This is a genomic window from Wenyingzhuangia sp. 2_MG-2023 (assembly GCF_030548295.1).
Taxonomy (GTDB): Bacteria; Bacteroidota; Bacteroidia; order Flavobacteriales; family Flavobacteriaceae; genus Wenyingzhuangia.
The window spans coordinates 115344-226571 of sequence record NZ_JAUOSB010000005.1; the positions used below are offsets into that span (position 1 = coordinate 115344).

Annotated in this window: 89 protein-coding genes (1 of these 89 cut by a window edge); 51 read left to right on the forward strand and 38 right to left on the reverse strand. The window is 32.8% G+C overall.

Going from position 1 to position 111228, the window contains the following annotated elements; genetic code table 11:
* From rpsA to Q4548_RS08085, 8 genes are all read right to left on the reverse strand, one after another.
* Positions 1-495, reverse strand: partial view of a 30S ribosomal protein S1 gene (gene rpsA / locus Q4548_RS08050; RefSeq protein ID WP_303453489.1) — the 5' end (the start) only. Its footprint begins 1302 nt before the window's first position; only the first 495 of its 1797 coding nucleotides appear in the window; it begins with the start codon at positions 493-495; its stop codon lies beyond the left edge, outside the window.
* A 294-nt stretch (positions 496-789) separates the two neighbouring features.
* The gene (locus Q4548_RS08055) at positions 790-1683 is read right to left on the reverse strand and encodes a lysylphosphatidylglycerol synthase transmembrane domain-containing protein (protein ID WP_303453491.1); all 894 of its coding nucleotides are present in this window, start codon (positions 1681-1683) and stop codon (positions 790-792) included.
* Positions 1673-2617, reverse strand: coding sequence for a glycosyltransferase family 2 protein (locus Q4548_RS08060; RefSeq protein WP_303453493.1), 945 nt, complete (start codon positions 2615-2617; stop codon positions 1673-1675). The genes Q4548_RS08055 and Q4548_RS08060 overlap by 11 nt, the downstream gene beginning before the upstream one ends.
* Positions 2618-2734: 117 nt before the next feature.
* Positions 2735-4402 carry a glycosyltransferase family 39 protein gene (locus tag Q4548_RS08065; protein WP_303453496.1) on the reverse strand — a complete coding sequence of 556 codons (1668 nt, stop codon included), beginning with the start codon at positions 4400-4402 and terminating at the stop codon, positions 2735-2737.
* A gap of 12 nt (positions 4403-4414) precedes the next feature.
* Complete coding sequence (locus Q4548_RS08070; protein ID WP_303453499.1) at positions 4415-6019, reverse strand: glycosyltransferase family 39 protein; 1605 nt, start codon at positions 6017-6019, stop codon at positions 4415-4417.
* An 18-nt stretch (positions 6020-6037) separates the two neighbouring features.
* A complete protein-coding gene (locus Q4548_RS08075; RefSeq protein WP_303453502.1) occupies positions 6038-6697 on the reverse strand; it encodes a phosphatase PAP2 family protein in 660 nt (219 codons plus the stop codon).
* 56 nt (positions 6698-6753) lie between these two features.
* Positions 6754-8712, reverse strand: a complete 1959-nt coding sequence (locus tag Q4548_RS08080; protein ID WP_303453504.1) for a cytochrome c biogenesis protein CcdA — start codon at positions 8710-8712, stop codon at positions 6754-6756.
* A gap of 41 nt (positions 8713-8753) precedes the next feature.
* The gene (locus tag Q4548_RS08085) at positions 8754-9359 is read right to left on the reverse strand and encodes an NUDIX hydrolase (RefSeq protein ID WP_303453506.1); all 606 of its coding nucleotides are present in this window, start codon (positions 9357-9359) and stop codon (positions 8754-8756) included.
* Between the two features lie 7 nt (positions 9360-9366).
* Between Q4548_RS08085 and pyrE the strand changes: the two genes are divergently transcribed.
* Positions 9367-10017: an orotate phosphoribosyltransferase gene (pyrE, locus tag Q4548_RS08090; protein WP_303453508.1), complete on the forward strand. Its 651-nt coding sequence runs from the start codon at positions 9367-9369 to the stop codon at positions 10015-10017.
* A gap of 72 nt (positions 10018-10089) precedes the next feature.
* Entirely contained in the window at positions 10090-10479 is a 390-nt protein-coding gene (locus tag Q4548_RS08095; RefSeq protein ID WP_303453511.1) for an SRPBCC family protein, read from the forward strand.
* Here Q4548_RS08095 and Q4548_RS08100 read toward each other — a convergent pair.
* A complete protein-coding gene (locus tag Q4548_RS08100; RefSeq protein WP_303453513.1) occupies positions 10476-11219 on the reverse strand; it encodes a biotin--[acetyl-CoA-carboxylase] ligase in 744 nt (247 codons plus the stop codon). The two genes, Q4548_RS08095 and Q4548_RS08100, sit on opposite strands and share 4 nt — an antisense overlap.
* Before the next feature lie 76 nt (positions 11220-11295).
* On the opposite strand from Q4548_RS08100, the gene rsfS reads away from it, so the two are divergent.
* The 7 genes from rsfS to Q4548_RS08135 are packed head-to-tail and all read left to right on the forward strand — an operon-like array spanning position 11296 to position 16668.
* On the forward strand, positions 11296-11661 hold the full coding sequence (rsfS, locus tag Q4548_RS08105; protein WP_303453517.1) for a ribosome silencing factor: 366 nt from the start codon (positions 11296-11298) through the stop codon (positions 11659-11661).
* 22 nt (positions 11662-11683) lie between these two features.
* Positions 11684-13660 carry an ATP-dependent zinc metalloprotease FtsH gene (ftsH, locus tag Q4548_RS08110; protein ID WP_303453520.1) on the forward strand — a complete coding sequence of 659 codons (1977 nt, stop codon included), beginning with the start codon at positions 11684-11686 and terminating at the stop codon, positions 13658-13660.
* A gap of 19 nt (positions 13661-13679) precedes the next feature.
* Complete coding sequence (locus Q4548_RS08115; protein ID WP_303453522.1) at positions 13680-14273, forward strand: LUD domain-containing protein; 594 nt, start codon at positions 13680-13682, stop codon at positions 14271-14273.
* A gap of 12 nt (positions 14274-14285) precedes the next feature.
* Positions 14286-15113, forward strand: a complete 828-nt coding sequence (locus Q4548_RS08120) for a phosphatidate cytidylyltransferase (RefSeq protein WP_303453524.1) — start codon at positions 14286-14288, stop codon at positions 15111-15113.
* 3 nt (positions 15114-15116) lie between these two features.
* Positions 15117-15773, forward strand: a complete 657-nt coding sequence (locus Q4548_RS08125) for a phosphatidylserine decarboxylase family protein (RefSeq protein WP_303453527.1) — start codon at positions 15117-15119, stop codon at positions 15771-15773.
* A 12-nt stretch (positions 15774-15785) separates the two neighbouring features.
* Positions 15786-16061 carry an acyl-CoA-binding protein gene (locus tag Q4548_RS08130; RefSeq protein WP_303453530.1) on the forward strand — a complete coding sequence of 92 codons (276 nt, stop codon included), beginning with the start codon at positions 15786-15788 and terminating at the stop codon, positions 16059-16061.
* Between the two features lie 7 nt (positions 16062-16068).
* Positions 16069-16668 carry a YceI family protein gene (locus Q4548_RS08135; protein WP_303453534.1) on the forward strand — a complete coding sequence of 200 codons (600 nt, stop codon included), beginning with the start codon at positions 16069-16071 and terminating at the stop codon, positions 16666-16668.
* A 90-nt stretch (positions 16669-16758) separates the two neighbouring features.
* Here Q4548_RS08135 and Q4548_RS08140 read toward each other — a convergent pair whose 3' ends face one another.
* Positions 16759-17574 carry a hypothetical protein gene (locus Q4548_RS08140; RefSeq protein ID WP_303453537.1) on the reverse strand — a complete coding sequence of 272 codons (816 nt, stop codon included), beginning with the start codon at positions 17572-17574 and terminating at the stop codon, positions 16759-16761.
* A 119-nt stretch (positions 17575-17693) separates the two neighbouring features.
* Between Q4548_RS08140 and gcvP the strand changes: the two genes are divergently transcribed.
* Complete coding sequence (gene gcvP, locus Q4548_RS08145) at positions 17694-20543, forward strand: aminomethyl-transferring glycine dehydrogenase (protein WP_303453706.1); 2850 nt, start codon at positions 17694-17696, stop codon at positions 20541-20543.
* Positions 20544-20579: 36 nt separating this feature from the next.
* Here the strand turns inward: gcvP and Q4548_RS17210 are convergent, their stop codons facing one another.
* Positions 20580-20804: a DUF2809 domain-containing protein gene (locus tag Q4548_RS17210; protein ID WP_369281296.1), complete on the reverse strand. Its 225-nt coding sequence runs from the start codon at positions 20802-20804 to the stop codon at positions 20580-20582.
* A gap of 495 nt (positions 20805-21299) precedes the next feature.
* On the opposite strand from Q4548_RS17210, the gene pdhA reads away from it, so the two are divergent.
* The 3 genes from pdhA to Q4548_RS08160 all read left to right on the forward strand — a co-directional run bounded on the left by pdhA (position 21300) and on the right by Q4548_RS08160 (position 25109).
* A complete protein-coding gene (gene pdhA / locus Q4548_RS08150) occupies positions 21300-22298 on the forward strand; it encodes a pyruvate dehydrogenase (acetyl-transferring) E1 component subunit alpha (RefSeq protein WP_303453538.1) in 999 nt (332 codons plus the stop codon).
* A 17-nt stretch (positions 22299-22315) separates the two neighbouring features.
* On the forward strand, positions 22316-23956 hold the full coding sequence (locus Q4548_RS08155) for a pyruvate dehydrogenase complex dihydrolipoamide acetyltransferase (RefSeq protein WP_303453541.1): 1641 nt from the start codon (positions 22316-22318) through the stop codon (positions 23954-23956).
* A 142-nt stretch (positions 23957-24098) separates the two neighbouring features.
* The gene (locus Q4548_RS08160; protein ID WP_303453543.1) at positions 24099-25109 is read left to right on the forward strand and encodes a TlpA disulfide reductase family protein; all 1011 of its coding nucleotides are present in this window, start codon (positions 24099-24101) and stop codon (positions 25107-25109) included.
* 45 nt (positions 25110-25154) lie between these two features.
* Here Q4548_RS08160 and Q4548_RS08165 read toward each other — a convergent pair whose 3' ends face one another.
* Positions 25155-26159, reverse strand: coding sequence for a lipid A deacylase LpxR family protein (locus Q4548_RS08165; RefSeq protein ID WP_303453546.1), 1005 nt, complete (start codon positions 26157-26159; stop codon positions 25155-25157).
* Between the two features lie 245 nt (positions 26160-26404).
* On the opposite strand from Q4548_RS08165, the gene fumC reads away from it, so the two are divergent.
* The 13 genes from fumC (at position 26405) to Q4548_RS08230 (ending at position 47254) form a co-directional block, all read left to right on the forward strand.
* Entirely contained in the window at positions 26405-27802 is a 1398-nt protein-coding gene (fumC, locus tag Q4548_RS08170; protein ID WP_303453548.1) for a class II fumarate hydratase, read from the forward strand.
* Between the two features lie 136 nt (positions 27803-27938).
* Positions 27939-28445, forward strand: coding sequence for a hypothetical protein (locus Q4548_RS08175; protein ID WP_303453550.1), 507 nt, complete (start codon positions 27939-27941; stop codon positions 28443-28445).
* Positions 28446-28561: 116 nt separating this feature from the next.
* Positions 28562-29008, forward strand: coding sequence for a YhcH/YjgK/YiaL family protein (locus tag Q4548_RS08180; protein WP_303453552.1), 447 nt, complete (start codon positions 28562-28564; stop codon positions 29006-29008).
* A gap of 242 nt (positions 29009-29250) precedes the next feature.
* On the forward strand, positions 29251-30696 hold the full coding sequence (locus Q4548_RS08185; protein WP_303453554.1) for a RimK family protein: 1446 nt from the start codon (positions 29251-29253) through the stop codon (positions 30694-30696).
* 1 nt (position 30697) lies between these two features.
* Positions 30698-31924, forward strand: coding sequence for a glutamate-cysteine ligase family protein (locus Q4548_RS08190; protein WP_303453556.1), 1227 nt, complete (start codon positions 30698-30700; stop codon positions 31922-31924).
* A gap of 6 nt (positions 31925-31930) precedes the next feature.
* The gene (locus Q4548_RS08195) at positions 31931-32623 is read left to right on the forward strand and encodes an N-formylglutamate amidohydrolase (protein ID WP_303453558.1); all 693 of its coding nucleotides are present in this window, start codon (positions 31931-31933) and stop codon (positions 32621-32623) included.
* Positions 32624-32750: 127 nt separating this feature from the next.
* Complete coding sequence (locus tag Q4548_RS08200; protein ID WP_303453560.1) at positions 32751-34994, forward strand: ATP-binding protein; 2244 nt, start codon at positions 32751-32753, stop codon at positions 34992-34994.
* Positions 34995-35117: 123 nt separating this feature from the next.
* Positions 35118-35987 carry a glycosyl hydrolase gene (locus Q4548_RS08205; protein WP_303453562.1) on the forward strand — a complete coding sequence of 290 codons (870 nt, stop codon included), beginning with the start codon at positions 35118-35120 and terminating at the stop codon, positions 35985-35987.
* A gap of 171 nt (positions 35988-36158) precedes the next feature.
* Positions 36159-38978, forward strand: coding sequence for an excinuclease ABC subunit UvrA (uvrA, locus tag Q4548_RS08210; RefSeq protein ID WP_303453564.1), 2820 nt, complete (start codon positions 36159-36161; stop codon positions 38976-38978).
* A gap of 169 nt (positions 38979-39147) precedes the next feature.
* On the forward strand, positions 39148-41103 hold the full coding sequence (locus Q4548_RS08215; RefSeq protein ID WP_303453567.1) for an amylo-alpha-1,6-glucosidase: 1956 nt from the start codon (positions 39148-39150) through the stop codon (positions 41101-41103).
* Positions 41104-41178: 75 nt separating this feature from the next.
* Positions 41179-41907, forward strand: a complete 729-nt coding sequence (locus Q4548_RS08220) for a TIGR00730 family Rossman fold protein (RefSeq protein ID WP_303453570.1) — start codon at positions 41179-41181, stop codon at positions 41905-41907.
* Positions 41908-41975: 68 nt separating this feature from the next.
* On the forward strand, positions 41976-44714 hold the full coding sequence (locus Q4548_RS08225; RefSeq protein WP_303453572.1) for a M1 family aminopeptidase: 2739 nt from the start codon (positions 41976-41978) through the stop codon (positions 44712-44714).
* A gap of 83 nt (positions 44715-44797) precedes the next feature.
* Complete coding sequence (locus Q4548_RS08230) at positions 44798-47254, forward strand: thiamine pyrophosphate-dependent enzyme (protein ID WP_303453573.1); 2457 nt, start codon at positions 44798-44800, stop codon at positions 47252-47254.
* A 100-nt stretch (positions 47255-47354) separates the two neighbouring features.
* Here the strand turns inward: Q4548_RS08230 and Q4548_RS08235 are convergent, their stop codons facing one another.
* Positions 47355-48626 carry a DUF2851 family protein gene (locus Q4548_RS08235; RefSeq protein ID WP_303453576.1) on the reverse strand — a complete coding sequence of 424 codons (1272 nt, stop codon included), beginning with the start codon at positions 48624-48626 and terminating at the stop codon, positions 47355-47357.
* A gap of 82 nt (positions 48627-48708) precedes the next feature.
* Between Q4548_RS08235 and Q4548_RS08240 the strand changes: the two genes are divergently transcribed.
* The 10 genes from Q4548_RS08240 to Q4548_RS08285 all read left to right on the forward strand — a co-directional run bounded on the left by Q4548_RS08240 (position 48709) and on the right by Q4548_RS08285 (position 57011).
* A complete protein-coding gene (locus tag Q4548_RS08240) occupies positions 48709-49338 on the forward strand; it encodes an NAD(P)H-dependent oxidoreductase (protein ID WP_303453578.1) in 630 nt (209 codons plus the stop codon).
* Positions 49338-50795 (forward strand): aminoacyl-histidine dipeptidase, encoded by a 1458-nt coding sequence (locus tag Q4548_RS08245; protein ID WP_303453581.1) that lies wholly within the window; start codon positions 49338-49340, stop codon positions 50793-50795. The genes Q4548_RS08240 and Q4548_RS08245 overlap by 1 nt, the downstream gene beginning before the upstream one ends.
* Positions 50796-50928: 133 nt before the next feature.
* Positions 50929-51690 carry a ParA family protein gene (locus tag Q4548_RS08250; RefSeq protein ID WP_303453583.1) on the forward strand — a complete coding sequence of 254 codons (762 nt, stop codon included), beginning with the start codon at positions 50929-50931 and terminating at the stop codon, positions 51688-51690.
* Between the two features lie 5 nt (positions 51691-51695).
* Positions 51696-52586 (forward strand): ParB/RepB/Spo0J family partition protein, encoded by an 891-nt coding sequence (locus Q4548_RS08255; protein ID WP_303453584.1) that lies wholly within the window; start codon positions 51696-51698, stop codon positions 52584-52586.
* Between the two features lie 28 nt (positions 52587-52614).
* Positions 52615-53151: a DUF5683 domain-containing protein gene (locus tag Q4548_RS08260; RefSeq protein ID WP_303453586.1), complete on the forward strand. Its 537-nt coding sequence runs from the start codon at positions 52615-52617 to the stop codon at positions 53149-53151.
* A 2-nt stretch (positions 53152-53153) separates the two neighbouring features.
* The gene (gene dapB / locus Q4548_RS08265) at positions 53154-53855 is read left to right on the forward strand and encodes a 4-hydroxy-tetrahydrodipicolinate reductase (protein WP_303453589.1); all 702 of its coding nucleotides are present in this window, start codon (positions 53154-53156) and stop codon (positions 53853-53855) included.
* Positions 53856-53873: 18 nt separating this feature from the next.
* The gene (gene lepB / locus Q4548_RS08270) at positions 53874-55427 is read left to right on the forward strand and encodes a signal peptidase I (protein WP_303453591.1); all 1554 of its coding nucleotides are present in this window, start codon (positions 53874-53876) and stop codon (positions 55425-55427) included.
* A gap of 2 nt (positions 55428-55429) precedes the next feature.
* Positions 55430-56065, forward strand: a complete 636-nt coding sequence (locus Q4548_RS08275; RefSeq protein WP_303453592.1) for a WbqC family protein — start codon at positions 55430-55432, stop codon at positions 56063-56065.
* The gene (locus tag Q4548_RS08280; RefSeq protein WP_303453595.1) at positions 56052-56363 is read left to right on the forward strand and encodes a DUF6122 family protein; all 312 of its coding nucleotides are present in this window, start codon (positions 56052-56054) and stop codon (positions 56361-56363) included. Before Q4548_RS08275 ends, Q4548_RS08280 begins: the two co-directional genes overlap by 14 nt.
* 69 nt (positions 56364-56432) lie before the next feature.
* Positions 56433-57011: a Crp/Fnr family transcriptional regulator gene (locus Q4548_RS08285; RefSeq protein ID WP_303453597.1), complete on the forward strand. Its 579-nt coding sequence runs from the start codon at positions 56433-56435 to the stop codon at positions 57009-57011.
* Positions 57012-57083: 72 nt separating this feature from the next.
* On the opposite strand, the gene Q4548_RS08290 is transcribed toward Q4548_RS08285, so the two are convergent.
* The 8 genes from Q4548_RS08290 to Q4548_RS08325 form a co-directional block, all read right to left on the reverse strand.
* Positions 57084-58790, reverse strand: coding sequence for a DUF349 domain-containing protein (locus tag Q4548_RS08290; protein WP_303453600.1), 1707 nt, complete (start codon positions 58788-58790; stop codon positions 57084-57086).
* A gap of 69 nt (positions 58791-58859) precedes the next feature.
* A complete protein-coding gene (locus Q4548_RS08295; protein WP_303453602.1) occupies positions 58860-60257 on the reverse strand; it encodes a COG3014 family protein in 1398 nt (465 codons plus the stop codon).
* A 69-nt stretch (positions 60258-60326) separates the two neighbouring features.
* Entirely contained in the window at positions 60327-60914 is a 588-nt protein-coding gene (locus tag Q4548_RS08300) for a penicillin-binding protein activator LpoB (protein WP_303453604.1), read from the reverse strand.
* Positions 60915-60934: 20 nt separating this feature from the next.
* On the reverse strand, positions 60935-61366 hold the full coding sequence (locus Q4548_RS08305; protein WP_303453607.1) for a hypothetical protein: 432 nt from the start codon (positions 61364-61366) through the stop codon (positions 60935-60937).
* Between the two features lie 59 nt (positions 61367-61425).
* The gene (locus Q4548_RS08310) at positions 61426-62172 is read right to left on the reverse strand and encodes a shikimate dehydrogenase (protein WP_303453610.1); all 747 of its coding nucleotides are present in this window, start codon (positions 62170-62172) and stop codon (positions 61426-61428) included.
* Positions 62172-63164, reverse strand: coding sequence for a DUF368 domain-containing protein (locus Q4548_RS08315; protein WP_303453612.1), 993 nt, complete (start codon positions 63162-63164; stop codon positions 62172-62174). Before Q4548_RS08315 ends, Q4548_RS08310 begins: the two co-directional genes overlap by 1 nt.
* A gap of 2 nt (positions 63165-63166) precedes the next feature.
* Positions 63167-64090 carry a DUF368 domain-containing protein gene (locus Q4548_RS08320; RefSeq protein ID WP_303453614.1) on the reverse strand — a complete coding sequence of 308 codons (924 nt, stop codon included), beginning with the start codon at positions 64088-64090 and terminating at the stop codon, positions 63167-63169.
* Between the two features lie 29 nt (positions 64091-64119).
* Positions 64120-65493, reverse strand: a complete 1374-nt coding sequence (locus Q4548_RS08325) for a lipopolysaccharide assembly protein LapB (protein ID WP_303453616.1) — start codon at positions 65491-65493, stop codon at positions 64120-64122.
* Positions 65494-65642: 149 nt separating this feature from the next.
* On the opposite strand from Q4548_RS08325, the gene pyrR reads away from it, so the two are divergent.
* Genes pyrR through Q4548_RS08345 form a run of 4 tightly spaced genes read left to right on the forward strand, consistent with a single transcriptional unit; the run spans position 65643 to position 68369 of the window.
* Positions 65643-66191 (forward strand): bifunctional pyr operon transcriptional regulator/uracil phosphoribosyltransferase PyrR, encoded by a 549-nt coding sequence (gene pyrR, locus Q4548_RS08330; RefSeq protein WP_303453618.1) that lies wholly within the window; start codon positions 65643-65645, stop codon positions 66189-66191.
* Between the two features lie 3 nt (positions 66192-66194).
* On the forward strand, positions 66195-67124 hold the full coding sequence (locus Q4548_RS08335; protein WP_303453620.1) for an aspartate carbamoyltransferase catalytic subunit: 930 nt from the start codon (positions 66195-66197) through the stop codon (positions 67122-67124).
* 4 nt (positions 67125-67128) lie between these two features.
* Complete coding sequence (locus Q4548_RS08340; RefSeq protein WP_303453622.1) at positions 67129-67455, forward strand: hypothetical protein; 327 nt, start codon at positions 67129-67131, stop codon at positions 67453-67455.
* Entirely contained in the window at positions 67455-68369 is a 915-nt protein-coding gene (locus Q4548_RS08345) for a ribonuclease Z (protein ID WP_303453624.1), read from the forward strand. Before Q4548_RS08340 ends, Q4548_RS08345 begins: the two co-directional genes overlap by 1 nt.
* 130 nt (positions 68370-68499) lie before the next feature.
* Here the strand turns inward: Q4548_RS08345 and sppA are convergent, their stop codons facing one another.
* Complete coding sequence (gene sppA / locus Q4548_RS08350) at positions 68500-70236, reverse strand: signal peptide peptidase SppA (RefSeq protein ID WP_303453627.1); 1737 nt, start codon at positions 70234-70236, stop codon at positions 68500-68502.
* Positions 70237-70264: 28 nt separating this feature from the next.
* Here sppA and folK point away from each other — a divergent pair, with 28 nt between their 5' ends.
* Positions 70265-70798, forward strand: a complete 534-nt coding sequence (gene folK / locus Q4548_RS08355; protein ID WP_303453629.1) for a 2-amino-4-hydroxy-6-hydroxymethyldihydropteridine diphosphokinase — start codon at positions 70265-70267, stop codon at positions 70796-70798.
* An 18-nt stretch (positions 70799-70816) separates the two neighbouring features.
* Here folK and Q4548_RS08360 read toward each other — a convergent pair whose 3' ends face one another.
* From Q4548_RS08360 to Q4548_RS08375, 4 genes are read right to left on the reverse strand one after another with little or no spacing between them, the layout of a single operon-like run.
* Positions 70817-72535: an alpha-amylase family glycosyl hydrolase gene (locus Q4548_RS08360; RefSeq protein ID WP_303453631.1), complete on the reverse strand. Its 1719-nt coding sequence runs from the start codon at positions 72533-72535 to the stop codon at positions 70817-70819.
* Positions 72536-73747, reverse strand: coding sequence for a glycosyl transferase (locus Q4548_RS08365; RefSeq protein ID WP_303453634.1), 1212 nt, complete (start codon positions 73745-73747; stop codon positions 72536-72538). It lies immediately after the preceding gene.
* A 5-nt stretch (positions 73748-73752) separates the two neighbouring features.
* The gene (locus Q4548_RS08370) at positions 73753-74910 is read right to left on the reverse strand and encodes a glycerate kinase (RefSeq protein ID WP_303453639.1); all 1158 of its coding nucleotides are present in this window, start codon (positions 74908-74910) and stop codon (positions 73753-73755) included.
* Positions 74903-75697, reverse strand: a complete 795-nt coding sequence (locus Q4548_RS08375; RefSeq protein ID WP_303453642.1) for a mannosyl-3-phosphoglycerate phosphatase — start codon at positions 75695-75697, stop codon at positions 74903-74905. Before Q4548_RS08375 ends, Q4548_RS08370 begins: the two co-directional genes overlap by 8 nt.
* 385 nt (positions 75698-76082) lie before the next feature.
* On the opposite strand from Q4548_RS08375, the gene Q4548_RS08380 reads away from it, so the two are divergent.
* Together Q4548_RS08380 and Q4548_RS08385 are read left to right on the forward strand one after the other, a co-directional pair.
* The gene (locus Q4548_RS08380) at positions 76083-77027 is read left to right on the forward strand and encodes a LysR family transcriptional regulator (protein ID WP_303453645.1); all 945 of its coding nucleotides are present in this window, start codon (positions 76083-76085) and stop codon (positions 77025-77027) included.
* Between the two features lie 50 nt (positions 77028-77077).
* Positions 77078-78850, forward strand: coding sequence for a long-chain fatty acid--CoA ligase (locus tag Q4548_RS08385; protein ID WP_303453647.1), 1773 nt, complete (start codon positions 77078-77080; stop codon positions 78848-78850).
* On the opposite strand, the gene Q4548_RS08390 is transcribed toward Q4548_RS08385, so the two are convergent.
* On the reverse strand, positions 78847-79341 hold the full coding sequence (locus Q4548_RS08390) for a metallophosphoesterase (protein WP_303453649.1): 495 nt from the start codon (positions 79339-79341) through the stop codon (positions 78847-78849). The two genes, Q4548_RS08385 and Q4548_RS08390, sit on opposite strands and share 4 nt — an antisense overlap.
* Positions 79342-79448: 107 nt before the next feature.
* On the opposite strand from Q4548_RS08390, the gene truA reads away from it, so the two are divergent.
* From truA to Q4548_RS08410, 4 genes are read left to right on the forward strand one after another with little or no spacing between them, the layout of a single operon-like run.
* Positions 79449-80201 (forward strand): tRNA pseudouridine(38-40) synthase TruA, encoded by a 753-nt coding sequence (gene truA, locus Q4548_RS08395; protein ID WP_303453652.1) that lies wholly within the window; start codon positions 79449-79451, stop codon positions 80199-80201.
* Entirely contained in the window at positions 80188-81957 is a 1770-nt protein-coding gene (locus Q4548_RS08400; RefSeq protein ID WP_303453655.1) for an ABC transporter ATP-binding protein, read from the forward strand. The genes truA and Q4548_RS08400 overlap by 14 nt, the downstream gene beginning before the upstream one ends.
* Positions 81958-81959: 2 nt before the next feature.
* Complete coding sequence (locus Q4548_RS08405) at positions 81960-82340, forward strand: Rid family detoxifying hydrolase (RefSeq protein WP_303453658.1); 381 nt, start codon at positions 81960-81962, stop codon at positions 82338-82340.
* 3 nt (positions 82341-82343) lie between these two features.
* Positions 82344-84605 (forward strand): transglycosylase domain-containing protein, encoded by a 2262-nt coding sequence (locus tag Q4548_RS08410; protein ID WP_303453661.1) that lies wholly within the window; start codon positions 82344-82346, stop codon positions 84603-84605.
* Between the two features lie 52 nt (positions 84606-84657).
* On the opposite strand, the gene Q4548_RS08415 is transcribed toward Q4548_RS08410, so the two are convergent.
* From Q4548_RS08415 to Q4548_RS08435, 5 genes are all read right to left on the reverse strand, one after another.
* The gene (locus Q4548_RS08415) at positions 84658-85020 is read right to left on the reverse strand and encodes a methylglyoxal synthase (RefSeq protein ID WP_303453664.1); all 363 of its coding nucleotides are present in this window, start codon (positions 85018-85020) and stop codon (positions 84658-84660) included.
* A 103-nt stretch (positions 85021-85123) separates the two neighbouring features.
* Positions 85124-86122: a type I glyceraldehyde-3-phosphate dehydrogenase gene (gene gap, locus Q4548_RS08420; RefSeq protein ID WP_303453667.1), complete on the reverse strand. Its 999-nt coding sequence runs from the start codon at positions 86120-86122 to the stop codon at positions 85124-85126.
* 37 nt (positions 86123-86159) lie between these two features.
* Positions 86160-87146, reverse strand: coding sequence for a 6-phosphofructokinase (pfkA, locus tag Q4548_RS08425; protein WP_303453670.1), 987 nt, complete (start codon positions 87144-87146; stop codon positions 86160-86162).
* Positions 87147-87301: 155 nt separating this feature from the next.
* Complete coding sequence (locus Q4548_RS08430) at positions 87302-88210, reverse strand: sugar phosphate nucleotidyltransferase (RefSeq protein ID WP_303453673.1); 909 nt, start codon at positions 88208-88210, stop codon at positions 87302-87304.
* Positions 88211-88246: 36 nt separating this feature from the next.
* On the reverse strand, positions 88247-92608 hold the full coding sequence (locus tag Q4548_RS08435; protein ID WP_303453675.1) for a translocation/assembly module TamB domain-containing protein: 4362 nt from the start codon (positions 92606-92608) through the stop codon (positions 88247-88249).
* Positions 92609-92698: 90 nt separating this feature from the next.
* Between Q4548_RS08435 and tsaD the strand changes: the two genes are divergently transcribed.
* The gene (gene tsaD, locus Q4548_RS08440; protein WP_303453677.1) at positions 92699-93721 is read left to right on the forward strand and encodes a tRNA (adenosine(37)-N6)-threonylcarbamoyltransferase complex transferase subunit TsaD; all 1023 of its coding nucleotides are present in this window, start codon (positions 92699-92701) and stop codon (positions 93719-93721) included.
* Here the strand turns inward: tsaD and Q4548_RS08445 are convergent.
* The 3 genes from Q4548_RS08445 to porU all read right to left on the reverse strand — a co-directional run bounded on the left by Q4548_RS08445 (position 93718) and on the right by porU (position 99906).
* Positions 93718-94788, reverse strand: coding sequence for a 3-oxoacyl-ACP synthase III family protein (locus Q4548_RS08445; RefSeq protein ID WP_303453679.1), 1071 nt, complete (start codon positions 94786-94788; stop codon positions 93718-93720). The two genes, tsaD and Q4548_RS08445, sit on opposite strands and share 4 nt — an antisense overlap.
* A gap of 63 nt (positions 94789-94851) precedes the next feature.
* Entirely contained in the window at positions 94852-95946 is a 1095-nt protein-coding gene (gene porV, locus Q4548_RS08450; protein ID WP_303453681.1) for a type IX secretion system outer membrane channel protein PorV, read from the reverse strand.
* 24 nt (positions 95947-95970) lie between these two features.
* Entirely contained in the window at positions 95971-99906 is a 3936-nt protein-coding gene (gene porU, locus Q4548_RS08455; RefSeq protein ID WP_303453683.1) for a type IX secretion system sortase PorU, read from the reverse strand.
* A 116-nt stretch (positions 99907-100022) separates the two neighbouring features.
* Here porU and gldJ point away from each other — a divergent pair, with 116 nt between their 5' ends.
* Positions 100023-101717, forward strand: coding sequence for a gliding motility lipoprotein GldJ (gene gldJ, locus Q4548_RS08460; RefSeq protein WP_303453685.1), 1695 nt, complete (start codon positions 100023-100025; stop codon positions 101715-101717).
* Between the two features lie 61 nt (positions 101718-101778).
* On the opposite strand, the gene dnaE is transcribed toward gldJ, so the two are convergent.
* Positions 101779-106278, reverse strand: coding sequence for a DNA polymerase III subunit alpha (gene dnaE, locus Q4548_RS08465; RefSeq protein ID WP_303453687.1), 4500 nt, complete (start codon positions 106276-106278; stop codon positions 101779-101781).
* 131 nt (positions 106279-106409) lie between these two features.
* Here dnaE and Q4548_RS08470 point away from each other — a divergent pair, with 131 nt between their 5' ends.
* A complete protein-coding gene (locus tag Q4548_RS08470; RefSeq protein WP_303453690.1) occupies positions 106410-107948 on the forward strand; it encodes a glycerol-3-phosphate dehydrogenase/oxidase in 1539 nt (512 codons plus the stop codon).
* Positions 107949-108007: 59 nt separating this feature from the next.
* Here the strand turns inward: Q4548_RS08470 and bioB are convergent, their stop codons facing one another.
* Both bioB and Q4548_RS08480 read right to left on the reverse strand, forming a co-directional pair.
* Positions 108008-109117: a biotin synthase BioB gene (gene bioB, locus Q4548_RS08475; RefSeq protein ID WP_303453693.1), complete on the reverse strand. Its 1110-nt coding sequence runs from the start codon at positions 109115-109117 to the stop codon at positions 108008-108010.
* A 45-nt stretch (positions 109118-109162) separates the two neighbouring features.
* Positions 109163-110326, reverse strand: coding sequence for a beta-ketoacyl synthase N-terminal-like domain-containing protein (locus Q4548_RS08480; protein WP_303453696.1), 1164 nt, complete (start codon positions 110324-110326; stop codon positions 109163-109165).
* A gap of 87 nt (positions 110327-110413) precedes the next feature.
* Here Q4548_RS08480 and Q4548_RS08485 point away from each other — a divergent pair, with 87 nt between their 5' ends.
* Complete coding sequence (locus tag Q4548_RS08485) at positions 110414-110752, forward strand: cupin domain-containing protein (RefSeq protein ID WP_303453699.1); 339 nt, start codon at positions 110414-110416, stop codon at positions 110750-110752.
* Positions 110753-111228: the final 476 nt, after the last annotated feature.

The following is a 111228-nucleotide window of genomic DNA, read 5'->3' on the forward strand; positions in this document are numbered from 1 at the left end:
AATTCCAAAAACATCAACAATCATACCTCCTCTAGTTCTACACTTAACGTATCCGTTAACTACTTCACCAGATTCTTGAGCAGCAATAACTCTATCCCAAGCTTTGATTACTCTTGCTTTTTTGTGAGACAATACCAATTGTCCTGAGTGATCTTCTCTTCTATCAACTAAAACCTCTACTTTATCTCCAACAGCTAAGTTAGGATTGTAACGGAATTCATTTAAAGAAATAACTCCCTCAGATTTAGAATTGATATCGATGATCGCGTCACGGTCAGTAATACGAACTACAGTTCCTTCAATTACATCACGTTCGTTAACAAAACCTACAGTTCCTTCTAAAGCAGCGTCAAATTCCTTCAACTTTTCTTCGTTAACTTCATCAATACCTTGCTCGTATTTGTGCCAGTTAAAGTTTGCTAAAAATTCTTGTGGGTTTACTTGTACAGTTTCTTGCTCTTGAGCTTCTACTGTGTTTTGAGTTTCTTCAGACATTTGTCTAAAATAATTTGTATTTAGCTGAAAATCAGTTTTTAAAAGCGAGTAACAACAACTAAAGGTGTTAATTGATTTTTTGTTTCATTCCTTTTCTAAACCTAGCTCGCTAAAAAGGACTGCAAATATACAACATTTATTTTATTTAACTAATCGGTAAATCAGTCTTTTATCACATCTTCAAAATATTTTTATAGGCAATTTTACAGCAACAAAAAAAGCTTTGTATGTGGTAGTTATTAGTAATAAAAAATTGACGATGATAATTCAGAATACAAGTATAGCTACAAAAGATCAAACATTGTTTTTAGATGTTTCTAGAGTGTATTTTTTTAATTGGAATCCTACTCCAACCAAAGAAATTACGGCAGTTATAAACGTAAATAACAATCCAATGGCTACAGAAATATCTTTGTCATACCGCAACAAATCTGCGGCTTGGTAAAATACAAATTCTCTAACACCAATTCCCGCAAAAGAAACAATAGATAATACAACGGAGATTAAAAAGACCAATAAGTACGATAATAGATCTGATAAAACATCAAAATTAACAACCAAACAACCGATGGAAATCAACTGAAGAATTTGTACAATGATTGACAATCCTAAGGTTTTAAAAAACACATCTTTAAAAGATGGAAATAGTTTGTGAACAAAAATCAAAGAAATTAACGGAATCAGGGCTAGTAACAAAAACCCTAAGACATATAACAAAACATTAGATTTGATCCAACCTAAAGACTGTACAAAAGGAATACATAAAACTACCAACAACATTCCAATAGCCGTCAATCCCGAAAAACGATCTATAAAAACTGCTGCTGATAGTTTTTTTACTTTCCAGTCAAATTGTTTGTTCAATTTAAAAATTTTATATGCATCTCCTCCTATTCCTCCTGGAATAAAAAAATTATAAAACATTCCTATAAAATAGAGAACATGATTGCTTTTGTGTGATAAGAAATAACCTAAAGCATGAAAAAAAGTATTCAATCTAATGGAAGAAACCCATTGAGATATCAATAAAAAAACAGCACTGCACACCAACAAACCTACATTGCTTTCTCTTATAATGTTAAACACATCTGAAAAAGAGATTTTAGTAGCAACAAAATAAAACAGGAGTGCACTGACTCCTATTTTTAAGCTTGTGGTTACAATTTTCTTAAGTTGTTTAGTTTTCAAAAGTAGTTACTTTTCTTAAGTTGTACGGACGTTTGTCTTGAGATTCGTAATATGTTTTCATCAACAAATCTATAATGATTCCTACAGTAAAAAACTGAATTCCCATTACCACCATCAACACTCCTAAAATCAACAAAGGTCTTCCCCAAATGTCTTCTCCTAACAATTTAATTACCAACAAATAAATATTGATAAGCATTCCAATACCGGCAAAAGTCAATCCGATATTTCCGAATAAATAAATTGGTTTTTGCAAATATTTTCTTTGGAACAGAATCAATAACAAATCATTGATTACTTTAAACGTTCTTCCCAAACCGTATTTAGAAACTCCAAACTGACGAGCATGGTGTTTTACGGGCATTTCAGAAATACGAGCTCCATTCATAAACGTTACCAAAGAAATAAAACGGTGCATTTCACCATACAATTTCAATCCCTTAGCAGTTTCTGCTGTAAAAATTTTAATAGCACAACCGTGATCAGTAATATGTAATCCCGTAGTTTTTCTAATGATGAAATTGGCTATTTTTGAAGGCAAGGTTCTTACAAAATTATCTTTTCTTTTTTGACGAATTCCTGTAATCATGTCCAAATCCTCCTCTATCAACTTGTCCAACATTGCTGGCAAATCCGATGGGTCATTCTGTAAATCACCATCCATGGTTATGATATAATCTCCTTTGGCAGTATCTATACCGGCTGCAATGGCAGAACTTTGTCCGTAATTTTTTCTAAGTTCTACTAAAATTACTTTAGGATGTTTTAGTTCTTTTATTTCTTTACGTGTGTTGTCTGTAGAACAATCGTCTATATATATAATTTCATACTGATAACCTTCTAAACCTCTATCTATATTCTCAGTTAATAAGGTTACATTCCCTTCTTCATTGTAAACGGGAATTACGATGGATAACAAACTAGTCTTACTCATTTTTTATGTTTTCGATTAGGCAAACTTACTGATAAAACACATAATTTAAACTACATTCTTTCAATTTATCATCATTTTCAGCAGTCTCATTCATTTTATTTTGCCTCTTGTTTTAGATTACTTTATCACTAAATATCTCTTGCTTAATTTTTTGTGTCTTGTTTTAGGATTCAAAAAAGCAGGTTTTAGCATTGTAATTCTGTAATGCTCTAACTCATATTCTTTTGTCCAAACAACCCCACTTTTCTTCAATTCTTGATTGGATTTTTCATCAATATACAACCATTGTCCTGGTTTTAAATCTTCCGCAACTTTATCCAAAGGAATGGTTTCTAAAATTTCATGTGTATAAAAATTTAAAGACCAACTCCACAATCCATCCAACAAAAACAAATCTTTTTTAGCCACATGATGTTCTTGTATTATTTTGGTTGCAGGAATCCCAGATTGGTATTGTAATAAATTGGGATAAAACTGAGCATTCAATGTAAAATTGATCAGAATCATAAAACCAACAGAAGCCACAATCAGCTTTCTAAAAGGTTCTGCTTTTACTTTGATCAAAAAATAAATCAGTAAAAATAAAATCACCAAAATCCCAAAAACAACAAACATATTTTTTAAAGGAAATGCATAGAAAGACAAGGTTAAAACAAACAACGATAGAAAAGAGAACAATCCTATTTGAAAATTAGCCCAACGTTTTAGCGTTTTTACTTTGTGTTCTGAATGCAATTGCCACAAATAACTAACGACCAAAATAGCCATTAATGAAAATAGACTATTTAAGTAATGAGGCAATTTAAATTTAGAAGTACTGATTACCAACAATACCAAAAGTACACCTAAAGAGCTCATCAACTCAAAAGATTTAATTTTTCTAAATTTTTGTGTAATTCCTTTTTTAATATTTACAAACAAACCTGTATACATTAACAATGGCCAAGGTAAAAAAGCCCACAAAATAGTGTGAAAAAAGAAAAAATAATCTGGACTATTTTGTTGATGCCCCGTAGCTGTTAATCTATTAAAACTCTGATCCCATAAAATAAAACGAACACCAGAAATGTTATTTTTTCCTAAGAACACCTTTTCTGGATGCAAATCAAATTGTAAATAATACGCATAAAGAATTGGAGAAATAAACAACGCATAAGCAAACACACCCAATAGTAACTTCCACGAAAAAACGTAGTTCCATTTACGTGCATAAATTACATGAACCAGCATGATGACTCCACAAACAAAAACCGCCAACTGTCCTTTAGTTCCAAAACCTATGGCCAAACCTAAAAAACCTAACAATATGTTTTTAAGATTTCCAGAATCTAAATACTTGACAAAATTATAAACTGCCAAAATTGTAGCTCCCGTTAAAACAGCATCAGTTCTTACATCGTGATTTGATAAAATAACAGCTTGGGCAGCTAAAAAAATCAATGCTGCAATATGATTGATTTTTTTTCCATAAAAATGAACGGCTAACTTATTGGTGCAATAAGCTCCCATAAATGTAAACAGTAAAGCTGGAATTCGGTATGCCCAATCGTAAATTCCAAAAATTTTAAACGACAGTGCTGCCAACCAAAAATGCACGTGAGGTTTGTCTAAATAATCTTGAGTTCCTTTGTATATATTCCAAAAATCATTTTTCAAATACATTCTCATTGCCATGGTTGCATGTTGTGCAGAATCATTTTCCATTACAGGAATAAACAACCCACACACATATACTAAAAGCAATAAACTATAGAGAATATAAACATCTCTTTTGGATAAAATCATGTTTTAACTATTTTACTCAGGAATTGAATTTATTCCTTTTTCATAGACTCTTGTTGTATGATTTTCAAACAAGCTCTTTTGTGAGAATACTTCTTTAAAAACACTCAATTCTTTTAGCTCCTCTTTATTTCTTGTATTGGTCATTACAACACCTGATGGATATTTTTCTAAAAAGATTGATACTTCTGTAATACTTTGTACAACTTTATAAGTTCTATTAAAATTGATAGGAAAGGCAGCATCCATTCTTTTGTAAACAACAACAGGCCTATCCATACTTACCATTTCTTTGAATTTTTCTACAGGAGTGGCTTTTGTAAGTACAGGAAATGCGATTCCAAATAGCACCAAACCTAACAACATAAAAGTACCTATCAATAATTTGAAACTTATTTTTAAGTGCAGTTTTATATAGTAATAAAATGAAACACCTACACCAACAGGTACAAAAATTAATAAGAAAGCTACCCAAGTTTTCCCTACCAATTGAGGCTCTAATGACAAGCCTACAAAACCAGCTACTGGAAGTGCTAGAGAAATCATCAACAAAACAATCCATTCTGCATACTTCAATTTCAACTCCCCTTTTTTACTGTTTCTTCTATATTTCTTTTTAAAATACCATGCTAATAAAATAGCTATAAAAGGATAGCAAGGCATGGTATAATTAGGCAACTTGGTAGATGAGATTGCAAAAAATGCAACAAAAATAAGAACGACCAATCCACTATAAAAAATAAATACATTTTCTTTTTTCTGTTTCATAGACTCAAACAAAGCTCTAAAGCTCCAAAAAGAAAAAGGAAACATTCCTAAGAGCACAAAACCTATTGTAATCAAGAAAATTCCACCATGACCTTCCATTTTCCCTTGAAAACGATTCAAGTTATGTTTAAAGAAAAAGCCCTCTGTAAAAACACCATTGGTAGTTTCGTGAGCCATATAAAACCAAGGAAAACTAATCAGTAAGGCCAACAGAATACCTTCTAAAAACTTGTACTTTAAAATCACTTTTAACGTGAAATTTTTATTCAACAACAAGTGTACAAAAGCCACCAAACTTGGCAATACCAAAGCCACTGGACCTTTGGTTAGCATTCCAAACCCTACAGCAATATAAAGCAACCAAAGTATTTTTTTATCTTGAGAAATGTAAAAATCAATATAACAAAAGAACACCAAACTCACCCAAAAAATCAAATAAGGATCTGGTACTGCTAAATGAAATTCTTGAATAAAATAAAAGGATGATAGTAAAATCCAAAATGTAATTTTAGAAATTTCTTTTCCCAAATGTTTTTTGGTAAATACAAAAGTAGATAGAACGGTTAGTGCCCCGAAAACCGCAGAGAAGAACCTGGCTCCAAAAGCGTTTACACCAAAAATTTTATATCCAATTATCATTAAAAAATAATGAAATGGAGGTTTGTCCGTTCTTACAACATCATTAAAAGTAGGTTTAAAATACGTTCCATACACCATCATTTCTCTGGCAGCTTCGCTATTTTTTGCTTCGTCTAGTATGTAAATAATAGAATCTCCTATACCAAACAAACAAAGTACAAAAGCAAATAAAAACACCCATAAATAAGTGTATCGTGTATTGAATATTTTCATTGTAATATTTGAATTACATTAGCGTGTTTTCTTTTGAAAAAGACGTTTATTATACCATTCCTTTTCCGTTTTAAAGACCAACAGATATGCTACACAAGTCATAGAAATACCTACAACAGCACCGGTAAAAACATCCATAAAAAAATGCTGCACCAAATACATTCTAGACATTCCAACAAACGCTGCGAAAACACTTAAAAAGATAGAAAAACGAACTTTATTTACTTTTAACGCAAAAAAAGTAGCCATACAAAAAGAATAAGCCGTATGCCCTGATGGAAATGATTTTCTCTTATTGATTTTAATTCCCTCAACAAAATCCACTTGATCCAAAATACCCTGCGCTTCAAAAAATAAATAAGGTCTGGGAGCTCCTTTAAAAATAAGATTTTTAGAAAGTACAATTATTAACGATTCTAAAAGAAAAGCCAGTACAAAAAAGTACAAATACTTCAATTCAAACTTCCACAAAACAATTGCTAAAAAGAAAAAAATGCTCAACGCATTTCCTATGCTACTCAACTTTGTAAAAACTAAATTCCAAAAAGGGCTGTGAATCCTATTCATCATCAAAACGACTTCTCCTTTAGGATACACAAAGAAATACAAGCTTAAAATCAACACCCCTACAAATGGCAGTAGAGACGGATATCTATCTTGAAAAGTTTTATTTATCATGGGGCTAAATTACTTAACTCTTAAGATTCTCACAAGGCTTTGACTTTAATATAATCTTAATTGGATGCCTTAGATATTCCATTCTGCAACCAACTCAAATAAGCATCCACATTGGGTGTATAGCCTACAGGTTTTGACACGTCTTCACCTTCAGCATTTAAAACAACATAAAAAGGCTGTGCATTGGTCTTGTATTTTTGTTCTTGAAAATGCGACCACTTTTGCCCTTTGTATCGATATGGTTTTCCTGTTAATGGAGAAATCTCTTCCTCATCAAAACTTTGCCTATCGTCTACATGAAGAGAAATTAAAACTATTTTATTCTGAAGTATTGACAAAACTTTTGCATCTGTCCATACATTTTGTTCCATTTTTCTACAATTCACACATGCATAACCTGTAAAATCTAACAAAATAGGTTTGTTAACTTTTTTAGCATAGGCCAATCCTAAATCATAATCCTTAAACGTTAAAATATTATATGGTGATAAAATATGAGCACCTTCTGGTAAATTTTCATGAGTACTTTGTTGTGCCCCAAATCCATTTGGAGATTCACTATATTCTATAGGAGGAACAAATGCTCCTACCATTTTTACAGGTGCCCCAAACAAACCTGGAATTAAATAAGCCACTAAGACAAAAGAAAACATAGACAACAAAAGTCTGGTGACCGAAATTTTTTCTATCGCTTGGTAATCGTGTGGCAATCTTATTTTACCTAATAAATAAAGTCCCATCATTAAAAATACCACAATCCAAATAGCAATAAACACTTCTCTCTCCAACCAATGCGCTTGCAATACCAAATCTGCATTGGATAAAAATTTAAATGCCAAAGCCAATTCTAAAAATCCTAAAACTACTTTTACCGTATTCAACCATCCTCCTGATTTTGGCAATGAATTCATCCAACCTGGAAAAACAGCAAACAACGTAAATGGAATGGCAATTGCCAAAGAAAACCCTAACATAGAAACAATAGGTCCTATTCCTCCTTGTGATGCAGATTGTACCAATGCTGTTCCAACAATAGGCCCTGTACATGAAAAAGAAACTACGGACAGTGCCAATGCCATAAAAAAGATTCCTAAAACTCCACCTTTGTCAGCTTTTTCATCCAATTTGGTTCCCCAAGAACTTGGCAGCACCAATTCATAAGCTCCCAAAAAGGCAAAAGCAAAAAGGATTAGAATTACAAAAAAGGCAATATTAAAAGTAACACTTGTAGACAATTCATTCAATGCACTTGGTCCAAAAACAGCCACGACTAACGTACCTAGCAGTACATAAATCACAACAATACTCAAACCATATATAATAGCATTTTTAATTCCTATGGCTCTATTTTTACTTTGTTTGGTAAAAAAACTAACGGTCATCGGAATCATAGGAAACACACACGGAGTAATCAGTGCAGTCAATCCAGCTAAAAAACTCAATGCAAATAACATCCAATAACTTTCTTTAGCAACTGTTTCTTCAATGTTCGTAGAGACAACATTTTTTGGAATCTCTTGTTTTTTATTTTCACCTTTTGAAATGAATGAAATCTCTTGTTTTTCAATGTTTTTTACATCATAAATTAAATCTACCTCTTTAGGAGGCAAACATTTTTCATCGTTACAAACCATATATTCAACTGATGCTTGAATCTTTGACAAAGAATTTAATAGTGCTATTTTTTGTCTAAAAGTCACTTCTTTCCCAAAATACTTTACACGCATTCCAAAATTAGGATCATCTACTTCAATTCCCTCCCCTTCAACAGTTTCTCCTAGTTTTTGAATCGTTTCAGAATAATAAAAAGTAGTTGGAATGGGGCCACCATCCTCTATATGTTGACTGTATAAATGCCAACCTTCTTCTATGGTAGCTGTTGTTATCAAAAACAAGTCTCCTTCTTGATTTTCCGCGACAGAAGTTTTCCAAGATACAGGATCAAATACCTGTGCTTGGGTAGACAAAACAATAAAAAATGTGATTAATTTAAAAAAATGCAATCCGAGTTTCATAAAAATAATTTGATACTTAAGACGTTTTTAAAACTAGTTCTTTACACTAAGCTAATAATGTCTGATAATAAAATTTTAATATTTCCATAAGTGTTTTCAAGACACTTTTTAGATTCGGCGATGGATTTAAAACCAACGTCGGTTATTCCTTCCTCCAATTGTGGTGCCAAATTAGGTTGTCTCTCCTCTGTTTTCATCAAAAACCAGTATGTAACTTTTAACACATTTTTATTTTTGTGTTTAAAAACATGATATGTAGTTTGCAACTCACGCTCTATTTTCAATCCAAAAACACTGCATTCCTCCTCCACTTCACGTATAGCTGCCACCTCATTAGACTCCTCATTTTCAACATGTCCCTTAGGCAAATCCCATTTGTCAAATCTGTAAATCCACAGCAATTCATCTAGTTGATTTTTAACAACTCCTCCTGCCGCTTTTCTGATTTCAAAATTTAAAAGGAATCTTATCCAATCATTCTCTAAATTGTCACAAATAACATTTATTTTTGCAGAGTGATCTTCTCGAAGTTCACGCAAAAAAAATTGAAAATCGAGATCTTTAAACTTTACCAAACGGAAACCTGTCAACACAGTGTTTGCGTCTGTGAATGCGACAAGATTCTCATTGAAAAAAACTTTATACATTTGCATTATGATATTTGACAAAGATACAGCAAATAATACCGCAGAGCAGCTTTTGAAAATTAAAGCGATCAAATTACAACCACAAGAACCATTTACATGGGCTTCTGGATGGAAATCTCCTATTTATTGTGACAACAGAATCACACTGTCTTACCCAACAATCAGAAATTTCTTAAAAGCCAACATGGCCAAAGCAATTGAAGAGAAATATGGAAAGCCAGACGTTATTGCTGGTGTTGCTACAGGAGCTATTGCTATTGGGGTACTTGTTGCTCAAGAATTGGGAATTCCTTTTGTATATGTGAGACCCGAACCTAAAAAGCACGGCAGGCAAAACCAGATAGAAGGACATTTAGAAAAAGGTTCTAATGTAGTGGTCGTAGAAGATTTGATTAGCACAGGAAAAAGTAGCCTGCAAGCGGTTGAAGCACTAAGAGAAGCTGATGTTATTATAAAAGGAATGATGGCTATTTTTACATATGGTTTTCCTGTTGCTACGCAAAATTTTGAAGAAGCCAACGTTGATTTAACAACACTAAGCGATTATAAAACGCTGCTAGAGCAAGCAGAAAAAGACAATTATATCAATTCTAAAGAATTGGCAATGATTCAAACATGGAGAAAGTCTCCTGAAACTTGGACTGTTGAAGAAGATTAAAAAACACCAACACCTTAATCTTAAAAAAGTTAAGATTAAGGTGTTTTTTCTTATCCCAAAATTCTTATTCCTATGAAACTTGAAACTCCTATTGTTACCATATCAAAAACACCTGCTGAAAGTTTTGCTTTTTTAACAGATTTAAAAAACTTTGATCAATTGATGCCTAGCAACAAACAGAAATTTGAAGTTGACGGAGATTCTTTTTTATTTGCTTTATCAGGAATGCCTGAAATAAGACTTGTTTTAAAAGAAAAGATTCCTAATGAAAAAATTGTTTTAGGAGCAGCTTCTAGCAAACTAGACTTTACGCTTACCGTTCTTTTAACAGAAAGTGATGATCACAAAACAAATTCACAATTGTTTTTTGAGGGAGATTTCAATCCAATGATGGCCATGATGGTCAAAAAACCATTGACCAATTTCATCAATGCATTAAGTGAAAACATGAAAAATGCTTAAAGAAGAAAACTAACTTCTTTAACTTCGTACTCATATTCTAGCTCGTCTTGTTTTTCAACGACTAATTTACCTACATCCGAAACTCCAGTAATTTTCCCCATAAAAACACCTCCAGTTGCATCTTTAAACATGGTAGGTATTTTTAATTTGTAGAGGTATGACAAATACGTTTGTTTTATTTCTAATTGATTTTCTAGAATGTATCTTGTTGTCAATACTAATTTCAATTCTGTTAAAATTTCTTTCAAAAGTAATTCTCTATCAAAATCCATTCCTGTTACCAAAGCCATAGAAGTAGCATTGGGTAAAAAATCAGGAAATATAATTTGATTTACGTTTAAACCAACTCCAATAAGACTAGATGTAATCCCATTATTATTTAACGTATTCTCTACTAGAATTCCCGCCATTTTTGAATTGTATGACATTATGTCGTTAGGCCATTTAATTTGAATTTTTGCTTTAGAGCCTAAATATCTATCCAATACTTCTCTAATTTTCAATGCCGACAAAAAACTCAGAACAGGTGCTAAACACACAGGAAGACTCTGAAATTCAACATATAAGGTAAACAACAAATTTTTACCGTCTTCGGAATGCCATTGGGTATTTCTTTGTCCTTTCCCCTGAGATTGAACATTGGCCACAGCTATTGTAAAATTCTTTAAAGTATCCTTTTTTGACAAATCCTTCAAAAAACGACTCGTTGAGTCAATGGCACTAAGTTTGATTATATTCACTAGTAAATTATAATTATATTCATATAAGTTATCTGTCAAAAAACAATAACTTTGTTGCAAAGCTAAAGATTTTTTAATGTCAAAAAAATATGTAAGTACTGATGTACTAATTAGTACCGTTTTAAAAGGAATTGATGAACTAAAAGGAGAAGATATCCAGTTATTGGATTTGAGAGAAATCGACAATACTGTTTGCGATTATTTCATAATTTGTTCAGGAACATCAAACACCCATGTCAAAGCAATTTCAAGTTCTATTCAGAAAATAGTTGGGAAAGAAGCCAAAGAAAAAGCATATCATGTAGAAGGAGAAGCACAAGCAGATTGGGTTCTTTTGGATTATATACACGTAGTTGTGCATGTATTTCAAAAACCAACAAGAAAACTTTATGATATAGAGGGATTATGGGGAGATGCAAAAATCACTAACATCCCATCTTAATCTATTAAAAGCACAAATTAGAATGAACAAAGAAAACAAAAATCAACCTAAACCAAATGGGATGAAACCTAAATTCAATTCTTATTGGATTTATGCTGCAATAATTGCAGTTATTTTATCATTTAACTTTTTTGGAAATGCTGAGAACACTGGTGAAATTTCAAAAAATAAATTTGAAGAATACCTAAGATCTAATAGCATTCAAAAAATATTTATCATCAATGACGATTATGCAAAAATCTATTTGACAGATGAAGCTGAAAAACAATTAACACCAAAAACGGAAGACAATTCTTTGCCTTGGGTTTCAAGCAAAAGAACACTAACGTATAATTTTGGTAGTTTAGAAAATTTTGAAAACCTGATCAAAGATAGCAAGGCTAAATACAATTTGGCTCTTGACTTACAATTTGACAATCAAACAAATATTTTAGAATCTCTAATAGGATTCTTACCTTTCATCATCCTTTTGGTTGTTTGGATATTCATCATGAGAAGAATGTCTGGTGGTGGTGCTGGCGGTGGTGCTGGCGGTCAAATTTTTAGCATTGGTAAATCTAAAGCTAAATTGTTTGATGAAAATCAAAAGATTAAAATTTCTTTCAAAGATGTTGCTGGTTTGGTTGGTGCTAAAGAAGAAGTTCAAGAAATTGTAGACTTTCTAAAAAACCCATCAAAATACACCAATTTGGGAGGTAAAATTCCTAAAGGAGCATTATTGGTAGGACCTCCTGGTACAGGTAAAACGTTATTAGCAAAAGCAGTTGCTGGTGAAGCTGGAGTTCCTTTCTTTTCTTTATCTGGATCTGATTTTGTTGAAATGTTTGTAGGTGTAGGTGCTTCTAGAGTTAGAGATTTGTTCAAACAAGCTGCTCAAAAATCTCCATCAATCATCTTTATTGATGAAATTGATGCCATTGGTAGAGCTAGAGGAAAAAATAACATGACTGGTGGTAATGACGAACGCGAAAACACCTTGAACCAATTGTTGACAGAAATGGATGGTTTTGGTACGGATACAAACGTAATTGTAATTGCGGCAACCAACCGTGCTGATGTTTTGGACAAAGCATTGATGCGTGCGGGGAGATTTGATAGACAAATTTATGTAGACTTACCTGACTTGAATGAACGTTCTGCTATCTTTAAAGTTCACATAAAATCTTTAAAATTAGGTACAGACGTAAATCTTGAATTTTTAGCACAACAAACTCCTGGTTTTTCTGGAGCTGATATTGCAAACCTTTGTAACGAGGCTGCTTTGATGGCTGCTAGAAAAGACAAAAAAGAAATTGAAAATCAAGATTTCTTAGATTCTGTTGATAGAATTGTAGGAGGATTGGAAAAAAAGAACAAGATTATTTCTTTAAAAGAGAAAAAAACCATCGCTTTTCACGAAGCTGGACACGCTACTGCTAGTTGGATGTTAGAACATGCTGCTCCATTAGTAAAAGTAACTATTGTTCCTAGAGGACAATCCTTAGGTGCTGCTTGGTACTTACCAGAAGAGAGAATGATTGTTCAAACAGAGCAAATGTTAGATGAAATGTGTGCTACCTTAGCAGGACGTGCTGCAGAAAAAATTATATTCAATAAAATTTCTACAGGAGCTTTAAGCGATTTGGAAAAAGTAACCAAACAAGCTAGAGCCATGGTAAGCATTTATGGACTTAGTGAAAAAATTGGAAACTTGACTTATTACGATTCTAGTGGTCAAGAGTATGGCTTTACCAAACCGTATAGTGATACTACTGCTAAATTGATTGATGATGAAATTAGCGTACTGATTGAATCTCAATACCAAAGAGCTATTGAAATCTTAACTGAAAACAAAGATAAATTAACAGAGTTGGCAGAAAGACTACTTGAAAAAGAAGTTATTTTTAAAGATGATTTGATTAAAATTTTTGGAGAAAGAGCCTTTTTAACAGAAGGAGAAAAACTAGAACAAAAGCTAGAAGAACAAATAGAGAAAAGCAATCCAGAAGCAAGCAATTAATTCTGAGATAATTTGAAAAATGAATTTTTTTAAAAAACTTTTTAAAACTTCAACAAATGCACTATCATCTAAAGAAGAAACAGTCAACAATCCGTCTGATGTTTTTTCTTTAGATGATTTGTTTGTACAAAACTTCATCAATAAAGGAGGTAAATTTTTATACTGTATCTCTCAAAAAGAAGCACTTGCAACCTTTCATAATATATTAAAAGAAAACAATTGGATCAAAATTTCATGTGTTGATTCTCAACTGAAAGATATATGTAATTTGACAAAAGCTCCTATTTCTACTTCTAATTATGACAGTCCTTTTTTTACAAATTGCGAACATTTAGTTGCAGATTCTGGAAATATTATGCTTTCCTCTAATCAAATTCGTGAAATGAAATTAGGAGAATTGGATCAAAATTTTATTGTATTTGCCAAAACAAGTCAGATGGTAAAAAACATGGGAGAAGCATTGACAGGTATCAAAACCAATTCTAAAGGAAAATTACCAACAAACATTTGTGATATTAGAAACTATTCTGACCAACAAACAAAAGAAAACTTCTTAAATTACGGAGTTTCCAATACTAAAAATTTGTACTTAATTCTTGTTGAGGACTTATAACCCATCTTAACTATGTTACAAAGAGCTTTTTCAGGAATTATTTTTATCTCCATACTTATTGGTGCAACACTCTTTAACAGTCTTACATTTTATCTTTTGTTTTTCTTTTTTATGTTGGTGGCTATTTTTGAATTTCAAAAACTTAGCAAATACAAAACTCCTTTTTTTTATGTGTTAGGAGTCATTAGTTTTATCTTATCTGCTGGAGGTATCCAAATTTTAAAAAGCAACTTTGAGGTAACTAACATCATTTCTAACAATATCATCAACACAAGTTTTATTTATGTAATCTTATTCGCTTCTTTTTTAATTGTCTTGTTTAAAAGAGTCAACAACTCTCCTTTTTTAGATTTAGGAATTGTATTTTTAACCTACTTATATGCCATTGTTCCTTTTACCATCATACTTGCTATTCCCTTTTGTAACGAAGCACATATATATGAAGGAACAACCTTTTTAGGATGTATTATACTTATTTGGTCTACGGATACTTTTGCTTATTTGACCGGAAAAGCAATAGGAAAACACAAACTTTATCCAAAAATATCTCCCAACAAAACAATTGAGGGGTCTGTTGGAGGTCTGTTTTTCACACTTATAACAGCTAGTATATTGTCATATTATTTCACACAATATTCTTTGCCAGAATGGATTGGTTTAAGCATTGTTATTAGTATTTTTGGGGGACTTGGAGATTTGGTAGAATCAATGTTTAAAAGAGCCGCAAACATTAAAGATAGTGGTAACTTAATTCCAGGTCACGGAGGAGTTTTGGATCGTTTTGACAGTTTATTATTTGCCTCACCATTTATATATTTTTATTTACAATTAATTTCATAAACTATGTTTCATAAAGAAGGTAGATTGATTATTAGAGCAACGCTTATTTTAGCAATTATAGGTGTAGACCTAAGCTATTTTTTATTAAAAGAATATGTTTGGTTGCAATATTTAATTTATACAATCGCATTATTTTTTGTCATTATCATTCTTCAATTTTTTAGAAACCCTAAAAGAAAAACCAAAATATCAGACAACCATATAGTTGCTCCTGTAGATGGTAAGGTTGTTGTGATAGAAGAAGTATATGAATCTGAATATTTTAAAGACAAAAGAATTCAAGTTTCTATTTTTATGAGTCCATTAAATGTTCATGTAACCAGATATGGATTGGGAGGAATTGTAAAATTCAGCAAATATCACCCTGGTAAGTTTTTAGTAGCCTGGCATCCAAAAGCTTCTGAAGAAAATGAAAGAACAACTGTAGTGGTAGAAAACAAAACATTTGGAAAGGTACTGTACAGACAAATAGCTGGAGCACTAGCAAAACGTATTGTGAATTATGCCGAAGTTGGACAAGAAGTAGCGCAAGGAACCGATGCTGGATTCATTAAATTTGGATCTAGAGTTGACGTATTCCTTCCTTTAGATGCCAAAATTAACGTATCTTTAAATCAAAAAGTAAAAGGTGCAGAAGACATAATTGCCTCTTTGAAATAAAATGTTTTACTCATGGATAAAGATTCACTATTAAAGATTCGTTTTGACAAAGCTGTAGAAATTGCATCTGAAATGGAAGCATTGCCACCAGATGTAATGCTTGAGTTTTATGCTTATTACAAACAAGCGACCAAAGGAGATCATTTTAGCTTTAATGCAAATCATCAGCAAGACCTAAGAAATTCTTTTAAGTTCAATGCATGGATGCAATTAAGAGGAATTACTCCCAAACAAGCAAAAAAAGAATATATCAAATTAGTAGAAAAACATACAAATCAACAAATTTAATATCACCATGAAAAAATTAGCAGTAATTTTATTAGCCGTTATTTCCCTAACAGCGTGTAAACAAAAAGAAACAGAAACAGCTAAATCATCAGTTCCAACTTATCAATTGGATGCAGAGACGGTTGTTGTTAACTGGGTTGGATATAAGTTCACCAATAAAACAGGAGTAAAAGGTCAATTTCAAACAGTAGAAGTTTCTAGCAATTCCGAAGCTACAAACATGAATGAAGCCTTAAAAGGTGTAGTGTTTTCTATTCCGGTAAGCAGTATTTTTAGCAATAATGGAGTTAGAGATGCTAAATTGAAATCTTTGTTTTTTGGAATTATGGAAAACACAGAATTGTTATCTGGAAAGGTAACTCAAATAAACGAAAATGCTGGAGTCATTTCTTTAACAATGAACAATGAAACTCACGATTTGCCTTTTACGTTAGATGTGCAAGGAAAATCTGCCTACTTAAAAGCTACTATAGACATCAACAAATGGCATGCTGAAGATGCTTTGGCTTCTCTTCACAAAGCCTGTGAATTGTTACACACAGGAGAAGATGGTATTTCTAAAACATGGAATACTGTAGACATAGATGCTGTATTGAATTTCAAATAATTCTTACAACTTTACAATTTCAAAAGCACCTTTTAATAAGGTGCTTTTTGTTTTCATATGCACTTTCTAAAATATGAATCAAATTCACTTTCAACTAAAAAAACTAATCAATAAGTAATAAAGTATTGGTATACCCTCTACCCAAAAAGAAGCAAAATACCTAGATTGGTGTTCTGAAGATAACAACAACAAAACCATCAAACAAGAACTTGTAACCACATATTGCCACAAACCAACTGTATTAAAAATCTGATAATGAATTGCTATAGAAATCAATAAAAAAAAGCCTCCTAAAACTCTCACTTTTGGCAATCCCATCATCAAAGGAAATGTCTTTATTTTTTGAATATCAAAAACCATATCTCTAATATCAAAAGGAAGTGTTAGAACAATAACAAACAACATCATTTCTAAAAAATAAAGCAGTGTATCCGTTCTAAACTCCAACGGAAAAAATACTATTACCCCAGCCCATACTAAGGCTATAACCACTATTTTTAATCCAGGAATATAGCGGATGGAGTAACGAATACCGTTTAATTTTAAAAAACTGAAAGCATACATTAAGGTTAAAATTCCGAACGGAAGCAACCTTAAGACTTGTGCTATTTTAAAACTAAAGACTTCTACCACACAAACAATCGTAGCCATCACCACCATTCCAAAAATAACTCCTTTGTATTGATTGCTAAATGTATCTAACAAGTGTTTTTTTCCATACTTTTCTTTATTCAGATACCTTATAAAATGATAGGCAAAAAAAGTAGCACAAGACAAAAACAGAGCTTCATTATATAGTAAATAATCAAACAAATGTCCTGTTACAAGCACAAAACAAGCGACCGATAGCGAAACATGTACGTTGCTATAGATATAAAACTGAAACAGATTTTTTAAAAATTTCATCACACAGGGATACTTATCAACAAAGTAAGTTAAAATTGGGTATAACATTTACCCAACACACAAAAATATGACTTTTATAATCCTTACTTTTGTGCTTCCCAAATTTTTATTTTTTGAACATGAAAACAGATGTTTTTGCACATAGACACATTGGTTCTGATTCCGTAGAACAACAACAAATGTTGACTGAACTGAACTTGAAGAACCTAGACGAGTTGATTGACCTAACCGTTCCTAAAGACATTCGTTTCCAGAACAATTTACAATTAGATCCTGCACTGAGTGAGTATGAATATCTAGACCATATTCAAAAATTATCTGTAAAGAATAAATTGTTTAAAAACTATATTGGTTTGGGCTACCACCCTACCATTACCCCTGGTGTTATTCAACGTAATATTTTAGAAAATCCGGGATGGTATACAGCCTACACACCTTACCAAGCAGAAATTGCACAAGGTAGATTGGAAGCTTTGCTAAACTACCAAACCATGGTTACCGATTTGACAGGAATGGAAATTGCCAATGCTTCTTTGTTAGACGAAGGAACAGCTGCAGCCGAAGCCATGATTTTATTATACAATACACGAACTAGAAATCAAAAGAAAAACAATGCTATGTCTTTCTTTGTTTCTGAAAATGTATTGCCACAGACTCTTGATGTATTAAACGCTAGAGCCACCCCCTTACAAATTGAATTGATCATCGCCAATCATGAAACTTTTGAGTTTTCAGAAAAAACATTTGGCGGATTGGTACAATATCCTGGCAAAAACGGAAAAGTTGTCAATTATACGGATTTTGTAAAAAAAGCAAATGCAGCGGAAGCTAGAATTGCAGTTGCTGCAGATTTATTAAGCTTGACTTTGTTAACACCTCCTGGAGAATGGGGAGCTGATATTGTTGTAGGAACTACGCAACGTTTTGGAATTCCGATGGGATATGGTGGACCACACGCAGCTTATTTTGCAACCAAAGAAACTTATAAAAGATCTATTCCAGGAAGAATTATAGGTGTGACCAAAGATTTGGATGGCAATCGTGCATTGCGCATGGCATTGCAAACCAGAGAACAACACATTAAAAGAGAAAAAGCAACGTCTAACATTTGTACGGCTCAAGTTTTATTGGCTGTTATGGCGGGAATGTACGGTGTTTTTCATGGTCCAAAAGGATTGACATACATTGCTCATAAAATTTTAGCACTAACACATACACTAAATCTAAAACTTCAGGAATTAGGAATAGAACAAGTAAACGAAGTCTTTTTTGATACGTTGAATGTAACCGTTCCTTCTGCTAGCAAAGTAAAAGAAGTTGCAGAATTACTACATGTTAATTTTTTATACAATTCTGAAACTTCAGTAAGCATCTCCATTAACGAGACAACCAACTTAGAAGACATCAATGAAATTGTAAAAATCCTAACCAAAGTAACCGATAAAAACTTTAGTGCTATTCAAAAAATTGAAGAAATCAGTATTGCTTCAGAATTTGAAAGAACCTCTGATTTTTTGAGCAATTCTGTATTCAACACCTATCATTCTGAAACAGCAATGATGCGTTATATCAAAAAATTAGAACGAAAAGATTTGTCTCTAAATCACTCCATGATTTCTTTAGGATCTTGTACCATGAAATTGAATGCTGCTTCTGAAATGTTGCCTTTAAGTTGGCCAAACTGGGGAAGCATTCATCCATTTGTTCCTGTAGAACAAGCACAAGGTTATCAAGAAGTTTTGAAAGGTTTGGAAAACGATTTGAACGAAATTACAGGTTTTTATGCCACTTCTTTACAACCAAATTCTGGGGCACAAGGAGAATATGCTGGTTTGTTAGTCATCAAAGCATATCATGAATCTAGAGGAGATAGTCATAGAAATATTTGTTTGATTCCATCATCTGCTCACGGAACCAACCCTGCTTCTGCTGTAATGGCAGGAATGAAAGTTGTAGTAACCAAAGCTACAGAAGATGGAAATATTGATATTGACGATTTAAGAGAAAAAGCATTATTACACAAAGACAACTTGTCTTGTTTGATGGTAACTTACCCTTCTACTCACGGGGTTTTTGAAAGTGGAATTAAAGAAATTACACAATTGATTCACGACAACGGAGGACAAGTATATATGGATGGTGCCAACATGAATGCCCAAGTAGGACTGACCAACCCTGCTACTATTGGAGCCGATGTTTGTCATTTAAATCTACACAAAACGTTTGCCATTCCTCACGGAGGTGGTGGACCTGGGGTAGGACCTATTTGCGTGGTAAAACACCTAGCTCCTTTTTTACCCTCTAACCCAGTAATAAAAACCGGAGGAGACAATGCTATTAGTGCAGTATCATCTGCACCTTGGGGATCTGCCTTGGTCTGCTTAATTTCTTATGGATACATTAAGATGTTGGGAGCAAAAGGATTAAAATCAGCTACAGAAAATGCTATTTTAAATGCCAACTATATCAAAACCAGACTAGAAACAGCTTACAATATTTTATACTCTGGAGAAAATGGGTTTTGTGCACATGAAATGATTGTCGACTTTAGAAGCTTTAAATCTAAGGGAATTGAAGTAGTAGATGTAGCCAAAAGATTGATTGATTACGGTTTCCATGCTCCTACAGTATCTTTCCCTGTTGCAGGTACCTTGATGATAGAACCTACGGAAAGTGAAAACAAAGAAGAATTAGACACTTTTATCAATGCAATGTTAAGCATTAAAAAAGAAATTGACGAATTGGAATTTCACGACGAAAATTCTGTCTTGAAAAATGCACCACACACACAACAACAATTAACTGCAGACAACTGGACTTTTAATTACAGTAGACAAAAAGCAGCCTATCCAATGAAAGGACTTTCTGACAATAAGTTCTGGCCTTCTGTTCGTAGAGTTGATGATGCCTATGGTGATAGAAACCTTGTTTGCTCTTGCGAACCTATTGAAAGTTATATGGAAGTTTAAAACTTTTTATTTTTAAAAACAAAAGCAATACGAATTTCATATTGCTTTTGTTTTTTTAGTACCCTTTTTATCTCGCCCAAATTCTACAATTACAACCGTTACACCTCCCAAAGTATAACACAACATATCCAACCAAGAAAATGTAGTTCCTGTCACAACATCTATCAATCTTGACCTGGAAAGATTAAAGAGACTCAATACATTTATCCATTGTAAAAACTCTACTGCATAACAGAACCCATATTGTACAAGTAACGTAATTCAACTTAGAAAAAGACATCAACAAAGAATATAGTAAAATTGTCATAAGATAATCTCCCACATAAAACCTGACAAATCCAGAGTTTAGATTTGTTTCAATCCCATATCAAATGTTGCTTAAAATCTAATTTTTGAAAATTCATTGCTTTTACCTATTAGATAATATTCTTATTCCACAAGGATTATTTCATTAAAAAAATTTAAATATTAAACAATTATAAAAGCCGATATTCAAAACATAAAAAAAAGCAAAAAAAAGACAACAAACACCTGATTACAAACACTATACAATAACAACACATTACGCTTCTCATGAAATTCAACCGATTCAATTTTAAAAACCTATAAATTCTTCATTGACAGGTCTTAAAAAAGTTATCTAAGTTTTTTTTTCCTTACTTCTAAAGTCTTATTTTTGCTCGTATTCTACAAATATAAAGTGTGACCCACGTGTAAAATGCGTAGTTCATTTATTATAAATTATTAAAATAAATCATGAAAGAAATCACTAAAGAAACCTATATCAACTGGTATAAGGACATGCTTTTCTGGAGAAAGTTTGAGGACAAACTGGCGGCAGTTTACATCCAACAAAAAGTGAGAGGGTTCTTACACCTTTACAATGGTCAAGAAGCTATTTTAGCAGGATGTTTGCATGTTATGGAATTAGGAGGTAAAGACAAAATGATTACCGCTTACCGTAACCACGTGCAACCTATTGGTATGGGAGTAGATCCTAAAAGAGTAATGGCTGAATTGTACGGAAAAGTGACCGGTACTTCTAAGGGTATGGGAGGTTCTATGCATATTTTCTCTAAGGAACACGGTTTTTATGGTGGTCACGGTATTGTAGGAGGTCAAATTCCTTTAGGTGCTGGTATGGCTTTTGGTGATAAATACCACAATACAGGTGGTGTTACTATTTGTTGTTTTGGTGATGGTGCTGCTCGTCAAGGGTCACTTCACGAAACTTTTAACATGGCAATGCTTTGGAAATTACCTGTGGTATTTATTGTTGAAAATAATGGATACGCAATGGGTACTTCTGTCGAACGTACTGCAAATCACGAAAATATTTGGAAATTAGGTTTAGGATATGAAATGCCTTGTGGACCTGTAGATGGAATGGATCCTGTAAAAGTTGCAGAAGCAATGGAGGAAGCTATTGATAGAGCTCGTAGAGGTGATGGTCCAACTTTCTTAGAAATGAAAACCTACCGTTATAGAGGTCACTCTATGTCTGATGCACAACATTATCGTACAAAAGATGAAGTTGCTGAATACAAAAAAATTGACCCTATTACAACTACTTTAGATGTAATTAGAAAAGAGGGGTACATGACTGAAGATGAAATAAAGCAAGTTGAAAAAGACGTGAAAGCTAAAGTTGCTGAATGTGAAAAATTTGCTGAAGAGTCTGCATATCCAGACAAACAACAATTGTACGATATGGTATACCAACAAGAAAATTACCCATTTGTAAAACATAAATAATCCAAGAACAAAAAAATATGGCTACAATAGTTACAATGCCTCGTTTGAGTGATACTATGACTGAAGGAACAGTTGCTCAATGGCTTAAAAAAGTAGGTGATAAAATAGAAGAAGGAGACATTTTGGCAGAAATCGAAACAGACAAAGCTACTATGGAATTTGAGTCTTTTAACGAAGGTACTTTATTACACATTGGATTACAAGAAGGTGATACCGCTCCTGTTGATAGTTTGTTAGCTATTATTGGTGAAGAAGGTGAAGATATTTCAGGATTGTTAGATGGTGAAGCTCCTGCTTCTGAAGAAGAAGCTCCTGCCACTGAAGCTCCTGCACAAGAAGAAACCGCAGCACCTGCTGCTAAAGAAGAGGCTGCTATTCCTGAGGGCGTAACTATCGTTACAATGCCTCGTTTGAGTGATACGATGACAGACGGTACCGTTGCATCTTGGTTGAAAAAAGTAGGTGACACTGTTGCTGAAGGTGATATTTTAGCTGAAATAGAAACTGACAAAGCAACCATGGAGTTTGAATCTTTTAACGAAGGAACTCTATTATATATTGGATTGCAAGAAGGAGAAACTGCTCCTGTAGATAGTTTGTTAGCTATTATTGGTGAAGCTGGAACTGATGTTTCTGGTGTTGCAGAAAACTTTGATAAGTCTGGTGCTTCTGCATCTGCTCCAAAAGAAGAAGCTCCTAAGACTAAAGCTGAGAAAGCTGCTCCTGCTAAAAAAGAAGCACCTAAGGCTGCTGCCCCAACTGCTACTAAAAAAGTAAGTGCTATCAATTCAGAAAACGGACGTATTGTTGCTTCTCCTTTGGCTAAAGCATTGGCTGAAGAAAAAGGAATCAACTTGGCAAAAGTTGTAGGAACTGGTGAAGGTGGAAGAATTGTAAAGGTAGATATTGAAAATTATGTACCTGCTGTTGAAGTTGCTACTCCTGCTCCAACTGTAGCGGCTGCTCCTGCTGGAGAAATTTCTCAAAAAGAAGAAAAAAACTCTAACATGCGTAAAGCAATTGCTAGAGCTTTGGACAAATCTCAAACTGAAAACGTAAACTTTACCATCAGTTTAGATGTTGATATGGATAACGCAATGGCTTCTAGAGCAATCATAAATCAATTGCCAGACACCAAAGTTTCTTTCAACGATTTAGTAGTTAAAGCTTGTGCTATGGCCTTGAAACAACATCCACAAATCAATACAGAATGGACTGTTGAAAAAACCATTTACAACGAGCATATTTCTGTTGGTGTAGCTGTTGCTATAGAAGATGGATTGGTAGTTCCTGTAATTCCTTTTACAGACACATTGAGTTTGACTCAAATTGGTGCTAAAGTAAAAGAAATGGCAATCAAAGCAAAAACTAAAAAATTGACTCCTGCAGAAATGTCTGGAAGTACTTTTACCGTTTCTAACTTAGGAATGTTTGGAGTAGACAACTTTACTTCTATCATTAACCAACCAAACTCTGCTATTTTATCTGTAGGGGGAATCAAACAAAAGCCTGTTGTTAAAAACGGAGAAATTGTTGTAGGTAACGTGATGAACTTAACATTGTCTTGTGACCACAGAACTATTGACGGTGCTGTTGGTGCTGCTTTCATCAATACATTAAAACAATATATTGAGAATCCTGTTACTATGATTGCTTAAGCAATTTTACTTATATTATATACAACACCTCTGTACTCACAGAGGTGTTTTTTTATATCTTAGATTTATCATATAAAACATTTATTTTGGCTCGATATATGATATAAAAACGAAAAATATATTTTTTAATAGAACACAAAATATGAATCACTTAAAAAGAATTTTTATAGCAAGTTTAACCTTGTTGACCATAGCATGTAACAATACTCCTAAACAAGCTAGTATTGAAGGAAGCATACAAAACTTGCCAGAAAACGTTACTGAAATCATCATCAGAACTCAAGAGGGAATCCAAAATATTCCTGTAAAAAACGGTCAATTTAAGGACTCTATCAACTACAAAGGAGAGTATGCTTTTCTTCAAATAGGTAGAGAAGGTAAAATGTTGTTCTTAGATGAAGATACTCAGTTAAAAATAGTTGCCGATGCAAACGACCTAAACAAGTCTATTGAATATTCTGGAAATGGTGAAAAAGAAAGCAATTATCTAAAAGCAAAAGAGAATATCACCGAAGAGTTATTCACTAAAATAGAGAGTCTAAATACTCTAGAAGAGAGTGCTTTTAATAATTATGTAAATGATATAACTTCTCGTATTGAGACCTTGATAAATGAATACGATGGTATGAATCCAACCTTGGTAGAAAAAGAAAAAGAAATGGCTACGCTACTGGGAGACAAACTACAAGAGCAATACAAATTAGCTAACAGAACTAAAGTTTCTCTAGAAACAGGTACTCCTTCTCCTGAATTCAACAATTTAGAAAATTACAACGGAGGAACTACTTCTTTAAAAGACTTAAAAGGAAGTTATGTATATATTGATATTTGGGCTACTTGGTGTCCTCCATGTATTGCTGAAATTCCTTACTTAAAACAGATAGAAGAAAAATTCCATAGCAAAAACATCAAATTTGTAAGTCTTTCTATTGACAATGATGGAGCAAAAGAGAAATGGAAAACCATGATCAAAGAAAAAGAAATGGGAGGAATTCAATTATTTAATAACAAAAATGATTTGTTTGTAAATGATTATCAGGTTACAGGAATTCCAAGATTTATTTTAATAGACAAAGAGGGGAATATTATGGATGCCAATGCTCCAAGGCCTTCTAACCCTGAATTGAGTAAAACACTCGAAAAACTTTTTTAACACCGCCTAAAATGATCTTGAATAAAATTCAAGATCATTTTTTTTTTAGAATCTAAATCCCAATCCAAAACCACCCCACCAATGAGAACTTTTACCGTAGCTGTATTCTTGTGTTCTTCTGGTCAACGTATACTTAAGCACCAATACGTCTTTAATGTTTAAATTAACCCCAAGATTCATATCAAACAACAAGCTTCTAATTTTATCCCTATCTATGGTGTAAACAGAATGATCTGAGAACAATGCTCCTTGAAGTGTTGCATTGTATATATTCCATCGTAAACCTGGTTCTATAAAAAGATTGAACCTAGTTTTGTTTTTCTTAAAATTTTTAAAGGCTACTATTTCGTTAAAATTTAAAGCTGAACTTGTATAGTTGATGTTAAAAAAAGACAACTGAGCACCTAAGTAAATATCCGTTGTATAATTTCCAAAATTTGTTGAAGCTCTTACAGATGGAATGACAAAATTTCCTGAAACCAAATCATTAAACGCATACAAGTAATCCAATTTGTAATTGATAGCCAAATGCCCTCCATTTTCTATTTGATTTCCCCACCCTTGTGGTATCGGTCTGTCAGAATTTATGAATTTTGCTTGATGAATATATTCTTGTGCTTTTTCTGCTAAAGACAACCCTAAAGCTCCAATAGAAAACTCTGAATAAAACGCAGTATTTTTAAACAATTGTGTTTTTCCTAAACTCAAAAAAGTATAAGAAGCATAAGGTCTATCATCTCTTAAAACTTCTTTTGCAGCTATATTACGAGGTGTAAAAGATTGAAAACCAAAATTTATATGATTGTAAAACTTTGAATTTTCTGCATTGAACCTAAAAAAAGGTTGCCAAAATTTAAATTCCCTCATCACCAAATCAATTCTCAAACCCGCAGTGTAGTTGTCATCTTCATTTTTAGGAGCAAAAAAGGCATCATTTTCATGATAAAACGATGCTTGTTTTACAAATGATTCTTTTTCTTTTTGTGAAAAAACACTGATTGTTGTTGTTAATAAAATAAAAAATACAATCCTTTTAAAGGAATATGTCATATATCAGTGGATTAATTACACTATTAAAATTTATTTCTGCCAGATCAACCTTATATTGATGATCCTTAATTTAAATATACAAAGGAGTTCGTTATCATCAACTTATTTTTTTGTTAAATACTCATGACAAAACCTTTCTTTCGTGTAATCTTTCGAGATTCTTTTATTTTATGAGATGAATCATTTTTCTAGTTTTGGGTTTCTCTTATCTTTGGGAACGTTAAACAGAAATAAAAATAAATCAAATGAAATATCGTATAGAAAAAGATACTATGGGAGAGGTAAAAGTACCTGCTGACAAGTATTGGGGAGCACAAACTGAAAGATCTAGAAATAATTTTAAAATTGGTCCTGCTGCAAGCATGCCTTTAGAAATTGTGTATGGATTTGCTTATTTAAAAAAAGCAGCAGCACATGCCAACTGTGATTTAGGAGTTTTACCTGAAGAAAAAAGAGATTTGATTTCTGCTGTGTGCGATGAAATTTTAACTGGTAAGCACGATGCTCAATTTCCTTTGGTCGTTTGGCAAACAGGTTCTGGAACACAGTCTAACATGAACGCTAACGAAGTAATTGCCAACCGTGCTCAAGAATTGGCTGGTGGAATTATTGGAGAAGGAGAAAAAGCCATTCAACCAAATGACGATGTAAACAAATCTCAATCTTCTAACGATACATTCCCCACAGGAATGCACATTGCTGCTTACAAAATTATTGTAGAAACTACCATTCCTGGAATTGAGCAATTGCGTGATACTTTACAAGCAAAATCAGAAGCTTTTAAAGACGTTGTAAAAATTGGACGTACCCACTTAATGGATGCAACTCCACTTACAATTGGTCAAGAATTTTCTGGATATGTATCGCAATTAAACCATGGTTTAAAAGCTTTAAAAAACACAATGGCTCACTTAGCTGAATTAGCTCTAGGGGGAACTGCTGTTGGTACAGGACTAAACACTCCTGCAGGTTACGATGTATTGGTAGCCCAAAAGATTGCTGAATTTACGGGATTGCCATTTGTAACTGCTGAAAATAAATTTGAAGCTCTAGCTGCTCACGATGCTTTGGTAGAAACTCACGGTGCTCTAAAACAGATTGCAGTATCTTTAAATAAAATTGCAAATGACATTCGCTTAATGGCTTCTGGACCTCGTTCAGGAATTGGAGAATTGATCATTCCTGCTAACGAACCAGGTTCTTCTATCATGCCTGGAAAAGTAAATCCAACGCAATGTGAAGCGATTACTATGGTAGCTGCACAAGTAATGGGGAACGATGTTGCTATTGGTGTTGGTGGATTGCAAGGACATTATGAATTAAACGTTTTTAAACCTGTAATGGCTAAAAACCTAATTGAATCTGCTCGTTTGATAGGAGATGCTTGTGTGTCTTTTGATGAACACTGTGCCGTAGGTATTGAACCTAATTATCCTGTAATTGAAAAATTACTGAACAACTCTTTGATGTTGGTAACCGCATTGAATACAAAAATTGGATATTACAAAGCTGCTGAAATTGCAAATACAGCACATGCAAACGGAACTACTTTAAAAGAAGAAGCTGTACGTTTAGGTTATGTAACCCCAGAACAATATGATGAATGGGTTAAACCAGAAAACATGATTGGTTCTTTAAAATAACAGACTCAACTTTATATAGTTAAAAACCGTTATTCTCTAGGATAACGGTTTTTTTATTTGATTTTTTCTGAATTAAAAATGAGAAAGAAAATAAAGCACTAAATTTAAAACAATGTAATACATTAAATCAATTGCTATGAAAATCATGCTTTTTTATTTTTTCACTCTCTCAAGTTTTTCATTTTTCAGTCAAAGTAAATTTCCCGATTGGGACAAAAACTACATTTTAAAAAACCTTAATACGGTACTTTCAGAAGAAATTAATTATTCTAAAAAGATTCAGAAAGACACTACAGCGGTTATGTATTATATAGCTGCAACCAAAATTAGATTCTTGTCCAAATTCACAGGGAATGTCCGAAAAATCAATCAAAATAATATTGATTCTATGGATCGCGTTTTTATGACCAAGTTTGGCAAGAAAAATTTTACCAAAACTATTGTAGATCATGAATATGAATTTGTTGCAAATGACACAAAAATATGGATGCCCATTCAAAAAGTATTAGAAGATGATTTTTTAAAAGAAATCAACAAAAACGCACCCGTATTGTTATACACGCTTCACTTAAATGAGCACACTTCTGAAAGACAACTATTCAATCATTTTTTAATTTCAGAATTCTCTAAAGATTGGCAATAAAACTTTTTTTTAATCACCAATAGTTCAAAAACCTTATTTTAAAAATTAAAAGAAATCAGATTTTCTTTTTAAACATTATTTTTGGTACAACTTTAACCTCAACACGAACAATAGACATGGTCTTAGACAAAATAGAAAACTACAAATTGTATTACGGTTTGAGCGAAAGAATCGCACAAGCTTTTGACTACGTAAACACTACAGATTTGGCAAACATTCCTGAAGGAAAATATGAAATTGATGGAGACAACGTTTTTGCCATTGTAATGGAATATGATACCAAAAACCCTAATGATTGCAAATGCGAAGGACATCACAAACACATCGACTTGCAATACATCATTTCTGGAACTGAATATGTTGGAATCACAACACTAACAGATCAAAAACCAATTAGTGAAGACCCCGAAAAAGACTTGGATTTTTACAATACTAGTTGTTCTTTGGTAAAATTTGAAACAGGAGTTTTCACGCTATTCTTTCCAGATGACTTGCACATGCCAAGCGTCTTTTTAAACAAGCCAGAAAGCGTAAAAAAAGTAGTGGTAAAAATTAAAATCTAACTTTTTAAGTTCAAAGCACAAGTACATTACTTGTGCTTTTTTGTTACCTCCTACCACTCCTCAATATAACTTTGTATTGTTTTTTAATCCATTCGCTATTCTCATCATAAAAGATTTCTTCTTTAAAATACGCTAGTGATCGATGGTTTTAAAAAAAATATCTGAATGTTAATTTTTCTTTAAATCGTATTATTTTTTCATATACATTTACTAAAAAATTTAAGCATGACAGCTACCATTCAATGAACAAATACATTGTTGTAAATCAACCTGAAAAATGGAATTTTTCGATTGACACAATCAACGTAATCACTCCGCAAGAGTACCTTACCAACCCAGAATATGCTCTGATTAAAAAGACTAGAATTTTTAATCTTTGTAAAGATTACAGTTATCAATCTAAAGGGTATTATGTATCTCTTTTAGCCGAAGCTAGAGGACATTTAGTCTCTCCAACTGTTAAAAACTTAGTAGATTTAAACACTTTAAAAATCGTTAAGATTTTATCTGAAGAGTTTGACAATGTCATTCAACAAAGTTTGAAAAATATCAAGTCTCAAGAATTTACATTGAGTGTGTATTTTGGACAAAACGTAGCACAAAAATACAAGGAATTGAGTAGCTTATTTTACAAGCATTTTCAAGTTCCGTTGGTTCGTGTCAATTTTGTATTCAACCACAAATGGCAGGTAAAAAACATCAAAGCTATTTCTGAGGCAGAAATCCCAATGGAACACATAGAGAGTGTAAAATTATTTGCCAATCAATATTTTTCTAAAAAAAGATACGACAAACCTAAATTGATCAAATACAATTTTGATTTGGCTATTTTGATAAATCCTAATGATCCTGCACCTCCGAGTAACAGCAAAGCCTTAAAAAAGTTTATGGAAATTGCTGAAAAAATGCACATCTATACTGAAATTATCCAGCCTAAAGATTTATCTAAACTAACCTCTTTTGATGCGTTATTTATTAGACAAAGTACCGAAGTGAACAACGAAGCATATATGTTTGCCCGTAAGGCACAACAAGAGTCTATTGCTATTGTAGATTACCCAGATGCAATTTTAAAATGTTGCAACAAAGTGTACATGGCGGAGGCTTTGCAAAATGCAAACATCCATACTCCTAAAACAGTAATCATTCATAGTGAGAATCAAGAAAGTGCAATTGAAAACATCGGATTTCCTTGTGTATTAAAAGCTCCAGACTCAACCTTTTCTTTTGGTGTAAAAAAAGCCACTTCTAGAAAAGAATATGATCTTATGGTGGGCGATATGCTAAAAGAATCTGATTTGATTATTGCTCAAGAATTTTGCCCATCTGATTACGACTGGAGAATTGGAATACTTGACGGAGAACCTTTTTATGCCTGTAAATATTACATGGCAAAAGGACATTGGCAAATTTACAACTGGAGCGCTAAAAAGAAAAAAGAACAAGACGGACTTTCAGAATGTTTATCTATAGAAAAAGTGCCTAAAAAAGTCATCAATATGGCTGTAAAATCTGCCAAATTAATGGGAGACGGCTTGTACGGAATAGACATAAAAGTGTTTCAAAATGAACCTATGGTCATAGAAATTAACGACAACCCAAACATAGATGTAGGTGTTGAGGATGAGTATTATGGAGATTTGATTTACACAAAAATTTTAACCGCTTTTAAAAATAGATTGAAATAAAATGAGTGCTAATTATCATTTATTTGAAGTATTTGGTATAGAACTAGAATACATGCTTGTTGATACTACTACAATGAACGTGAGTCCAAAAGTAGCAGAATTATTGACAGCAAAAAACGGAGTTTTAATAGACGATATAGAAAATGGTGCCATTGGTTGGAGCAACGAATTGGTAGCACATGTGGTAGAAATTAAAACCAACGGACCTACCGATGAGTTAAATAGTCTGGCAGAAACTTTTCATCAAAACATTTGTGAAATCAACAATTTGCTAAAATCTTTAAATAGTAAATTATTGGGTACTGCTTGTCATCCTCTAATGAACCCTTTTGAAGAAACCAAATTGTGGCAACACGGTTCTAATGAAATTTACGAATTGTACAACCAAATTTTTGATTGTAAAGGACACGGATGGAGCAATTTACAAAGCATGCACATCAACCTTCCTTTTTACGATGACGAAGAATTTGAAAAACTACATGCTGCCATTCGTATTGTATTGCCTATTTTGCCTGGTTTGTGTGCAAGTTCACCTATTTTAGATGGAAAAATTACAGGATTTAAAGACAGCCGATTGGAACAATACAAAACCAATCAGAAAGAAATTCCTGTTATTGCCGGAAAAGTAATTCCAGAACAAGTTTTTAGCAAAGAAGCTTATGAAAAAGGCATCTACACTCCTATTCAAAAAGCCATTGAACCTTTTAACGAAGATGGAATTTTAGATTATCATTTTGTCAACTCAAGAGGTGCCATTGCCAGATTTGATAGAGATGCTATTGAAATTAGAGTTATTGATATTCAAGAATGTCCCAAAGCGGATATTGCTATTGCGGTCTTTGTGATTGAAGTTTTAAAATTGTTAGTATCCAATCTTTTTACAGATTTAAATTCTCAAAAAGATTGGCATCAAAACGAATTATCTTATATCTTAGATAGTTGTATAAAATATGGTGAAAATTACGAAATCACCAATTTTGGATATTTAGAAGAACTGGGCTTAGGAGACCATTGTTTGGTACAAGATGTTTGGAAACATTTATACGAACAAACCAAGAACAACATAGCTCCACATTATAGAGAAGCTATAGAAATTATATTAAACAAAGGAACATTGTCTACCAGAATTGAGACTGCTTTGCAACATGATTTTTCCGAAGAAAACATAAAAAAAGTTTATCTCAATTTGGGAGAGTGTTTAACGCAAAACATTTTATTTGACATCTAATATTGCATGAAGCTTATTCTTTCTTGTGAACATGGAGGCAACAAAATTCCTCTAGCTTACGACTCACTTTTTCAAAAACACGAAACGGTGTTAAAAACACATAGAGGTTATGACCCTGGTGCTTTAGATTTACACAATTTTCTAAAACCACTTGCTTATTTTCATAAAAGTAATGAAGTAAGCAGGTTGTTGATAGAATTGAATCGATCTTTACATCATCCGGCATTGTTTTCAGAATACTCTAAATGTTTAACCAAAGAACAGAAACAGCTTTTAATTCAGCAATACTACGTTATTTATAGGGATAAGATAGCCCAACAAATTGCTTGTCAATCACAATGCCATCAAAAAATACTTCATTTATCCGTACACACATTTACACCTATTTTTAAAGGAGTTACACGTAAGTGTGATATAGGATTGTTATACGACCCCTCTAAAACGATAGAAAAAAATATAGCTATACAGCTAAAAGCAGCACTAAAAAAAAGGGCTCCAGAACTAAATGTTCGTTTCAACTATCCATATAAAGGGACTAGTGATGGTTTTACAAAAACGCTTCGTACTCAATTTACAGAAAGGTATGCTGGAATAGAATTGGAAGTAAATCATAAATTTTCGTCTCAAAACAAAATGAACGAAGCTATTAAAAAAGTTATTTATAAATCCCTAAAACAAGTTTTAGATCAACACCACTAACAAAACATGCTAAAAGAATTCATTATCTATGATCTAAAGCACTATTTATCAAGATTAAAAAACATCTTTTTTTCCTCGAAAACATATTAAAAACAATTATCTTCCTAAAAGAAAAAAAAGCTAATAAATGATTGATCAGGAAAACCCAAGATTTCTCTTATTTTCAAAATACACACAACGATCTTTCCTATTAACAATTCTTTTAATAATTGCTACAACTTTGTTTTACAACAAAGAAGTTAAAAGCGCTATAAAACACTTAAAAGACGAAGAAAAAAGTAAGTTATTATTACAAGTTAATGAAATAAAAAATGACTTTGTCTATGTACAAAGAGATGTTTTGTTACTTGCTGATCTTATTTCAACCAGTAGTTATACATCTTGTGAAAATGGTAAATCATTAACATCTCTAAGAACTGAAATTACCCAATACCTAAAACGAAAAAAAATATACGATCAAATTAGAATTCTAGATACCAATGGTGTTGAAATTTTAAGATGTGAATACAATAGAGAGCATCCTAAATTTACACCCGATAGTTTATTACAAGACAAATCTAACCGATATTATTTTAAAGAAATTTCAAAATTAAAAAACGAAGATATTTATTTTTCTAAGTTTGATTTGAATATTGAAAATGGAATGATTGAAAAACCTAACAAACAAATTTTAAGAGTTGGGAGCAAAATATACGGTTGCGATAAAAGATATGCAGGTATTTTAATTGTAAATTACTTAGGAAATCCTCTGGTAAAAAGAATTGAAGAACTAAACCAACAGCAGTTGGGTGATTTTTATTTGGTTGACAACGATGGATTTTACTTAATGTCTCCAAATCAAGAAGACAATTGGGGCTTTATGTTTCCAGATAAACTTGACAAAACGTTTTCAAACCACCACCCTTTTTCTTGGGAAACTATCAACAATCAAAACAGCGGACAAACAGAGACCAAGGATGGAATTTTTACTTTTTTTACACTAAACTTTAAACAAATTGTAAACAAACACGAAAATGATTTTATTCAGTTTTTTTCTAGTAATGATTACTGGAAAATTATATCATATGTTTCTTACGATAAAATTGCTGCACTAAAAGCTCAAATTCGTTCACATTTTTACATCCCTACCTTTTTTCTTTTTGCATTAATTCTCTTATTAACCAGAGTTTCTATCTATGCAAAAGAAAAAGAACAAAAAGCTAAAGAAGAAATACAAAAACTAGCTTCCGTTGTAAAAAACAGCAACAACTGTATTTTAATTACAGATACTCAAGCAAGAGTAGAGTGGATCAATCCTGCTTTAGAAAAACTATTAGGAAAACCTTTATCTACCATCAAAGGACAAGATTTTAGAAGACATTTTGTGAATCGTAAAAATTCTAGAGCTACATTAGAAAAACTTAACAACATTATTAAAAACAAACGAAGTGGTAAGGTTGAACTTCTGAATTATTTTCAAGAAAACATTGAAAATTGGCAATCTACACAAATCAAACTAATAAATACAGTTCAAAAAAACGAGGCCGAAAAAATTATATTTGTAGGTACAGATGTTACTGACCTTAAAAACAAAGAAAAAGAAATTACCCAATTGAATAACAACCTAGAGGAAATTGTAAAAAATAGAACTTTAGAACTTCGTGAATCTTTAGAACGTGAAAAAAAATTGAATAAAATAAAAAGTGATTTTATATCTATGGCTTCTCATGAATTGCGAACCCCGCTAGGAATCATTCTTTCTAGCGCTAATCTTGCTGAAAGATATAGTGAGAATCATCAAGAAGACAAAAGAGAAAAACATTTTAATAGAATACGAACATCTGTACAAGACCTAGTAGAAACTCTTAATTTTTTCTTGAATTCTGGAAAGTTGGAAAATGACATAGAAGATTCAGAAAACAATACTTTTAACCTAGAAAATTTTCTAAATGACTTACTAAAACAATTTGAAGAAATTCTAAAAAAAAATCAAAACATCAACTTTATTCACAAAGATGTTGAACATATTGTTACAAATAAAAAAATACTTAAAAACATTATGCTCAATCTTATGTCTAATGCTATTAAATATTCGGAAAAAGACATTATGTTACTTGTTGAAGAAATTGATGGAAAAATTTCTATCAAAGTTCAAGATCATGGTATTGGAGTTCCCAAAGCACAACAAAACAAAATATTTTCAAAGTTTTTTAGAGCAGAAAACACAGAAAACATACAAGGTACTGGGCTTGGACTTAATATTGTAAAACACTATGTAGAATTGATTAATGGTACCATTAGTTTTGTTAGTGAAGAAAATATTGGAACAACCTTTACCATTTTATTACCTAAAAACAGACTGATGGTTGATGATCATAAACCTGAGATATAGTACATCTCAAATGTGCTTTCTAAGAATATTCATCATTTGTGGTAGAATGTAAAACACTGTGCACCCTAGCCCAAATAAATCAACAATATATTCGTGATACTATTCACTCACTTATTCTATTGTATGAAAAAATTAATTTTAGTAGTTGCTAGTTTTTTGTTAGTTACACAAAAAAATCAAGCTCAAACATCTCCTTATTTTGCAACTGGAACAGATCCAAAACCGACACATAAAAAGTGGGTACCTGTTGAAAACATGTCAGACAATTTTGATGAAAAAAAATTAGACGAAAAAAAATGGCAAAAAAATCCTATCGGAAATGGTTGGATGTGGGATGGACGACCACCTGGTTTGTTTAGAGAAGAAAATGTAAAAGTTAAAAACGGTTCTCTTAATGTAACCGTTAGTCAACTCAAAAAAACAGTTGTAAAAAACAACAAAACTTTTAACTACCAAGGTGCTATTGTAAGATCTATACACCCTGCAAAAGTAGGCTATTATATAGAGTGTAAAATGAAAGCCAATGCAACCGTAATGTCTTCTACTTTTTGGCTGATGACCAAATACGACTGTGAAAAAAAAGAAGAATTAGACATTCAAGAATGCGTGGGTAGATTAACTGATAAAACCGAAGATTGGGCAAAAAATTGGGATGAAATTTATCATTCTAACGCAATACACAGAACCACTGATTGTCATCCCAAAAGTGAACGTGTACAAAAAATGGTCTTAACCGAAACAAAAAATCATGAACGCTTTTACGTATATGGTGCTTGGTGGAAATCACCAACAGAAATTCTATTCTTTTTAGATGGTAAATACACTTATACGCTCAATCCAACTGTGGAATGGGACATGCCAGCTTTTATACAAATGGCTATTGAAACCTACGATTGGAATCCTGTACCAGAAGATGGTGGTTTGGTAAAAAGTGGTACCAAAGAACAACGAACTACACAATACGATTGGGTTCGTACTTGGAAACTAAACTAGAGCGTATTAAAAACACAAACAATTATATTTGTTTGAAACAAAAAAGAGAAACCTGAGGTTTCTCTTTTTTTTTGCTCCTTATCTAAAATATGTATTCTTAAAAGCAAAGAAACTCTCACACCTTCAAAATACTAGCAAAAAATCTTAACTTCGTCTTTTTGCAAAAAACACATGGCAACAAACGAATACATAGAAGTATTGGGAGCTAGAGCCCATAATTTAAAAAATATTGATGTAAAAATACCACGAGATAAACTTGTGGTTATCACAGGATTGAGTGGTAGTGGAAAATCTTCTTTGGCTTTTGACACCATTTATGCTGAAGGACAAAGACGATACATTGAAACTTTTTCTGCTTATGCTCGTCAGTTTTTAGGAGGATTGGAAAGACCTGATGTGGATAAAATTGATGGACTTTCTCCCGTAATTGCCATTGAACAAAAAACGACCAACAAGAGTCCTCGTTCTACTGTTGGAACTATTACGGAAATTTATGACTTTTTACGTTTGTTGTACGCTCGTGTTGCAGATGCGTACTCTTACAACACCAACGAAAAAATGGTGAGCTATTCCGACGAACAAATCAAACAATTAATTTTAGAAGATTTTGACGGAGAAAAAACCATGATTCTAGCTCCTGTGGTAAAATCTAGAAAAGGACATTATCGTGAACTTTTTGAGCAAATTGGAAAACAAGGATTTGGAAAAGTTCGTGTGGATGGTGAAATCTTGGAAGTTACCCAAGGAATGAAAGTAGATCGATACAAAACTCACGATATTGAAATTGTAATTGATAGACTCATCATCAATGCAGAGCAAGAAAAGCGATTGGAAGAAACTATCAAAACAGCCATGTATGCTGGTGATGGTGTTTTAATGGTTTTAAAATTTAACGAAAACAAACCTCGTTATTTTAGTAGAGCTTTAATGTGTCCTACAACTGGTATTTCTTATCCGTTACCAGAACCAAATTCATTCTCCTTCAACTCTCCAAAAGGTGCATGTCCAAAATGTAATGGATTAGGTAATGTAGCAGAAATTGATTTTAAAAAAGTAATTCCAGACGATAGTATTTCTATCAAAAAAGGAGGAATCATCCCTTTAGGTCCTCAAAAAAATTCTTGGATTTTTAAACAATTGCAAAGCATTGCCAGTGCTTTTGAATTCAGTTTAGAAGATCCTATCCATAAAATTCCTAAGGAAGCTATGGACATGATTTTGAACGGAGGAAAAGAAAACATCAACGTTACCTCTAAAGTTGCTGGAATTACCAAAACTTATCAAATAGACTTTGAAGGAATTGTTTCTTTTATTGAAAATCAACACCAAAATACAGAGTCTAAAAGTATTCAACGCTGGGCAAAAGACTTTATGAACGATGTAATTTGTAGCGAATGTAACGGAAGTCGTTTGCGCAAAGAATCTCTTTATTTTAAAATTGATGGTTATGATTTAGGGAATTTAGCAGCAATGGACATAAGTGAGTTGGCTCATTGGTTTGACACTATTGATGATAAATTAAGTGACAAACAAAAAACAATTGGTTCCGAAATCACCAAAGAAATAAGAACTAGAATTCAATTTTTATTAGATGTTGGTTTGGAATATTTGACCATCAACCGAACGTCTAAATCATTGTCTGGTGGAGAAGCACAACGTATTAGACTGGCTACTCAAATTGGATCTCAGCTTGTCGGTGTTTTGTATATTTTAGATGAACCCAGTATTGGTTTACATCAAAGAGACAATGAAAAATTAATCAAATCTTTAGAACAATTACGAGATGTAGGAAACTCCGTTTTGGTGGTAGAGCATGACAAAGACATTATGGAACGTGCCGATCATGTAATTGATATCGGACCTGGTGCTGGTGTGCACGGTGGAGAAATTGTAAGTGAAGGTTCTTACGATTTGTTTGCCAAAGTAAACACTTTAACTGCTGATTATTTAACTGGAAGAAAAAAAATAAATCTTCCTGAAAAACGTAGAACAGGAAACGGAAAAGAATTGATTTTAAAAGGAGCTACCGGAAACAACCTAAAAAACGTAACCGCTCGTTTTCCTTTAGGAATGTTGATTTGTGTAACAGGAGTTTCTGGAAGTGGAAAATCTACATTAATCAACGGAACCCTTTACCCTATTTTAAATGCACATATTTACAATGGTGTTAAAAAACCTCAACCTTTTAAAAGCATTGAAGGCTTAGAACATATTGATAAAATAATTGATATAGACCAATCTCCTATTGGACGTACACCTAGATCTAACCCAGCTACGTACACCAAAACTTTTGACGAAATTAGAAGCCTATTTGCTCAAACACCAGAAGCTATGATTCGCGGTTACAAACCTGGACGTTTTTCTTTTAACGTAAAAGGGGGTAGATGTGAAACATGTGAAGGTGGTGGAATGCGTGTGATAGAAATGAATTTTTTACCAGACGTACATGTTGAATGTGAAACTTGTCAAGGAAAACGTTTCAATAGAGAAACATTGGAAATTCGCTACAAAGGAAAATCTATTTCTGATATTTTGGAAATGACCATCAACCAAGCAGTTCCTTTTTTTGAACACATTCCTAAAATTTTCAGAAAAATCAAAACCATTCAAGATGTTGGTTTAGGATACATTACACTAGGTCAACAATCCACAACCCTTTCTGGTGGAGAAGCGCAAAGAATAAAACTTGCTGCAGAACTTTCTAAAAGAGATACTGGAAATACATTCTATATTTTGGACGAACCTACTACTGGTTTGCATTTTGAAGACATTAGAGTGTTGATGTTAGTCATTCAAAAATTGGTTGACAAAGGAAATAGCGTTTTGGTGATAGAACACAATATGGATGTGATTAAATTGGCAGATTATATTATAGACATTGGTCCTGAAGGAGGAAAAGGTGGAGGAAAAATTGTTTGCGAAGGAACTCCTGAAGAAATTATTAAAAATAAAAAAAGCTACACTGCTAAATTCTTAAAAAAGGAACTTTAAACATTAAAAATTAACTATTTAAAAGATAAATCGAAACTAATTTTAGATCAAAAAAATCAAAAAGAAAACTCCAAAACTTTTTAGGTTATTGGTATCTTTAAGAAGGTGAAAAAGACATGTCTTAAAACATATGTCATGATTGCTAAAATTGCATCTAAAAGATTAGATTATGAAAACATCAGACAAAGAAATTGGAGAGTTGTTGAATCTTGAGTGGTTAGAAACTAATGGAATTGGAGGTTATGCTTCATCTTCCATTACTGGAGCTAATACACGTAAATATCATGGATTGTTGGTAGCTCCTTTCAACCCGCCAACAGATCGAAAAAATTTGGTAGGAAAAATAGAAGAACGCATACTTTTAGACGATGTGTATTCAGACCTTTCTGTAAACCAATATCCAAACATTATACATCCTACAGGACAGCAATACTTAACGGAGTTTACACGAAGACCTTTTGCTACTTGGCAATACCAATCAGACCATTGGAAGCTGAAAAAACAACTTTTTATGGTTCACGGCAGTAACACCACTGTACTTACTTATGAAAATACAGGAACAAATACTTTTGAGTTGGAGTTGCACCCTCTGTGGGAATTCAAAGACTATCATGGAAATTTTACCAAAAATTCACATCATTTTGAATATCAAAAAAACGAGAATCATATTGAAGTAACACTTTCTAAAGAAATAAATCCCGTTTATTGGGATTGGTCTCAAGGAAAATTTATAGAAAAAAGAGCATGGTACAAAAACTTTCAACTTTCTAAAGAAAATTACAGAGGTGAAAGAGATCAAGAAGATTTGTATAGAATTGGTTACATAACTTGTGCGTTGGCTCCAGGACAAAAAATAAAAATAAGCTTTACTACTGATGCTAAAATGGTGGGTAGAGAGTATCAAAAATTAGAAGAAAAAACACTCAAACATCTAAAAAAATTAAAAAGTAAGGAAACTAAAAATGTATTTTATAATGATTTATTAATTTCTGGAGATCAATTTATTGTAAAAAGAAATTCTACCAAATCCAAAACCATTATTGCAGGTTATCACTGGTTTACAGATTGGGGAAGAGATACCATGATTGCCATGCGTGGATTGACCATTGCTACTGGAGACCAAAAAACAACAAAATCTCTATTGTCTACTTTTCTAAAATATGTAGACAAAGGAATGTTGCCCAATCGTTTTCCTGATTTTTCGAAACAAGAAATAGAATACAACACCATTGATGCAACATTGTGGATGTTTATTGCACTATACGAATACCGTCAAAAATTTGACGATTTGGCTTTTGTACAATTACACATCAAAAAATTAGAAAAAATACTAACCACACACATCAAAGGAACTCGCTACAACATTCACACAACTCCCGAAGGTTTTTTGTCTGGCGGACAAGACGGTGTGCAATTGACATGGATGGATGCTTTGGTTGATGGATATGTGGTAACTCCTAGAATGGGATGCCCCGTAGAAATTAACGCATTATGGTACAATGCTTTGCGAATTTTTGAAACACTTGCAAAAGAATGCAACCATCCCGTAAAAAGCAACATTTCCAAAGTTCTAAAAAAAATAACAACCAACTTTAAAACCTATTTTCTGAACGAGAATGGCTATTTGAACGATGTTGTGGTTCCGAATAAAACTGTAGATAGCAGCTTTAGATCCAATCAAATTTATGTAGTGAGTTTGCCCTTTTCTTTATTGACGTTGAAAGAAGAAAAGAAAATTGTAAAAATGGTGGAAGAGAAATTACTCACTGATTTTGGTTTGCGCACTTTAGACCCAAACGATTCCAATTACAAAGGACATTACGGAGGTAACAAATGGGAAAGAGACACAGCTTATCACCAAGGTACGGTTTGGACCTTTATTTTGATGGACTATTGGGAAGCGTATTTAAAAACACATAAAAAATCTGAAGCAGCAAAGAAAAAAGTTCTCAGAGCTTTGCAACCACTTCAAGATCATTTTTATCATCAAAATGGACTACACACCATTTCCGAAATATTTGACGGAGATCATCCTTTTGATGGAAGAGGTTGTATTCAACAAGCATGGTCTGTTGCTGCGTTAATTAAACTCTATAGCGACTACAAACTTTATAAAATAGCTTAATGCAATCCTAAAGTATTCTTTACACAATTTTTGTATATTGATCGAGTTATCATAATGATAGAAATGAATACAAATATGACTGAGAAAGAACACTCTGAACACGAAGAGAATAGAATTTATGAAAAGTTTGAACAAAAAGATTGGAATGAAATAAAAACCAATGATTCATGGGCGGTATTTAAGATTATGTCCGAAATGGTCAATGGTTTTGAGAGCATGGCTAAAATTGGCCCTTGTGTAAGTATTTTTGGATCTGCCAGAACAAAAACAGATCACAAAAACTACAAATTAGCAGAAGAAATTGCTTGTAAACTTACACAAAATGGATTTGGAATTATAACAGGTGGTGGCCCTGGAATTATGGAAGCTGGAAATAAAGGAGCTCACAAAGGAAGAGGAACTTCTGTAGGATTGAACATTGATCTTCCTTTTGAACAACACAACAATCCATGGATAGACAGAGACAAAAGTGTCAACTTTGACTACTTCTTTGTTAGAAAAGTAATGTTCATGAAATATTCTCAAGGATATGTAGTAATGCCAGGAGGTTTTGGAACTTTAGATGAATTGTTTGAAGCCATCACTTTGATTCAAACCAAAAAAATTGGTCGTTTTCCTATTGTATTGGTTGGTAAATCTTACTGGGCTGGCTTGCTAGACTGGATCAAAGATCAATTGTTAGAAAAACACAAAACTATACATGCAGAAGATTTGAATCTTTTTCGTTTGGTAGACACTGCCGATGAAGCTGTTGAGCACCTAAACAATTTTTACAACAAATACAAATTAAAGCCCAACTTCTAAGATTGAAACTACGCTATACCATTTTCCTTTTTATCCTATCTTTTAGCGTTTATAGTCAAAAAAATCAATTGACTATAAACGCTGAACTTGTTCCTAAAAAAAAGAGCCTTTCTATTCAGCAAGAAATAACGTATTACAATCACAGCAAAGATTCCTTGCATAAAATAGTCTTAAAAAACTGGGGAAATAGTTATAAAAACGACAACACTCCCCTAGCCAAAAGACTCTTAGAAGATTACAAAACTGATTTTTACTTTTCCAAAAAAAGTGATAGAGGTTCTAGTAAAATTCATCAATTACAAATTGACAAACAAACTGCTAAGTATCATATTCCAAAAAACTATCTAGACATAATAGTTATTGATTTAGATGAAAAACTTGCTCCAAAAGACAGTTTAAAAATAGAGATAGATTACATCGTTAAAATTCCAGATGCAAAATTTACAGGAAATGGAAACCGTGATTTGGATTATTATTTAGAAGATTGGTACATATCTCCTGTTGTTTATGACCAGCAATGGGAAATGGATACACATAAAAACCTCAACTATCAACACAACAGTCCTAGTGATTATTTTATCCATCTAAAAACACCTGTTGGATACCACGTTTATAGCGATTTTGAAACTCATCTAGAAACAGAAAAGACATTTATCAACCATCATTTAAAAGGGCTGAATCAAACCAAAGCAAATCTTAGTATTACGTTTTTAAATTCCTATTTAGAAGCGCACACCTATCCTTCTACAATCCTAACCAATTTTGTTTCTTCTAACATTAGCCTTGAGCAACAAAAAATAGCCATGCAAAAAATGATGTTTTTTTTAAAAGATCATTTAAAAAAAAATCCGCCTCATCAACTTTTGATAGAGAAAAAAACATACGATAGAAATCCTATTTATGAATTGAAATACTTGCCAAATAAACTCCATCCTTTTACGGATCAATTTAAATGGGAAGCTGAATTTTTCAACGCTTTGTCTTCGGAATACTTAGCACAAACACTTTCTTTGAATCAAAATAAAGATTATTGGCTATCAGAAGGATTAAAAGTGTATTTGTTTATTCAATACATGGATACCTACTTTCCAAACGTAAAAATATTAGGAAGACTTGCCAATATTTGGGGAATCAAAAGCATGCACATTGCCAAACAAGATTTTACCTATAAATTTTCCATTCTACATCAAATTACTGCCAGAGAAAATTTGGATCAGAGTTTAAACACCCCTTTAAAAGACCTTTCTAATTTTAACAAAAAAATCACATCCCCCTACAAAGCAGGAATCGGTTTTTTGTTTTTAGAATCGTATGTTGGAAAAGAAACACTAAATAGTACCATTGCTGATTTTATTCACAAAAATCAAAACAGAGAAACTACCGCTGAAGATTTCTTGTCTCTTTTGCAAAAAAACACATCCAAAGACATTGCTTGGTTTCAAAAAGAATGGCTTAACACTCGTAAAAAAATTGATTATAAAATAGAAGATGCTGAATTTGAAAAAGACAGTGTAGTCGTAACACTAAAAAACAAAAGAAGCATTCAAACCCCTGTACTAGTTTATGGTTTGAAAGGAAAAGATATCATTAACAAAACATGGGTTGATGGATTTTCGGATTTGAAAAAAATTAAAATTAAAAATGACAGTCTAGACAAAGTTGTTTTGAATTACGAAAATATATATCCCGAAATAAACAACCGAAACAACTGGAAAAACAAACACCCTAAACTGTTTGAACGTCCTTTGCAAATCAAATTATTAAAGGATTTAAACAACCCAAGAAAACATCAAGTTTTTCTTAAACCCGAAGCTACTTACAATTATTACGATGGTGTAATTCTAGGAATGAGCATTCAAAATCAAGCTTTTATGAGAAAGAATTTTGAATACTCTATCAAACCTACATTTAGCACACAAAGCAAAAGTTTGACGGGTGGATTTGGTTTAGATTATTCCATCTATCCCGAAAACACAAATATTTACAAAATGAATGTGGGGATTGGTGGAAGCAATTATCACTATACCGAAGACTTAAACTACAATACATTGGCCCCACACTTCTCCATCAGTTTCAAACAAAAAAACTTTAGAGCACTTGGTCAAAATCAAATAACAGCTTTATTTTTAGATATTGACAAAGATGTGCCCAAAGGAATTGAGCAAACCGACGAAGATCAATACAACTTATTCAAACTTGATTATTTGTACAGAAAAAACAAACTGATTCATGATTACCGACTCAATGTAAATACTGAGTTTGCTTCTAAATTCAGCAAATTAAATTTAGATTTTAGGTACCGCCATTTGACCAATAGTAAAAGACCTTTGGAACTTCGTTTTTTTGGAGGAGTTTTTCTGAGAAATCACACAAATAGTAATTATTTTAGTTTTAATCAGCACACAGCAAACGATTATTTGTTTGAATTGCCTTATTTAGGAAGATCTGAAGCAACAGGACTTTTAAGTCAACAATATTTCAAAGCGCAGGGTGGATTTGTGTCTCAAAACAGTCCTGGTTTTGCCAATCAATGGCTAACGAGTATCAATACGAGTGTTGGAATCTGGCGATGGGTAGAGGCATTTAACAATGTTTCTTTGTTAAAAAACAAAAATCATCCTTCTCATTTTGATTACGAAAGTGGTATTCGCTTGAACTTTATTCCCGATATTTTTGAATTGTATTTTCCCGTATACAATAAGGAAGGCTTTGTTCCTCAACAAGATAACTATTGGAACACCGTTCGTTTTGTCATCACTTTAAAAGCACAACCAATTGTTAAGTTTTTAAAACAACAACTGTTTTAACAATTGTGTAGAGCAATAAAGACTTAAACTTTACTTTCCGCTCAGAATTGTTTAACTTTGCACCTTACAAATTGTGATAAAAGATGCCTATTACTGTTGACTCAAAAAGCGAACACGAACTAACATTTCTTCAATTTAAGAAAGAAATTTTAAATGACTATTACATAGCTGTACTAAGTCGTGAATGTAGTTTGCTAGGTCGCAAAGAGGTGTTGACTGGTAAAGCCAAGTTTGGAATTTTTGGAGATGGTAAAGAATTGCCACAAATAGCTATGGCCAAAGCTTTTGAAAAAGGAGATTGGAGATCGGGTTATTACAGAGATCAAACTTTTATGCTTGCCTTAGGAGAGTTGACTCCTCAACAATTTTTTGCAGGTTTGTATGCTCATACAGACATCAATCATGAACCCTTTGCTGCAGGTAGACAAATGGGAGGTCATTTTGCTTCTCATAGTTTAGATGAAAATGGAGAATGGAAAAATTTGACCAAACAATACAACACTGCTTCTGATGTCTCTTGTACTGCCGCACAAATGCCTAGATTGGTAGGTTTGGCTTATGCTTCTAAACTTTACAGAGAAGAAAAAACGGTTCAAAAGGGATATGAAAAATTCAGCCATAAAGGAAACGAAGTTGCTTGGGGAACCATTGGAAATGCCAGTACAAGTGAAGGCCACTTTTTTGAAGCTATCAATGCTGCTGGAGTTTTGCAAATTCCCATGGTTGCTAGTATATGGGACGATGAGTATGGAATTTCAGTACACCAAAAACACCACACTACTAAAGAAAACATATCTGAAGTTTTAAAAGGTTTTCAAAGAGATAAAAACACAAAAGGAATAGAAATTTTTAACGTTAAAGGTTGGGATTATTCTAACTTGATAGAAACTTATACCAAAGCATCAGAAATAGCAAGAGAACAACATGTACCTGTTATGATTCATGTTAGTGAAGTTACACAACCTCAAGGTCATTCTACTTCAGGATCTCATGAACGTTATAAAAGTGCTGAACGTTTGCAATGGGAAAAAGATTTCGATTGTATCAAAAAAATGCGTGAATGGATTTTAGCATTTGATTTGGTTGATGGCGATTTAGAATTAAAATTGGTAGATGACGAGAGTGAATTGATTGCCATTGAAAAAAGAGCTAGACAAGAAGTTTCTGCTGCAAAAAGACAAGCATGGGAAGCATTTTTAGCTCCGTTAAAAAAAGAAGAAGATAGCTTGATTGTAATTTTAGACAAAGTTTGTGAAGAAAGCATCAACAGAAATTTTATTCTAAAATTGCGAAATGATTTGGCTGGATTGAAAGAAATTCACCGTAAAGAAATATATGGAACTGCAAGAAAGGTGTTGAGCTACATTAGAGAAGAAAACATTCCTAGCAGAAAATTATTACAGAATTGGTTGCAAAAAAATCTACCAATTGCTCAAGAGAAATACAGCTCTAAAGTATTGAACGATTTTGGCAAAGGAGCTTCTACGATTGCAGAAAAACAACCAACTTATGCTCCCGAAAAAGAAATTGTTGATGCACGAATCATCATCAGAGATAATTTTGAAGCACTCTTAAAAAAACACGACAATCTTTTTATTTTTGGTGAAGATGCTGGAAAAATTGGAGATGTAAATCAAGGATTAGAAGGTTTACAAGACAAGTTTGGCGAATTACGTGTTGCCGATACTGGAATTAGAGAAGCAACCATTATGGGACAAGGAATAGGAATGGCTTTAAGAGGCTTAAGACCTATTGCTGAAATTCAATATTTGGATTATATATTATACGCTGTACAAACCTTAAGTGATGACTTGGCATGCTTACGCTACAGAACGTATGGTAAACAAACTGCTCCTTTAATTGTAAGGACTAGAGGACACAGATTGGAAGGAATTTGGCATTCTGGTTCCCCAATGGCTCTTATTTTAAGTTGCTTAAGAGGAATGCATTTGTTAGTGCCCAGAAACATGACCAAAGCAGCAGGATTTTACAATACGTTGTTACAAACTGATGAACCTGCCATTGTGATAGAAAACTTGAACGGTTACCGTTTGAAAGAAGAAAAACCAAACAATTTAGGTGAGTTTTTAACCCCGATTGGTTATGCCGAAACCATCAAAGAAGGAACAGACATTACATTAGTTTCTTATGGTTCTACTTTAAAAATAGTCATGGAAGTGGCTCTTCGCGAATTGGCTCAAGTAGGGATCAATGCAGAAGTTATTGATGTGCAAAGTTTGATGCCTTTTGACCTAGATCATCATATTAGTAAAAGTGTTGCTAAAACAAATCGTTTGGCCATTATAGATGAAGATGTTCCTGGAGGAGCTTCCGCTTACATTTTACAAAAAGTAGTAGACGAACAAAATGCTTACAACTATTTAGACAGCAAACCTATATGTGTTTCTGCACAAGAACACAGACCTGCGTATGGTAGTGATGGTGATTATTTTTCTAAACCTTCTCACGATGATGTTTTTGAAAAAGTATATGCCATTTTTCACGAAGCAAAACCTACTCAATTCCCTAAACTCTATTAAAGACAATTCACATTAAATTCATACAAAAGCTTAAAGATTTAAAACTCTTTAAGCTTTTATAAATTCATACACTTTATACAACGAAACCGAGATACTTATATCAAGTCTGCACACAGGTAATCCCGATGGTACACTCCGTACAACGCTCCTTATTACAATATTCTTTTTTTAAAGTCAACAAAGCCTGAGTTTCCAAAGCTGAATTAAACTCTGCTCCTATTTGTTTAAATTTCTCTACAATTGTATTTTTTTCTGCGGGAATTTGATACATCAACTCTAACAAATTAGTAGCATCTTCACCTTTTGTTTTCTTGTGTAAAAACAAAACAGGAACCACAACGTTTATCAACAACAAATCCACAAAACTCTTACTTATTTTTTTGGGTGATTTTTTAGACGACTTGTCAAAATTGTAATGCATTTGCCAATACAACTCCATTGTTATATCAAACAATTGTTTGTACGTATCAACCTCAGTCCCCATGTTTAAAAAACGAACAAAAACAGAAGTATATGTCTCATAAAAGGCGATCAATTGAGCCAATCTTATGGTAGGAAAATTCTGAGGACGACAACCATAAAAGTGCAATTTTGGAAATGTCAAATTTTGCAATTGGTATTTTTGTTTCTGATACGCAAATTCTTTTCTTAAATTCTGGTAATAAGAATCTTCTATCTCTTCATCCTCTAACAAACCAACCAGTCCAAACAACAAAGATGAAGCTGTTTTATTCACCAATGTTTTTCTAATTGTGGCAAAATCTACCTGAGCAAACGCATCCATAAAAAAAGTTCCATTCAAATTTCCTCCAAAATATTTTGCCATTGTTAAAAACAAAGTGGCTTCCCAATCGTTTCCTGTTATCCCAAAAACAGCTTCAACCTCTTTTGTTTTTCGTTCCAATCGTTCTACATACACACGCTCCAGCCAATGTTTTAAAACAAAAGAATCTACGTTTTTAAAACTAGCTTCACAAAAAATCCATTGATGTGGAGTATTCATTAATTGATGGTAATTCTCTATTACCAATGGAAATATCAATCCTTTCAATTCCAACGTTGGAATTGGGTTACTATACTGATCAAAAACTTCTACATCGTGGTCATACACCACATGTAAAATCACATTTTGATAATTTTTGTCTTCCTGATGTTTGTGTGCATACCAATCCGAAGATTTTACGTGTATTTCTATATTTCCAGCCCATTTTTGATTGTTGATTTCTATCAAGGCATTGCTAAAATCCGGTCCTTGTAATGTGTTCAACACACCTTTTTGATGGATTTTTATAGGTTCTTGTTGACTTGTTGTCATTTTTGTGGTCTCTAACAACTGTTGTTGCCAAACCAAATGTAGAAAAGACTCTTTCATAGCTTTTTGAGAATCTGCGTTTTGAACATATCAAGTTAAAAAATAAATACCTTATTTTTGCTATGAAATAAGACAAACCCACATGAACATCATAGAAAGTCTGCAATGGCGTTACGCAACCAAAAAATTTGACCCCAACAAAAAAATTTCTTCAACACAATTACAAACCTTAAAAGAGGCGTTTAATTTAACCGCTACTTCTTATGGATTGCAAGCTCTGAACTTAGTAATTGTAAAAAACACTGACTTAAGAGAACAATTACTAGAAGCTAGTTTCAACCAGAAACAAGTGATAGATGCATCTCATTTGTTGGTTATTTGTTACCCAATCAATTTTGACAGTAATAATGTTAACGAATATTTTGAGTTGGTACAACAAATTAGAAACACACCCGAAGAAGTACTCAAACCTTTTAAAGATTTTTTAATTCACGAATTTGAAACAAAATCTACAGTAGACAAAAATATTTACTTTACCAAACAAGCGTACATTGCTTTGGGAAATCTACTAACAACTTGCGCTGTAGAAAAAATCGACGCTTGTCCTATGGAAGGTTTTATTCCTTCTAAATACGATGAAATCTTAGGCCTAACAGAAAAAGGTTTGACATCTGTATTGGTTTTACCTGTTGGTTTTAGGGCCGAAGACGATTTTATGGCCAAAGAAAAAAAAGTAAGAAAACCATTGTCTAAAACTATTATTGAATTGTAATGAAACAACCACTATCACATATAGAACCTAAAGAAATATGGAATCACTTTAGTTCCATCAATGCCATTCCTAGAGCCTCAAAAAAAGAACAAGCCATTTCTGATTTCATGGTCACTTTTGGAAAAAAACTTGGCTTAGAAACTTTTCAAGACAAAGCGTTAAACGTATTGATTAAAAAACCCGCAACGACAGGATTTGAAAATAGAAAAAAAGTAACACTGCAATCGCACTTAGACATGGTGCACCAAAAAAACAATGACACTGTTTTTGACTTTGACACCCAAGGAATTGAAATGTACGTAGATGGAGATTGGGTAAAAGCAAATGGTACAACTTTGGGTGCAGACAATGGTTTGGGAGTAGCAACCATTATGACAATTCTTGCTAGCAATGAATTGGAACATCCTGAACTAGAAGCTTTGTTTACCATAGATGAAGAAACAGGAATGACAGGAGCTTTTGAATTGCAAACAGGGTTTATTTCTGGGGATATTTTATTAAACTTAGATACCGAAGAAGATGATGAAATCACCATTGGTTGTGCTGGTGGAGTTGATGTCACCGCTATCAAAACATACTCTCCTGTTCCTACAAAAAACGATGCTATTTGTTATAAAATCACTGTAAATGGTTTGAAAGGTGGGCATTCTGGAATTGAAATTCACAAAGGATTAGGAAATGCTAACAAACTATTGACTCGTATTTTGTACGAACTACAAAAAAGTATTGATTTTCAAATTACAGCGTTAAAAGGAGGAAGTTTGAGAAATGCCATTCCTAGAGAAGCTGAATGCACCATTAGTATTGCAAAATATGATGTTCTTGAAAACATTTTTCAATCACTGGCAACTAAAATTAGCAACGAATGGAAAGTTAAAGAACCTAATTTAAATATTCAATTGACATCAACAGATATTGCTAAAACAGGTTTGTCTGACAATGATCAAAAAGAACTAATTAGTGTATTGTATGCTTGTCATAATGGAGTTTATACCTACGACCCTAGCATTGTTGATCTGGTAGCCACTTCTAACAATTTGGCTTCAGTAAACGTACAAGAAGGAAAAATGAAAATTGCTTGTTTGACAAGATCTTCTATTGAAACTGAAAAACAAGATTTGGTAAATCAATTAACATCTTGTTTTGAATTGGGAAATTACACGGTTCACACAGACGGAGATTATCCAGGTTGGCAACCCAACCCTACTTCTGATATTTTAACAAGTATGAGTTCTATTTACAAAAAAATGTTTAAAAGCGAACCGAATGTAAATGCTTGTCATGCTGGGTTGGAATGTGGAATTATAGGAAAACCTTATCCAAATATGGAAATGATTTCTTTTGGACCAACCATTAGAGGAGCACATTCTCCTGATGAAAAAGCAAGCATTAGTTCTGTTCAGAAATTCTGGTCATTTTTAATCGAAATTTTAAAAAACATACCTAATAAACTTTAATTAGTCCATATACAAGAGTTGTTAACAATTAGAAGCAATTCCATCATTTTAGGTACAATAATTGTTAATATCTTAACTTTCGTTAACAGACAAATAATTGTACTTTTACACACATCACAAACAGCAAATATTCATGGGAAAAATCATTGCTATTGCTAATCAGAAAGGCGGAGTCGGAAAAACGACCACTTCTGTTAATTTAGCAGCTTCTTTAGGGGTTTTAGAAAAAAAAGTGTTACTTATTGATGCGGATCCTCAAGCAAATGCGACCTCTGGATTAGGAATTGATATTGAGAATGTAGAGAAAGGAACTTACGAAATTTTGGAACACACGTGCACAGCTACAGAAGCTATTGTTGCTACAACGTCTCCAAATGTAGATATCATTCCAGCACATATTGATTTGGTTGCTATTGAAATTGAATTGGTTGATAAAGAAAATAGAGAATACATGTTGAAGGAAGTGTTAAAACCAATCAAAGACTTGTACGATTTTATCATTATTGACTGTGCTCCTTCTTTAGGACTGATTACATTAAACGCTTTAACAGCGGCAGACTCTGTCATCATTCCAATTCAATGTGAATATTTTGCCTTAGAAGGATTGGGTAAATTGTTAAACACTATTAAAAGTGTTCAGAAAATTCACAACCCTTTATTAGATATTGAAGGACTTTTATTAACCATGTTTGACTCTCGTTTAAGGTTGTCAAATCAAGTTGTAGAAGAAGTAAAAACTCACTTTAGTGAAATGGTTTTTGATACCATTATAGCTCGTAATACTCGTTTGAGTGAAGCACCTAGTTACGGAGAAAGCATCATTGCTTATGACGCAACATGTAAAGGAGCTGTAAATTACATCAGTTTGGCACAAGAAGTGATTACAAAGAATTAATAAATATGGCAAAAGCAACAAAAAAACAAGCTTTAGGTAGAGGTCTTTCTGCTTTGTTGAAAGAAAATGATATGAGTGTTCGCTCAGCCAATCATGAAAAAGCAACAGAGATTGTTGGAAATATTATTGAACTAAGTCTAGAACAAATAGAGGTAAATCCTTTTCAGCCAAGAACTCATTTTGATGAGGAAGCGCTAAAAGAACTTGCAGATTCTATCAAGGTTTTAGGAGTTATTCAACCCATTACGGTAAGACGTGTTGATGACAAATTTCAATTGGTTTCTGGAGAAAGAAGATTTAGAGCTTCAAAACTGATTGGGAACACAACAATTCCTGCATATATACGTTTAGCTAATGACCAAGAAATGCTAGAAATGGCCTTGGTGGAAAACATTCAACGTAAAAATTTAGATCCTATCGAAGTAGCATTGTCATACCAACGTTTGATTGACGAAATCAACTTGACTCAAGAAGAGTTAGGAGAACGTGTGGGAAAAAAACGATCTACCATTACCAATTACTTACGTTTGTTAAAATTGGATCCTATCATTCAAATAGGAATGAGAGATGGTTTTTTATCCATGGGACACGGTAGAGCAATTATCAATATTGATGACAACGCAAAACAACTTGAGATTTATGAAAAAATCTTGAAAGATGGCTTATCAGTAAGACAAACAGAAGCTTTGGTTGCTGAAATGAAAAGAGAGAAATCTCCCAAACCTGTGCCTGTAACTCCTTCTTTTGTAAAAAATAACGAACAAGTTTTCAATCGTTTTTTTGGTCAAAAAGTGGCAATTACATCCAATGACAAAGGGAAGGGGAAAATTTCAATTTCGTTCAATTCCGAAGAGGAATTCAATCAAATTAAAACCATATTAAACCTTGGTGAATAATCGTATTTTCATAACACTACTCTTCTGTTTGAGTATTTTCTCTGTCTTTTCTCAAGAGACAGAAAGTCAATTGTCAGCTTCTGCTTTAGACAGTAAGAACTTTTTAGAAGATACTGATAGCTTCAATCCTCTATCTCCTGCAAAAGCAGCTTTTTATTCTGCTATTATTCCAGGATTAGGACAAGCTTACAACAGACGATACTGGAAAATACCTATTGTATACGGAGCCTTAGCTAGTAGTTTGTACTATTACAGCACTAACAATACCTCTTACAAAAGGTATAGAAAAGCTTTTAAACAACGACAAGCTGGAGAAATAGATGAATTTTACGACATTCTTTCTATAGAGAGTTTAGAAAACGCACAACAAGTATTGCGTAGCAATAGAGATACTTCTTTGCTAACTTTTGTAGGTTTGTATGCTTTGCAAATTTTAGAAGCAAGTATAGATGCGCATTTGTTACAATTTAACGTATCAGATAAAATTACTTTTGATCCTCTATTGATAAATGATCAACTGAACAACCAAAATTATATTGGGTTGTCTTTAAACCTTAATTTTTAAACATGAAAATAGCATTATTAGGATACGGAAAAATGGGACAGACTATTGAAAAAATAGCCGTAAGTAGAGGTCATGAAATCGTAATAAGAGTTGACGAAAATGTAAAAGAATACGATATTACACAAGCAGATGTAGCGATTGATTTTAGCATTCCTGGAGCAGCTGTAAACAATATATCTAACTGTCTAAACAACAATGTTCCTGTAGTTTCAGGAACCACAGGTTGGTTAGATCAATACGATGCTATGGTTGATTTGTGTAAAGAAAAAAAAGGTGGTTTTATTTATGCTTCTAACTATAGCTTGGGGGTAAACATCTTTTTTGAATTGAACCAACATTTGGCTAAAATGATGAAAAATCTAACGCAGTACAATGTTACTATGGAAGAAATTCATCACAAGCAAAAACTAGATGAACCGAGTGGAACTGCTATTACTTTGGCCGAAGGTGTAATTGAACATACCAAATATGAAGGTTGGGAAGTAGACAAAGCAAATGAAGATGTAAACATTCCAATCAAAGCTATTCGTAGTCCCGAAGTTCCTGGTACTCACACTGTGGAATACACCTCAGAAGTTGACAGTATAGAAATTAAACACACAGCACATAACCGTCAAGGATTTGCATTAGGAGCCGTAATTGCTTCTGAATGGTTGGTGGGTAAAAAAGGAGTATTCTCTATGAGAGATGTCCTAGGCTTATAACCCTCAAAAAATAAAAAAATGAACTGGATTATATTCTTTTTTGCAATACAAATATTGCATTTTGCAGGAACTTGGAAACTGTATCAAAAAGCAGGCAGAAAATCATGGGAAGCATTAGTCCCTATCTACAATGCTGTTGTTTTAATGAAAATTATCAACAGACCTATTTGGTGGGTGTTACTTTTGTTTATTCCTGTAATCAATCTATTGATCTTTCCAGTTGTTTGGGTAGAAATAGCTAGAAGTTTCAGAAAATTTGACACCAAAGATACCTGGTTGGCTATTCTATCTTTAGGTTTTTATAACTTTTACTTAAATTATGTTGTTTTTGACCAGTTAAAATACAACGAAAATAGAAGTACCAAACCGCCAAGTAAAACAGGTGAATGGGTAAGTTCTATTACTTTTGCAATTGCAGCTGCCACGTTTGTGCATACTTATATTATGCAACCTTTTACCATTCCAACTTCTTCGTTAGAAAAGTCGTTATTAATTGGTGATTTTTTGTTTGTGAGTAAATTTCATTACGGAGCTAAAACACCAATTTCACCATTGGCATTGCCTATGGTACATGATTCTATACCTGGTACTTCATTACGTTCTTACATTAAAGGAATAGAATTGCCTTACTTTAGATTGCCTGGTTTTCAAAAAGTAAAAAGAAACGAAATTGTAGTGTTTAACTGGCCTTCTGACTCACTAGCATTGATGTGGGGAGACAATTCTGGAAAATTCACATACAAACCTATTGATAAAAAAACCAACTATGTAAAACGTTGCGTCGGAATTCCCGGAGACAGTCTGGAAATTAAAAACGGATACATTTACATTAACGGAGAACGTACTGTGTTACCAGACAGAGCCAAACCACAATTTAACTACTATGTAGACACAAAATCTCCTTTTACTGCAGATGAAATTATTCACTTCTATGGAGTAAATCCTACGGAGGCTTCAGTAATGAATCAAGAAAGAACCAAATATTTCATCAACTTAGACAAAGAACACGCTTTGTTGATGCAAAAAGACCCTAAAGTAATTTCTATAAAAAGAAGTATTGATCCTAAAGGAGTATATGATCCTAGTGTTTTTCCGCACGATCCACAATATGCTTGGAGTCAAGACAATTATGGTCCTATTTACATACCTGCTAAAGGAGATGTGATTGAATTGAACAAGAAAACGTTGCCTTTTTACCAAAGAATTATTTCTGAGTATGAGAAGAATGATTTTGAGATCAAAGAAAATGGAGATATTTACATCAATGGTACAAAAACAAATCAATACACCATTCAACAAGATTACTTTTGGATGATGGGAGACAACCGTCAGCGTTCTTTAGATGCTCGTTATTGGGGATACACTCCGTTTGACCATGTAGTTGGTAAACCTGTATTTATTTGGATGAGCATTGATCAGAATGAAACGGCTATCAATAAAAAAATACGATGGGAAAGATTATTCACTACTGTACATGGTAGTGGAGAACCGAAATCTTACTTTCTTTACTTCTTAATAGCCATTGTTTTGTATTATGTTGGTAAAGAAGTATACAACAGAAGAAAAAAATAAATATGGTTAAAAACATAGTGATACAACCTGCATACTTTGCTCCCATAGCACAGTATGCAGCCATTATACAAGCCAATTCTATACTATTTGAAACACAAGATAACTTTGAGAAGCAAACATATAGGAACCGTTCATATATATATGCTGCTAATGGAAAACTACTGTTAAACATTCCTATTCAAAGTTCAAAAGGAGAAAAATTACTAAGCACTTCCGTTAAAATAAATTACGCAGAAGATTGGCAAAAGCTACATTTTAAATCCATACAATCAGCATACCGTTCCTCTCCATTTTTTGAATATTATGAGCATGATTTGGCTCCAATTTTTGATAAAAAATATACATACCTATCAGAATTACACCAAGATTGTCATCATTTTGTGATGGATGCATTGCAGGAAAACAAAACTTGTTCTAAAACTAAAGTTTATACAAAAGAATATTCTCAAGATATAGATCTTAGAAATTGGACAAATCCAAAACAGAACTTACAACTTGATTTCCCTTCTTACATTCAAGTTTTTGATGACAAACATGGGTTTATACCCAACCTGAGCATTCTAGATTTGATTTTTATGGAAGGTCCTAACGCAGGAATGTATTTAGAAAAATTAAATCTTAACCATGTTAACCTATAAGTTTATTGTACATTATAGTCTGCATTTTTTAGTTCCTGGTTTAATTGCTTATTTATACAACTCAAAAACATGGAAAAAAAACTGGCTGATACTGATTGCTACAATGTTAGTAGATTTGGATCACTTACTGGCTAATCCAATTTTTGAGCCCAATAGATGTAGTATTAATTTTCACCCGTTACACAGCCTTTATGCTATATTTATATACTTTTTACTGCTATTATTTCCTAAAACAAGACTGATAGCCATCGGTCTATTATTTCACATGTTAACTGATTTAATAGATTGTTTACTATAAATAGTAATTTTTCCAAATAAAATTACTTACATTTATTAATAGATTAATCAACCTGAACAACATTTATTTATGGAAGTACTTATTAATTTCGTCAAAGAAATTTATCCCTTATCAAATGAAGGTTTTCAAAAACTACTAAGCATATCAGAAATTGTATCCTATAAGGCTGGTGATCACTTATGTGAATTAGGTTCTGTAAACGATCGTATCTTTTTTATTTTAAACGGAGTTACGAGAACCTACATGAAAGAAACCCCAGAATCTTCTGAGATCAACAAATCCATTTGCTTTACAGGAAACCTTGCAACATCCTTAAAATCAGCAATCAACAAATCTCCTGCTAACATTGCTTGCCAATGTTTAACGGATTGTTTAATTGTAGAAACAAAAGAAGAGGATTTGTCTAGACTTAGACAAGAAAGTCAAGAATTTAGTGAGTTTATGTATAGAACCCTAGAGGTAGAGTACACCAAATTAGAAGAATCTTTGATAGATTTGCTCTCTAAAAACGCTACTGAAAGATATTTAGTATTGAGAGAAAAAATAAAAGATATTGATCAATTAATTCCTCAATACCACATTGCTTCTCATCTAGGTATTACACCAATACAACTAAGTAGAATTCGAAAAAAACTATTAAACAAGTAATTTTCTTAGTTTTAAAACCAAAAAAAATCCCTTCAGTATAAACATGAAGGGATTTTTTTGTGTTAAAAATTTTTATTTCTGTAAAGATCTAAAATATTTCATCTTATTTTTTGCTGATTTTAATTTTATTTTTTCTTTTTCAATAGATTTGATAACGGTATCAAACAAAGGGTTTCCTTTTTTGCTATTAGAAAAGAAACCTAAATTATTCTCCAATTGTTTTAAATCTTTCGTGGTAGCATCTATCTCTTTTCTTAGTTGATCGTATTCATCATATAATTTTTTACTATCGATAGCATACCAATAAGCTATTTTTAACTGATATTTAATCAACTCAGCCTCTACCTTATCTGTTGGTAATTCTATGCCTTTAGAAATAACTTGTTGTATTTCTTGATCAATTTTATTTTTCTGTGTTGGAACCAATCCAAGCTCAAGCCAGTTTTTGATCAATTTTTTGTAAGTATCTAAACTTATTTCAGAAGTTTCTAATTCTTGAAGAAATTGAACTTTATCTTCATAACTATTTTGTTCTTCTGGTGTTCCTTCTTTTTTAACATTGTTCAACCTATCAAAATAAGCATCACAAGCAGCTTTAAATTCATTCCACAATGCATCTGCTTGTTTTCTTGGTACAAAACCAACTTTTTTCCATTCTGCTTGAATTCTTTTGAAAGTTTCTGTAGCCGCAGGAAAGTCAGTTGATTCTTTCCAATCTAACGCTTCTTGAATCAATGCTTGTTTCTGAGTCAACGCTTCTGATTGGGATTTCTTTTGCTCTTTAAAAAACTCATTTTTTGCATGGTTAAAAGCTTTGGTTGCTTCTTTAAAAATGTTCCAAACTTCACCTGTTTTATTTTTTGGAATTTTACCAATTGCCAAAAATTGATCTTTCAAAACCTCAAAAGCATCGATACTTTTTTTCCAATCACCAAAACTTTTATTTTTAGAGAAATTAAAATTCTTGATTTCTTCTATTTTCTCAAGTTTTTTAGCATAATTTGCTTCTTCTTCTTTTTTTAATTCATTAGCAAATGCTGTTCTTTTCTGATGAATTTTATTTGTAATTTCCGAAAACTCTTGCCAAATAACCTCTCTATACTCTTTGGCTACAGGCCCAGTTTCTTCTTTCCAAATTTTATGTAAAAGCTGTAATTCATTAAACGCAAATAAAATATCTGAATGCTCTAACAACTCTTTTGCTTTCTGAACAATTTGTTGCTTTGCTTCTAAATTGTATTTAAAATCAATAGCTCTCAAATCATTATTCATATGCAACAAATCGTAAAACTGTTCTACATACAAATGATAATTACCCCACATTTCTTGGTATTTATCAGAAGCAACTGAACCAATTTCTTTCCAATCTGCTTGTAATTGCTGAAACTCTTTGTAAGCACTAGAAACATCTCCCTTTTCTACCAAAGCTTTAATGGCAGCAATAACAGCTTCTCTCTTTGCTAAATTGTTTTCTAACTCTTTGTTTATTTTATGATGGTGCTCTTTCTTTTTATCCAAGTAAGATTTCCATAAATTTTTAAAAGTAATCTGTATAGGTTGAATGTATTCAAAATCTATTTCATTTCCTCCTTCATTTATAAAAGCCTCTTTTGCTTTAGCCACATCTTCATTATGCTGAAGATAGAAAGAAGCTCTTATCGCGTTAGCTTCATCTTTAATATCTTGTATTGGCTTTTCAGCAATAAGATTATTTAATGCGCTAACTAAATCATCTAACGACATTGTTTTGTAGTCTGTAGATTGAATCTCATTCTCCATGGTAAGTATCATTGTTTGTAATTACTTTTTATTCAAATATATAGATTTTGCCAAATTAATCAATAATAGTTAATTAGCTTTATTTATTTGAGGTGTATTATAGTTTATAAAGGTTATTTTTTGATTTGGATCAATCTCAAATTCTTTATGCACTTTATTTCCATTAAAACCAGTCGCTTCTATTTTTACTTGCGTATTTTGATCTTCTAACGGAATTCTTGTGTAATAAATTTTATTAGGAAGTGTTTGCCAATTTCTTGTGTCGCTTTTTTCTGTAATAGCATTAAACAAACCAACTAAAGCTCCTAAATTTGCATTCTGATCTTTGATAATTTTTTCTGACATTTTTTTAGCGGCCAACCTCAACACAACTTTTCCTATTTCTCTTAGTGTTCTATCTTTTAAAGTCTCTTTTGCTATAACAGAATAATCTTGTACCAATTCTAAAGGATATTTTTTTTGATCTACAATAACCTTTGCGTTGGAAAAATAAGAAGGTCTGTCTTCGTATTTAGGAAAAGAAACATTGATGACACTCAAATCTGAAAAACGACTATTTTGAGATGAACTTACCGGAACAGGAATATTCATTCCTAATTCCTCATTTGTAATGGTTACAAATCCATTGTTGTACCTACCTGGCAATTGTGTAAACGTAAAATATGTTTGTGATTTGTATGGAATCATTCCATTTTCCCAAAAAACAATCAGGCTTTTTTCTGTTGTTTTTGGAGTATATTTAAGTTTAAAAAGCTCACTGTACCTTAACTCATCGCTAGTAAAGCCTAAATAATGAGCGGTGTTTATAAGATCTTGTTTTAATTGAGTTGGAATAGAAACTCCAAAATAACTCCCTTCGTTTTCCAAATACAATTCTACTGCATTTCTATAAGAAATAAAAGCATCGTTTAAATTGCCCGTTACCTCATACAACAAACCTTGTAAATTTAGCGAAAAAGCATCACTAGTATATCGGTTTTTTTTACCTTCGGGGTATTTGTCGTTAATTTTTTGCAGTTGCAAATTGATTCTTTTTGCCTCTACCAAAGCATCATCATATTGATTTAAAAAAATATAATTCAATGCTTTGTAATAATGAATGGCCACTTTCTCAAAGTCTTCACTTCTATACGTTTCCTTTTCTGGATTGGTCAGTACTCCTAAAATTTGATTTCCAAAATTATTCTTATGGTCTTCAATCAATATATCTGCCTCATTAAACAACTCATTACTCAACTTGTACTCTTTTTGTAAATGAGCTATTTTTCCCTTTTCTAAATAATTTAATAGTTTATTTCTCTTTTTATTTAAGAATTTACTTTTCTCAATTTTTTTATATGCGCTTTCATAGTTTTCCTGCTGAATCTGCTCTTGATAATCAATACTCAAATCATGATAGCTTGCACAACTAATAATTAATTGCACAAATGTCAAAACAAATAAATATTTAAAAAATGTTGCTTTCATTCTATGAAATTAAAAAACTGTTTAGAATTTAAAATACTCTAAACAGCTTTTATAAATTTAGAATTTCAATTAGTTTTTAACAAACTTTTTGATTTTCTTTTCTCCAAACCAAACTTTTTCATTGGTTTCTATATTTGTCAAAACCAGATCTATTTGGTAATAAACTACCTTGTCACGTTTGTGAGCATCTACTATAGAATTGATACTTCCTTGTAACATGTAATCTGCTCCTGTTTCTAAACCAAACTTTTTAACAGTAGACATAGCCGAGTTTTCTTGTTGATCTGCTCTTTCTGCTCTTAATTCATTTCTCATTTCTCCGCCTTGCACCACTCGTGCTCGTTGAGATTTTACCAATGCTTTTTCTATTTCAACAGTAAACAACTCTGCATCTATATGCTCATGAGATTTGTTACGAACCAAACCAACAATAATCACAGGTTTTTTTCCAGTTTCAATAGTATGAGTTGTCAACCAATCTCCCAAAACAGCTTGAGTACTCAAATCTTGAGCAGCCATTTGAGCATCTGTATCGTTCCATCTTCCGCTAATATCTATTTGTTCATCCGCAGCAACTCTTGTTATTTTTCTTGAACAAGATTCCATTGTAAAAAAGCCAACAGTTGCCAATGCCAAAACTATAATTCTTTTTTTCATTTCTGATTCTATTTAATTTACTATCTAATATGATACAAACCTCCAATAAATGGAGAACTCAATCCGCTAAAAACTGAGAAACCTCTTCTGTGTCCAAAACTCAATCCAAATGAGGTATTCCAACCAAAATTATTCCAGCCATAATTGTTATACCCACTTCTATACACTCTATATTTTGTATTTTTAGCTTCTTCCATTCGCTCCTCATGTCTCCATAAAGATCTCATAGCTCTATTATCTTTTCGTATTTTTTTACGAATTCTTTTTTCTTCCATCGGGTCTATTGCCACATAGGTTTCTTGAGCAGTAGTTCCTTGTTTGGTCGTATAAGTATCACTTACTTTTAAGTATTTTTGATAACTTTTTTCGTGATTTGGATTCTGATCTTTATTTTCTTGTGCTACTAAACCAATAGAACACATAAACAAAGCAATAATATAAATTGTTTTCATATGTAGTGCATTTTAAATGTTAGTATAAAATTAAATAAAATATAACAAATATTATACCGTTACTTATTGTTCCATATTTCCCATGATTTTTCAGCTTGCAACTCCAACATTTGCAATCCGTTTTTTACAACAGCTCCCTGTTCTCTTCCCAAACGTAAAAAAGTAGTTTCTGATGGATTGTAAATCAAATCAAATAATAAATGTTTTTCACTTAAGTATTGATAAGGCACATTTGGCTTTAGCTCAATATCTGGAAAAGTACCCAAAGGAGAACAGTTTACCAAAACCGTATACTCTTTAAGAATTTCTTCTGTCAATTGCTCATAACTAAACTTCTCTTGCGTTCCTATTCTTGACACAAATTTATACGATATTCCTAACTTCTTAAAAGCATAAGCTACCGCTTTAGAAGCCCCTCCTGTTCCTAATATTAACGCATGAGTGTGATGTTCTTTTAGCAAAGGCTGTATAGAGTTCTGAAAACCATACACATCTGTATTGTAACCGATTGCAGAACCATCATTATTTAATTTTATGGTATTTACGGCTCCAATTTCTCTAGCATCTTCATCTATTTCAGTTAAAAAAGGTTGAACCTCTTGTTTGTAAGGAATGGTAACATTCAATCCCTTTAACCCTTTTTCTTTCTTTTCTATAATCTCTTTCAATAACAAAATCTCCTCCAAATCAAAGTTCACGTATTGGTGATCTTCCAATCCCATTTTTTCAAATTTTTCTTTAAAATATCCTCTAGAAAATGAATACGAAATATTTTTCCCTACCAATCCAAATGTAGTCAAACTCATTATTTTTTAATTTTTGAATAGTATTCAATTCCCAACACAAGAAAAACTCCTGTTAATACAAATACTATTGCTATTATATTATGTTGCAAAGTAACATCTGGCAAGTACTTATCAAAGCCAACAATCACTTTTTGATTGTATTTATCTACAATATGTGTCCCATTAAACTCTGCATAAATTTCATTTTTCCACGGCCACACTGTTCCCAAAGAACCAATGATGAAACCGATAATAATTGCATTTACTATTTTTTCCCATTTGTTTAGCACAAAGGCCAACATTTTAGAAAAAAAAATCAATCCAGTTACAGATCCTAATGTAAAAATCGCAAAAATAGTTAGGTATTCTTGGCTTGTACTTTCTTCTAACACAGAGAGATTAAAAGATAAAAGCTCCAGTCCAACATTTCCAATTACATTTACGGTGTCTACCAATAAAAACACGTAATTCCCAAGCAACATTAACAAATAAGAACCTGACAACCCTGGAATTGTCATTCCAGAAACACCAATAATTCCACAAAAAAAAACAAACCAAAGATTGTGGTTTTCAGAGCTTGGTTCTATAAAATTAATAGCAACTCCAATAGCAACTCCTACCAGTAAAGAAACATAACTTTTTAATTCCCAATTAGGGTATTTTCTAATCAAATAAATTCCAGAACCTATAATCATTCCAAAAAACAAAGACCAAACTTGCAGTTCTTGGTGTTCTAAAAAATAATCTAAAACTCTAGAAACGGTAAAATAGCTAAAAACAATTCCACCCAATATAAAAACCAAAAACTTGGCATTAATGTATTCGTAAAAGCTTTTAAAACTTCTTTTAAAAAGCAGCCCAAAAGCTTTAGAATTAATTTTTTGAAATGAATAAATCAACTCATTGTAAAAACCCAAAACATATGCCACTGCCCCTCCGGAAACTCCAGGAACTTTATTTGCAGTTCCCATTAGTATTCCTTTGATAAAAAGTGAAATTGTTTTTGGAAACATAATTACGCTTTACGACTGGCCACTTTTTCCATCCCAATGATTAATAAGAAACCAAACCCTGCCAATACAATTGCAAAAAGAAGTTGTGCATCTCCATCGTAATGATTTGGCAAAATACTTTTCTGCAATACTGGTACAGTAACTCCTTTAGAATTTATTCTTGTAGACAATGTTTCTTTCCAAGGCCATATTTTATTCAACGACCCCAAAATAAAACCTGTCAACCCAGCCAAAGTCACGCTTTTATAATGTATGAACAACCATTTTAGCACTCTTGAAAAGCTTAACAATCCTACAATAGCTCCCAATCCTACAATAGCAATTACTTGTAAATCTCTACCATGAACCGCATCTAAAATAGTTTGGTACGCTCCTAACAACACCAATATAAAGGCTCCAGAAATTCCTGGCAATATCATCGCACAAATAGCCAAAGCTCCTGCTAATAATAAAAACAATACAGAAGCATCATCGCTTACCATTGGTTTTACAATGGTAATATAGTAAGCTACAGCACAAGCTAATATTAAGGATATAATCTCTTGTGCTCTCCATTTTTCAATCTGTTTCCCCACATATAATATACTTGCCAAAACCAATCCAAAAAAGAATCCCCAAAGCAAAATAGGATGTGTAACCAATAAAAAAGAAATTCCTTTAGCCAAAGACAGAACACTAATAGCGATACCAATCATTAAAGACAACAAAAAGGCACCGTTAAGTTTTTGCCAAGCAGCTTTTAATCCTTCTTCTTTTAATGTTTTTAAAATCGATAAGTTTACATTACTTATAGAGGTCAACAACTCTTCGTAAATACCAGATATAAAAGCTATGGTACCACCAGAAACTCCCGGAACTACGTCTGCAGCACCCATTGCCATTCCTTTTAAGGAAATAACAACGTAATCTTTAATTGATCTTTTCATTAAAAAATGTTTTTGAACAAAAGTAATTTTTATTGTGGGTTATCCAAAAGGTTTAAAATCATTCTTTTCACTTCTGGATCCATAAAAACATCTGGGCACAACTCCTCCATAATTAAGTAGTAATCTAAATCTAAAGACATGGCAGTTTTTAAGTGTAAAAAAGCCTCTTTTTTTTGATTTGATCTGTAAAACAAACAGCCCAGTCTATATTCTATTTCCGCAAAATTGTGGTGCTGTTTTTTTGCTGACACCAAAGTTGCTAGCGCATTGGTAATATTTTCTATATAGAAAGCCCAAGTATCTGCCAAAATAATCCAAATTTCTATTCCAGAATCACCCAATTCTATACATTTCACAAGAGAATCCGTAGCTTCTTCATAAAACTTCAATCTCAAATTAATCTCTGCATGATATCTCCAGTAGTCTACATTAGACTCGTCCAAAGCCAGTGCTTTGTTTTGATAATGTAATGCTTTGTCATAACTTTTCTCTGCATAATGAATAACGGCTAACAACATCCAACCTTTATCTAACAAAGGATCTTCGTGCAATGCTTTTTTGTAATAATAAATAGCTTTGGTTACGTCATTTTTCTTTTTATAACACTCCCCTATTCTTAGAAAAACAAATGCTGTTGGATCGTCTAAATCTAAAGTTATCTTGTAGTTTTCTATCGCTTCATCATAACGTTCCAGTTTTTCTAACGTTTTGGCTTTTTCTACATATCCACCAATAAATCCTTCATCTATTACCACCGCATAATCAAAAGATTTTAAAGCTTGGTCATAATTTTTTAACACAAAATGCTGCCTTCCTATTTGATGCCAAGCAACTTCACAGTATGGATTTTCATTTATGTAATTATTCAAAAAAGCAATCGCTTCTATGTGGCTCGATTCCATTTCGTAGCAATAAATAATATTGTACAAAGCTTGATAATCTTCTATATCTTGCTCCAAACAGATAGAGAAACACTCTCTAGATTTTTTATAATCGTCTAAATACAAATATTCCATACCTAACAATGAAGCAACATCGGCCAAATCATCTGTATATTGTTCTGCTATTTTAAGGTAGTCTATTGCCTCTTTGTGCTTGTCTTTTTTAGACAGTACATTTGCAATCTGAATATAAATTTCTTCGTTTGACGGATAGATTGCCATCAAATTATCTAACAAAATTCTCGCATCATCTAGTTTGTCTTCATAAACCATCACCTCGGCCTGAATCATCTTAATATCCACGGAATCAGGATGTTGTTCTAATGCTAAATAAATTGCTTTTTTAGCCATTGAATTATTTCCTTCATCTAAGTAGTAATGTATAATTTCCTCAAACTCAGTGGTGTCAAAAAAATAGACATCATTGGTTTTCAGCATTTCTTCAAATTTGGATAACGACATCATTATTTTCTTTTTTGAAAGAGAGGACTCTACATTGGTATAGATAAAGGTAAACAGAATCTAGGTTTGTTCCTACAACAGAGCTAAATGTTTTTAACAAATTAATCAACAAAAAAACTATATTTGTACTACTAATTTACTTAGACCTAATGAGTGACAAAATACTTCTAAACTCAAAAAAAATTCAAATCATTCTTCAGAGATTGACTTGTCAATTGATTGAAAACCATGGTGATTTTTCTAACACCGTACTAATTGGTTTGCAACCAAGAGGAACTTATTTTGCTGAAAGAATTGCTTCTATTTTGAGCAACGATTACCAAATTAAAAACATCAAATTAGGAAAATTAGACATTACCTTTTACCGTGATGATTTTAGACGTAGAGACGAACCTATTAGTGCCAACTCTACTAAAATCAATTTTTTAGTAGAAAATCAAAAAGTGGTTTTTATAGATGATGTTTTGTTTTCTGGAAGAAGTATCAATGCAGCATTGACCGCAATTCAATCTTACGGAAGACCTGCGGAGGTAGAACTATTGGTACTGGTAGACAGACGTTTTAGCCGACATTTACCTATTCAACCAGATTACAAAGGAGCTACTGTGGATGTAATTAACGAAGAAAAAGTAGTGGTAAATTGGAGTACTGATGGATTATCAGACTCCGTATATATAACTAATAAGAACAAAAAATAGTACATGAGTAGTTTAAGTGTTCCAAACTTATTAGGAATCAAACACCTGGTAAAAGAAGATATTGATTTAATTTTTGAAACTACAGATCATTTTAAAGAAGTGATCAATAGATCCATCAAAAAAGTTCCTTCCTTAAGAGATGTTACCATCGCTAATTTATTTTTTGAAAACAGCACTCGTACCAAACTTTCTTTTGAATTGGCAGAAAAACGTTTGTCTGCAGATGTAATCAACTTTTCAGCTTCGGGATCTTCCGTAAAAAAAGGAGAAACTTTGATAGATACTGTAAACAATATTTTGTCTATGAAAGTAGACATTATTGTAATGCGACATCCAGAAGTAGGTGCTCATGAATTTTTAGCAAAACACGTAAACACCAAAATTATCAACGCTGGTGATGGAACACACGAACACCCAACACAAGCCTTACTAGATTCTTATTCTATCAAAGAACATTTAGGAAGTGTGGCTGGTAAAAAAGTGGTGATTGTGGGAGATATTTTACATTCACGAGTGGCATTGTCTAACATTTATGCTTTAAAACTACAAGGTGCTGAAGTGAAAGTTTGTGGACCTGTTACTTTGATTCCTAAATACATAGAAAGTTTAGGAGTTGGTGTAGAAACTAATTTAAGAAAAGCATTAGAATGGGCCGATGTAGCTAATATGTTGCGTGTTCAAAACGAACGTATGGATATCAAATATTTTCCATCTACCAGAGAATACACACAACTTTATGGTGTAGACAAAAAATTATTAAATTCCCTTAACTCTGAAGTAACCATTATGCACCCTGGCCCTATCAACAGAGGAGTAGAAATTACTTCAGATGTGGCAGATTCTGACCAAGCTATTATTTTAAATCAAGTAGAAAATGGAGTTGCTGTTCGTATGGCATGCATCTATTTACTGGCAGAACAAATCAAGCAATAAGCAAATGAAAATAACCTCATCAGATAAATATATTTTATTTACAGCAGAAAGTCCTTTTGATATTTTTAAGCAAAATATTCAAAAAAACTTTTCTAATTACGCAGATAAAAATATTGTATTAGACCTTTCTAACATTACAACCACCGAAGAAGAAATAAAATCTTTGGAGAAATTTGCTGCAATACAAATAGAAAACAGTCATTCTTTTGCCATCATTCTTCCTTCATTTAACGCAGATGCTTTTGAAGAGGAACTGAATGTAGTTCCTACGCTTGTTGAAGCAGAAGATATTATTGACATGGATGAAATGACTAGAGACCTAGGGTTTTAATGGGAATTCAACTCACCATATTAGGCTGTCACTCAGCCAGTCCCAGAACCAATGCATATCCAACGGCTCAATATTTAAAAATAAACGAACGTCATATTTTAATTGACTGTGGAGAAGGTACTCAAGTCTTACTGAGACAACAAAAAGTTCCTTTTGCCAAAATCAAACATATTTTTATTTCTCATTTGCACGGAGATCATTTTTTTGGTCTTGTAGGTTTGATTTCTACGTTTGGTTTGTTAGACAGAAGAACCGAATTGCATGTTTATGGTCCTAAAGGAATTAAAGAAGTAATTACGTTACAACTAAAACTTTCTAAATCTTGGACAGCGTTTCCTTTATTATTTCACGAGCTGAACAGCAATGAGTCTACATTGATTTTTGAAGATAAAAAAATTAGCGTTACCACCATTCCATTAAATCATCGTGTGTACACCAATGGCTTTTTATTTGAAGAAAAAACTGCACAAAGAAAGTTAAACATGTCTGCAATTGGTCCGGAACCTGAAATTGAAATTTGCGATTATCACAATCTAAAAAACGGAAAAGACTTTGTAAAACAAGACGGGACTATTCTAAAAAACGAAGAGTTGACATTGCCACCGCAAGATCCAAAAAGTTATGCTTTCTGTAGCGATACATCCTATAAACCAGATATAGTTCCCATTATAGAGGGTGTTCATTTGTTGTATCACGAATCTACCTTTTTAGAAGACAAAAAAAACTTAACCGAAAGAACAAAACACAGTACAGCAAAAGAGGCTGGTAAAATAGCCAAACTAGCCAATGTAAAACAGCTGATTTTAGGACATTACTCTAGTAGGTATAGTGATATTACAGCATTTCAAAAAGAAGCTCAAACTGAGTTTGACAACGTAGAATTGGCAGAAAGCGGAAAAGTATTTGTTGTGTAAGTAATTATCTTGATAATAAAAATTTATCTTTTTTCAATTTCTTTGGTGCAAACCAAAACGAAAGGAGAGTATGTTTTAGAATCATCTTCTATCTCATCTCTCCATTTTTATTTTACAACACATAAAGACTCTACTCAATCTTCATTTCAAAAGGCATTCTAGCTTGCGTACTTTTAGTTTCAAAAAGATTTTTTAAAGAAGCTGCTTTGTCAACCAATTCACTCGGCAATATTTCTTCTATTCCTATTTGAGCTTTTATAAATGGAGACAGTCCAATCATTTTCTTAAAATCAATTTCATAGTTTGGCAATTCCATTATAGAATATTCTTTCAATTCTACTTGGCTTGCAGCATAAGCAATGGCATCATCTAAACTTCCCAGCTCGTCTATCAAACCAATTTCTAAAGCACTTGCTCCTGTCCAAACTCTACCTTGTGCTATTTCGTTAACTTTTTCTTTGGTCATTCCTCTTCCATCTGCAACTCTTTGTAAAAACACATCATAAATATTTTCTATACTTTCCTTCACTACATTTTTAAATCGTTCATCTACAGGTCTCATTGCACTGTAGTGCATTCCGTTGTTATGTGTGCTAACTACTTGAGAATGAATCCCTATATTTTCTGACAATTCCGCTGCATTTGGCAACACACCAAAAACACCTATAGAGCCTGTAATAGTTGTAGGTTCTGCATAAATTTTATCTGCAGCACATGCAATGTAATAACCACCAGAAGCGGCTAAATTACCCATAGATACTATTACTGGTTTTTCTTTTCTTGCATTTTCTACTGCTCTCCAAATTAAATCTGAAGCCAATGCACTTCCTCCTGGTGAATTTATTCTAAACACAATAGCTTTTACGTCTTTGTCTTTAGCAGCTTTGTCCAATGCTTTGATCATTTTGTCGGGAGCAATTTTTGTCAATTCTCCTTGTCCATAAATAATTTCTCCTTGTGCATAAACAACCGCAATTTTAGATTTTTCCTCTATCAAATCCATCAAAGATGTTTGCATGATATAATCCGAAAAAGAAACTTTACGCAACTCATCTTTCCCCAATTTCTTTTTTAGCATGTCTCCGTATGCATCTTCGTAAACAATAGCATCTATTAAATGATGCTCTAAAGCAGATTCTGAAGATTTCCCATACAAATTCATCACCGCGTCTTCAACATCAATATCTCTAGATGCTTTAACAGAAGTATCTACTTCTTGCCAAAGACTTGTAATCAGTTCACTAATTTGCTCTCTATTTGCAGGACTCATTTCATTGGCTATAAAAGGTTCTACAGCACTTTTGTACTTTCCATGTCTAATTACCTCCATTTTTACTCCGTACTTTTCCTGAAAATCTTTGTAAAACAACACTTCCGAATGCAATCCTTTCAACTCTACATATCCTAAAGGAGAAATGTATAAAGAATCTGCTATGGAATTTAGATAGTATTTTTTTTGTGAGTAAACATCATCGTAAGCGTATACAAATTTGCCTTCTTGTTTAAAGGTATCCAACATTTTTCTCAATGCTGTAATTTGTGCCCAACCTATGTTTTCTGGAATATTTCTTAGACTGATCCCTTTTATTCTATCATCGTACGTAGCACTTTCTATTGCTTTACAAACTGCATTAAAACCATACGTTTGTGCATCAAAACCTAAAATTTCTGATAAAGGATTTATTTCCATAGGAGCGTAATCATTCAACTCTCCCATCATGTTGATTTCCAATACAGAATTGGATTTTATTTCTTTGACAGCATCTTTAGATGCAACAATAGCAATTCCAAATCCAACCAAAACAAAAAGCACAATAGCCAACCATATCGCAACTAGCGATGACAAAACATTTTTTAAAAATATCATTCTTCAATTTTTTATAAAACAAATATAAATGATTCCTTTGCCTTTCAGTATCAAACTAATGAACATAGCTCATTTATCTTTAGGAACTAATTTAGGAAATAAACTAGCAAACCTGAACAACGCTCTTCAAAAACTTAGCCAACTAGGAACTGTTTTACAGATTTCATCTATCTATCAAACTCCTCCTTGGGGTTTTGAGAGTGATGATTTTTTCAATATTGCTTTGTCATTGCAAACTAATTTGGATGCAAACACTCTCATTATCCAATTATTAACCATTGAAGAAGAGTTAGGAAGAATCCGAAAACCAACTGCAAATGGTTATGCTGCAAGACCTTTAGATATTGATATTTTATTTTTTAACGATGAGATTATTCAAACGGAAAATCTCATCATTCCGCACCCAAGAATACAAGACCGAAAATTTGTACTGATTCCATTGCTTGAAATCCTTCAAAACTTTCAACATCCTGTATTCAAAAAAACGCTAGAAAAATTGCTTAAAACCTGTAACGATGACAGTACTTTAACAAAAAGAACAGACCTATCACTTACTCTTTAAACTTTTCAACCTTCTATTTTACAATTCTCCTTTTAACCACATCATTTGATACGGTTGCAATGTAATTGTAGCTGTTGCTAGGCTTGTTTCAGAATTCAACAAATCTTTTAACGGAAATGTAATTGTTTCTGGCAAAACACAATCTACTACCTCATCAGAAAAGTTATGTACCGCTAAAACTCTTTCTTTTCCATCAACACTGTATTGATCTACCACAAATAGTTGTTCTCCTAAATCTAAAAACTCAAACTTACCAAACGGATTGAATGCTGCTTGATTGATTCTAATCGCAATCAACTCTTTAAATTTCACAAACAACGTATTTGCCAAAGATCCTTCTTTAGCCAATTCTTTTTCCAACCAATCTATATGATATTTTTCTCTATTGATGGTTCTATTGATTCCTGAATGTTTCACTCCATCCAAATAATTACGAGAACCTACCAAAGAATGAAAATAAATTCCTGGAACCCCTGGCATTACCAACATAGAAGCCTGAGCCAACAACATTCTTTTGTATCTTACCTCATTTTTTTCACCAGGATGTGTCAATGCATCTATATAACTGCAATTCAATTCATAAGGACTTTTACTTCCATCAGGTTCCGTTCTATAAGACACCAAACCTCCGTGACTGTTGACCGTTTCTCCAATATAAGCGACTTCTTTATCGGTTAAAATCCCTTTGATTGGTCTTAATCCAATTCCATCGTGACTTGCTGTAAAATTGAAAAAACAAACTTTATCACTAGGCAATGTCAACGTTTTTGCCCACTCTGTAATGGTTTTGGTATTTGATGTTAAAATAGAATGTAGCAACAAAGGAGGCAATGCAAAATTATACACCATCTGAGCTTCATCGTCACCACTTCCAAAATAAGATACATTTTCATGATGTGGCACATTGGTTTCCGTAATAATAATTACCTCTGGAGCTACTTCATGTAAAACTTCTCTTATCAACTGAATCAATTCGTGAGTTTCATGCAAATGCACGCATTCTGTCCCAATTTCTTTCCAAACAAAAGCAATAGCATCCAAACGAATCAATGTTGCTCCTTTTTCTACATAATACAAAAGTGCCTCCAATACATTTCTTAACACACGATGACTTTGATAATTCAAATCTACCTGATCTTTACTAAACGTAGTCCAAACGTGTCTTGTTTTGCCAGTATCATCAACATATTCGCTAATCAACGGTAGTGCTCTAGGTCTAACCACTTTGCTCAAATCTATGGATGGATCTACTTCTATAAAAAAATCTTTGAAATAAGGATCTCCCGCCAAAAAAGCTTTGAACCAATCCGAAAACTGAGAAATATGATTGATTACACCATCAACCATCAGTCTGTAATCTCCGCTAATTTGTTCAATTTCTCTCCAAGAACCCATTCTAGGATCTACAGCGCTATAATTCACCACAGAAAATCCATCGTCCGAAGAATAAGGGTAAAAAGGTAAAATATGAATGGAGTTGATTACTCCTTTCAGATGCCTATCTACAAACATTTTTAATGTATGCAAAGACGGTTCATAATCTTTGTTTACCTGATCTCCGTATGTGATTAGCACAATGTCCTTTTCACTCAATTGGTATTCTTTAGATTGGATTCTAGCCTTGTACTTAAACACTAAATCTACAATACTATCAGCAGCACGCTCTGCTATTTCTGGCGGATATAACCTTTGTAACCTTTTGTTAATCGTGTGGTTTTTGTCTGTGATATGTTTCATTTATTCATTGTCTTTTTTAACGTATTCAACAAATTTTCCTGAAAATTCTGGCATGACTGATCTTACAGTTATCCATGATGATAGTGAAGAAATCCCCATAGGATCTTCATAAAACTCTTCCGATGCTTCTTTAATCGCTTCTTGAAAAGCTTCGACAGCTTTGATTTCTTTTTCTCTATTATACTCTAAAGCATTGAGTTTGCTCAAAGCGTTGTATTTTGATATTTCAAATCGTGACTCTTGAAAATAAGTTGCTAACAATGTTTTAAAAGAAGCCTTAGAAAACACTACTCCTTGTTGTGCTAAAACTCGAAACAATGTTTTGGCAATGTCATTAGACATTTTATAAATTCCGCCACCTGATTTTTGATCTCCTAATTCTTGATGCTTGTGATCGTAAGTCTCCATGATCTCTGTCTGACAAATTCTTTTGTTGGAAGTATTTTTATACACTTCACTCAACGTAGAAACTTCCAATCCCCAAGTTGGAGAAATTGCAATCCCTCTGGCCAACGATCTTATAAATGAAAATTCTCCCGACAAGGAATACCTAAAGCTTTCCATGTATTCCAAATACTTGTTTCTTCCGTAAACTTTGATCAAAGAGTTGATAAGGGGTGTGTACAACAATCTTGTTGCTCTACCATGTAATTTGTTGGTTACTCTGGAATAAAATCCTTTGTTAAACTCAAAATCCAAAGCAGGATGTACTATTGGGTACAACAATCTTGCAGGAATATCTCTGGTATAATTAATAATATCACAATCGTGCAAAGCAAAAGCATACGCGTCTTTATCTGCCAGAGCATATCCTAACATTGTCCAGACATTTCTTCCTTTTCCTGGAGTTTCTAAACCTGGAAAACCTTCTTCTGTTAAATCTCCATACAATTCTTTAATTCTAGGACCGTCATTCCATAAAACATCTACACTACAAGGCAGAACAGACATTATTTTTTTTACTTCTTCAAACTGTTTTTCGGTAGCCTTATCTAATCCTAAAATAATTTTATAGAGATATTTTACATTTTTTAACTCATCAATAATCTTATGCATTGCTGGAGTTTCAAATTCTGAGTACAATGCAGGCAATAACAAAACCATTCCCCTTCTCTTACTAAACTCCTCTAATTCGCTTTCTAAATCTTCTAAACTTCTATCTCCTAAATTTTGAAGTGTCGTAATCACTCCGTTTTGGAAAAAATCTGCCATTTATTTTATTTTTTTAATATGATTATAAAATCCATCACATTTGTTCCCGTGATTCCTGTCACAAAATCATAGCCTAGCAATTTAAAAAACGTATTGCTATCGCTATTGTCTAAATATGTTTTCGGATTTAATTTATTTTGTTTTATTTTTTCGTAAATCTCCGGATCTACAAAAGCTCCTGTCGCATCAGATCTACCGTCAATTCCATCGCTCCCTGCCACTAATAAAGATATATTTTTTTGAACACATCCACTTAACAACAAACGAAGTGCCAATTCTTGATTTCTTCCACCATAACCATTTCCATCACCATTTACTATCGTTGTAGTTTCACCTCCAAAAAGAAGACAAAAACTATCGTATTCAATATCGTATTTTTTAATTTTATTTTCAATTATTTTAGCAGCATCTTCAGATGTTGCATCTAAAGTAGTTGTCACAATTTCAACTTTTTCTACGTCTTCTTTTATAAATTCTGCTGCTTCACTTAAGGCTATTTCATTGTTACCTATAATGTGGTGTACAAAATTGCCGTTGTACATTGGAGCAGAACCGATAGTGTTTAAGTCATCTCCAATAACATCACTCAACACCAAAACCTCTCCTTTGGCTTTTATGGAATCTGCCAATTTCCCACCTTTGATTTGTGAAATTGCTTTCCGAACGGTGTTCAACGCTTTAATGTCTATCCCAGATGTTAAAAGTGCAGATGATATTTTGGTAAAATCATCCAAGGTAAGTCCCGACACAGGTTTTTCTATCATAGCAGAAGCTCCACCAGAAAGTAAAAACACAAACAAATCATCCTCTTTTAGTTTGCTAACTTCAGATAGCATAATTTCTGCAGCTTCTATACTTCTATCAGAAACCAAAGGATGTGTTGATGTAAAATGTTTTGTGTAAGATAAATACGCTACAGAGCTAGAAACCACAAAACCTCCAGCAATTTTATCTCCCAAAATCTCCTCACATTCTTGTGCCATGGCAAGTGCAGCTTTACCTACTCCAAAAACAAAAACTTTGCCTGTATCTCCTAACGGATATTTATTGTTAACAATATTCAAAGTGTCCCCTTCTAAAAAAAGATTGTCTTTAATTAGTGAGTCTGCTTTTACTTTATTCAGTGCTTTGAAATAGATATTTTTTAATTGTTCTTTATACATTTTTTAAAATCATTTCATTCCAACCTTTTGCTCCTTTGTACGTAGATTTTTGCAATAGGTTGTTGGTTAAACTTATATATTCTCCTTGGTGATTTTTGATAGCAATGGGAATGTCTACGTTTTCTAACAGAGGAATATCATTCTGACCATCGCCCAAACCAATAGATGTTAATTTTGTATGAAAACTATTCTCAAAAAGTTTTATACATTTTGCTACTGCTTTTCCTTTATCTTGATTGTTTCCTATCAAATGATAGAAACGACCACCTTTGGTTATATTAATTCCGTTAGATAAAGCCAATTTTTGCAATTCTTCATATCTTGAGGCATCATTAAGTAAAAAAGGCTCGGTAAAACCTCTTTCTTTAGAACGTTTTGCATCCTTTAAAGGCAAACCTGTATGTTCTGCAGCATCTTCAACAGTCATTTCACTAAACCCAAACATTCCAAATTCATCTTTGTATGTATTGTAAAAATCCACCACTAACTTGTAAGAAATCCCCAATTGAAAAACCCAGTAATCTTCAATCTCATCTAAGAAAGAAAAATCCAATCCTTGGTAATTTTTAGGAATAAAAAGTGCTGCTCCGTTTTCAACAATAAAAGGTTCTTTTATACCTACTTGTTTTTGTAATAATTCTACTTCTATTTTGGTTTTACTAGTGGTAAACACCAGTGGTATTTTCTGATCGAATAGTTTCTGTAATGCCTCTTTAGATTCAGCGAAAGAATAATTATCGTGATTTAAAAAAGTTCCATCTAAATCTGTAAATACTATTTTTTTCATACTTTATCTTTAATCCTTAAGTTAATTGTTGCGGATAGTTCCATAAATTCATGTGCAATGACTATAAAATGGAACATCTTGAATTGTCATAGCTGGTCAAACTCAATACGTAAAACTAAGACTTTTCACAATGTTTTCAATTGACATAAAACAGTTAATAAAGCTATTCTTTACATTGCAAAGCCCAAAAGAAAAGCCTATATTATAAGCTTACGACTTCTCCAAAAAGATATGATTAGTTTACATTTGCACAGCATTGCATTTACCAAACTAGAAAAAACATTGGTTCTACACAAAATAAAGCTCTTGTTTTTCTAGAAACCAAGTAGATTCATCGTCTACTTTCACAATTAAATACATATATTTCGTAAGAAAAATTGATATCATGACCATCACACAATTAAAATACGTTTTGGCGGTTGCCGAGTACAAAAACTTTACGACTGCTTCTGAGCACTGCTTTGTAACTCAGCCTACGTTGAGCATGCAGATCCACAAATTAGAAGAAGAACTAGACATCCAGATTTTTAACAGAAATAAGAAACCTATTGAAGTTACAGATGTTGGGATAAAAATTGTGACTCAAGCAAAAACTATTGTCAATGAAAGTAGCAGAATTACAGACATTGTGCAACAAGAAAAAGGGTATATTGGTGGTGAATTTAAAGTAGGAATTATTCCTACCATCATGCCCAGTTTGCTTCCTTTGTTTTTAAAAAACTTTAACAAAAAGTACCCAGAAGTCAAATTGGTTATCAATGAACTGACTACGGCAGAAATTGTTCAAAAATTAAAAGATGGACATTTAGATGCTGCCATTGCAGCCACTCCACTAAACGAAGAAAGTTTAAAAGAATCTCCTATTTATTACGAACCTTTTATTGGTTTGCTACACCCAAAACACAGATTGTTTGATCAGAAATACTTAAAACCAGAAGATTTGAGCATGGATGATTTGTTGCTGTTAGAAGATGGGCATTGTTTTAAAGAAAGTGTTTTAAATATTTGCAGTTCTCTTGTTTCTCAAAACCCAAAAAAATTCGCTTTGCAAAGTGGAAGTTTTGATACATTGATAAAATTGACCAAAGAAGGTTTGGGAATGACTTTATTACCATACTTACACTCTATCGATTTGAAAGAAGAAGATCAAAAACTAATTAGAGAATTTGAAAAACCTCATCCTGCAAGAGAGGTAAGTCTTATCTATCACAAATCAGGATTAAAGTTACAAATCATCAACGCTCTTAAAGAAGAGATATCCGGAATCATACGTGGCCTCATTGCATTTAACGATGTTTCTATTATTAGCCCATTAAAATTGAAGAATTAGTTTTAAAACCGTAATAATTTTTATAAATTACTATTTTATAAGCAATCCCTATGAAATCAATTTCTAGAATTTTCGATTTTCCAATCTACCAATTAGAGAACTTTCCTCTAAAAAAAGCTTTCACTAGCAAATACGGTGAAGAATGGATTTCTATTTCTACAGAAGAATACATTGAAAACTATCATTGCGTTTCAAGAGGATTGTTAGCGTTGGGAATTAAAAAAGACGATAAAATAGCGGTAATATCTTCTACCAATAGAACAGAGTGGAATATATTAGACATGGGAATATTGCAAACAGGTGCTCAAAATGTACCTATTTACCCTACAATATCTGCCAAAGATTATCAATACATCCTAAACCATTCTGGAGCTACTTACTGTATTGTTTCTGATATAGAAGTTTTAGAAAAAGTAAATGCCATAAAAGACCAAACTCTATTAAAAGAGATTTATTGTTTTGATAAAATTGACGGTGTCAAAAACTGGGAAGAATTATTAGAATTGGGTAAAGACACCTCTTTTGATAAGGAATTAGAAGAAATTAAAAACAGCATTCAAACTGATGACTTAGCAACACTGATCTACACTTCAGGAACCACTGGAAACCCTAAAGGAGTAATGTTGAGTCATAAAAACCTGGTTTCAAACACAGTAGACTGTTCTTTAAGAGTTCCTATTAAAAAAGGAAAAAGTAAAGCCTTGAGTTTTTTACCTGTATGTCATGTTTTTGAACGTATGATTTTGTATTTGTACCAATTTAACGGAATTGAAATCTATTTTGCAGAATCTATAAATACCATCAGTGACAACTTAAAAGAAATTCAGCCAGAAATCATGACTGCCGTACCAAGATTGTATGAAAAAATATACGATTCTATTTACGCAAAAGGAAGAGAGCTTAGCGGAATTAAAAAGTTTTTATTCTACTGGGCTATAGATCTTAGCTTGATTTATGAACCCTTTGGTGCCAATGGAATATGGTATGAATTCAAACTAAAAATTGCAAGAAAATTAATATTTAGCAAATGGAGAGAAGCTCTAGGAGGTCGTTTAGAAGTAATGGTGTCTGGAAGTGCTGCCCTACAACCTAGACTTGCACGAGTATTTGCTGCTGCAGAAATGCCCATTTTAGAAGGATACGGTTTGACAGAAACCTCTCCTGTAATTGCTGTTAACGATATTAAAAACAAAGCTTTTAAAATAGGAACCGTTGGAAAACCTATCAAAAACGTAGCTGTAAAAATTGCAGACGATGGAGAAGTATTGGTAACGGGTCCAAACATCATGTTAGGATATTACAGAGATCCTGAAAAAACCAAAAGTGTAATGACTGGTGATTATTTTCACACAGGCGATATTGGTGAAATTGATTCAGAAGGTTTTTTAAAAATTACGGATCGTAAAAAAGAAATTTTCAAAACTTCAGGCGGTAAGTATATTGTACCTACACTGCTAGAAAACGAACTAAAACAATCTAAATTCATCGACCAAATTATGGTGATCGGTGAAGGAGAAAAAATGCCTAGTGCTTTTATTCAAATCAATTTTGATTATGTACGAGAATGGTGTAAAATAAAAAACATTCCAAATGTAGAAACTCCTTTAGAAATGATTCACAACCAATTGGTGATTGAAAGAATTCAAAAAGAAGTTCACTTGTGCAATCAAAAATTTGGGCAATGGGAACAAGTCAAAAGGTTTGAATTGACTCCTGATGAATGGTCTATAGATGGTGGACAGTTGACACCTACTCTTAAAATGAAACGAAAGGTAATTTTAGAGATTTACAAAGATTTGTACAACAAAATCTACAACCATTAAACTCTTTTCCCCAACTCTATTACTTCTAAATTGGTGATTTCTTGATTTTGAATTTCAAAACGTAACATGGTTCTCACTTGATGAAATCCATGCTTGCCCGCCGCACCAGGATTCATGTGCAACAATTGTAATTTTTGATCGTATTGAACTTTTAAAATATGCGAATGCCCACTGATAAATAATTTTGGTGGGTTTTCTTTGATCAATTCTTTAATTCTAGGATTGTACTTATTAGGATACCCTCCTATATGTGTCATCCAAACATCTATTCCATTTACAACAAACCTATTATCTAACGGAAATTCTGCTCTAGCTTCTGTTCCATCAATATTACCAAAAACAGCTCGTAACGGTTTCTGCTTTTTCAATGTATCTGTTACCGTAATATCTCCAATATCTCCCACATGCCAAACCTCATCAGCCAATTTTACATATTTTAAAATAGCATCATCTAGATAACTATGTGTGTCCGATAGTAATAGTATTTTCATGTTACAAACATCGAAATTTTTATTCAAATAGTTCAACCTTTGTCACACAGATTCTATTGATACTACCGTTTGAATTCAATACCTTTAGCCTCTCAAAACACAATCTATTGAGATACTTTGCAGAACTTTCTTATTTGGGCAAAAACTACCACGGATGGCAAATTCAGCCCAATGCTATTAGTGTGCAAGAAGTGGTACAAAAAGCATTGACAACTCTTTTGCGCTCTCCTATAGAAGTAGTGGCAGCCGGGAGAACTGATGCTGGAGTACATGCTGCTCAAATGTTTATCCATTTTGATACTGATCTAGAATTAGACTCTGATGTGTATTGTTATAAGATGAACTCTTTGTTGCCTGATGACATTGTGTTTTCTAAAATTTTTAAAGTCCATAGTCAAGCACATACACGTTTTGATGCGCTCAAAAGAAGTTACGAGTACAAGATACTGTTAGGTAAGAGTCCTTTTACGACCGATATAGAATGGCAAATAAATCATTCTTTAAATATTGAAGCAATGAACAAATCGGCAAGTTTTTTGCTAGACTATACCGATTTCAAATGTTTTTCTAGATCTAAGACAGACGTGCGTACTTACGATTGTGACATTACTAAGGCTGAATGGGTTTTAAAAAATAATCAATTGGTGTTTCATATTTCCGCAGATCGATTTTTAAGAAATATGGTTCGTGCTATTGTAGGTACTTTATGCGATGTTGGAAAAGGAAAAATGGAGCCTGAAAAAATAAAAGCAATTATTGAAAGTCAAGATAGATCCAACGCGGGTGCCTCTGCTCCTGCTCATGGACTCTTTTTAACTGAAATTATATACCCCGAAAACATCACTGATGACAACGAATAAAAAAATAAAAATATTAGACATCTCTATTTTTGGTAGAATTATGAGCTATGCTTCTGCCTATAAAAACTTATTTATTTTTTCTGGAGTTTTCTCTATTTTATTAGCTATTGTCTCTGCATTACGACCGCGTTTGATCGGAATTGGAATAGACGATTATGTAAGGAACAAAAACGAAGAAGGTTTTTTATCTTTCACGCTTTTAATTTTTGCCTTCTTATTTGTAGAAGTTTTACTACAGCTTAGTTTTATTTATTTGGCAAACCTGTTAGGACAAAATGTAATTAAAGACATACGTACCAAACTTTTTAAGCATGTACTTTCTTTTAACATGGCTTATTTTAACAATTCATCTGTAGGAAAAATGGTCACACGTGTAGTTTCGGATGTAGAAACTATTGCTCAATTTTTTAGTCAAGGATTGTTCATGATTGTAAATGATATTCTTAAAATGTTTTTTATTGCAGCCATAATGCTGTATACTAATTGGAAATTAGCTTTGATTGCCTTTATTGTACTTCCTATCTTAATTTATGCAACCAAAGTATTCCAAAAATCCATCAAAACCGCTTTTCAAGAAGTACGAACACAAGTAGCAAACCTAAATAGTTTTGTACAAGAACGTGTAACAGGTATGAAAATAGTTCAGCTATTTAATAGAGAAGAAATTGAGTATCAAAAATTTCAAATCATCAACAACAAACACAAAGCAGCTCATATAAAAACTGTTTGGCATTTTTCTATTTTTTACCCTATTGCAGAAGTTTTATCTTCCATTGCTATTGGTTTGTTAGTTTGGTATGGTGGTAAAGAATTAATTACTCACGGAAATGTTACACAAGGAGAAATTATTAGTTTCATTATGATGACTGAAATGCTGTTTAGACCTTTGAGACAAATTGCTGATAAATTTACCACGCTACAAATGGGAATGGTTGCCGGAGATCGTATTTTTGACGTAATGGACACTCAAAGTCACATTGACACAGAAGGTGATTACGCTCCAGAAAAAATTCTAGGAACTATTGATTTTAACAATGTTTTCTTTAGTTATATTAAAGATGAACCTATTTTAAAAGGAATTTCTTTTCATGTAAAACAGGGAGAAACGGTGGCGATTGTAGGAGCTACTGGAGCTGGAAAATCTACCATCATCAATTTGATCAATCGTTTTTATGACATTGATAGCGGAACAATTTTAGTAGACAACATTCCTCTAAAAGATTATGATCTTAATTTTTTAAGAAACGAAATAGCCATTGTATTGCAAGATGTATTTTTATTTTCAGACAGTATCGAAAATAACATCAGTTTGCAAAAAGAAGAAATAACCTTGGAAGAAATTAAAGAAGCTGCCCATCAAATAGGAATCAGTGATTTTATCAATACCTTACCTAATGGTTTTGAGTACAATGTAAAAGAAAGAGGAATCATGTTATCGTCTGGACAAAGACAATTGATTGCTTTTTTAAGAGCCTATGTTTCCAACCCAAGTATTTTAATTTTAGACGAGGCAACCTCATCCATAGATTCTCATTCTGAACAAATGATTCAGTTTGCCATTGATAAAATCACCAAAGACAGAACTAGTATTGTTATTGCCCACAGATTGGCAACCATCAAAAATGCAGATAAAATTATTGTTCTAGACCAAGGAAATGTTGTTGAACAAGGTACTCACAATGAGTTGTTAAAAATTACAGACGGTTTTTACAAAAACTTACACGACAAACAATTTGCTAACCAACAAATCGCATAATTATGAAACAAATTTTTCAAACAGTAAACGCTCCAAGTCCAGTAGGACCTTACAATCAGGCAGTAGCTATCAATGGTATCTTATATGTATCAGGACAAATTGCTATTGACCCTAAAACAGGAAATTTTGTTACCAACACTATTCAAGAAGAAACCACCCAGGTTATGAAAAATATTCATGCTATTTTATTAGAAGCGGGTGTTACTTTTGAAAACGTAATTAAAGCTTCTATTTTTATTGCTGACATGAATGACTTTGCTGAAATTAACAAAATATATGCTAGTTATTTTAACGAAGATACGGCACCTGCTAGAGAATGTGTGGAAGTATCTAAACTACCAAAAAATGTAAATGTAGAAATTTCTATAATTGCTCATTTGTAAACTATGGGTCGTAAAATTTTAAAGCTTTTTCTTCAGGTTTTCATTTTATTCGTTGTGCTTTTAGGCTTATTCATCGGAACGGTTTACATTGGTGGTTTTGGACCAATAGCCAATAAAAAAGAATTGACTGAATTTAAACAAGCTCAAGCAAGTGTTGTTTATAGTGCTGATCAGCAAATTGTTGGTAAATTTTTCTTTACCAACAGAACCAATGTTCCTTATGAAAAATTACCAAAACACCTGATTCAAGCATTGATTGCTACCGAAGACGCTAGATTTTACGAACATAAAGGAATTGATAAAATAGCCATGCTGAGAGTTATTTTCAAAACCATTTTGATGGGAAATTCATCAGCGGGTGGAGGAAGTACTATTTCTCAACAATTGGCTAAAAATCTCTTTCAAAGAAAAGATTTCTCATTCCTATCCATGCCTGTGAACAAAACCAAGGAAGCTATTTTAGCAAATAGATTGGAAAATATTTACAGTAAAGAAGAAATTCTAGCCCTTTATTTCAACACCGTTCCTTTTGGAGAAAGAGTTTTTGGTATTGAATCTGCATCGCAACGCTATTTTTCTAAAAATGTATCTCAACTAACTTTAGAAGAATCCGCCATTTTAGTGGGAATGTTAAAAGCAAATACTTATTACAATCCTCAAAGACATCCAGATCATGCATTCAAACGTAGAAACGTTGTTTTTTCTCAAATGTTAAAAGCAGGTTTTTTAACACAAAATCAATACGCTCTATTGATTCAAAAACCTATAGACACTCATTATAAAAACTTAGAACTTGAAAACCCAAATGGTTATTTTTTATACCAAGTAAAGAAAAAGGCTCAAGATATTTTAGCCAATTATACCAAAGAAGACGGAACTGCTTGGGATTTACAACAAGATGGTTTGATGATTGAAACTACGCTTGTTTCTGAGTTGCAAAATGAAGCTTTAGCAGCAAGAAACTCACAATTGCAAAAGCTTCAAAAAACAATGGATTCTTATTGGAACAATATCAAAAGTAAAAAACACATTCAGGATATTATAAACAAAGAATGGGAACAAACGCAAGAATATAAGTTGTTAAAAAATGCAGGGCAAGATGAAAAAACACTCAAAGAAATTGCTCGAATCAAAAAAGAAAGAATTGTCTTTGACTGGGAGAATAAAACTCATTTTTATTCCAAAAGAGACTCTATAGCACATTACCTAAAAATGATCAATGCAGCCATTTATGGATTGAATGTAAAAACAGGTGAAGTACAGGTTTATGTAGGTGGAAATAATTATGAATTTCTGCCTTACAATTTGATTAAAAGTGAACGTCAATCAGCTTCTACATTCAAACCTATTGTCTATATGTCTGCTTTAGAAAATGGTGAAGAACCTTGTGAATGGATCAATAACGAAGAAAAAATTTACGAAGCTTATGACAATTGGAGTCCACAAAACTACGACCACTCTAATGGAGGTTATTACAGTATGGGTGGTGCGCTGGCTAAAAGTGTCAACATTCCAACTGTAGCTACTTACTTTAAGGTTGGAGCTTCTCGTTTGCAAAAAACAGCCAATGCTTTAGGCTTAGAAAAAAATATAAGTGACAATCCTTCTATTGCATTGGGGACTTTAAGCTATTCTTTAGAAACTATGGTACAAGCTTATGTACCTTTTGCCACAAGAGGTAACAATGTAGAACCTTATTACATTTCGGCCATTAGAGATCCTTATGGAAAAGTAATTTACCAACACAAAACGAATAAAAAGAAAGAAAAGCCTGTTTTAAATCCTTACAATTTACAAACTATGCAATACCTTCTAAAAGGTGTGGTAGATAGAGGAACGGCTATAGGATTAAAATCTCGTTATGCCACTAAAGGAGATTGGGCTGGTAAAACAGGAACCTCTCAAGATTATAGTGATTCTTGGTTTATTGGTTTCAATTCTAATTTTATTATTGGTTCTTGGGTAGGTTGTAAATACCCTAGCATTCATCTTCCTACAAGCATTGGTGGAGGTTCTGTTGCTGCTTTGCCTATGGTTGGACAAGTACTTGCTCATTCCTATAAAAGCAAGTCTATCCGTCAAAATTTAACAGCTGGTTTTCCTGATTTTGATGAAAGTATTATTGAAAATTGCAATTGTGATTTTTACAGAGAAGAAAACACCTTTGAAAAGATTCTGGATGTTTTTGACAAGAAGAAAAAGAAAAAAGGAAATTTCTTTACTCGTTTGTTTGGAAGAAAAAAAGAAAAAGATACACTACAATAAAAAAACCTCTTCAATTGTAAGAGGTTTTAGATTTTGAACATAAATGATAAATCTATAATGATTTTATCAATAACGTAGCTGTTGCCGGATTGGTTGCCAAAGGAACGTTGTATACATCACACAAACGCATCAACATAAAAATATCTGGCTCGTGCGGATGTTTTTCTAAAGGATCTCTAAAGAAAATTACCATTCCCGTTTTTCCTTCTGCAACTCTTGCCGCAATTTGTGCATCTCCTCCTAAAGGTCCTGATAAAAATTTATGAACTCCCAAGTTTGCTGCTTCTACTTTAGAACCTGTTGTTCCTGTAGAAATTAGGTTGATCCCTTTTGCTTTCAACAAATCTTTGTGTTCCATTAAAAACTGAACCATATCAGCTTTCTTACCATCGTGTGCTATAATAGCTATTTCCATCTTGTCTATTTTTCTATATGCAATATATTAAAATCCTCATAAAAAAAATCCACTTACTCAATATTTGAATAAATGGATTTTTATATTTTATATTGCTTAATTCTTATAAAGAAGCAGCGTACTCGATTAAGTCAACAATCTTAGTTGAGTAACCAATTTCGTTATCGTACCAAGAAACAACTTTTACAAAGTTATCATTTAATGCAATACCTGCAGATGCATCAAATACAGAAGTTTTAGTTTCTCCAACAAAATCTTGAGAAACTACAGCATCTTCAGTATATCCTAATACTCCAGCCATGTCTCCTTCAGAAGCAGCTTTCATTGCAGCACAGATTTCAGCGTAAGTAGCTGGTTTTTCTAATTTTACTGTTAAATCAACAACAGACACATCCATAGTAGGAACACGGAAAGCCATACCTGTTAATTTACCATTCAAAGCAGGAATTACTTTTCCTACAGCTTTAGCAGCTCCAGTAGAAGAAGGAATGATGTTATGAATAGCAGAACGTCCACCTCTCCAGTCTTTCATAGAAGGACCATCAACAGTTTTTTGAGTTGCAGTTGCAGCGTGAACTGTAGTCATTAACCCTTCAGAAATTCCCCAGTTGTCATTCAATACCTTAGCGATAGGAGACAAACAGTTAGTAGTACAAGAAGCGTTAGAGAAAATTTTCTCATCTGCTTTTAATTCAGTATTGTTTACTCCCATTACAAACATTGGAGTATCATCTTTAGATGGTGCAGATAAAACAACTTTTTTAGCTCCAGCATCTAAGTGCAATCCAGCAGTTTCTTTAGTTAAGAAAAAACCTGTAGATTCAATAATGTACTCAGCTCCAATTTCATCCCACTTTAAATCAGCTGGATTACGTTCTGCTGTAATTCTAATTGTATTTCCGTTAACAACTAAAGCACCGTCAACAACTTCAACAGTCCCTTTGAATGGTCCGTGAACTGAATCATACTTTAACATATAAGCCAAATATTCTACATCTAATAAATCGTTGATTCCAACAACTTGTACGTTTTCTCTTGCTACTGCAGATCTGAATGCAAATCTACCAATTCTTCCAAATCCGTTAATTCCGATTTTTACCATGATAATTAATTATATAAATTTATTTACTCGTTTTATTTTAAATACTTAAGATATCCGCAACTCTTAATAAGTTTTTATTGATATCGTGGTGTAGTTTCACCGCTTTTTCTAAATCCGTAGCCGTAATCACGTTGTTATTGATTCCTACCATTAGATTAGATTTCCCTGCTACTAACAAATCAACAGCTTTCACTCCCAATCTACCAGCCAAAACTCTATCAAAGCAAGAAGGAGAACCTCCTCTTTGCATGTGTCCTAATACCGATACTCTAACATCGTATTCTGGCATATTAGCCTCTACATAGTCTTTCAGCTCAAAGACTCCTTTTCCAGTCTTATCACCTTCTGCTACAACAACAATACTAGATGTTTTACCTGATTTTTTACTATTTTCTAAAGATTCAACCAGCCTTTCAATCCCTAAATTCTCTTCTGGAATTAGAATTTCCTCTGCTCCTGCTCCAATTCCTGCATTCAAAGCAATAAATCCAGCATCACGTCCCATTACTTCTATAAAGAACAAACGGTTGTGAGAAGATGCAGTATCTCTAATTTTATCTATAGCCTCTACAACAGTGTTCAACGCTGTGTCGTATCCTAAAGTAAATTGTGTTCCATAAATATCGTTATCTATGGTTCCAGGAATTCCTATAACAGGCACACTGTATTCTTTATTGAAAATCATACCTCCTGTAAAAGAACCATCACCACCAATAACAATTAAAGCATCCAAATTATTTGCTTTAAAATTCTCGTAAGCTTTAGCTCTACCTTCTGGAGTTCTAAAATCTTTAGATCTAGCAGACTGTAAAAATGTACCTCCTCTGCTTATTGTATTTCGAACGCTTCTAGAGTCTAGAGGAATCAAATCGTTTTCGATCAATCCTTGGTATCCTCTTAATATCCCCATACATTCAATTCCATTGTAAATAGAAGCTCTTACAACTGCTCTTACTGCTGCATTCATTCCCGGAGAATCACCTCCTGATGTCATTACAGCTATTTTGGTCACTTTTGTACTCATGTTCGTAATTTATAATGTATAAAAGTAGTAATATTTAACGCTTCTTAACCATTCCGTAATTATATATACGAAAACGATATAGAGTAATTTACCTGCTTTTAAAGGTTAAAAAAAGACCCAAACTAAAGAAATCTAATGTATAGAAATTCTAAATTTTAGTTCCATAGTAATTCTGGATATACTTTGTTGTTCTTTAACGTTTCAACTGCTTTAGTTACTACTGGTTTGTCTTCCGAATACGTTACTCCGTACCATTTTGCGTCTGATTTTAACACCTTAACAACTCCTTTTTTAGATTGAATTATATTGTTTACAACAGTTGGTATAAAAAACTCGCTTTTTAACTCTTTTGATCTTTCTTGCATGAAACCAACAAAATCTTGTTCTAAACACTCTAAAAACTTAGGTGTAAAGCCCCAAAAATTCATAGAAACCGTAGTATCTTTATCCATTTCTATCAATTTCTCTTCTTCGTCTTTTCTATATATTTTACCTCCTATTTTTTCTATATGTGTTCTTTCTATAATATCTGTCAATTCGCTTTGCTCATTAACATAACATTGACCTCTTGAAACATAGCCGTTTTCTGAAATAGTTTTATCTAAATTAAATCCTACCATACACATATTGTATGAATCTTTATCCAATTTGGACAATTCTACTATGATTGTTTTAAAAGCTTCTCTACTATAAAAATCATCACCATTAATAACGATAAAATTGTCATCTATCACCTCTTTTGCTACCAACAAAGCATGTCCGGTACCCCATGGCTTTTTTCTATCAGGATCTACAGGAAAACCTGAAGGAATTTTGTCTAATTCTTGACAAACATATTCAACCTCAATTTTACCTGCTAATTTTTGATCAAATTTTTCTCTAAACTGATCAATAAATTGATTTCTAACAATAAACACCACTTTTTTAAAACCCGCATCAATCGCATCGTACAATGAAAAGTCTATAATGGTGTCTCCTACCTTAGACATGGTATCCATTTGCTTTAATCCTCCATATCTGCTTCCCATCCCTGCAGCTAAAACTACTAAAGTAAATTTATTCATACATCTTTTTTTATATTCATGTTAAATATACTTTTTTTATGGCAACGTAGGCAATACGTATATTAAATTATCTTCAATTTCTTGAGATATCTCTCCTTTTCCCTCCTTCTTTTTACGTTTTCTCCTCAATCCAATTTTCTCTAACATTTCTTTCAGATTGTTAAAATCTATTTGATAATTCAATCCGACTCCTTGTGTATAGCCTTGCTCTTCTTCTGAATATTGAATTTCATTTTGCCTGTTGAAAACTGATGATCTTAAAGTTCCTTCTTTGTTTAACAAAAACTCTACCTTAACTTCTCCAACCACAGCAGATTGTGTTTTTGTACCTACAGGAACTCCCAATTTACCGTTGATTAAAATTCTATCATTAATTTCTGTCTCTAATCCTATATCAATTTGATCATCTACTGTTAAATCTTCAATATCAGAATTTTCTCCTGCGGTGTATCCAAAGTTCACCTGAACTTTATTATCTCCATTATTAAAAATTTCTGTAACGGCATTGGATATCAACTCAGAAGTAGTGTTAGACAATACTGAACTTGTGCTGTTCACTTTATTTTCATCAAAAAAGGTTTTAGAAACCAAAAGAGAAAAAAATTGTCTCATTTTAGAATTTTCATCTATATTCAATTTAAAATCTAATTCCGAAGCAACTGTTGAACTCGCATTGGGAATTTCTATGATAAATTCTTGGTTAGAGTCCATCAACTCTCCTGTTACTTTGGTAATCAAATCCACATCTATTTTTCTATTGATTGACAGACTTTCTAACAAAACTTTAGGGTTTGCTTTTACACTGTGTAAGGCCTCTATATTTAGCTCTGCTTTAAAAGGATCTCCACTCCAAGACACTGTACCTCCTTTTTTTACAATAAAAGGTTTGTTGATGATTTTACCATATTTATAAATATACATCCCTTCATTCAGAACCAAATCTCCATACATTTTTATGTTAGAAAACTTATCAATATCTAACAACAATCTACCATCTGCACGTGCTTGCAAAGAACTTCCTGAATTTTGATCTATTACAATTTCTCCAAATGCATCTTTGGTAACTTCTATATTTAAGGTTACATTAAGTCCTTCTTCATTACTTACATCCACCTCTTCGTATTCATCTTCAGCACTAGTAGTTTGTTCTTTGTAGTGAATAAACTTATTCTTTTCAATCTGCTTCACATCACTAAGAGGCAATATAAATGTGGTGTTTGGCAACGTAGTTCCCGTTACATTAATAGACAATCCAGAAGTATAACCTTTTATGCTTGCGTTTCCCTTCATAAATCCTGTTCCATAATACCTAGAGTTTTCTTGTTGCTCCGTATTTAAAACCAATAAATTTTGAGTATCAACTTTTAAATCTAAATACCAATTGTTAAATTTATCGTAATTTATTTTCCCCGTCAACACTCCTTCTGTCTTGTAAACATTATCTTGTAGAGAAACCTTATTAAAAACAAAACTTTTACCATCTACATCAACCCTAGTGTTCCCTATAAAATTGTAATCTGTATTTAAGTAAGGAAATTTAAGTCCCGCATTTTTTAAGTTAATAAAACCATAGCTGTTAAAATCATTCAATTGACCAGTAACCGTTAAATCTCCTTGTGCACTTCCTCTAATACTTGACAACACATCTCTTCCCAATGGGCTTAAGGAATTTAATTTTAAATTATTCAAAACAACTTTCAAATCTATTTTAGAGGCCAAAAAGTCTGTTTTATCAATCGTAATTTCTCCCTTTGCATCTATGTTCTGAAGTGTGGCATTGTAAATTTTAAAATTGATATCATACCCTAGTTTTTTATCATTGGGTTTTAAACTTGTTGCCATACTACCATAATCAACTCCATTTATTTTTAGTTTGTCTACAAATAAATTTCCGTTAGGTTTTAGTAAATTATTATTTTCATTAAAAAACACCTTTCCGCTCGCAATTCCTCCAACTTTCAAACTATCAATACCCGGTAAAACTTCTGCTAGATTGATATTTTTCAATTCTAGCCTTAAATTTTTAGATTTATCTTTTTCAATACTCCCATCAAAATCAAACTCTTGCTTGTTGTTTACAAAAGAAATTCCATAAAAATACCACTGCCCTGTCTTGTAATTGTAGTATACTTTATTTTCTCGTTCTTCTCTGTTTACCCATGTAGAATTCAAATATTTAAAATAAACATTCTCTATTCCTAACGAAATATTGTCTTCTCCAGTAGTCAAGTAAAAAACAGCCCTATTGTTTATTTTATCAGAACTAAAATCTGATCTCACAAAAAGTGTATCGTTTACTTTTTTTCCTAACAAAGACAAATCTTCGTAAACTTGTTTTTTAAATCGGAATCTATCAATAGATATATTAGAATTGATCCATTGATTGGAGTTGTCCAATACTATTTTCAAACTATCTACTTCAAAGTCTTGAGAAGAAAAAGCAGGTAAACTTGCACGAATTACTCCTTTATCTCCTTGTGCATCCAACACTCCAGAAACCACTAAATTGTCATTCAATTCAATTTTATCTGTAATTGATTTTGCGAATTTTGGAAAAACCTTCAAATCAAAATTTAGTGTTTGATCTTTTACATCTGCTCTAGTTTTTCTTCCTGGAATAAATTTATACAACGCATTTTCGACCAATTTTTCTAAATCTGAAAATTCAAAATCTCCATAAATACCTAAATTCAACAAATCTTTAGATTTCAATTCTATTTTCTTTTCTTTTTCTTTAGAAAGCAAATACAAGTCCACCTCGTTCAAATTCAACGACTCTAATTCGGTATCTATTTGTAACTTTTTAATAATCCCATAAGAAACCAAACTATCCTTATTTTCAATCAAATTTGCTGTTCCTGATGCAATAATGTTTTTTTGATAAGTAACTTTTCCTGGAAAAAGTTTAGCCAATTTTAATTTCTTAATTTCAAAATCCAAATCGTATTCTTTATCATTTCCTTTTTTATGATAATCTGCATTGGCAACAAAAGACATCAAAGAATCTCTAGATTGAAAGTTAGACTGAATAGCATCTTTCCTCAATTTTAATTTCAAACTAGAATTCCGAATGGTATTGTTTTTATATCCTATTTCTTGAAAATCTACATGAGTCAAAAGATCTAAATGATTCAAATCTATAATTCCTACAGCATCACCTTTAAATAATATTTTTTTCAAATCTTGATGTAAAACATTTTTAGGAATAAATCCTTGTAAAATTTCAACATCAATTTTTTTCTGATCCGTATCTAAATCCTCTAAAAAACCGTTCAATTGAACTTTCCCAAGATTACTAACCACTTCACCTTTCATGACTAGTTTAGATCTTGAAACGAAAAAATCTCCAATGTAATTGAATTGTTTTAGTCCATAATAGTCTTTTGGTAGATTTTTATGATATTGATTAGGAATCAAATTTGTCAACCTATTCGGAATCATTTCAATATTAGCATTGTTAACTTGAAACCAAAAATTTTCTCTATCCTGAATGCTGTTTTTTAGTCTAAAGTCACCAAGTAAATATGTGGTATTGTCTAAAGAAATCAACTCAGTATTTTTTAAAAACAAATCATTTAGTGTTCCTGACACCTTTGATTTTATATCAAAAACTTCTTTTCCATCAATATATGGATATATTTTATTGATGTCTTCCAAACTAATTTCACTCTTTTCAAAACTTCCATCAATCTTAACTTTTTGAACAAAATCAGAAAAATCACTAATTTGATAATCAAAAATAACATCGCAGAACAAGTTGGAATGAGATGTTTTTATCTGAGTTTTTTCAAAACTCATTTTAGAAAGTGTGTACTTAAAATTTGTGGCTAACTTTTTGTAATCTATCTCATAAATATCTTTAAAACTCAAAGAATCTGTTTCTACTTCTACGTTAGGACCTTCAATCGTCAATTGCTGAATTCTTCCTGAAACCTGGTTAAAATCAACAATTTTTCTAGTAGGTGTATGTCTTACGTATCTTAAATTTTCTGGATACACGTTTGTAAAACTCAATACCAAAGGTTGTGCACTTCTTTTATCTGTAGCAAATTTATGTGTAAAAACACTCAAACTACTTATTTCTTCGTCTGGATAACTAAAGTCATTCAACACGCCATTTTTCACAGATATATTTTTAAACGATAGTTTTTTATTTTTAAGATCTTGAAGATTTACAACTCTTCCTTTCAAATCTTGTACATAAATCAATGTGTCTTGATGGTGATCTTCAATTAAGAAATTATGGATACGAAAACCTCCAAAAGGATTGATTTTGATAGCTTCCACATGAAAAGAGACATCGTACTTCTCTTCTAAAGAATCTAATATTTTTTCTACAACAAACAATTGTGTCTTGCCAAATTGTAAAGCAAACAGCACCAACAATAACAAAATCACTATTGTTATTAAAAATCGGACGAGTATTTTTATTATTGTTTTTATAAAGTCTAAATTTGCGCTGAAATATTAGTCAAATATACTGCAATTATGCCTGATAACATATACATCTTAGCCATAGAATCTTCTTGTGATGATACAAGTGCTTCTGTCATTTGTAACGAAGAAATCTTATCTAATATTGTTGCCAATCAGGAAATTCATTCACAATACGGTGGCGTTGTTCCAGAATTAGCTTCTAGAGCACACCAACAAAACATAGTACCTGTAGTAGATGCAGCACTTAAAAAAGCTAAAATAACCAAAGAACAATTGCATGCCGTTGCCTTTACCCAAGGTCCAGGATTGATGGGATCTCTTTTGGTTGGAGCTTCTTTTGCAAAATCTATGGCTTTGGCTCTTAACATTCCTTTGTTGGCAATCAATCACATGCAAGCGCATATTCTAGCTCATTTTATAGACGATGCTAATGATGAAAAACCAACATTTCCTTTTTTGTGCTTGACAATTAGTGGAGGACATACACAAATTGTTCAGGTAAACGACTATTTTAACATGGCTGTTTTAGGAGAAACAATTGACGATGCTGTGGGAGAGGCTTATGACAAAACCGCAAAAATTTTAGGTTTGCCTTATCCTGGTGGACCATTGGTAGACAAATACGCACAAACAGGAAAGCCTGTCTACAAATTTTCCAAACCCAAGGTAAAAGAGCATCATTTTAGTTTTAGTGGCTTAAAAACTGGTATTTTATATTTTGTGCAAAAAGAAGTAAAACAGAATCCAGATTTCATCGAAGAAAACCTACACGATATTTGTGCAAGTGTTCAAAATACAATTGCCGAAATTTTGATGGACAAGATCAAAAGAGCCATCAAAGAAACAGGAATTCGTCAAATAGCGATTGCTGGTGGAGTTTCTGCCAATTCTGAAATTAGAAAACGATTGACCGAATCCCAAAAACATTTGGGTTGGAAAACATACATTCCTAAATTTGAATACACCACAGACAATGCTGCCATGATTGCTATAACTGCATATCAAAAATACAAATTGGGAATGTTTGATGCTCAAAACACAACTGCAAACCCAAGATTAAAAGTAAATTCTTAAACTTTGTACGTAATTGCATTGATGTTCATTCCTGCACCTACAGAAGCAAAAATCACAACATCTTTAGAGTTTAATTGATGTCCGTTTACTTGATTTCTTAAAACCATATCATACAAAATAGGAATTGTAGCCACAGAATTATTTCCTAATTTATTAATAGACATTGGCATTACACCTTTTTGAACAGGCTTTTTGTACAAACGATAAAATCTCTTAATAATCGCTTCGTCCATTTTTTCATTTGCTTGGTGTAAGAATATTTGAGCAATATCTTCAACATCCAAACCTCGTTTGTCCAACGTTAATTTCATTGCTGCCGGAACATTGACCAATGCAAATTCATAAATTTTACGTCCCAACATTTTAATGTAATTGACGTTTTGATCTTTTTCTTTGTTGAATGTAGGGCCTGAGTACAAATATCCAGCTTCTTCCAAAGCAAAAGTTTGAGCTGCTGTGCTTAAAATCCCTCTTTCTTCTTCCTCTTCGACAACTTCTAAGATGGTAGCTCCAGCACCATCAGAAAAAATCATGCTGTCTCTGTCGTTAGGATCTACAACTCTAGATAAAATTTCAGCTCCAATTACCAAAGCTTTTTTAGCATCTCCTGCTTTGATAGCTTGATTTGCTTGAATCATGGCTTGAACCCAGCCTGGACAACCAAATAAAATATCATAAGCAACACAATTAGGATTTTTAATTCCTAGATTATGCTTTACCCTTGTTCCTATACTAGGTAAAAAATCACCTTGAATGCTACCTTTTTTAACATCTCCAAAATTATGAGCAATGATGATCAAATCTAAATCTTCAATATCTATTCCCGATGCTTGGATGGCTTTTTTTGCAGCTATTGTTGCTAAGTCAGAAGTATTCAGATTGTCCTCTGCATATCTTCTTTCTTCAATACCTGTAATTGCCTGAAACTTGTCTATTATTTCACTGTTTTCCTTCTCAAATAAAGTTCCATCTTCATTTAAAAAAACATGATTTATAAAAGCTAAATTTTCAACTATTTTTTTAGGAATAGCACTTCCGGTTCCTGTAATTACTGCGTTTCTATACATAACTAATTCATAAAAAAAACGGTGTTAAAATAACACCGTTTCAAATGTAATTATATTTTTAGACTAATACTCAAAAACGTCACCAAAATCAAAGGATAAAGAGAATCTTAGGGTGTTTTCTAAAGGATTGTTAACAACTGTGTTGCTAATCAAGTAAGATAGATCTACACTAAAAGCACTTGCTTTAAAACCCAAACCTAATGTATAAAAGTTTCTGTTTCCTTTGTTTTCATTTTCTTTAAAATAACCTGCTCTAAAAGCAAACGCATTGTTATACAAATACTCAGCTCCCAAACCTATTGTCACCTCCTGTAATTCTTCTGAAAAACCACCTGGTGCATCACCAAAAGAGCTCACCACTCCAGAAATAAAGTTTTTATCATCTCCATCTACAGAAGGAACTAACAGTTTGGTAAATTCTAAAGTCAGCCCCACTTGGTTGTAATCATCCATGATAAAATCAAAACCTCCACCCAATTTTAAATTGGTTGGCAAAAATTCTTCTCTAGAAAACACACTTACCTTAGGACCTAAGTTAGTAATGCTAAAACCTCCTCTAATCACACCATTAAATTCAGAAAATGGCATTTCATCAGAGATATAATATCCAGAAATATCTACAGCAAAACCATTTGATGGTTCAAAATCCGTAAGCGAAGTTCCTGAAATAGTCAAGTCAGACCTCATATACCTCAATCCAACAGACATAGAGTAATTGTTACTTAATTTTAAGGCATAGGCTGCATCTATAGCCAATTCGTATGGTGACCCCGTAGAAGAGCCTGTTCCATCAGCTTGTGTCACTTCAACTTCACCATAATTAAAATATTTTATTCCTCCTCCAAATGCACTTCTTTCATCAATTCTTTGTTGGTACGTTATATTTCCTACATAAATATCATCGGTTAAATTTCTTAACCAAGGAGTATAGTTGATAGCAAAACTTGCCTCTGTTTTTTGAAAAACCATTTTAGCACTGTTATGGAACATTGAATTTGCATCTGCAGATGTTGCAACCCCTACATCTCCCATACCTGCTGCTCTTGCATCTGTAACAATATTTAAAAATGGAGCTACGGTTGTAATTGCATTACTTTGACTATAAAACTGAGAGCTTACAGTTGCTAACAGTAAAAATAAGTTGATTTTTAACTTCATACTTTTTCTAGATTTCTTTAGTTCTTACAATATTACTAATTTTTCTACCTTTTCATCTGATTGACCTGAAATTATTTCTTTTACAGATAACTTGTACAAGTACACTCCTTTTCCTAATCTATTTCCAAAATCATCTTTTCCATCCCAAGTTACCGTTTTTATAATCTCTTCCGAATTTATACTTGAAGAAATAATGGTTTTGATTAATTTTCCTGAAACTGTATATATTTGAACTTTAATTTCTAACGGATCTCCTTGCCTATTGTTCTTAAACCAAAACTCTGTGTGATTGATAAATGGATTTGGGTAATTAAGTACTTTACTTATTTTAAAGCCTTGATCTTGCTGAACATAGAAGTTTAACGTTTGTACTGATGAATTGTTGTGAGAGTCCCATGCTTTTAATGTAATTGTATGATTTCCTTCTGTCAACTCAGCCAATTCGTATGTTACAATACCTTGAGTAAAGTCATCTTTTTCTGTAGTATAATATTCATTTAGTGTAATTGGATTTGCCGAATCTCCATCTACAACTAAAGAAATTGTATGTCCTATGGAATTTAAAGAGGTATTAATCCCATTATCGTCTTGCAATTTTGCCAATAAAGTAGGTGTTGAATTTGTATTCCCTCCATCTATAAAGGACTCATCCTCCATAAATAAATTGATAACTGGTGGTGTATTATCCTCTTCTACCGTGTTGTCTATTCCACCTACTTTGTAAGAAAAATCACTACCCGTTTTTTCTTCGTTATTAGAAGATGCATAAAAACTAAACTTGGCATTTTCAGGAACTGTATTTACATCTTTAGGCAAAATAAAATCAAAAGAAAACTTTCCGTCGTTGATGGTTGCATCACCTACAAACACCTTGTTTTCTAGAGATTTAAAATAAACTACATTGTTTTCATTATAAGGAAGCCCTATAGAAGTACGTTCATTTAACAAAGTTTGTCTTTCAATTTCTTTGTCATACAAAATCACAGATAAATTACCATTAAAATCAACTAAATCAGTAATGGATACATCGTAATTTCCTGATGAATTTAAAACGCTGTCTTTTTCTACAATCCTTCCTGTCACCCTTAATTTAGACAAACCATTTAGTTCTGTTACCGTTTCTTTAGTCTCTATATTGGTTTCTGAATCTGTAACGTATTTTTCAATTTTATCAATTTCAATCCCTTCTTTAGGTAAAGACAATTTCATTGCAGGATCTCCAAAAAAGTAAACAAAAAACTCATCACTCAAAGTAATTCTATTTTTTACATCTTTTAATGCTTCTGCAATCGTTCTAACCTCACCGTCAAAACTATACATATAATCTGCTAATAAATTATTGATTGTTTCTGCGGATGTAATTCTAATTTCTCGCGTAGTCGTAATCATAGAAGATGTTCCTCCGTATGCTGCTTGAATCAATTCCTCTCCCGCTGAGAGAAAACTAGGATCATCAAATCTTGAAAAATCGCAAGTAACCGTAACGAATAAAGGTAAATTATTCACATTTCTATAGGTTCTAATCTTAGCTATATCTAAAAAATTCTCCTCTGCTAAAGTGGATGTATTTCCATGTCCAAAATAATTGATCACCAAAGAACCTCTATTAAATGCATCGTCAAACTTTTTTACAATATCAGGATAAGTTCCACCTCCAGAGGTAATAACTTCTACAAAAGCATCAGAATACAACTTTGTTAGGTTCAAATTCTTATTGTTTTGTTCTATAATCAAAGCTGACTCCTCTAAATACTTAATCAAAGACTGATCGTCTCCTTCTTGCCCATCATCCCCCAATAAGGTCAATTTATTTTTCCAAGCTCCAAAAGAGTTGGTGCTGTAATAATTTAATACTTTATCTACAAATTGTTTGGCTTTGGTTGGTGTGTCTACCGGAATTCTACCCGTAACAATATCTAATTTACCAGACAAAGAAAGTTCGCTATTGTCATTAATGTCATCATTCTCATCTAAGTAAGCATAATAGTCATCTGAATTGTAAGAACTAATTAAATTGTTACTAACTTTAGACAAATAGACAGGTACAATGTTTCCACTTTTGTATGTAATTTCTTTGTAATCGAAAGAAGCATCTCCAAAAAGACACAAATATTTTAGTCTAGTTTCGTCTGAACTATCACTGTCATATATGTATTTTACAAAATCTCTAATTGCAGTAATGTCAGGAGAACCCGAACCAAATTCATTGTAAATTTCATCCAAATCAACCACTTCTACATTTATAAGTGTATTATCATCACCGCCAATTGTGGTATGTGTTCTATGATAATCTGCCAATCTATTAGCTTGCGCAAAAAAATCTTTTTGAGTAATGATTAAATATTGAATATTTTCTAAAGCATGTAAATTCTGATTGGTAACATTTGAACTTCCACTAAGTTTTATTGGAGTATATGCATCCGCAACTTTTACTGTTTGATACGAATCTAACACACCATCCGTCAACTCTTTAAACCTAAAAACGCTAGAGTCAGTATCAATGTCTTCAAGATTTTTTGGATTGTTAATATCTGTAACATTCCACACATAATCAATTTCACTTTGGTTAGACAATACATATTCTAAAACAGCTCCAGAACTAGTAGAATTGAAATTTAAAAATCCAAACTGCTCTCCATCAGCTATCAAATATCTATCTGCCACCAGCTCAAAATAATCCAAATGTCCTTGAGCAGACAAATCACCACTGTTATCCCATGTTATGTTTAACAATAAATCATCTGCTTCGGCCACAAAACTCGTTGAACCCTCACTTGTATTAAACCCAACAATATTGGTATTTGAAATAGCTGAAAAAGATCCGTTTAACACTCTAACACTTGTTCCAGATTTTACATAATCAATACTATAATTGGTACTATTAGATGAACTTGCACTAAACCTGCTTCTTAAAAAGACTGGAGTTGTTTTAACTAAATTTTTAAATTCAAATTCAAAAGGCTGACTTTGATTCACCGAAAAATCTTCTCCATACCACTCTCTTCCCGCTCTTATATAATTCATCAATTCTTTTTCGTGAACTATATAGTCTGTAAATGTATTTATTTCTAAACTTGATGACTGAGCAACGGATGCTAAGCTTGATATTCTTTTCCCATCAAGCCCAGAATCTACATTGATAAAATAATACGCATAATCTGAATATATATTTTGCTCATGCTGAATGGAATTTCTATTTGTCAGTTTCCAGCCCATAGGCCCTTGTGCATAAAAAAGCACATAATCTTCATTATTAAAAACACCATCGTTTTCACCAACTACTAAAATTGCATTTTCAGTTAAATCTTCTTTCCTATCATCTTTTAAAAGTTCTGGCAACATCAAACCTCCATTTCCAAAGACTCTTATTTTTTTAGGATCTAATCCACTTGTCCTAATTCCTATAGAATTAAAAAAAGAAGCATCCATTTTAAAAACACCAGATTTATCAACTGCAATTTTATACCATGTTCCAGAACTTAAAACTGAATTTTGAATGACTTTTGTACTATTAATTTGCGAAAACCTAGCATTTGATGAAGTCGTATAAACAACATCAAAAGAAGTTACTTGAATGACTTCTCCACTCGTGTTTTTATACAAAGGAGTTGCTTCTACACTATAAAACTCAACATTTCTTTCTTTAACAGTTCTTATTATAGGACTGAATGAAGTAGGCAATTCTTTAAAATCTACATCGCCTAAATTGTTAATTGCAATCTTTTTTTCTTGAATATTCTCAAAAGAATACGTTTTAACACTTCCACTTTCTGTTTTTTCCCATTGGTTAAAAAAGACGGGGACATTACCGTTTACCAACTGAACACCAGCACCATACCAAAACAACTCTTGAGAAACCTTATCTGTTTTTTGAAACCAATCTATTGAAAATGTTTTTTTTTCCTGACCCATTGCCTTGAAAAAAATAAACCCAAATAAAAACAAACTAAGTAACCTCATTATTACAATATTTATTGCACGAATATAAGAATTTAGACTTTGTATATTATAAATTGTATAATTAAGTATTATGTAATATCTTGCAAGCAATTAACAAAACTGTGATTCATTATTTTATGAAGAATATCCTAAAATCATCGTTAGTATACGGTAGTATATTATTAGTTATTTCTAGTTGTAGTAAACAACAAAAAGGCCTTGGTAGTACAGATCGATATTCAGAAAATATTGGATTTGACTTTAGCGACCCTGCATATGGAGGATTGTCAAAACTTTCCAATTCAGTTGAATTAGAGGCTCCAAACTCAATGACTTACGTTGAAGGTGGAGTTTTTGTTATGGGACAAGTTCAACAAGATGTTATGAACGAAGCTGATAACAAACCAAGAACTATGCATGTTTCTAGTTTCTATATTGACCAAACGGAAACTACAAACAAAGAGTATTTGATTTATTTAGATTGGCTAGAAAAAGTTTTTCCTCCAGACAATCCTAAATACAAACACATCTATAGTGCTGCATTGCCTGATGAAAATGTTTGGAACAATCCGCTAGGAAATGACAGAGAATTGACAAAAACTTATTTCAGACACCGTGCTTATGAAGAGTATCCTGTAGTAGGTGTTAGTTGGAGACAAGCCAATGATTATTGTACTTGGAGAACCAACAGAGAGGCAGAGATGAAATTTATTGAAGAAGGAATTTTAAAACCTTTATTTGACAACAGCGAAATTACCGTAGAAGGTAGAAACCATTTTGATGTTGAAGTTTTTGAGGCAGATCCAAAATTATTATTCAACGGAAACTATTCTATTTTTACAGAATACGTAACTCAGTCTGACGAAACTGTAACAGATTCTGTAAGCAGTGAAACTGATAAAGGAAACATCAAGCTTAACATTGATAAGTTTTCTCCTTCTCCAAGATTCAGACTACCTACTGAAGCAGAGTGGGAATATGCAGCTAGAGCTGACATTGACAATCGTCAATACAATTCTATTAGAGGAAGAAAAAAATATCCTTGGTCTAGCGCAACAACAAGAAACGAAAAAGACAAATATTACTTACAACATGCCAACTTTAAAGAATCTAGAGGTAACTATAGTGGTATAGCTGGCTGGAGTTCTGACTATGGTGATATTACAACACCTATCAAAAGCTTCCCTCCAAACGCATTTGGTTTGTATGACATGGCAGGAAACGTAGCCGAATGGGTGTTTGATGTTTACAGACCTTCTATAGATACTGATCTTAATGATTTTAACTATGCTAGAGGTAACATCTTCAGAAAACCTAAATTGGATGAAAATGGAAATGTAATTGTAGCTGATTTCAATACTATTACCTACGATACACTTCCTAATGGAAAAATTGTTCCTTCTGAATTGCCTGGACAAATTATAAAAGTTCCTGTATCTGGAAATGATACTTACTTAGATCTAAGCTACCAAAAAGCTGACAATAGAGATTTTGCTGATGGTGATCCTGAATCTAGTAGAGATTACCAAGAAGAAGATCTTGATAGAAGAAAGTCTATGTACAATTCACCAGTAATCACTCAACCAGTACTTGATGAGCAAACAGGAGAGTTGGTATATGTATATGATAAAAAACCTAGAACTACATTAATTACGAACTATTCTAGAGTATACAAAGGTGGTTCTTGGAGAGATAGAGAGTTTTGGTTAGATCCTGCTCAAAGAAGATTTTTAGAAGAGTACATGTCTACAAACTACATAGGTTTTAGATGTGCTGCCAGTAAAGTTGGAGTAAGTCACGAAAAACCTAAGTTCCGTCTTTTTAACAATTAAAAAGAAAACTTAAATATTAAAAAAGAAAGCCCAGTATAAATTTTATACTGGGCTTTCTTTTTTAATTCAACTTATAATCAAATCCTTCTTTGTCTAAATAATCAAACAGTTCTGTTGAAATATTCAACTTAAAAGTTCTAGATGGCATTTCAATATCTATTTTATGCTTTTCAGAAACAATATGAAAACCTACCGTTTGTTTTGCACCATCTCCTGTAAATCCAGACAAAAGCATTTCTAATTGCTCTACCCTATCTTTTTTAATTTCATTTAGACTCAACCTAAAAGTAATTTTTTTACATTTTTTATCCATCACATCAGACAGAAGTAGAAAATCTGAAAACTTCTCTCGAGGAGTTCCTTCTGTTCCATCCTTTTGCATCCACCCTTTTTGAATGGTTCCATTGATATACAAAAAAGAATTGGGTACTAACATGTGTCTAAATCTTAAATAGTCTTCTCCAAACAACCTAAACTCATGAGAATCTGTATAATCTTCAATAATAAAAGAGCCCCAACCGTTACCATTCTTTGCAATTCTATGTTCTGCACTGACTAAAATTCCTGCAAAAGAAAAGTTTTTTCCTACATGTTTTTTCAAATCATCTTTAAACAGACTTACGCCACAATTGGTGAATTTCATCTCATTTCGATAATCATCTAAAGGATGTGCAGAAATATAAATACCAACCACTTCTTTTTCTTTAGAAAGTGTTTCCATGGTTCCCCAAGTTTCACAAGGTGGTACCGTTGGTTCTGGTAACTGAATATCCGAAGCTTCACCAAACAAAGATACTTGTGCAGAATTGATACTTTCTTGATAAGCATGACCAAATTTCATTGCTTTTTCTAAAAAAGTCATTCCTTTTTCATCCGCAGCAAAAAATTGAGCTCTATGTACATTTCCAAAAGAATCAAAACCTCCTGCAAGAGCTAATCCTTCAAAAGCTTTTTTGTTACAAGTTCTTAAATCTACACGTTTGGCTAAATCAAAAATAGAAACATAAAATCCGTTTTCTTTTCTTTCATTAATTATTCCATCCACAGCAATTCCACCAACACCTTTGATAGCAGCCATTCCAAAACGAACAGCACCTTCATCATTTACCGAAAACTTGGCATAAGATTCATTCACGTCAGGCCCTAAAACTTGCAATCCCATACGTTTACATTCCTCCATAAAAAAGGTAACCTGCTTAATATCATTCATGTTGTTAGACAACACTGCTGCCATGTATTCTGCGGGATAATGTGCTTTTAAATAGGCAGTTTGATAAGCAACCCAAGCATAACAAGTAGAGTGAGATTTGTTAAAAGCATAAGAAGCAAAAGCCTCCCAGTCTTTCCAGACTTTTTCCAACTTTACAGCATCATAACCTTTTGCAACCGCTTGAGTAATAAACAACGGTTTCATTTTTTCAAGTACTGCTATTTGTTTTTTACCCATTGCCTTACGTAAAGTATCGGCTTGCCCTTTTGTAAAACCAGCCAAACTTTGAGACAACAACATCACCTGCTCTTGATACACAGTAATACCATACGTTTCAGCCAAATACTCATCCATATCTGGTAAATCGTAGACTATTTCTTCTCGTCCATGTTTACGATCAATAAAGTTGGGTATGTATTCCAAAGGCCCTGGTCTATACAAAGCATTCATCGCAATCAAATCCGCAAAAACGGTCGGTTTTAATTCACGCATGTATTTCTGCATTCCTGGAGATTCATATTGAAAAATACCGACGGTTTCTCCTCTTTGGAACAATTCATAAGTCTTTACATCATCAATTGGAAAAGCTTCTGGATCTAATTCTATTCCGTGTCTTGCTTTTACAATTTCACAAGTATGTTTGATTAAAGTTAGGGTTTTCAATCCCAAGAAATCCATTTTTAACAATCCCGCACTTTCCACTACGGAGTTGTCAAATTGGGTTACATACATGTCTGAATCTTTGGCTAAAGAAACAGGTACAAATTTGGTGATATCGTCAGGAGTAATAATTACTCCACACGCGTGAATTCCTGTATTCCTTACAGAGCCTTCTAAAACTCTTGCTTTGTTGATGGTCTCTGACAAGGGTGTATCTTCGTCTGCCAAACGAATCAACTCTGCAATCATTTCTTTTTCTTCTGATCTTAAACCATCTCTTTTCGCTTTACTTTTAGGATCATCCGCCCAAATGTTTTTCAATTTGATTCCAGGAATCAACTTGGCTATTCTATCAGCCTCAAACAATGGTAAATCTAATACTCTGGCAGTATCTCGTATAGATGATTTTGCTGCCATTGTACCATACGTAATAATTTGAGCTACTTGATTGGCTCCATATTTATCAATTACGTAGTCTATAACTTTTCCACGGCCTTCATCATCAAAATCAATATCAATATCGGGCATAGAAATACGTTCTGGGTTTAAGAAACGCTCAAAAAGTAAATCGTATTTGATAGGATCAATATTGGTAATTCCCAAACAGTAAGCTGCTGCAGATCCCGCTGCAGATCCACGACCTGGTCCTACAGAAACTCCCATTTTTCTTGCAGCCCTAATAAAATCTTCCACAATCAAAAAATACCCTGGATATCCTGTTTTGGCAATTACATCCAATTCCAAGTCCAATCGTTCTCTAATAGCATCCGTAATATCTGAATATCTTTCTTTAGCTCCTTCGTAGGTTAAATGTCTTAAATAATTATTTTCTCCTCTTTTACCTCCATCTTCTAAATCTTTAGGATCTTGAAATTTTTCAGGAATGTCAAAAGCTGGCAATAATACATCTCTAGCCAACGTAAAAGGAGTAATTTTATCTACCAAAGCTTGTATATTCTGTATAGTTTCTGGAATGTCCGCAAACAATTCCTTCATTTCATCAGAAAGCTTAAAATAATACTGATCATTGGGCAATCCATAGCGATAGCCTCTTCCTCTTCCTATAGGTGTTGCTTGTTTTTCTCCATCTTTTACACACAATAAAATATCGTGAGCGTTTGCATCTTCTTGATTGATGTAAAAAGTATTGTTGGTAGCAACCACTTTTAAATCGTGCTTATTTGCTAGCTCAACCAAAACTTTATTGACAACATTTTCATCTTCTTGACCATGTCTCATCAACTCTACATACAAGTCATCACCAAACTGTTCTTTCCACCATATCAAAGCTTCTTCTGCTTGTTTTTCCCCTACGTTTAGTACTTTACTTGGAACTTCTCCATACAAGTTCCCTGTTAAAACAATAATATCTTCTTTATACTGTTCAACAATTTTTCTATCAATACGAGGAACATAATAAAAACCATCCACAAAAGCTGCAGAAGACATTTTGGCCAAATTATGATATCCTTTTTTGTTTTTAGCTAAAAAGACTACTTGGTATCCATTGTCTTTTTTGGTTTTATCTTTATGATTTTCACAAACATTCAATTCACATCCCACAATAGGAATTAGTTCTTTTCCTTCAAAAACCTCACCTTTTTCTTCGGCAGCTTTTTTTTGTGCTTGAACTCCTTTATTATAACCATCTACAGCATTGGTAAAATGAAAAGCAGCCATCATATTTCCAGTATCCGTCATGGCTACGGCAGACATATTGTCTTTTCCTGCAGTATTTACCAAAGCTCCTATTTCCATTGTTGACTGCAAAATAGAAAACTGTGTATGGTTGTGTAAATGAGCAAAGGGAATATTTTTCAACCTTTCCAATCCTTCTTTTACACTAATCCCCTTTCCTTTAGCTCCTGCTTGCTGAGCTTGATGCTTGCGTATTTTTTGACTTTCTTGTTTTAAGTTTAAATGTTGTAAACCTATAACTTGAATTGGCCTAGGATTCGCTTTTTTGAACCCTATAAAATAATCATGAGGAACATCTAGTTGTTCTTGAGTAAAATACTCTCTTCGAATCAATTCAAAGAAACATCTTGTTGTTGCTTCTACATCGGCAGTTGCGTTGTGAGCCTCTCCAAAATTTACTCCAAACAAATAATTATGTAATTCTGTTAACGTTGGTAATTTAAATTTTCCTCCTCTACCTCCTGGCAACTGACATAATTCTGCCGTAACTTCCGTACAGGTATCTAAAATTCCTAAAGAGTTTTTATCATCTTCCAACAAATCGTCAATTGCCAAAGGTCTATTGTTGGGTAATTTTGATTTAAAATTATAAGCATCCAAATCAAAACTATCAAATTGAAATGCTTTAAAATTGGGAGTTATTCCTGCTCTGATAAATTCAGCTCCCATAATATTGACATCAAAAGTCACATTTTGTCCTACCAGAAATTTAGATTTACTCAAAACGTTGTTGAATTTTTCCAAACCTTCTAATAAAGAAATTCCTTGCTGCTGAGCCAATTCTGTAGAAATTCCATGTATTTTTTCAGAATCAAAAGGAATGTTGAATCCATCTGGTTGAATCATAAAATTGTCATGTTCTACCACTTTCCCTAGATCATCATGCAACTGCCAAGCTATCTGTATACACCTTGGCCAGTTGTCCGTATTGGTCATTGGTGCTTTGTAACTTTTAGGCAAACCTGTGGTTTCTGTATCAAAAATTAAGTACATCTGCTATGTTTTGAGAAACGTTAAAATTACAAAATATCTGATTTAGAATAAGACTGTTTCAATTGGTAAAAAAAATAGTTATCAACCCTTAAAATACTTATATTTATTCTATATGTCTACATCTTTCAATTATGAAAAAAACAATCAAAAATACACATTGGGATATTTTAATAATTGGTGGTGGTGCCACAGGAATTGGTGCGGCTATTGATGCAGCTTCTAGAGGTTACAAAACACTGCTTGTTGAAAGAGATGATTACGGAAAAGGAACGTCTAGCAAGAGTACAAAACTGATCCATGGAGGAGTTCGATATTTACAACAAGGAAATTTTTCTTTGGTTCTTGAAGCATTAAAAGAAAGAGCTATTTTAAAAAGAAATGCTCCCCACATTGTTCACGATTTAAAATTTGTAGTCCCTACTTACGATTGGTGGGAAAGTCCTTTTTATGGTATTGGCTTAAAACTATACGATTGGTTGGCTGGAAAAGAAGGTTTTGGTGATTCTGAATTTTTATCTAAAGAAGAAACTGTAAAATACATTCCTACTGTTTCTCAAGAGGGATTGAGAGGTGGTGTTATTTATCATGATGGTCAATTTGACGACACTCGATTGTTGGTAAACATGATGCAGACTGCAAAAGAACAAGGAGCTATAATTCTTAATTATACTGAGTTTCTAGAATTCACGAAAAATGATCAAAATGTAATCTGTGGAGCCGTTATTCAAGATGTGTTTTCCAAAGAAAAAACTAAGATAAAAACAAAATCCATCATCAATGCTACGGGTGTATTTTCAGACAGTATACGACAAAAGGACGAACCTAGCCTTCAACGAATAATTTCAAGCAGTCAAGGAGTTCATATTGTTTTAGACAAAGAATTTTTACCTGGAAATACTGCTATTATGATTCCTGATACAGAAGATGGTAGAGTTTTGTTTGCTGTTCCTTGGCATGATAAAATTTTAATAGGAACAACAGACACTCCTGTTTCTGAATACTCATCAGAACCACTACCTAAAAAAGATGAAATTAATTTTCTATTGACACATGCAGCCAAATATCTGACTATGACCCCTACGAAAAAAGATGTTAGAAGTATTTTTGTAGGATTGAGACCGCTTGTGAAGAATGGAAATGCCGAAAATACAGCAGAAATATCTAGGGAACATGTTATTGAAATTAGTAAAAGTGGATTGATTAGTATTGCCGGAGGAAAATGGACAACCTACAGAAAAATGGCAGAAGATGTGATAGATAAAGCTACAATGGTAGCTTTAATTCCTTTTGTAAAGTCTGAAACTGAATTTTTGAATATTCATGGATATTGTACTCCCAATGCTCAACAAAATCTACTAGCTATATATGGAACAGATGCTAAAAACATTGAAGAATTAACAGAGAATAATCCTGAATTAGCAGTACAAATTCATCCTGATTATCCATTTATAAAAGCTCAAATTATTTGGGCAGCACAACAAGAAGATGCCAAAACAATAGAAGATGTACTTGCTAGAAGAATTCGTTTTCTCTTTTTAGATGCAAAAGCAAGTATAGATTCTTGCGAATTGGTTGCTAATTTACTAGCTGGTGAACTTGGCAAAGACAAAGATTGGATTCAAAAACAAATAACCGATTATACAGTTTTAGCCAAACAATACATTCTATAAATTTAAAAAGCTCATAGACTTATAATCTACGAGCTTTTTAAATTTTAAAGTTTTAATTGTTAAGCTTTTTCAGCAGCTCTAATTTCTTTAGCTTTCTGTTTTGCTTCTTCATTTCTATCAATCTTGTGCTCAGGTCTTGTCCATTTAGGATTTTCTCCTAAAGCATTGTATTGTGATTCTTCTGCTGCAACTGATTTTGGTTGTACTTTTTTAGTAAAAGGTTTCATTGCTGTCAATCCTAATTTATCAAACAATTTCATATCCTCATTTACATCAGGATTTGGTGTTGTCAATAATTTATCTCCAGCAAAAATAGAATTAGCTCCTGCAAAAAAGCAAAATGCTTGTCCTTCTTGAGTCATTTGTGTTCTACCTGCAGACAAACGTACTTGTGTTTCTGGCATCACAATTCTAGTAGCAGCTACCATACGAACCATGTCCCAAATTTCCACTGGCTTTTGATCTTCTAAAGGTGTTCCTTCAACAGCAACCAACGCATTGATTGGTGTAGATTCTGGTTGTGGATTAAGTGTAGACAACGCAACCAACATTCCAGCTCTATCTTCTATAGATTCTCCCATTCCTATAATTCCACCAGAACAAACAGTTACATTTGTTTTACGAACATTGTCTATTGTATCCAATCTATCTTGATATCCTCTCGTAGAAATAACTTCTTTGTAATATTCTTCTGAAGAATCTAAATTGTGATTATAAGCATACAAACCAGCTTCCGCCAAACGCTGGGCTTGATTTTCTGTTACCATACCCAAAGTACAACAAACTTCCATGTCTAATTTGTTGATGGTTCTTACCATTTCTAAGACTTCGTCAAATTCAGGTCCATCTTTTACATTTCTCCAAGATGCTCCCATACAAACTCTAGAAGAACCAGAAGCCTTAGCTCTTAAAGCTTGTGCTTTTACTTGTTGAACAGGCATTAAATCATTTCCTTCTATATCTGTGTGGTAACGTGCTGCTTGTGGACAGTATCCACAATCTTCAGAACATCCACCTGTCTTAATAGACAATAACGTTGAAACTTGAACCTCATTAGGGTTGTGGTGTAATCTATGTATCGTAGCAGCTTCATACAAAAGCTCCATCAAAGGCTTGTTATAAATTTCAAGAATTTCTTCTTTCGTCCAATTATGTCTTACTTCACTCATTACTTTGAATTTTTGATTCGGTAAAAATACTAAAATTTGATTCTATTAAAGACCTATTCCTCTTAAAACAATACTTACTGCATTACCTCCAAATCCAACAGCATTTACTAGAATACGTTCTATTTTTTTTGGTGATTTTATTTCTTTCTGATAAGGTACTTTTATAAATTTTTGCTTTTGCAACATTAGAATTGCCAATTCCATACTCAAACTACCTGAAGTACCTAAAGTATGACCTATTTTCCATTTGTTAGAAGTTAAAGCTGGTAACTCATTTCCAAACACTTTTTGTATGGCATTGTATTCAGAACGATCTCCTTTTATAGTACCTGGTGCGTGCATTATGATGATATCAATAGTTCCTTGAATACCGTCAATAGCCATTTTCATAGAATCTTGAAAACACTCCGCATTGTCTGTTATAGATATATTATGTTTCAATTTTTCTGTTGCATATCCTATAGATTCAATATAAGCAATTGCATTGTCTTTCAAACCTTTTTCCAAACAAAAGACAGCAGCACCCTCGCCCAAACACATTGTATTTCTTGTTTTATCAAAATCCAAAGCTTTACAAGGATATGCATCCATATTATCTGCATAAATTTTAATAGCCTGCATTTGAGCCAATGTGAAATCTGTATTTGGAGCTTCTGTAGCTCCCACCAAAAAACGATCAGACATGCCTGAATTCATCCAAGCAATTCCATTCAACACAGCATGTAATCCTGTAGAACATGTTATTGAATGAGATATTGTAGGACCTTTTGTCTGTAAATCATCAGCTACCCAAGTAGATAAATTTCCCAATGTAGTTGTAGGAGATGTTAATGGATGTGTTTTTCCAAGATTATTGCTTGAAAAATCATTGTAAAAATGTTCAAACAGTGAAGTTGCACCTCTAGAAGAACCTATATTAATTCCAAAAGTTGATTGATGAGTCCAATTAGCAGATTTAATTGCTTTTCTACCAACGTAAATTGCCATCAACACAGATTTGTCTAAATCTTTGTATTTGGGATTTGAAATTTTCAAAGCATGTAGCTCATTCTCTATTTCCTTAGGAACAACACTCAACCATCCTGCTATTTTACCAAACTCTTTAAAAGTCAAAAAATGTTTATCATCCACATAATTGTTCCAAACCTCCTCTTCATTCGTTCCCAAAGCGGAAACAGAACCATAACCCGTAATTGCAATCAACTCCATCTCAAAAAAATTTATGCGAAGATACTTACTAAAATAGTAGTTTCTGAAAATTAGCTTTTATTTTTACATAAACTTAGGATAAAACACATGAAAATAGTTCGCACTTCCATACTTTCCGAAATTAACACTAGTCACAACTCTGATGTTAAAAAGAAAGTTTTTATCGAAAAAGGATACATTCCTCAACTAATGATGTTTGGTTCTGCTACTTTTAAACCTGGACAAGAAGTGGAAAGCCATAAACACGATACGATGTATGAAGTTTTTTACATTCAAAACGGAAAAATTGATTTTATTGTAAATGGCGAAAAAATTGTAGCAGTCTCTGGTGATTGCATTACCATTGAAGCAGGAGAGATTCACTCACAGCACAATCCTTATTCGGAAGATGTTGATTGGATCTATTTTGGAATAGCAACCGATTAAATCTTTATGATAGTATTTGTATAAAACTTTCAATACTTGTGAATAAGTACTTCTTTGAATGTTGACTTATAAAGAGTAGTTTTATGAGAAATGTTTTGAAAATGCAAGCAAAAAAAAGTAATCAACAAACTGGGAATGAATTTGAAGAACAAGTCTTAGATTTTTTTGTTGAATTATTTGAACGAAAAGGTAACTTCTCTTGTTTGATGTTTTTTGTTCATAAGAACATCTTCTCATATATTTAAAACAAATCATACCGTTTAAATTAGTAGACTCAATGACCAAACAATTAAAAAAATTATACAGATTGTTATATTCTAACTAAATAACTGTTGTGAATTTATAAAAATCAGATTTATCCGTTGGAATGATCTTTAAAAATGACAAGTAATTCTTCTTTGGGCGTTTCCCCTTTGATTCGGGGTCGTGCTATCACTACTCGCTTTTTGTTTTAGGCAATTCAAACGCTCTAAACC

Bases quoted from the DNA above. Each gene is read 5' to 3' on its own strand.
- uvrA (WP_303453564.1), top strand. From the start codon at position 36,159: ATGGCAACAAACGAATACATAGAAGTATTGGGAGCTAGAGCCCATAAT.
- Q4548_RS08085 (WP_303453506.1), bottom strand. From the start codon at position 9,359: ATGTATAAAGTTTTTTTCAATGAGAATCTTGTCGCATTCACAGACGCA.
- Q4548_RS08470 (WP_303453690.1), top strand. From the start codon at position 106,410: ATGAAAAAAACAATCAAAAATACACATTGGGATATTTTAATAATTGGT.
- Q4548_RS08445 (WP_303453679.1), bottom strand. From the start codon at position 94,788: ATGTATAGAAACGCAGTAATTACAGGAACCGGAAGTGCTATTCCTAAA.
- Q4548_RS08205 (WP_303453562.1), top strand. From the start codon at position 35,118: ATGAAAAAATTAATTTTAGTAGTTGCTAGTTTTTTGTTAGTTACACAA.
- Q4548_RS08365 (WP_303453634.1), bottom strand. From the start codon at position 73,747: ATGGCAGATTTTTTCCAAAACGGAGTGATTACGACACTTCAAAATTTA.
- Q4548_RS08305 (WP_303453607.1), bottom strand. From the start codon at position 61,366: ATGAAAACAATTTATATTATTGCTTTGTTTATGTGTTCTATTGGTTTA.
- Q4548_RS08185 (WP_303453554.1), top strand. From the start codon at position 29,251: ATGAACAAATACATTGTTGTAAATCAACCTGAAAAATGGAATTTTTCG.
- Q4548_RS08125 (WP_303453527.1), top strand. From the start codon at position 15,117: ATGTTTCATAAAGAAGGTAGATTGATTATTAGAGCAACGCTTATTTTA.
- Q4548_RS08080 (WP_303453504.1), bottom strand. From the start codon at position 8,712: ATGAAACTCGGATTGCATTTTTTTAAATTAATCACATTTTTTATTGTT.
- Q4548_RS08295 (WP_303453602.1), bottom strand. From the start codon at position 60,257: ATGAAAGCAACATTTTTTAAATATTTATTTGTTTTGACATTTGTGCAA.
- pdhA (WP_303453538.1), top strand. From the start codon at position 21,300: ATGAAAGAAATCACTAAAGAAACCTATATCAACTGGTATAAGGACATG.
- Q4548_RS08160 (WP_303453543.1), top strand. From the start codon at position 24,099: ATGAATCACTTAAAAAGAATTTTTATAGCAAGTTTAACCTTGTTGACC.
- Q4548_RS08175 (WP_303453550.1), top strand. From the start codon at position 27,939: ATGAAAATCATGCTTTTTTATTTTTTCACTCTCTCAAGTTTTTCATTT.
- Q4548_RS08405 (WP_303453658.1), top strand. From the start codon at position 81,960: ATGAAACAAATTTTTCAAACAGTAAACGCTCCAAGTCCAGTAGGACCT.
- Q4548_RS08245 (WP_303453581.1), top strand. From the start codon at position 49,338: ATGAAACAACCACTATCACATATAGAACCTAAAGAAATATGGAATCAC.
- Q4548_RS08115 (WP_303453522.1), top strand. From the start codon at position 13,680: ATGAATTTTTTTAAAAAACTTTTTAAAACTTCAACAAATGCACTATCA.
- Q4548_RS08060 (WP_303453493.1), bottom strand. From the start codon at position 2,617: ATGAGTAAGACTAGTTTGTTATCCATCGTAATTCCCGTTTACAATGAA.
- Q4548_RS08135 (WP_303453534.1), top strand. From the start codon at position 16,069: ATGAAAAAATTAGCAGTAATTTTATTAGCCGTTATTTCCCTAACAGCG.
- Q4548_RS08375 (WP_303453642.1), bottom strand. From the start codon at position 75,697: ATGAAAAAAATAGTATTTACAGATTTAGATGGAACTTTTTTAAATCAC.
- bioB (WP_303453693.1), bottom strand. From the start codon at position 109,117: ATGAGTGAAGTAAGACATAATTGGACGAAAGAAGAAATTCTTGAAATT.
- Q4548_RS08300 (WP_303453604.1), bottom strand. From the start codon at position 60,914: ATGAAAAAAAGAATTATAGTTTTGGCATTGGCAACTGTTGGCTTTTTT.
- pfkA (WP_303453670.1), bottom strand. From the start codon at position 87,146: ATGAGTACAAAAGTGACCAAAATAGCTGTAATGACATCAGGAGGTGAT.
- Q4548_RS08070 (WP_303453499.1), bottom strand. From the start codon at position 6,019: ATGAAAATATTCAATACACGATACACTTATTTATGGGTGTTTTTATTT.
- Q4548_RS08370 (WP_303453639.1), bottom strand. From the start codon at position 74,910: ATGTATAAAGAACAATTAAAAAATATCTATTTCAAAGCACTGAATAAA.
- porV (WP_303453681.1), bottom strand. From the start codon at position 95,946: ATGAAGTTAAAAATCAACTTATTTTTACTGTTAGCAACTGTAAGCTCT.
- Q4548_RS08390 (WP_303453649.1), bottom strand. From the start codon at position 79,341: ATGAAAATACTATTACTATCGGACACACATAGTTATCTAGATGATGCT.
- Q4548_RS08380 (WP_303453645.1), top strand. From the start codon at position 76,083: ATGACCATCACACAATTAAAATACGTTTTGGCGGTTGCCGAGTACAAA.
- Q4548_RS08140 (WP_303453537.1), bottom strand. From the start codon at position 17,574: ATGAAATTTTTAAAAAATCTGTTTCAGTTTTATATCTATAGCAACGTA.
- sppA (WP_303453627.1), bottom strand. From the start codon at position 70,236: ATGATATTTTTAAAAAATGTTTTGTCATCGCTAGTTGCGATATGGTTG.
- Q4548_RS08400 (WP_303453655.1), top strand. From the start codon at position 80,188: ATGACAACGAATAAAAAAATAAAAATATTAGACATCTCTATTTTTGGT.
- ftsH (WP_303453520.1), top strand. From the start codon at position 11,684: ATGAACAAAGAAAACAAAAATCAACCTAAACCAAATGGGATGAAACCT.
- pyrE (WP_303453508.1), top strand. From the start codon at position 9,367: ATGATATTTGACAAAGATACAGCAAATAATACCGCAGAGCAGCTTTTG.
- Q4548_RS08485 (WP_303453699.1), top strand. From the start codon at position 110,414: ATGAAAATAGTTCGCACTTCCATACTTTCCGAAATTAACACTAGTCAC.
- porU (WP_303453683.1), bottom strand. From the start codon at position 99,906: ATGAGGTTACTTAGTTTGTTTTTATTTGGGTTTATTTTTTTCAAGGCA.
- Q4548_RS08280 (WP_303453595.1), top strand. From the start codon at position 56,052: ATGTTAACCTATAAGTTTATTGTACATTATAGTCTGCATTTTTTAGTT.
- Q4548_RS08120 (WP_303453524.1), top strand. From the start codon at position 14,286: ATGTTACAAAGAGCTTTTTCAGGAATTATTTTTATCTCCATACTTATT.
- tsaD (WP_303453677.1), top strand. From the start codon at position 92,699: ATGCCTGATAACATATACATCTTAGCCATAGAATCTTCTTGTGATGAT.
- Q4548_RS08310 (WP_303453610.1), bottom strand. From the start codon at position 62,172: ATGAGTTTGACTACATTTGGATTGGTAGGGAAAAATATTTCGTATTCA.
- Q4548_RS08320 (WP_303453614.1), bottom strand. From the start codon at position 64,090: ATGAAAAGATCAATTAAAGATTACGTTGTTATTTCCTTAAAAGGAATG.
- rsfS (WP_303453517.1), top strand. From the start codon at position 11,296: ATGTCAAAAAAATATGTAAGTACTGATGTACTAATTAGTACCGTTTTA.
- Q4548_RS08335 (WP_303453620.1), top strand. From the start codon at position 66,195: ATGAGTAGTTTAAGTGTTCCAAACTTATTAGGAATCAAACACCTGGTA.
- Q4548_RS08315 (WP_303453612.1), bottom strand. From the start codon at position 63,164: ATGTTTCCAAAAACAATTTCACTTTTTATCAAAGGAATACTAATGGGA.
- dnaE (WP_303453687.1), bottom strand. From the start codon at position 106,278: ATGTACTTAATTTTTGATACAGAAACCACAGGTTTGCCTAAAAGTTAC.
- Q4548_RS08075 (WP_303453502.1), bottom strand. From the start codon at position 6,697: ATGATAAATAAAACTTTTCAAGATAGATATCCGTCTCTACTGCCATTT.
- Q4548_RS08240 (WP_303453578.1), top strand. From the start codon at position 48,709: ATGAACATCATAGAAAGTCTGCAATGGCGTTACGCAACCAAAAAATTT.
- Q4548_RS08195 (WP_303453558.1), top strand. From the start codon at position 31,931: ATGAAGCTTATTCTTTCTTGTGAACATGGAGGCAACAAAATTCCTCTA.
- fumC (WP_303453548.1), top strand. From the start codon at position 26,405: ATGAAATATCGTATAGAAAAAGATACTATGGGAGAGGTAAAAGTACCT.
- Q4548_RS08360 (WP_303453631.1), bottom strand. From the start codon at position 72,535: ATGAAACATATCACAGACAAAAACCACACGATTAACAAAAGGTTACAA.
- Q4548_RS08410 (WP_303453661.1), top strand. From the start codon at position 82,344: ATGGGTCGTAAAATTTTAAAGCTTTTTCTTCAGGTTTTCATTTTATTC.
- Q4548_RS08385 (WP_303453647.1), top strand. From the start codon at position 77,078: ATGAAATCAATTTCTAGAATTTTCGATTTTCCAATCTACCAATTAGAG.
- pyrR (WP_303453618.1), top strand. From the start codon at position 65,643: ATGAGTGACAAAATACTTCTAAACTCAAAAAAAATTCAAATCATTCTT.
- Q4548_RS08340 (WP_303453622.1), top strand. From the start codon at position 67,129: ATGAAAATAACCTCATCAGATAAATATATTTTATTTACAGCAGAAAGT.
- Q4548_RS08325 (WP_303453616.1), bottom strand. From the start codon at position 65,493: ATGTCGTTATCCAAATTTGAAGAAATGCTGAAAACCAATGATGTCTAT.
- Q4548_RS08220 (WP_303453570.1), top strand. From the start codon at position 41,179: ATGACTGAGAAAGAACACTCTGAACACGAAGAGAATAGAATTTATGAA.
- Q4548_RS08430 (WP_303453673.1), bottom strand. From the start codon at position 88,210: ATGAATAAATTTACTTTAGTAGTTTTAGCTGCAGGGATGGGAAGCAGA.
- Q4548_RS08415 (WP_303453664.1), bottom strand. From the start codon at position 85,020: ATGGAAATAGCTATTATAGCACACGATGGTAAGAAAGCTGATATGGTT.
- Q4548_RS08130 (WP_303453530.1), top strand. From the start codon at position 15,786: ATGGATAAAGATTCACTATTAAAGATTCGTTTTGACAAAGCTGTAGAA.
- lepB (WP_303453591.1), top strand. From the start codon at position 53,874: ATGAACTGGATTATATTCTTTTTTGCAATACAAATATTGCATTTTGCA.
- gcvP (WP_303453706.1), top strand. From the start codon at position 17,694: ATGAAAACAGATGTTTTTGCACATAGACACATTGGTTCTGATTCCGTA.
- Q4548_RS08255 (WP_303453584.1), top strand. From the start codon at position 51,696: ATGGCAAAAGCAACAAAAAAACAAGCTTTAGGTAGAGGTCTTTCTGCT.
- Q4548_RS08250 (WP_303453583.1), top strand. From the start codon at position 50,929: ATGGGAAAAATCATTGCTATTGCTAATCAGAAAGGCGGAGTCGGAAAA.
- Q4548_RS08180 (WP_303453552.1), top strand. From the start codon at position 28,562: ATGGTCTTAGACAAAATAGAAAACTACAAATTGTATTACGGTTTGAGC.
- Q4548_RS08095 (WP_303453511.1), top strand. From the start codon at position 10,090: ATGAAACTTGAAACTCCTATTGTTACCATATCAAAAACACCTGCTGAA.
- gldJ (WP_303453685.1), top strand. From the start codon at position 100,023: ATGAAGAATATCCTAAAATCATCGTTAGTATACGGTAGTATATTATTA.
- Q4548_RS08230 (WP_303453573.1), top strand. From the start codon at position 44,798: ATGCCTATTACTGTTGACTCAAAAAGCGAACACGAACTAACATTTCTT.
- Q4548_RS08290 (WP_303453600.1), bottom strand. From the start codon at position 58,790: ATGGAGAATGAGATTCAATCTACAGACTACAAAACAATGTCGTTAGAT.
- Q4548_RS08345 (WP_303453624.1), top strand. From the start codon at position 67,455: ATGGGAATTCAACTCACCATATTAGGCTGTCACTCAGCCAGTCCCAGA.
- Q4548_RS08190 (WP_303453556.1), top strand. From the start codon at position 30,698: ATGAGTGCTAATTATCATTTATTTGAAGTATTTGGTATAGAACTAGAA.
- Q4548_RS08165 (WP_303453546.1), bottom strand. From the start codon at position 26,159: ATGACATATTCCTTTAAAAGGATTGTATTTTTTATTTTATTAACAACA.
- gap (WP_303453667.1), bottom strand. From the start codon at position 86,122: ATGGTAAAAATCGGAATTAACGGATTTGGAAGAATTGGTAGATTTGCA.
- Q4548_RS08200 (WP_303453560.1), top strand. From the start codon at position 32,751: ATGATTGATCAGGAAAACCCAAGATTTCTCTTATTTTCAAAATACACA.
- dapB (WP_303453589.1), top strand. From the start codon at position 53,154: ATGAAAATAGCATTATTAGGATACGGAAAAATGGGACAGACTATTGAA.
- Q4548_RS08480 (WP_303453696.1), bottom strand. From the start codon at position 110,326: ATGGAGTTGATTGCAATTACGGGTTATGGTTCTGTTTCCGCTTTGGGA.
- Q4548_RS08155 (WP_303453541.1), top strand. From the start codon at position 22,316: ATGGCTACAATAGTTACAATGCCTCGTTTGAGTGATACTATGACTGAA.
- folK (WP_303453629.1), top strand. From the start codon at position 70,265: ATGATTCCTTTGCCTTTCAGTATCAAACTAATGAACATAGCTCATTTA.
- Q4548_RS08285 (WP_303453597.1), top strand. From the start codon at position 56,433: ATGGAAGTACTTATTAATTTCGTCAAAGAAATTTATCCCTTATCAAAT.
- Q4548_RS08065 (WP_303453496.1), bottom strand. From the start codon at position 4,402: ATGATTTTATCCAAAAGAGATGTTTATATTCTCTATAGTTTATTGCTT.
- Q4548_RS08215 (WP_303453567.1), top strand. From the start codon at position 39,148: ATGAAAACATCAGACAAAGAAATTGGAGAGTTGTTGAATCTTGAGTGG.
- Q4548_RS08235 (WP_303453576.1), bottom strand. From the start codon at position 48,626: ATGAAAGAGTCTTTTCTACATTTGGTTTGGCAACAACAGTTGTTAGAG.
- Q4548_RS08275 (WP_303453592.1), top strand. From the start codon at position 55,430: ATGGTTAAAAACATAGTGATACAACCTGCATACTTTGCTCCCATAGCA.